The organism is Lentzea sp. NPDC005914, from assembly GCF_040629405.1.
Lineage (GTDB): Bacteria > Actinomycetota > Actinomycetes > Mycobacteriales > Pseudonocardiaceae > Lentzea.
On record NZ_JBEXVQ010000004.1, the window covers coordinates 111801 to 223887 of the forward strand.

111 protein-coding genes (2 of these 111 only partly in view) are annotated in these 112087 nt (G+C 68.5%); 60 read left to right on the forward strand and 51 right to left on the reverse strand.

All coding sequences use genetic code 11. The features are described 5' to 3' along the window. A protein-coding gene (locus ABZ345_RS07685) for a cytochrome P450 (RefSeq protein WP_359844051.1) crosses the window boundary here: on the reverse strand, positions 1-445 show its beginning. It extends 806 nt beyond the left edge of the window; 445 of the gene's 1251 nt are visible here — the first part of the coding sequence; its start codon is at positions 443-445; its stop codon lies off the left edge, out of view. Positions 446-591: 146 nt separating this feature from the next. On the opposite strand from ABZ345_RS07685, the gene ABZ345_RS07690 reads away from it, so the two are divergent. After that, positions 592-1878 carry a VCBS repeat-containing protein gene (locus tag ABZ345_RS07690; protein WP_359844466.1) on the forward strand — a complete coding sequence of 429 codons (1287 nt, stop codon included), beginning with the start codon at positions 592-594 and terminating at the stop codon, positions 1876-1878. Between the two features lie 35 nt (positions 1879-1913). On the opposite strand, the gene ABZ345_RS07695 is transcribed toward ABZ345_RS07690, so the two are convergent. After that, positions 1914-2498: an XRE family transcriptional regulator gene (locus ABZ345_RS07695; RefSeq protein WP_359844053.1), complete on the reverse strand. Its 585-nt coding sequence runs from the start codon at positions 2496-2498 to the stop codon at positions 1914-1916. Positions 2499-2526: 28 nt separating this feature from the next. On the opposite strand from ABZ345_RS07695, the gene ABZ345_RS07700 reads away from it, so the two are divergent. The 3 genes from ABZ345_RS07700 to ABZ345_RS07710 are packed head-to-tail and all read left to right on the forward strand — an operon-like array spanning position 2527 to position 5957. After that, on the forward strand, positions 2527-3225 hold the full coding sequence (locus ABZ345_RS07700; protein WP_359844055.1) for an AzlC family ABC transporter permease: 699 nt from the start codon (positions 2527-2529) through the stop codon (positions 3223-3225). Next, on the forward strand, positions 3204-3512 hold the full coding sequence (locus ABZ345_RS07705) for an AzlD domain-containing protein (RefSeq protein ID WP_359844057.1): 309 nt from the start codon (positions 3204-3206) through the stop codon (positions 3510-3512). The genes ABZ345_RS07700 and ABZ345_RS07705 overlap by 22 nt, the downstream gene beginning before the upstream one ends. Before the next feature lie 57 nt (positions 3513-3569). Then, positions 3570-5957: a BREX system ATP-binding domain-containing protein gene (locus tag ABZ345_RS07710; RefSeq protein WP_359844059.1), complete on the forward strand. Its 2388-nt coding sequence runs from the start codon at positions 3570-3572 to the stop codon at positions 5955-5957. Here ABZ345_RS07710 and ABZ345_RS07715 read toward each other — a convergent pair. Continuing rightward, complete coding sequence (locus tag ABZ345_RS07715; RefSeq protein ID WP_355561856.1) at positions 5954-6394, reverse strand: Lrp/AsnC family transcriptional regulator; 441 nt, start codon at positions 6392-6394, stop codon at positions 5954-5956. The two genes, ABZ345_RS07710 and ABZ345_RS07715, sit on opposite strands and share 4 nt — an antisense overlap. Positions 6395-6468: 74 nt before the next feature. Between ABZ345_RS07715 and ABZ345_RS07720 the strand changes: the two genes are divergently transcribed. The 3 genes from ABZ345_RS07720 to ABZ345_RS07730 all read left to right on the forward strand — a co-directional run bounded on the left by ABZ345_RS07720 (position 6469) and on the right by ABZ345_RS07730 (position 9578). Then, positions 6469-7668, forward strand: coding sequence for a PLP-dependent transferase (locus ABZ345_RS07720; protein WP_359844062.1), 1200 nt, complete (start codon positions 6469-6471; stop codon positions 7666-7668). Between the two features lie 75 nt (positions 7669-7743). Next, a complete protein-coding gene (locus ABZ345_RS07725) occupies positions 7744-9153 on the forward strand; it encodes an amino acid permease (RefSeq protein WP_359844064.1) in 1410 nt (469 codons plus the stop codon). A gap of 128 nt (positions 9154-9281) precedes the next feature. Beyond that, entirely contained in the window at positions 9282-9578 is a 297-nt protein-coding gene (locus tag ABZ345_RS07730) for a hypothetical protein (RefSeq protein ID WP_359844066.1), read from the forward strand. Positions 9579-9594: 16 nt separating this feature from the next. Here the strand turns inward: ABZ345_RS07730 and ABZ345_RS07735 are convergent, their stop codons facing one another. After that, a complete protein-coding gene (locus ABZ345_RS07735) occupies positions 9595-10047 on the reverse strand; it encodes a helix-turn-helix domain-containing protein (RefSeq protein WP_359844068.1) in 453 nt (150 codons plus the stop codon). Positions 10048-10125: 78 nt separating this feature from the next. On the opposite strand from ABZ345_RS07735, the gene ABZ345_RS07740 reads away from it, so the two are divergent. The 7 genes from ABZ345_RS07740 to ABZ345_RS07770 are packed head-to-tail and all read left to right on the forward strand — an operon-like array spanning position 10126 to position 13531. Next, positions 10126-10719: a dihydrofolate reductase family protein gene (locus tag ABZ345_RS07740; RefSeq protein WP_359844070.1), complete on the forward strand. Its 594-nt coding sequence runs from the start codon at positions 10126-10128 to the stop codon at positions 10717-10719. After that, positions 10716-10910: a pyridoxamine 5'-phosphate oxidase family protein gene (locus ABZ345_RS07745; RefSeq protein ID WP_359844072.1), complete on the forward strand. Its 195-nt coding sequence runs from the start codon at positions 10716-10718 to the stop codon at positions 10908-10910. The genes ABZ345_RS07740 and ABZ345_RS07745 overlap by 4 nt, the downstream gene beginning before the upstream one ends. Positions 10911-10942: 32 nt before the next feature. Then, positions 10943-11080 carry a hypothetical protein gene (locus tag ABZ345_RS07750; RefSeq protein ID WP_359844074.1) on the forward strand — a complete coding sequence of 46 codons (138 nt, stop codon included), beginning with the start codon at positions 10943-10945 and terminating at the stop codon, positions 11078-11080. 25 nt (positions 11081-11105) lie between these two features. After that, positions 11106-11708: a PadR family transcriptional regulator gene (locus ABZ345_RS07755; protein ID WP_359844076.1), complete on the forward strand. Its 603-nt coding sequence runs from the start codon at positions 11106-11108 to the stop codon at positions 11706-11708. Next, complete coding sequence (locus ABZ345_RS07760; protein WP_359844078.1) at positions 11705-12142, forward strand: hypothetical protein; 438 nt, start codon at positions 11705-11707, stop codon at positions 12140-12142. The genes ABZ345_RS07755 and ABZ345_RS07760 overlap by 4 nt, the downstream gene beginning before the upstream one ends. A gap of 10 nt (positions 12143-12152) precedes the next feature. Further along, positions 12153-12785 (forward strand): pyridoxal 5'-phosphate synthase glutaminase subunit PdxT, encoded by a 633-nt coding sequence (gene pdxT, locus ABZ345_RS07765; protein ID WP_359844080.1) that lies wholly within the window; start codon positions 12153-12155, stop codon positions 12783-12785. Continuing rightward, positions 12782-13531, forward strand: coding sequence for a YebC/PmpR family DNA-binding transcriptional regulator (locus ABZ345_RS07770; RefSeq protein WP_359844082.1), 750 nt, complete (start codon positions 12782-12784; stop codon positions 13529-13531). Before pdxT ends, ABZ345_RS07770 begins: the two co-directional genes overlap by 4 nt. A 23-nt stretch (positions 13532-13554) precedes the next feature. On the opposite strand, the gene ABZ345_RS07775 is transcribed toward ABZ345_RS07770, so the two are convergent. After that, positions 13555-14151: a helix-turn-helix domain-containing protein gene (locus ABZ345_RS07775; RefSeq protein WP_359844083.1), complete on the reverse strand. Its 597-nt coding sequence runs from the start codon at positions 14149-14151 to the stop codon at positions 13555-13557. Positions 14152-14186: 35 nt separating this feature from the next. Between ABZ345_RS07775 and ABZ345_RS07780 the strand changes: the two genes are divergently transcribed. The 3 genes from ABZ345_RS07780 to ABZ345_RS07790 are packed head-to-tail and all read left to right on the forward strand — an operon-like array spanning position 14187 to position 15968. Then, positions 14187-14993, forward strand: coding sequence for an SDR family NAD(P)-dependent oxidoreductase (locus tag ABZ345_RS07780; RefSeq protein ID WP_359844085.1), 807 nt, complete (start codon positions 14187-14189; stop codon positions 14991-14993). A 10-nt stretch (positions 14994-15003) separates the two neighbouring features. Beyond that, entirely contained in the window at positions 15004-15504 is a 501-nt protein-coding gene (locus ABZ345_RS07785) for a DUF4262 domain-containing protein (RefSeq protein WP_359844087.1), read from the forward strand. Next, positions 15501-15968, forward strand: a complete 468-nt coding sequence (locus tag ABZ345_RS07790) for a GNAT family N-acetyltransferase (protein WP_359844089.1) — start codon at positions 15501-15503, stop codon at positions 15966-15968. Before ABZ345_RS07785 ends, ABZ345_RS07790 begins: the two co-directional genes overlap by 4 nt. 337 nt (positions 15969-16305) lie before the next feature. Here the strand turns inward: ABZ345_RS07790 and ABZ345_RS07795 are convergent, their stop codons facing one another. Together ABZ345_RS07795 and ABZ345_RS07800 are read right to left on the reverse strand one after the other, a co-directional pair. Then, positions 16306-16968, reverse strand: coding sequence for a glycoside hydrolase family 75 protein (locus ABZ345_RS07795; RefSeq protein WP_359844091.1), 663 nt, complete (start codon positions 16966-16968; stop codon positions 16306-16308). 85 nt (positions 16969-17053) lie between these two features. After that, the gene (locus tag ABZ345_RS07800) at positions 17054-17617 is read right to left on the reverse strand and encodes a TIGR03086 family metal-binding protein (RefSeq protein WP_359844093.1); all 564 of its coding nucleotides are present in this window, start codon (positions 17615-17617) and stop codon (positions 17054-17056) included. Between the two features lie 148 nt (positions 17618-17765). Here ABZ345_RS07800 and ABZ345_RS07805 point away from each other — a divergent pair, with 148 nt between their 5' ends. Then, entirely contained in the window at positions 17766-19235 is a 1470-nt protein-coding gene (locus tag ABZ345_RS07805; RefSeq protein ID WP_359844095.1) for a peptide MFS transporter, read from the forward strand. Between the two features lie 155 nt (positions 19236-19390). Here the strand turns inward: ABZ345_RS07805 and ABZ345_RS07810 are convergent, their stop codons facing one another. The 4 genes from ABZ345_RS07810 to ABZ345_RS07825 form a co-directional block, all read right to left on the reverse strand. Beyond that, positions 19391-20671 carry a cytochrome P450 gene (locus tag ABZ345_RS07810; protein ID WP_359844097.1) on the reverse strand — a complete coding sequence of 427 codons (1281 nt, stop codon included), beginning with the start codon at positions 20669-20671 and terminating at the stop codon, positions 19391-19393. 31 nt (positions 20672-20702) lie between these two features. Continuing rightward, positions 20703-21296, reverse strand: coding sequence for a helix-turn-helix domain-containing protein (locus ABZ345_RS07815; RefSeq protein WP_359844099.1), 594 nt, complete (start codon positions 21294-21296; stop codon positions 20703-20705). 75 nt (positions 21297-21371) lie between these two features. After that, a complete protein-coding gene (locus tag ABZ345_RS07820) occupies positions 21372-21608 on the reverse strand; it encodes a hypothetical protein (RefSeq protein ID WP_359844101.1) in 237 nt (78 codons plus the stop codon). Further along, the gene (locus tag ABZ345_RS07825; protein ID WP_359844103.1) at positions 21605-21904 is read right to left on the reverse strand and encodes a hypothetical protein; all 300 of its coding nucleotides are present in this window, start codon (positions 21902-21904) and stop codon (positions 21605-21607) included. Before ABZ345_RS07825 ends, ABZ345_RS07820 begins: the two co-directional genes overlap by 4 nt. Positions 21905-22089: 185 nt before the next feature. Here ABZ345_RS07825 and ABZ345_RS07830 point away from each other — a divergent pair, with 185 nt between their 5' ends. Together ABZ345_RS07830 and ABZ345_RS07835 are read left to right on the forward strand one after the other, a co-directional pair. Continuing rightward, the gene (locus ABZ345_RS07830) at positions 22090-22242 is read left to right on the forward strand and encodes a hypothetical protein (RefSeq protein WP_359844105.1); all 153 of its coding nucleotides are present in this window, start codon (positions 22090-22092) and stop codon (positions 22240-22242) included. A gap of 247 nt (positions 22243-22489) precedes the next feature. Then, on the forward strand, positions 22490-25375 hold the full coding sequence (locus tag ABZ345_RS07835; protein WP_359844106.1) for a PQQ-dependent sugar dehydrogenase: 2886 nt from the start codon (positions 22490-22492) through the stop codon (positions 25373-25375). Between the two features lie 49 nt (positions 25376-25424). On the opposite strand, the gene ABZ345_RS07840 is transcribed toward ABZ345_RS07835, so the two are convergent. After that, positions 25425-26969: a S8 family serine peptidase gene (locus ABZ345_RS07840; RefSeq protein ID WP_359844108.1), complete on the reverse strand. Its 1545-nt coding sequence runs from the start codon at positions 26967-26969 to the stop codon at positions 25425-25427. A 109-nt stretch (positions 26970-27078) separates the two neighbouring features. On the opposite strand from ABZ345_RS07840, the gene ABZ345_RS07845 reads away from it, so the two are divergent. Then, a complete protein-coding gene (locus ABZ345_RS07845; RefSeq protein WP_359844110.1) occupies positions 27079-27645 on the forward strand; it encodes a YbhB/YbcL family Raf kinase inhibitor-like protein in 567 nt (188 codons plus the stop codon). Here ABZ345_RS07845 and ABZ345_RS07850 read toward each other — a convergent pair. Continuing rightward, entirely contained in the window at positions 27642-28280 is a 639-nt protein-coding gene (locus ABZ345_RS07850) for a hypothetical protein (protein WP_359844112.1), read from the reverse strand. The two genes, ABZ345_RS07845 and ABZ345_RS07850, sit on opposite strands and share 4 nt — an antisense overlap. 214 nt (positions 28281-28494) lie before the next feature. Between ABZ345_RS07850 and ABZ345_RS07855 the strand changes: the two genes are divergently transcribed. The 5 genes from ABZ345_RS07855 (at position 28495) to ABZ345_RS07875 (ending at position 34360) form a co-directional block, all read left to right on the forward strand. Then, entirely contained in the window at positions 28495-29694 is a 1200-nt protein-coding gene (locus ABZ345_RS07855; RefSeq protein WP_359844114.1) for a glutamate-cysteine ligase family protein, read from the forward strand. Beyond that, positions 29691-30980 (forward strand): ergothioneine biosynthesis protein EgtB, encoded by a 1290-nt coding sequence (egtB, locus tag ABZ345_RS07860; protein WP_359844116.1) that lies wholly within the window; start codon positions 29691-29693, stop codon positions 30978-30980. Before ABZ345_RS07855 ends, egtB begins: the two co-directional genes overlap by 4 nt. A 4-nt stretch (positions 30981-30984) precedes the next feature. Then, entirely contained in the window at positions 30985-31710 is a 726-nt protein-coding gene (gene egtC, locus ABZ345_RS07865; protein WP_359844118.1) for an ergothioneine biosynthesis protein EgtC, read from the forward strand. Beyond that, positions 31707-32678, forward strand: coding sequence for an L-histidine N(alpha)-methyltransferase (gene egtD, locus ABZ345_RS07870; protein ID WP_359844120.1), 972 nt, complete (start codon positions 31707-31709; stop codon positions 32676-32678). Before egtC ends, egtD begins: the two co-directional genes overlap by 4 nt. 116 nt (positions 32679-32794) lie before the next feature. Further along, on the forward strand, positions 32795-34360 hold the full coding sequence (locus tag ABZ345_RS07875; protein ID WP_359844122.1) for an alpha/beta hydrolase: 1566 nt from the start codon (positions 32795-32797) through the stop codon (positions 34358-34360). 273 nt (positions 34361-34633) lie between these two features. Here the strand turns inward: ABZ345_RS07875 and ABZ345_RS07880 are convergent, their stop codons facing one another. Beyond that, the gene (locus ABZ345_RS07880; protein ID WP_359844124.1) at positions 34634-35350 is read right to left on the reverse strand and encodes a sulfite exporter TauE/SafE family protein; all 717 of its coding nucleotides are present in this window, start codon (positions 35348-35350) and stop codon (positions 34634-34636) included. 93 nt (positions 35351-35443) lie between these two features. Between ABZ345_RS07880 and ABZ345_RS07885 the strand changes: the two genes are divergently transcribed. Then, on the forward strand, positions 35444-37210 hold the full coding sequence (locus ABZ345_RS07885; RefSeq protein WP_359844126.1) for a LamG-like jellyroll fold domain-containing protein: 1767 nt from the start codon (positions 35444-35446) through the stop codon (positions 37208-37210). On the opposite strand, the gene ABZ345_RS07890 is transcribed toward ABZ345_RS07885, so the two are convergent. The 3 genes from ABZ345_RS07890 to ABZ345_RS07900 are packed head-to-tail and all read right to left on the reverse strand — an operon-like array spanning position 37170 to position 39644. Next, a complete protein-coding gene (locus ABZ345_RS07890; RefSeq protein WP_359844128.1) occupies positions 37170-38087 on the reverse strand; it encodes a sigma-70 family RNA polymerase sigma factor in 918 nt (305 codons plus the stop codon). The genes ABZ345_RS07885 and ABZ345_RS07890 overlap by 41 nt on opposite strands. Beyond that, complete coding sequence (locus tag ABZ345_RS07895; RefSeq protein ID WP_359844130.1) at positions 38084-39046, reverse strand: YafY family protein; 963 nt, start codon at positions 39044-39046, stop codon at positions 38084-38086. The genes ABZ345_RS07890 and ABZ345_RS07895 overlap by 4 nt, the downstream gene beginning before the upstream one ends. A 10-nt stretch (positions 39047-39056) precedes the next feature. Continuing rightward, a complete protein-coding gene (locus tag ABZ345_RS07900) occupies positions 39057-39644 on the reverse strand; it encodes an NUDIX domain-containing protein (protein WP_359844131.1) in 588 nt (195 codons plus the stop codon). 150 nt (positions 39645-39794) lie between these two features. On the opposite strand from ABZ345_RS07900, the gene ABZ345_RS07905 reads away from it, so the two are divergent. Continuing rightward, positions 39795-39986 carry a S1 RNA-binding domain-containing protein gene (locus tag ABZ345_RS07905; RefSeq protein WP_359844133.1) on the forward strand — a complete coding sequence of 64 codons (192 nt, stop codon included), beginning with the start codon at positions 39795-39797 and terminating at the stop codon, positions 39984-39986. Between the two features lie 43 nt (positions 39987-40029). On the opposite strand, the gene ABZ345_RS07910 is transcribed toward ABZ345_RS07905, so the two are convergent. The 3 genes from ABZ345_RS07910 to ABZ345_RS07920 are packed head-to-tail and all read right to left on the reverse strand — an operon-like array spanning position 40030 to position 42236. Continuing rightward, positions 40030-40905 carry a hypothetical protein gene (locus ABZ345_RS07910; RefSeq protein WP_359844135.1) on the reverse strand — a complete coding sequence of 292 codons (876 nt, stop codon included), beginning with the start codon at positions 40903-40905 and terminating at the stop codon, positions 40030-40032. Next, on the reverse strand, positions 40887-41348 hold the full coding sequence (locus ABZ345_RS07915; protein ID WP_359844137.1) for a hypothetical protein: 462 nt from the start codon (positions 41346-41348) through the stop codon (positions 40887-40889). Before ABZ345_RS07915 ends, ABZ345_RS07910 begins: the two co-directional genes overlap by 19 nt. A 15-nt stretch (positions 41349-41363) precedes the next feature. Then, positions 41364-42236 (reverse strand): alpha/beta hydrolase, encoded by an 873-nt coding sequence (locus ABZ345_RS07920; RefSeq protein ID WP_359844139.1) that lies wholly within the window; start codon positions 42234-42236, stop codon positions 41364-41366. A 50-nt stretch (positions 42237-42286) separates the two neighbouring features. Here ABZ345_RS07920 and ABZ345_RS07925 point away from each other — a divergent pair, with 50 nt between their 5' ends. Then, the gene (locus tag ABZ345_RS07925) at positions 42287-43948 is read left to right on the forward strand and encodes a BTAD domain-containing putative transcriptional regulator (RefSeq protein ID WP_359844141.1); all 1662 of its coding nucleotides are present in this window, start codon (positions 42287-42289) and stop codon (positions 43946-43948) included. Here the strand turns inward: ABZ345_RS07925 and ABZ345_RS07930 are convergent. Then, positions 43945-44397 (reverse strand): hypothetical protein, encoded by a 453-nt coding sequence (locus tag ABZ345_RS07930; protein ID WP_359844143.1) that lies wholly within the window; start codon positions 44395-44397, stop codon positions 43945-43947. The two genes, ABZ345_RS07925 and ABZ345_RS07930, sit on opposite strands and share 4 nt — an antisense overlap. A gap of 23 nt (positions 44398-44420) precedes the next feature. After that, a complete protein-coding gene (locus ABZ345_RS07935; RefSeq protein WP_359844145.1) occupies positions 44421-45854 on the reverse strand; it encodes a helix-turn-helix transcriptional regulator in 1434 nt (477 codons plus the stop codon). A gap of 382 nt (positions 45855-46236) precedes the next feature. Between ABZ345_RS07935 and ABZ345_RS07940 the strand changes: the two genes are divergently transcribed. The 5 genes from ABZ345_RS07940 to ABZ345_RS07960 all read left to right on the forward strand — a co-directional run bounded on the left by ABZ345_RS07940 (position 46237) and on the right by ABZ345_RS07960 (position 50490). Further along, positions 46237-46731, forward strand: a complete 495-nt coding sequence (locus tag ABZ345_RS07940) for a hypothetical protein (protein WP_045316946.1) — start codon at positions 46237-46239, stop codon at positions 46729-46731. 174 nt (positions 46732-46905) lie between these two features. Continuing rightward, positions 46906-47145, forward strand: coding sequence for a Rieske (2Fe-2S) protein (locus ABZ345_RS07945; RefSeq protein ID WP_359844468.1), 240 nt, complete (start codon positions 46906-46908; stop codon positions 47143-47145). 106 nt (positions 47146-47251) lie between these two features. Continuing rightward, complete coding sequence (locus tag ABZ345_RS07950; protein ID WP_359844146.1) at positions 47252-47701, forward strand: Rieske (2Fe-2S) protein; 450 nt, start codon at positions 47252-47254, stop codon at positions 47699-47701. A 42-nt stretch (positions 47702-47743) separates the two neighbouring features. After that, positions 47744-49903 carry an excinuclease ABC subunit UvrC gene (gene uvrC, locus ABZ345_RS07955; RefSeq protein WP_359844148.1) on the forward strand — a complete coding sequence of 720 codons (2160 nt, stop codon included), beginning with the start codon at positions 47744-47746 and terminating at the stop codon, positions 49901-49903. Further along, positions 49900-50490: an HD domain-containing protein gene (locus ABZ345_RS07960; RefSeq protein ID WP_359844150.1), complete on the forward strand. Its 591-nt coding sequence runs from the start codon at positions 49900-49902 to the stop codon at positions 50488-50490. Before uvrC ends, ABZ345_RS07960 begins: the two co-directional genes overlap by 4 nt. On the opposite strand, the gene ABZ345_RS07965 is transcribed toward ABZ345_RS07960, so the two are convergent. After that, on the reverse strand, positions 50480-50707 hold the full coding sequence (locus tag ABZ345_RS07965; RefSeq protein WP_359844152.1) for a hypothetical protein: 228 nt from the start codon (positions 50705-50707) through the stop codon (positions 50480-50482). The genes ABZ345_RS07960 and ABZ345_RS07965 overlap by 11 nt on opposite strands. A gap of 684 nt (positions 50708-51391) precedes the next feature. On the opposite strand from ABZ345_RS07965, the gene rapZ reads away from it, so the two are divergent. The 3 genes from rapZ to whiA are packed head-to-tail and all read left to right on the forward strand — an operon-like array spanning position 51392 to position 54221. Then, a complete protein-coding gene (rapZ, locus tag ABZ345_RS07970; RefSeq protein WP_359844154.1) occupies positions 51392-52270 on the forward strand; it encodes an RNase adapter RapZ in 879 nt (292 codons plus the stop codon). A gap of 5 nt (positions 52271-52275) precedes the next feature. Further along, a complete protein-coding gene (gene yvcK / locus ABZ345_RS07975; protein WP_359844470.1) occupies positions 52276-53244 on the forward strand; it encodes a uridine diphosphate-N-acetylglucosamine-binding protein YvcK in 969 nt (322 codons plus the stop codon). After that, complete coding sequence (whiA, locus tag ABZ345_RS07980; protein WP_355297454.1) at positions 53235-54221, forward strand: DNA-binding protein WhiA; 987 nt, start codon at positions 53235-53237, stop codon at positions 54219-54221. Before yvcK ends, whiA begins: the two co-directional genes overlap by 10 nt. Before the next feature lie 9 nt (positions 54222-54230). On the opposite strand, the gene ABZ345_RS07985 is transcribed toward whiA, so the two are convergent. Further along, the gene (locus tag ABZ345_RS07985) at positions 54231-56585 is read right to left on the reverse strand and encodes a LuxR C-terminal-related transcriptional regulator (protein WP_359844156.1); all 2355 of its coding nucleotides are present in this window, start codon (positions 56583-56585) and stop codon (positions 54231-54233) included. Between the two features lie 124 nt (positions 56586-56709). Here ABZ345_RS07985 and ABZ345_RS07990 point away from each other — a divergent pair, with 124 nt between their 5' ends. The 6 genes from ABZ345_RS07990 (at position 56710) to ABZ345_RS08015 (ending at position 60780) form a co-directional block, all read left to right on the forward strand. Then, positions 56710-56919 (forward strand): hypothetical protein, encoded by a 210-nt coding sequence (locus ABZ345_RS07990; RefSeq protein ID WP_359844158.1) that lies wholly within the window; start codon positions 56710-56712, stop codon positions 56917-56919. Positions 56920-57033: 114 nt separating this feature from the next. After that, complete coding sequence (gene gap / locus ABZ345_RS07995; RefSeq protein WP_045316964.1) at positions 57034-58038, forward strand: type I glyceraldehyde-3-phosphate dehydrogenase; 1005 nt, start codon at positions 57034-57036, stop codon at positions 58036-58038. An 11-nt stretch (positions 58039-58049) separates the two neighbouring features. Next, complete coding sequence (locus ABZ345_RS08000) at positions 58050-59243, forward strand: phosphoglycerate kinase (RefSeq protein WP_359844161.1); 1194 nt, start codon at positions 58050-58052, stop codon at positions 59241-59243. Then, positions 59243-60031 (forward strand): triose-phosphate isomerase, encoded by a 789-nt coding sequence (gene tpiA / locus ABZ345_RS08005; protein ID WP_359844163.1) that lies wholly within the window; start codon positions 59243-59245, stop codon positions 60029-60031. The genes ABZ345_RS08000 and tpiA overlap by 1 nt, the downstream gene beginning before the upstream one ends. A 95-nt stretch (positions 60032-60126) precedes the next feature. Then, positions 60127-60369 (forward strand): preprotein translocase subunit SecG, encoded by a 243-nt coding sequence (gene secG, locus ABZ345_RS08010; RefSeq protein ID WP_359844165.1) that lies wholly within the window; start codon positions 60127-60129, stop codon positions 60367-60369. A 66-nt stretch (positions 60370-60435) separates the two neighbouring features. Next, positions 60436-60780 carry an RNA polymerase-binding protein RbpA gene (locus ABZ345_RS08015; RefSeq protein WP_030478110.1) on the forward strand — a complete coding sequence of 115 codons (345 nt, stop codon included), beginning with the start codon at positions 60436-60438 and terminating at the stop codon, positions 60778-60780. 479 nt (positions 60781-61259) lie between these two features. Here ABZ345_RS08015 and ABZ345_RS08020 read toward each other — a convergent pair whose 3' ends face one another. After that, positions 61260-62132 (reverse strand): hypothetical protein, encoded by an 873-nt coding sequence (locus ABZ345_RS08020; RefSeq protein ID WP_359844167.1) that lies wholly within the window; start codon positions 62130-62132, stop codon positions 61260-61262. Positions 62133-62259: 127 nt separating this feature from the next. Here ABZ345_RS08020 and ABZ345_RS08025 point away from each other — a divergent pair, with 127 nt between their 5' ends. Together ABZ345_RS08025 and ABZ345_RS08030 are read left to right on the forward strand one after the other, a co-directional pair. Then, positions 62260-62973 (forward strand): hypothetical protein, encoded by a 714-nt coding sequence (locus tag ABZ345_RS08025; protein WP_359844169.1) that lies wholly within the window; start codon positions 62260-62262, stop codon positions 62971-62973. Next, positions 62970-64577: a serine/threonine-protein kinase gene (locus tag ABZ345_RS08030; RefSeq protein WP_359844171.1), complete on the forward strand. Its 1608-nt coding sequence runs from the start codon at positions 62970-62972 to the stop codon at positions 64575-64577. The genes ABZ345_RS08025 and ABZ345_RS08030 overlap by 4 nt, the downstream gene beginning before the upstream one ends. On the opposite strand, the gene ABZ345_RS08035 is transcribed toward ABZ345_RS08030, so the two are convergent. Continuing rightward, on the reverse strand, positions 64564-65190 hold the full coding sequence (locus tag ABZ345_RS08035; protein WP_359844173.1) for a TetR/AcrR family transcriptional regulator: 627 nt from the start codon (positions 65188-65190) through the stop codon (positions 64564-64566). The genes ABZ345_RS08030 and ABZ345_RS08035 overlap by 14 nt on opposite strands. Positions 65191-65228: 38 nt before the next feature. On the opposite strand from ABZ345_RS08035, the gene ABZ345_RS08040 reads away from it, so the two are divergent. Then, positions 65229-66329 (forward strand): hypothetical protein, encoded by a 1101-nt coding sequence (locus ABZ345_RS08040; RefSeq protein ID WP_359844175.1) that lies wholly within the window; start codon positions 65229-65231, stop codon positions 66327-66329. On the opposite strand, the gene ABZ345_RS08045 is transcribed toward ABZ345_RS08040, so the two are convergent. From ABZ345_RS08045 to ABZ345_RS08055, 3 genes are all read right to left on the reverse strand, one after another. Further along, the gene (locus ABZ345_RS08045) at positions 66326-67585 is read right to left on the reverse strand and encodes a histidine kinase (protein WP_359844176.1); all 1260 of its coding nucleotides are present in this window, start codon (positions 67583-67585) and stop codon (positions 66326-66328) included. The genes ABZ345_RS08040 and ABZ345_RS08045 overlap by 4 nt on opposite strands. A gap of 133 nt (positions 67586-67718) precedes the next feature. Then, the gene (locus ABZ345_RS08050; RefSeq protein WP_359844178.1) at positions 67719-68348 is read right to left on the reverse strand and encodes a DUF4360 domain-containing protein; all 630 of its coding nucleotides are present in this window, start codon (positions 68346-68348) and stop codon (positions 67719-67721) included. A 73-nt stretch (positions 68349-68421) separates the two neighbouring features. After that, entirely contained in the window at positions 68422-68958 is a 537-nt protein-coding gene (locus ABZ345_RS08055) for a DUF4360 domain-containing protein (protein ID WP_359844180.1), read from the reverse strand. 283 nt (positions 68959-69241) lie between these two features. Here ABZ345_RS08055 and ABZ345_RS08060 point away from each other — a divergent pair, with 283 nt between their 5' ends. Further along, entirely contained in the window at positions 69242-69631 is a 390-nt protein-coding gene (locus tag ABZ345_RS08060; protein ID WP_359844182.1) for a response regulator, read from the forward strand. On the opposite strand, the gene ABZ345_RS08065 is transcribed toward ABZ345_RS08060, so the two are convergent. Continuing rightward, positions 69619-72558: a substrate-binding domain-containing protein gene (locus ABZ345_RS08065; protein ID WP_359844184.1), complete on the reverse strand. Its 2940-nt coding sequence runs from the start codon at positions 72556-72558 to the stop codon at positions 69619-69621. The genes ABZ345_RS08060 and ABZ345_RS08065 overlap by 13 nt on opposite strands. An 81-nt stretch (positions 72559-72639) precedes the next feature. On the opposite strand from ABZ345_RS08065, the gene ABZ345_RS08070 reads away from it, so the two are divergent. After that, complete coding sequence (locus ABZ345_RS08070; RefSeq protein WP_359844186.1) at positions 72640-73404, forward strand: hypothetical protein; 765 nt, start codon at positions 72640-72642, stop codon at positions 73402-73404. Here the strand turns inward: ABZ345_RS08070 and ABZ345_RS08075 are convergent. Genes ABZ345_RS08075 through tkt form a run of 7 tightly spaced genes read right to left on the reverse strand, consistent with a single transcriptional unit; the run spans position 73388 to position 82024 of the window. Continuing rightward, complete coding sequence (locus tag ABZ345_RS08075) at positions 73388-73822, reverse strand: GNAT family N-acetyltransferase (protein ID WP_359844188.1); 435 nt, start codon at positions 73820-73822, stop codon at positions 73388-73390. The two genes, ABZ345_RS08070 and ABZ345_RS08075, sit on opposite strands and share 17 nt — an antisense overlap. A gap of 58 nt (positions 73823-73880) precedes the next feature. Next, entirely contained in the window at positions 73881-74660 is a 780-nt protein-coding gene (gene pgl / locus ABZ345_RS08080; protein WP_359844190.1) for a 6-phosphogluconolactonase, read from the reverse strand. Beyond that, the gene (opcA, locus tag ABZ345_RS08085) at positions 74657-75676 is read right to left on the reverse strand and encodes a glucose-6-phosphate dehydrogenase assembly protein OpcA (RefSeq protein WP_359844192.1); all 1020 of its coding nucleotides are present in this window, start codon (positions 75674-75676) and stop codon (positions 74657-74659) included. Before opcA ends, pgl begins: the two co-directional genes overlap by 4 nt. Continuing rightward, on the reverse strand, positions 75673-77160 hold the full coding sequence (gene zwf, locus ABZ345_RS08090; RefSeq protein ID WP_359844472.1) for a glucose-6-phosphate dehydrogenase: 1488 nt from the start codon (positions 77158-77160) through the stop codon (positions 75673-75675). The genes opcA and zwf overlap by 4 nt, the downstream gene beginning before the upstream one ends. 50 nt (positions 77161-77210) lie before the next feature. Next, the gene (locus ABZ345_RS08095; RefSeq protein WP_359844194.1) at positions 77211-78797 is read right to left on the reverse strand and encodes a glucose-6-phosphate isomerase; all 1587 of its coding nucleotides are present in this window, start codon (positions 78795-78797) and stop codon (positions 77211-77213) included. Between the two features lie 25 nt (positions 78798-78822). Beyond that, positions 78823-79935: a transaldolase gene (tal, locus tag ABZ345_RS08100; RefSeq protein ID WP_359844196.1), complete on the reverse strand. Its 1113-nt coding sequence runs from the start codon at positions 79933-79935 to the stop codon at positions 78823-78825. Positions 79936-79939: 4 nt separating this feature from the next. Then, complete coding sequence (gene tkt, locus ABZ345_RS08105) at positions 79940-82024, reverse strand: transketolase (RefSeq protein WP_359844198.1); 2085 nt, start codon at positions 82022-82024, stop codon at positions 79940-79942. A 243-nt stretch (positions 82025-82267) separates the two neighbouring features. Here tkt and ABZ345_RS08110 point away from each other — a divergent pair, with 243 nt between their 5' ends. From ABZ345_RS08110 to ABZ345_RS08120, 3 genes are read left to right on the forward strand one after another with little or no spacing between them, the layout of a single operon-like run. Next, complete coding sequence (locus tag ABZ345_RS08110) at positions 82268-83200, forward strand: heme o synthase (protein WP_359844200.1); 933 nt, start codon at positions 82268-82270, stop codon at positions 83198-83200. Between the two features lie 22 nt (positions 83201-83222). Next, on the forward strand, positions 83223-85220 hold the full coding sequence (locus tag ABZ345_RS08115; protein ID WP_359844202.1) for a hypothetical protein: 1998 nt from the start codon (positions 83223-83225) through the stop codon (positions 85218-85220). Positions 85221-85252: 32 nt separating this feature from the next. After that, positions 85253-85501, forward strand: coding sequence for a three-helix bundle dimerization domain-containing protein (locus ABZ345_RS08120; RefSeq protein ID WP_359844204.1), 249 nt, complete (start codon positions 85253-85255; stop codon positions 85499-85501). On the opposite strand, the gene ABZ345_RS08125 is transcribed toward ABZ345_RS08120, so the two are convergent. From ABZ345_RS08125 to ABZ345_RS08140, 4 genes are read right to left on the reverse strand one after another with little or no spacing between them, the layout of a single operon-like run. Then, positions 85485-85844 (reverse strand): hypothetical protein, encoded by a 360-nt coding sequence (locus ABZ345_RS08125; protein ID WP_359844206.1) that lies wholly within the window; start codon positions 85842-85844, stop codon positions 85485-85487. The genes ABZ345_RS08120 and ABZ345_RS08125 overlap by 17 nt on opposite strands. Continuing rightward, on the reverse strand, positions 85808-86461 hold the full coding sequence (locus ABZ345_RS08130; protein ID WP_359844207.1) for an HD family phosphohydrolase: 654 nt from the start codon (positions 86459-86461) through the stop codon (positions 85808-85810). Before ABZ345_RS08130 ends, ABZ345_RS08125 begins: the two co-directional genes overlap by 37 nt. 57 nt (positions 86462-86518) lie before the next feature. After that, positions 86519-87166, reverse strand: a complete 648-nt coding sequence (locus ABZ345_RS08135; protein WP_359844209.1) for a hypothetical protein — start codon at positions 87164-87166, stop codon at positions 86519-86521. Between the two features lie 6 nt (positions 87167-87172). Further along, positions 87173-88177 carry a hypothetical protein gene (locus ABZ345_RS08140; protein WP_359844211.1) on the reverse strand — a complete coding sequence of 335 codons (1005 nt, stop codon included), beginning with the start codon at positions 88175-88177 and terminating at the stop codon, positions 87173-87175. Between the two features lie 825 nt (positions 88178-89002). On the opposite strand from ABZ345_RS08140, the gene ABZ345_RS08145 reads away from it, so the two are divergent. Beyond that, positions 89003-90199, forward strand: a complete 1197-nt coding sequence (locus ABZ345_RS08145; RefSeq protein WP_359844213.1) for a DUF222 domain-containing protein — start codon at positions 89003-89005, stop codon at positions 90197-90199. Between the two features lie 306 nt (positions 90200-90505). Here ABZ345_RS08145 and ABZ345_RS08150 read toward each other — a convergent pair whose 3' ends face one another. Continuing rightward, positions 90506-91633 carry a steroid 3-ketoacyl-CoA thiolase gene (locus ABZ345_RS08150; RefSeq protein ID WP_359844215.1) on the reverse strand — a complete coding sequence of 376 codons (1128 nt, stop codon included), beginning with the start codon at positions 91631-91633 and terminating at the stop codon, positions 90506-90508. Between the two features lie 128 nt (positions 91634-91761). Between ABZ345_RS08150 and ABZ345_RS08155 the strand changes: the two genes are divergently transcribed. Continuing rightward, positions 91762-92988, forward strand: a complete 1227-nt coding sequence (locus ABZ345_RS08155) for a cytochrome P450 (protein WP_359844216.1) — start codon at positions 91762-91764, stop codon at positions 92986-92988. Here the strand turns inward: ABZ345_RS08155 and ABZ345_RS08160 are convergent. Further along, the gene (locus ABZ345_RS08160; RefSeq protein WP_359844218.1) at positions 92960-95710 is read right to left on the reverse strand and encodes a BTAD domain-containing putative transcriptional regulator; all 2751 of its coding nucleotides are present in this window, start codon (positions 95708-95710) and stop codon (positions 92960-92962) included. The genes ABZ345_RS08155 and ABZ345_RS08160 overlap by 29 nt on opposite strands. 158 nt (positions 95711-95868) lie before the next feature. On the opposite strand from ABZ345_RS08160, the gene ABZ345_RS08165 reads away from it, so the two are divergent. Continuing rightward, the gene (locus tag ABZ345_RS08165; protein WP_359844220.1) at positions 95869-96249 is read left to right on the forward strand and encodes a hypothetical protein; all 381 of its coding nucleotides are present in this window, start codon (positions 95869-95871) and stop codon (positions 96247-96249) included. Positions 96250-96296: 47 nt separating this feature from the next. Here the strand turns inward: ABZ345_RS08165 and ABZ345_RS08170 are convergent, their stop codons facing one another. The 5 genes from ABZ345_RS08170 to ABZ345_RS08190 are packed head-to-tail and all read right to left on the reverse strand — an operon-like array spanning position 96297 to position 100740. Beyond that, positions 96297-96737 carry a nuclear transport factor 2 family protein gene (locus ABZ345_RS08170; RefSeq protein WP_359844222.1) on the reverse strand — a complete coding sequence of 147 codons (441 nt, stop codon included), beginning with the start codon at positions 96735-96737 and terminating at the stop codon, positions 96297-96299. Next, complete coding sequence (locus tag ABZ345_RS08175) at positions 96734-97594, reverse strand: TIGR03619 family F420-dependent LLM class oxidoreductase (RefSeq protein ID WP_359844224.1); 861 nt, start codon at positions 97592-97594, stop codon at positions 96734-96736. Before ABZ345_RS08175 ends, ABZ345_RS08170 begins: the two co-directional genes overlap by 4 nt. After that, the gene (locus ABZ345_RS08180; RefSeq protein ID WP_359844226.1) at positions 97591-98733 is read right to left on the reverse strand and encodes a thiolase domain-containing protein; all 1143 of its coding nucleotides are present in this window, start codon (positions 98731-98733) and stop codon (positions 97591-97593) included. The genes ABZ345_RS08175 and ABZ345_RS08180 overlap by 4 nt, the downstream gene beginning before the upstream one ends. Next, positions 98733-99788, reverse strand: a complete 1056-nt coding sequence (locus ABZ345_RS08185; protein ID WP_359844228.1) for a thiolase domain-containing protein — start codon at positions 99786-99788, stop codon at positions 98733-98735. The genes ABZ345_RS08180 and ABZ345_RS08185 overlap by 1 nt, the downstream gene beginning before the upstream one ends. 7 nt (positions 99789-99795) lie before the next feature. Next, complete coding sequence (locus ABZ345_RS08190; protein ID WP_359844230.1) at positions 99796-100740, reverse strand: OB-fold domain-containing protein; 945 nt, start codon at positions 100738-100740, stop codon at positions 99796-99798. A 45-nt stretch (positions 100741-100785) separates the two neighbouring features. Between ABZ345_RS08190 and ABZ345_RS08195 the strand changes: the two genes are divergently transcribed. Genes ABZ345_RS08195 through ABZ345_RS08210 form a run of 4 tightly spaced genes read left to right on the forward strand, consistent with a single transcriptional unit; the run spans position 100786 to position 106483 of the window. Continuing rightward, the gene (locus ABZ345_RS08195; protein ID WP_359844232.1) at positions 100786-101814 is read left to right on the forward strand and encodes an LLM class F420-dependent oxidoreductase; all 1029 of its coding nucleotides are present in this window, start codon (positions 100786-100788) and stop codon (positions 101812-101814) included. 25 nt (positions 101815-101839) lie between these two features. After that, the gene (locus tag ABZ345_RS08200) at positions 101840-103351 is read left to right on the forward strand and encodes an acyl-CoA synthetase (protein ID WP_359844234.1); all 1512 of its coding nucleotides are present in this window, start codon (positions 101840-101842) and stop codon (positions 103349-103351) included. Further along, the gene (gene kstD / locus ABZ345_RS08205; RefSeq protein WP_359844236.1) at positions 103348-105057 is read left to right on the forward strand and encodes a 3-oxosteroid 1-dehydrogenase; all 1710 of its coding nucleotides are present in this window, start codon (positions 103348-103350) and stop codon (positions 105055-105057) included. Before ABZ345_RS08200 ends, kstD begins: the two co-directional genes overlap by 4 nt. Before the next feature lie 58 nt (positions 105058-105115). Beyond that, complete coding sequence (locus ABZ345_RS08210) at positions 105116-106483, forward strand: alpha/beta hydrolase (protein ID WP_359844238.1); 1368 nt, start codon at positions 105116-105118, stop codon at positions 106481-106483. 11 nt (positions 106484-106494) lie between these two features. Here the strand turns inward: ABZ345_RS08210 and ABZ345_RS08215 are convergent, their stop codons facing one another. Next, positions 106495-107286 carry a crotonase/enoyl-CoA hydratase family protein gene (locus ABZ345_RS08215; protein WP_359844240.1) on the reverse strand — a complete coding sequence of 264 codons (792 nt, stop codon included), beginning with the start codon at positions 107284-107286 and terminating at the stop codon, positions 106495-106497. Between the two features lie 74 nt (positions 107287-107360). Between ABZ345_RS08215 and ABZ345_RS08220 the strand changes: the two genes are divergently transcribed. Both ABZ345_RS08220 and ABZ345_RS08225 read left to right on the forward strand, forming a co-directional pair. Continuing rightward, a complete protein-coding gene (locus tag ABZ345_RS08220) occupies positions 107361-108947 on the forward strand; it encodes an acyl-CoA synthetase (RefSeq protein ID WP_359844242.1) in 1587 nt (528 codons plus the stop codon). Beyond that, entirely contained in the window at positions 108928-110016 is a 1089-nt protein-coding gene (locus ABZ345_RS08225; RefSeq protein WP_359844244.1) for a nitronate monooxygenase family protein, read from the forward strand. The genes ABZ345_RS08220 and ABZ345_RS08225 overlap by 20 nt, the downstream gene beginning before the upstream one ends. Before the next feature lie 38 nt (positions 110017-110054). On the opposite strand, the gene ABZ345_RS08230 is transcribed toward ABZ345_RS08225, so the two are convergent. Beyond that, complete coding sequence (locus ABZ345_RS08230; protein WP_359844245.1) at positions 110055-110948, reverse strand: acyl-CoA dehydrogenase family protein; 894 nt, start codon at positions 110946-110948, stop codon at positions 110055-110057. A gap of 13 nt (positions 110949-110961) precedes the next feature. After that, positions 110962-112087 carry the 3' portion of an acyl-CoA dehydrogenase family protein gene (locus ABZ345_RS08235; protein ID WP_359844247.1) on the reverse strand. The gene runs 35 nt beyond the window's last position, so the window shows 1126 of its 1161 coding nt (coding positions 36-1161); the start codon falls outside the window, past its right edge; the stop codon is at positions 110962-110964.

The window sequence follows — 112087 nt, forward strand, 5'->3', positions numbered from 1 at the left end:
CGATCTCGATCACCAGCGGCCCGAGCAGATCGGTCAGCTCGACCGTGCCCACGTCCGGCAGGGAGTCGATCAGCGCGTTCGTCCTGCGGTCCATCTCCTCGACCTGCCGCGCGATCCGCCCGCGGGTGAACTGCGGCACCAGCACCGCCCGTTGCCGCAGGTACTCCCGGTGCTCCGCGAGCCAGAAGGTGTTGCCGCCGAACATGTGCCGCAGGAACCGGTAGGCCTCGCGGATGGACAGCCTGAGCGCGTCCGACTCGGCGTGGAAGAACTTCGCGTTGTCCTGCCCCAGCAACACGACCCCGGGCCCGCCCGGCAGTCGCACCGAGAACATCCGGCCGTGTTCGGCGTGTCCGCGCCGCACCAGCTCACCGGGGTCGCGCAGGAACTCCCAGGTGTGGCCGAGCAGCGGGCGCGCTCCGGAAACCGCAGGTGGCAGGGTCACAATCGCTGTATAGCGCCCTGATGTTCGCCCGGCCAGGAGCAGAACGGGAGCCTGCCGAGACGTGTGGAGCGTGTGTAGGGGCCGTGTAGTCGGCCTCCCCAGGCTGAGCGCCAACCACTCGACAGGGGAGACCAACCGTGAAGAGGATGCTCGTGGCGCTCGGCGCCGCCGTGCTGTCGCTGGCGTTAGCGGCACCCGCGGTAGCCGCACCGCCAACGCCCGCGTTCGGCGCGGCCATCGACAAGTACGCCACCTACGTGGGCCAGACGACGTGCGACCCGGACGCCAAACCGGGCGTGATCGGGTTCCGCGACCTGCTCAAGACCGAGTACGGCCGCGCCGACCTGGGCATGGTCCGCGCCTGCGACTCCGGCGGCCAGAGCGAGCACAAGGAAGGCCGTGCCCTCGACTACCCGTTCAACGCGACGAACTCCACCCAGGCGGCGCAGGCCGCCGACGTCATCAACTGGCTGCTCGCGACCGACCAGTACGGCAACAAGCACGCGCTGGCCCGGCGGCTGGGCATCATGTACATGATCTGGAACCACAAGATCTGGAAGGCCTACGAGACCTCCGCCGGCTGGCAGGCCTACAGCGGAGAGTCGCCGCACACCGACCACATCCACTTCAGCTTCAGCTGGGCGGGCGCGCGCAAGCAGACGACGTGGTGGACGGCCGCGCGCAGCCTCTCGGCGGAGAGCGTGAACGGCGACCGCTACGACGACCTCCTGGCGGTCGCCCCGGACAACACGATGCGCCTGTACCCCGGCACCTCCGCCGGAACGTTCGGCGCCTCCAGTGAGGTCGGTCCGGGGTGGTCGTCCTTCAACCGGATCGGTGTCGGTGACACGAACGCCGACGGCTTCGCGGACATCATCGCCACGGACGCCGACGGTTCGTTGCACTACTGGCACAACTCGGGCCGCGGCACGTTCACGAAGCTGGCCAACGCCGGTTCGGGCTGGCAGACGCTGGAGTGGTTCGCGGTCATGGACGTGAACGGCGACAACCGCGCGGACATCGTCGGGCGTGACGGCGGGCGGCTGTACTGGTACCCCGGCGAGGGCTCGGGCAAGTTCTCCGCCCGCATCTTCATCGGTGAGGGCTGGGCTACGTTCCCGCGCTTCGCCGGCGGCGACGCGGACGGTGACGGCGACGGCGATCTGTGGGGCGTGAACGCCGCCGGTGAGCTGTTCTTCTGGGAGGGCAACGGAAACGGCACCTTCTCCAGCGGCGCCAAGGTCGGCGCCGGGTGGTCCGGGTTCTCGGGGCTCAACGTGCTCGACGTGAACGGTGACGCTCGCGCGGACGTCGTGGCGGTGCGGTCCAGCGACTCGACGTTGTGGCGGTGGAGCGGTGAGGGCGACGGGACGCTCTCGACGGCGGTGCAGGTCGGCTCGGGGTGGAGCGGCTTCCGGCCCGCCGCCTACTGAACCTTCCCGCGTGTCATGGTCGTGGAGCACACCGTCTAAGTGGTGTGCTCCATGACCATCATCGCGGTCGTGCCCGGCTCCAGCGCCTTGCAGATGTGCGGCAGGTCGCCGGGATAGACGATGTAGTCGCCGGGTCCGAGCTCGACCGGGTCCTCGGCGAGCCCGGCCAGGCAGCGCCCCGACGCCACGATCATGTGCTCGACGCTGCCCGGCACGTGCGGCTCGGACTCGCGGGCGCCGCCGGGTTCGAGGGCCAGCCAGTAGATGTCGTGCTTGGTGCCCGGACGGCAGGCGGCCAGCAGGGTGGCCGAGTAGTGCGCGCGCTCGGAGTGGATGACCGGGCCCTCGCCGGCGCGGATCACCTGGACGCGGGGGACGGCGGGTTCGACCAGGCGGCTGAAGGGGACGCCCAGCGCCACGCCCAGGGCCCACAGGGTCTCCACGCTGGGGTTTCCGGCTCCGGACTCCAGTTGCGAGAGCGTCGACTTGGCGATGCCGGCCTTGCGCGCGAGGTCGGAGAGCGACAGGCCCGTGCGGTCGCGCTCGCGGCGGAGGTTGGCCGCGATGAGGTCTAGTGGTGCGTTCGACACAGAAGTCCATCCGTTCGGCTTGACGAACACCAGTCCCAGGTGTTCACCTTAATGGGTGGTGCGTTCGATATGGCGAACCCTTGATGGTGTGCTTCTGCGTGACGTGGCCGCAGTCGCACTTGGTGCCGCGGTCACCGGTGCCTCGTTCGGCGCGATCTCGGTCGGGTCGGGCCTGCCGTGGTGGATGCCGGTGCTGATGTCGCTGGTGATCTTCGCGGGCGGCTCGCAGTTCATGGCCGTGGGCATCGTCGCCGCTGGTGGCAGCCCTGCCGCGGCCGTTGTCGCCGGGCTGGTGCTCAACGCGCGGCACCTGCCGTTCGGGCTGGCGATCGGGGACGTGCTGGGCAGGAGTTCGCTGGCGAGGATCGTCGGCAGTCACCTGCTGATCGACGAGTCGACGGCGTTCGCGATGTCGGAGAAGGACCCCGCTAGAGCGCGGGCGGCTTACTGGGCGTGCGGCGTGTCGTTGTTCTTCAGCTGGAACTCCGGAGTGCTGATCGGGGCGCTCGCGGGGCAGGCGATCGGCGACCCGGCGACGTTCGGGCTGGACGCGGCGTTCCCGGCGGCCATGCTCGCGCTCACCCTCCCCGCCTTGAAGGACGCGGCGACGCGTAACGCGGCCCTCGTTGGCGCGGTGATAGCGCTCGTGACGACGCCGTTCCTGCCTGCCGGTGTGCCGGTGTTGCTCGCGCTCGCCGGGCTGTTCGCGTTCCGGACCACGAAGAAGGAGGAGCCGTGCCCGTCGCCGCAGTCCTGATCCTCGCCGCGGGCACGTTCGCGATCCGGCTCGCCGGGCCGCTGCTGCGTGACCGGGTCAAGTTGCCGGAGAAGGTCAACGAGTTGATGACGGCGAGTGCCACCGTGTTGTTGTTGGCGCTGGTCGCGGTGTCGGCGCTGACGAACGGCAAGCAGTTCGGCGGCTGGGCGCTCGCGGCCGGAGTGGTGGTTGGTGGCGTGGCGGCCTGGAGGAAGGCGCCGTTCGTCGCGGTGATCGTGCTGGCCGTGGGGACCACGGCCGTGCTGAGGCTCGCGGGAGTGGCCTGAGGTGGCGTGATGCCTCCGCGATAGGGGGTCGATGGGCGGCAGGCCTCAGATGGACCCATGGCTGCGAAACCTGGACTGGTCGGGCGGGACCGGGAGACGACCCAGCTCGCGGGCGCGCTGTCCGCGGCGGCGGGTGGCGACGGGCACCTCGTCGTGGCCACCGGGGGACTGGGCGCCGGCAAGACGGCCCTGCTCACCGCCGCGCGGGAGCTGGCGGCGCAGCGGGGGTTCACGGTGCTGGCGGCGCGGGGCAGCTATCTGGAACGGGAGCTGCCGTTCGGGCTGGTGAGCCGCTTGTTCGTCTGCGTGCAGCCGGGCGACGAGGTGCAGCACCTGCCGCGCATCGCCGCCGCGCTGGGGCAGTCCGACCAGCTCGCTGAGCCTGGGCCCGTGACGTTGCCCGAACTGCACGTCCTGCACCGGGCGCTCGCGCGCATGGCCGGCGATCGGCCCGTGGCCATCGTCGTCGACGACGCGCAGTGGGCGGACCAGCCGTCGCTGCAGTGGCTGAGCACGCTCCCGCACCGCATCGAGCACCTGCCGGTGTTCGCGCTGGCGGGGATCGGCGCGGGCGAGGTGTGCACGGGGCCGCAGACGCTCGAGGAGCTGCTCGCCGCGAGCACCAGCGAGATCCGGCTGGACGAGCTGTCGTTCGACGGCGTGCGCGCGTTGGTCGAGCAGGAGCTGGGGCAGCGGGTTGACGACGACTTCGTGACGCGCTGCCGTGCTCAGGCGGGCGGCAACCCGTTGCTGCTGCTGAACCTGATCCGTGCCCATCCCGGTGAGACCGCGCCGGCGTTGCTGCCGACGGTCAACGTCCGGCTGCGCCGCCTCGCCCCGCACGCTCCCGACGCGCTGCACGCGTTGGCCGTGCTGGGCGGCGAGGTCACGTTGCCGCGCGTCGCCGAGCTGATCGGCATCGAACCGTGCGAGCTGGCCGGCACGATCGCCGCGCTGCACAGGATGGGGCTGCTGTCGGCGGACGGCTCGTTGGTGCATCCCTTGGTGCGCAACACACTTCGCGAAGAGCTGACCATCACCGAGCGTCAGGACCTGCACGCCGCCGCGGCCCGGCTGCTGACCGAGACGGGTGCGTCGGCGGAGGCGGTGGCCGAGCACCTGGTCGAGACGCGGCCGCTGGGCGAGGAGTGGACGACCGAGGTGCTGGTGTCCGCCGCCGGACGGGCCCGTGCGCGCAACCGGGTCGTGGACGCGGTCCGGTACCTGCGCAGGGCCATGGACGAGCCCGGATCCGGTGAGCTGCTGGCGGAGCTCGGCGAGGTCGAGTCCTATGTGGACGTCCCGGCGGCCGTGGACCACCTGGGCGAGGCCGATCCCGCGCACCCCGCGTTGCCGGGCCTGCTGGCGTTGCTGGGGGAGGAGCCGGAGTTCGAGCCGGACGCGGTCGGCGACCCGGACGTCATGCCCGCGACTCCCTCGGAGTTCGACCCGTACCTGCGGGCGATCGCGCTGCTGCGCACGCGTGGCGAGCTGACTGCGGCCTACGCCCGTGTGGACCGCGCGTTGACCATCGCGCGGAGGTGGCAGCACAGGCCGTGCGTCGCCGCGGCACTCACGGCGCGTTCGACGTGCCTGCGTGATCTCGGACGGCTGGCCGGCGCCGAGTCTGATGCGCGCGAGGCGTTGGCGGTGCTGGAGAGCTGCGGGGCGGCACGGGTGTCGACGCCGATCTTCGCCGCGCTGACCGAGCTCGCGCTGGCACTGCTGGAGATGGGCGACGTCGACGTGGCGTCGCAGGTGTTCGAGGTCGTGCCGGGCGAGGTACCGGACCTGTTCAGCGCACCGGCGCTGCTGGCCGCGCGTGGCCGGGTGCGGATCGCGGCCGAGCGGCGCAAGGACGGCGTGCGAGACCTGCTGGACTGCGGTGAACGGCTCCGTGCGCGCGGTTGCGACAGCACGTCGTGGCGGCTTCCTCTCGGAGGAGACCACCTCGCCACGGAGGAACTGTTGGCGCGCGCAACAGGCGCGGTGCTGCCGTTGGCGGCCGTACTCCGCGAACAGGGCGTGCTCAGAGGCGTCGAAGGCGTTGCGCTGCTTGAGGAGTCGGTGCGACTGCTGGCCACCACGGGCGCGCTGCTGGAACGGGCCCGCAGCCACTTCGCGCTCGGCCGGGCGCTGCACCTGGCCGGACGGGTCAAGCCCGCCCGCGCCGAGCTGCGGGTCGCCGTGGATCTCGCCGACGACTGCGGCGTCGAGGACCTCGCCGAGGAGATCCGGCAGGAGCTGGCCGCCGGACCCGCCGGGCTCACCGAGTCCGAGCGACGGGTGGCCGCGCTCGCCGCCGAGGGCAAGATGAACCGGGAGATCGCGGCCGCGCTGTTCGTGCAACTGCGCACGGTCGAGATTCACCTGACCAAGGTTTACCGCAAACTCGGTATTGACGGCCGTGACCAGCTCGCGCCCGCATTGCGACTCGCGAGTTAGTGCTTGCGAACGTGGGAAAAGAGGAGGTTTGTATGAACCTCTGTCACCTCCCTCCGACTGGTGAATTTGTCCAGAACGAGTCGTTGCAGATGGCCGACGTCCGATACCGCGACATGCACTAGGAAATCTTCCGGTCCTGTCACGTGTGAGAGCGCAAGAGTTTCGGGCAATGAGAGAACGTAGGCCATGAACGGGTCGACGATCTCCTTGGTGTGCGGACGGATCTTGAGCGCGAGCATCGCCTGCACGTGCCGTCCGAGCGCGCCCAGGTCGACCTCCGCGTGGTAGCCGGTGATCACCCCGCGCTCCCGCAACGCCCGGTGCCGCACGACCGCCGTCGACTGCGCGACGTTCACGCGTTCGGCCAGGTCCTTGTTCTGCAGCCGCGCGTCCTTCCGCAGCTCCCGCACGATGGCCTCGTCGATCGAATCCAGCACGGCTCTTCTCCGTTCCACCGAATCTGCTGCGGTCCAGCACCCGTTCTGACGAGGAAGTCTCCACCATTCCGGCCATGACGCGCATCGAGACCATCGCAGTGCACGGCGGCCGCGACGACCTCGCGGAGCTCGGCGTGCACGCACCCCCGATCGACCTGTCCACCACCTACCCCGTGCCTGACCAGGCGCTCGGCGGGGAGGCACTGGGTGAGTGGGCCACCGGCGCCGCACAGGCCTCGTCGCCCGTGTACGCGCGGCTGCACAACCCGACGGTCGCCCGGTTCGAGAAGGCACTGGCCGCGCTCGAGCACACCGAGGTCGCGGTCGCGTTCGGCAGTGGCATGGCCGCGGTGACCGCGGTGATCCAGGCAGCGTGCGTGATGGCCGGAAAGCCGCACGTCGTGGCCGTGCGACCGCTCTACGGCGGCACCGACCACCTGCTGTCGTCCGGTCTTCTGGGCGTCACCACCACCTATGTCGAAGCAGGCCTGGTGTCCTCCGCGATCCGGCCGGACACCGGGCTGATCGTCGTCGAGACGCCGGCCAACCCGAACCTGGACCTGGTGGACATCGAGCACGTCGTCCGCCAGGCCGGGTCCGTGCCGGTCATGGTCGACAACACCTTCGCGACACCGATCCTGCAGAACCCGGCGCTGCACGGGGCCTCCTACGTCCTGCACTCCGGCACCAAGTACCTCGGCGGGCACGGGGACGTGCTCGGCGGCGTCGTGGCCTGCTCGGACGCGCTGGCAGCGGCGTTGCGGCAGGTCAGGATCATCACCGGCGCGGTGCTGCACCCGCTGGGCGGCTACCTGCTGCACCGCGGGCTCGCGACGCTGCCGTTGCGCGTCGAGGCGGCTTCACGCAGTGCCGCCGTGCTGGCTGTGCGGCTCGCCGAGCACGACGCCGTCGAGTTCGTGCGCTACCCGTCCGCGTCGGTGCAAATGCGGGGGACCGGAGCGATGATCGCCTTCGGCGTGCACGGCGATCCGACGTCGATCGTGCGGCGCCTGAGCCTGATCACGCCCGCCGTGTCGCTGGGCTCCGTCGACACCCTGATCGAGCACCCGTGGGCGCTCACCCATCGCCTGGTACCCGGTGAAGAACTGCGCGCATCGGGCGTTCCGGAGAATCTGCTTCGCATTTCAGTAGGACTCGAGCACGTCGAAGACATTTGGAACGACCTGAACGCCGCCCTGAACGTCACATCGTGTGACGTCGATTACGTTAAGCCTTCCCCAACTGATTACTTGGTGATGACCGCCGCTCACTAGGGTCCCCCGCAACAGTGCGTCGGGGCGCGGGAGGTTCCGACGCGTGCATTTTTCCGTTTCGGAAGGAACCCCCTCGTGAGTTCTGTGGAAACTGATGCGGACGGCTACACCAAGTCGCTGAGCAAGCGTCAGGTGCAGATGATCGCCATTGGTGGCGCGATCGGCGTCGGCCTCTTCCTGGGCGCGGGCGGACGCCTCGCCACGGCGGGGCCGTCGCTGATCCTGTCGTACGCCGTGTGCGGCATCGCCGCGTTCTTCGTCATGCGCGCGCTGGGCGAACTCGTCCTGCACCGCGCGGTCGCCGGCAGCTTCGTGGAGTACGCCCGCGAGTTCATCGGCCCGTGGGCCGGCTTCGCGTCCGGTTGGCTGTACTGGCTCAACTGGGCGATGACGGGCATCGCCGAGATCACCGCAGTCGCGATCTACATGCACAAGTGGTTCCCGACCATGCCGCAGTGGATCACCGCGCTGATCGCACTGGTGGTCCTGGTCGCCATCAACATGTTGTCCGTCAAGCTGTTCGGCGAGCTGGAGTTCTGGTTCTCGGTCATCAAGGTGACCGCGATCGTGGTCTTCCTCGTCACCGGTATCGGCCTGGTCATCGGCGCCGCGGACGTCGGCGGCACGACGGCTTCGGTGTCCAACACCCTGGGCCACGGCGGCCTGTTCCCGGCCGGCTTCGGCGTGGCGCTGGTGACCCTGCAGGCCGTGATCTTCGCCTACTCGGCCATCGAACTCGTCGGCATCGCCGCCGGTGAGACCAAGGACCCGCACAAGATCATGCCGCGTGCCATCAACGGCGTGGTGTACCGCATCGCGATCTTCTACGTCGGCTCCGTGCTGCTGCTGACGATGCTTCTGCCGTGGGACCACTACACCGGCAGCGAGTCGCCGTTCGTGACCGTGTTCTCGGCGCTGGGCATCCCGGCCGTCGGCGACATCATGAACGCGGTGGTGCTGACCGCGGCCCTGTCGTCGTGCAACTCGGGTCTGTACTCGACCGGCCGCATCCTGCGTTCGCTCGCGCAGAAGGGCGAGGCGCCGGCGATCACGGGCAAGATGAACTCCCGCCACGTGCCCTACGGCGGCATCCTCTTCACCGCCTGCGCCTACCTGCTCGGCGTGGTGCTCAACTACACCGTGCCCAAGGACGCGTTCGACATCGCGATCGCCATCGCGTCGCTCGGTGTCGTGTCGACGTGGGCCACGCTGATCATCTGCCAGATGCGGTTGCGGCAGAAGGCTTTGCGCGGAGAGATCGAACGGCCGTCGTACCGGATGCCGGGCGCGCCTTACACCGGCTGGCTGACACTCGCGTTCCTCGCGCTGGTGATCGGGCAGATGGCGTTCTCGTCCGGCGAGGCCGAGCGGATCGCGTTCTGGTCGATCCCGGGGCTCGCTCTGGTGCTGTTCCTGGGGTGGCGCTACGTGAAGTCGCGTCAGCCCGTCGCGCCGGAGCGGGAAGAGCTCGTCACAGTCGACTGACCCGTCGTGCGGTGATGATCGCGAGCCGTCCCCTCACGAAGGGGGCGGCTCGTTTTTTTCGCGGTGGAGTGTCACTCGGTCGGGCGGCTCGGAACGCGGCGCGCGGCGGGGCGGAGCAGCCTGACCGCATGACGACGAGCCACCTCGAACATTTGGAACACCCGCATGCCCACGGCGACGGCTGCGGACATGTCGGAGTACCGCACAGCGACCACGTCGACTACGTCCACGACGGTCACATCCACCGGGAGCACGACGGTCATTTCGACGAGTGCGAGCCGGGTGGCCACGACGAGCACGGCGCCCATGAGCACGACCACGGTGACGGCTGTGGCCACGTGGCCGTTCCGCACGCCGGGCACGTCGACTACGTCCACGACGGACATCGGCACGCGGCCCACAACGGGCACTACGACGAACACTGAGCTCCGGACCCCCGGCTCACGCGGCTGAGCCGGGGCCGGCCAGCACGTCGACATCGTTGGCGTGCATGGGTTTGCCGCAGTTCGCGCAGCACAGTTCGGTCGTGCTGATCTCGCCGCACGCGTGGTGGCGGTAGAGGACCGGCGGCCCCGCCTCGCCCGCGAGCCACCTGTCGCCCCAGCCGACCATGACCATCAGCATGTCCACGAGTTCGGTGCCCTTCTGCGTGAGCACGTACTCGTAGCGCGGCCGGTTGTCGTACGGGCGGCGCTCCAGCACGCCGTGGTCGACGAGGTGGTTGAGCCGCTCGGTCAGGACCTTGCGGCTAATGCCCAGATCGGCCTGGAGCTGCTCGAACCGGCTCATGCCGACCCACACGTCACGCAGGATCAGCGGCGACCACGGTTCGCCGATGACGTCGAGGGTGCGCGCGATCGAGCACGCCATCTTGCTGAAGTCCGTCCGCTGCATGACCCCACTTTAGCAATCGGGGTTCCCTCAAGGAACTCCGCTTGTTAGGGTTCCCTCAAGGAACTCAAGGAGGCGATCATGGGCAAGGTCATCAGCGCGCACTCGGTCTCGGCCGACGGGTACATCACGGGTCGTTCGCCCCGCGCCGGTCACGGGCTCGGCGACGGCGGGATGCTCTTCGACTGGTACTTCGACGGCGACACGCCGAGTCAGGTGTTCGACGGGTTCAAGCTGAGCGAGCCCAGCGCCAAGATCTTCGACTTCCTGGCCGCACGCGTCGGCGCGGTGGTGGCCGGATGCAACACCTACGAGGACTCCGAGCACTTCGGCGGCGGCAGCCCGCATCCTGGAGCGAAGGTGGTCGTGCTCAGTCACCGTCCAGCCCCGGAGATCACCTCGCGGCAGACGCTGGTGACCACCGGTATCGAAGACGCGATCATGACCGCCCTCGAACTGGCCGAGGGCAAGGACGTCGGCCTCATGGGCGGCGGCGTGCTCGCGTCAGCGCTGGAGGCAGGCCTCGTCGACGAGGTCGTCCTGCACCAGGTCCCGATCCTGCTCGGCGAGGGCCGCCCGTTCTTCCAGGCCTTGCCGCGGCACGTGCGGCTCTCGCTCGTCGAAGTCGTGGCCGCGCCCGGTGTCACCCACGTCCGTTACGAGGTCCAGCGATGATCACCCAGGAACTGCGCCGCGTGCTCGACGGCACCTCGCTCGCCCATCTCGCCACCGTGCTGCCCGACGACGCGCCGCACTCGGTTCCGGTGTGGGTCGGCACGCACGGCGACCACATCGCGATCCTCACCGGCCCCGCAGTCGCAAGGCCCGCAACCTGCGCCGCGATCCGCGGGTCGCGTTCTCCCTGACCGAGCAGGGCAAGCCGTACCAGCCGGTCATCGTGCGCGGGCGGGTCGTCGAGTGGCTGGAGGGCGACGCGGCGTGGGAGGTCGTCGACCAGATCGCCACCAAGTACATCGGCGGCCCCTACTCGCGGGACGAGGAGCGGATCGTGCTGCTGATCGAAGCTATCTGTTAGCAGGTACCTGATATAAGGTAGCGGTATGCCGCGCAAGGAGACACCGAGAAATCCCTGGTTCTGGACCGTGCTCACGCTGCTGCACGAGCGGTCGATGCACCCGTACGAGATCCAGCAGCTGACCGCTCAACGCCGCAAGGACCTGCTGACCGAGCACAAGACCGGCTCGCTCTACAGCGTGATCGACCGGCTGTCCCGTGAAGGGCTGATCGCGCCGGTCGCCACGAACAGGGCGGGCAACCTGCCGGAACGCACCGTCTACCGGATCACCGCGGCCGGCCGGGAACGGTTGCTCGGCTGGCTGCGCGACGAGCTGGGGGAGCTGGACCGGCGTGATCTGCCCCGGTTCGCCTTCGCACTGGAGAAGGCCGCCCACCTCGACCCGGTCGCGGTCCGGAAGTTGCTGGAGCGCCGCGTCGGCGCCCTCGAAGCGCAGGTCGCCGAGTTCGACGAGATCGAGCGGTACAGGGCGAGCAACGACCTTCAGCGGGTGTCGTTCCTGGAGATCGAGTACGCCCACGCGGTTCGCCGCGCCGAGCTCGACTGGTTGCGGCAGGTGGCCGGCGACCTCGCGGCGGGCAGTCTGGACTGGGCGGTCGTCGCGGCACCCGCGCAGGACGCCCCATGAGCGGCAAGAAGGATCTCGTGCCCGGCCCGTGGACCCGGCCGCAGCAACTGGCCGTCGCCGCCTACGGGATCTGGTCGGCGTTCTGGACGGTGATCGTCTCGTTCGTGCTGCTCGTCCCCCTGCGGCCGGCGGTCGTCGCGGGAGCCGCGATCGCCGTGCCGGTCTGCCTGGTGCTCGGCGTGCTCGCCTACCGAGGGGTGCGCCGGGTCTTCTGGCCGGCGTTGGTCTACTTCACCTTCACCGGGCTCGGTGCGATCTTCGTGCCGCTGCATCCGGAGGCCCACGCCGGCGAGAACCTGGTGACGCTCATCGTGCACGCCTTCGTGGCCGACCTGCCCGGCCTGGTCGTCGGCGGGTGGCTGATCGTCGGTCTGATCCGCTACCGCCACACCTGGTCGCAGGTGCCACGGAATGCTTCTGACCACGTCGAATAAGCTGGTGGGCATGGTTGTCACCGCCCCACCCGTCATCGGCGTGCTCGCCTTGCAAGGCGACGTCCAGGAGCACTTGATCTCTCTCGCCAAGTGTGACGTCACCGCACGCCCCATCCGCCGGCCCGAGGAGCTCGACGAGCTCGACGGCATCGTGATCCCCGGCGGCGAGTCGACGACCATCAGCAAGCTGCTGGACAACTTCGAGCTGCTCGAGCCGTTGCGAGCCAAGATCCAGGCGGGCTTTCCGGCGTACGGGTCGTGCGCGGGCATGATCCTGTTGGCGAACAATGTGCTCGACGGTCGCGAGGACCAGCATCAGCTCGGTGGTTTGGACGTCACCGTGCGGCGGAATGCCTTCGGGCGGCAGGTCGACTCGTTCGAGACCGATCTGGACCTGGCCGGCGAGACGGTGCACGCCGTGTTCATCCGTGCGCCGTGGGTGGAGGCGGTGAGCGAGGGCGTCGAGGTTCTCGCTACGGTGCCCGTTACGGCTGAGGCGGGCGACGCCGCCGGTAGGATCGTCGCGGTCAGGCAGGGCAACGTGCTGGCCACGGCGTTTCATCCGGAGCTCACGGGGGATGAGCGCGTCCACCGCCTGTTCGTGGACATGGTTCGTGGTTTGAAGGGTTCGGAGGAGAAATGAGCGGCCACTCCAAGTGGGCGACCACCAAGCACAAGAAGGCCGCCATTGACGCCAAGCGCGGCAAGCTCTTCGCGCGGCTGATCAAGAACATCGAGGTGGCGGCCCGCACCGGTGGTGGCGACCCGGATGGCAACCCGACGCTGTACGACGCGATCCAGAAGGCCCGCAAGAACTCGGTGCCGCTGGACAACATCGAGCGCGCCCGCAAGCGCGGCGGCGGTGAAGAGGCCGGTGGCGCCGACTGGCAGACGATCATGTACGAGGGCTACGGGCCCAACGGTGTCGCGGTGCTCATCGAGTGCCTCACGGACAACCGCAACCGCGCCGCCACCGAGGTCCGCACGGCGATGACGCGCAACGGCGGTTCGATGGCCGACCCCGGCTCCGTGGCGTACATGTTCAGCCGCAAGGGCGTCGTGATCGTGCCGAAGACGGGCACGTCCGAGGACGACGTGATGCTGGCGGTGCTCGAAGCCGGTGCCGAGGAGGTCAACGACCTGGGCGAGGCCTTCGAGGTCGTGTCCGAGGCGGGCGACCTGATCCCGGTCCGCAAGGCGCTGCAGGACTCGGGCATCGACTACGAGTCGGCGGAGTCGAGCTTCCTGCCGTCGGTGTCGGTGCAGCTCGAGGTCGAGGGCGCGAAGAAGATCTTCAAGCTGATCGACGCGCTGGAGGACTGCGACGACGTGCAGAACGTCTTCGCGAACTTCGACGTCTCCGACGAGGTCATGGCCGAGGTCGGCTGACCTGTTCCGCTCGAGAACGCCGGTCACTTCGTGGCCGGCGTTTTTGCTTTCCACAGGTCCGGCCACGCGAGCTTGAGGCGGGCGAAAGCCTCGGCCAGTGCGGCGGGCGGGTCGGGCTCGGTGCCGGCCAGATCCGGGATCTCCAGGACGTACCTGGCGAGCTGCTTGACGGAGAAGGCGTCTACTTCTGTTTCCTCCGAGATGACCTGCGCGAGCGTCGTTTCGCAGCCGGTCCACAGCGACCTGGCGCAGGCGCGCAGGGCCGGGGTGGCCACCACGAGGCCGGCGAGGCGCGTGTCCTGGCGGCTGGGATCCGGGTCGAACGGGCCGCGCGTGGCGAGAAAGTCGTGCAGCGCCTGCAGGATCGAGACACCGTCCGGCCGTTCGCGCACGGCTGCCGTCAGCGACTGCTCGCGTTCGTGACGGTCGCCCAGGACGAGCGCCTCCTTGCCGCCGGGGAAGTGCGCGAACAACGTCGACACCGCCGTGTCCGCCTCTTCGGCGATCTCGGCGACGGTGACCTGGTCGAAGCCGCGCTCCAGGAACAGCCTCCGCGCCGCGCTCGCCAGGGATTCCCGGGTGGCGGCCTTCTTGCGCTCACGGCGTCCACTCGAAGTCATGACGAAATCATAGTCATTCCGACTATGGTGTGGATATGCCTACACGCTGGAACGTTCACCGGTTGCCGCGCGCCGAGGGGAAGACCTTCCTGGTCACGGGCGCCAACGCGGGTATCGGGTACCACGTCGCCGAGCAGCTCGCGAGCACCGGCGCCACCGTCGTCCTGGGCAGCCGGAGTGCCGCGAAGGCCGACGCGGCGATGGCGTCCATCCGGTCCGTTGTGCCCGACGCGCGCGTTCGTCACCTACAGCTGGATCTCGCCGACCTCGGCTCGGTGAAGGCCGCGGCGGACGAGCTGGACAGCCTCGACGCGGTCGTGTGCAACGCCGGCGTCATGATCGACGACGCCGAGCTGATGTACGCCGCCAACCACCTCGGGCACTTCGCGCTGGTCCACTGGCTGATGCCGTTGCTCGTGGCGGCGCCTGAGGGCCGTGTCGTCACCACCGGCAGCCTGAGGGGCAAGTCCGCGAAACCCGGCGACGCCTACGCCAGGTCGAAGCAGGCGCAGATGCTGTTCGGCTTCGAGCTCGACCGCCGCCAGTCCGGGGTGCTGAGCGTCGTGAACCACCCCGGCGGCGCGCTGGACTCGCTCACCCCGCCGCGGACGCTGCTGAGCCTGCCCGCGGGACTTCTGTTGCAGGGCAAGGATGCCGGCGCGTGGGCCGCGGTCCGGGCGGTTCTCGACCCGAGCGTGCGCGGCGGCCAGATGATCGGGCCGCGCGTGCTGGGGTTGCGGGGCGAACCTCGGGTCGAACCCGTGCGCGGTGAGTTGGCGGACACCGCGCTCGCCGCCCGTGTGTGGGCTGAGAGCGTCGAACTCACCGGTGTCGAGCCGTAGGGTGGATGCCGTGCTTTCCGACGAAGACATCGAACTGCGTGCCCGGCTGCTCTCCGCCGCCGACCGGCACGGCCACACCAACATCGTCGTGAACCCGGACGCCGAGGGCCCGGGGTACGTGTTCTCGGTGGGGGCGTGGCGGCGGTTCGGGGTCGCGGAGGCCGTCGTGATCGGGCTGCCGCAGGGAATGGGCGAGAACCTGATCAACATGTACGTGCGACGGGCCAGCGGCGGCGAGCGGTTCGTGGCGGGGCAGCTGTACCACGACTTCTTCGACGGGGTGCCCGTCACGTTCGAGCGGGTGTACAAGGGCTTCTACCCGGAGTTCTTCGGCAGCGCGTACCTGCTCTACGACGGGTCGGAGTTCGCGGCGGTGCAGATCATCGTGCCCACGCCGCAGGGACACTGGCCGTGGCAGCCCGACGCGCCGGAAGGGTTCCACGACCACCAGATGATCCTCACCGAGAGCGGGCTGCCGGAGAGCTGGACGCCGGGGGTCACCGGGCCGTGAACGTCCACATCGGACCCGTCACGCAAGCGCACGCCGGCGAGATCATGACGATCCAGCGCGCCGCCTACCTCCAGGAGGCCCGCCGGTACGGGGCGTGGGACCTGCCGCCGCTCGTGGAGACCCTGCAGGAGATCAGGAACCACCTCGGTGACGGCACGCCCGCGTTCGGGGCGTTCGACGGTCAGCGGCTCGTGGGAAGTGTCCGCAGTCGCGTCGACGGGGAGCGCATGGAGGTCGCGAGGCTCGCCGTCGCACCCGATCTGCAGGGAGGCGGTGTCGGCAGGCGGCTGCTCGAGGCCATCAGCACGCGGACGCCGAAAGAGGTGAGGGTCGTCTGGCTCTTCACCGGCGCCGCGAGCGACGAGAACCTGAGGTTCTACGAAAGCGCCGGATTCGTCCGCGTCGGTGAGCACGAGGACGCGGTCGGTATCAGGTGCGTCACTCTGGAGCAGAAGGTCATCTGACGTTCAGAGCACGGTCACGAGAGCCTGGCAGTGTGCTGAAGCGGTCCACCCATGACCACCCACCGGTGCGGACGTCGATCACACGTCGGCTGATCCGTCCGGCACCCGCCAGCCCCGGCGCATCCGGCGCCGGGGCTGGCGCTGTGTCGGAGACCAAAACGTTGTCCGAAGGTCGTTGTCCGCTCCGGGCGCTCCGACACCGGACAACGATCAACCTGTAGAAATGCGGTGCGGCGCCAGTCCGGGGGATCTGGGGCCGCTGCCGGGGGAGGAGCGCCCCGCCTCGCAGGAGGCAGAGGGGGATGCGGGACGGGGCGCTTCGGAAACCGGGGAACCGTCAGTTCTCGTTGAGGAACTTCTGGGCCAGAGCCTCGCCGGTCGACGTGGCCTTCCCGTGGTCCTCGATCGGGGACACCTTCGAGTTCTTGAAGTAGATGTAGTGCACCGGGCCGTCGGTCCCGCCGTTCTTCGGGTTCGGGTTGATGCCCAGGTTCACCGCGGTGGCGTAGGACGCCTCACCGATGATGTTCGTCGGGCCCGTATCGCCGACTACGGCGTACTCGACCTTGTTGTTGTAGATGACGGCGACGACGCCACCGCCCTGGATGCCGAACTTGCGGTAGTCCCACGTGCCGCTTGCTGAAGGCACCACCACGTACGGGAGCTTGTCCGCGACCAGCGGCTTGCCCTTCGAGTCGTGGAAGGCGGTGTCGGGTTGGAACCACGGGTCCGTGCTCTTGCTGCACTTCGCGGTCGGCTGGCCATCGCAGTCGATGTCCATGTCGGCCTTGTACCAGACGGCGCCGTTCTTGCCGCAGACCGGAATGTTGGCCGCGGTCTCGTCGTCCGACCGGTACTTGCCGCTGGAGATCTGCGAGCAGGACGACAGCTTGGCCAGCAGCTGCGACGCGCTCGGACCGGCGGCCTGGGCGGCAGGGGATGCCAGGACGGAGGCCACGAGTGCGGACACGGCGAGAAGCCCTGGGGCGAGCTTGCGCATTGCCACCTCTTTCGACAGGTAACTTTCCTGACTAAGGGCGGCGGTGGCACTACTCTGCGCAACTTAAGTGACGGCCGTCAAGGGGCTACGGCTTACGTCCCAGCAGTCCTATTAGTCGCGTTTGGTCGTCCGCGTCCGGCGCGACCGGTACTGGTGAGTCGAACATCGAAGTTTCGCCCCATTCCTCGATGTTCCGCTCCACGTACGCCAGCACGGTCGAGGCGAGCTCGGAATCAATCCGCTCGTCCGCGCCGATCGAGCGCGCCAGGTCCCACGCGTGCACCGCGAGGTCCGTGGTCATCTGCCAGCAGTACTCCTCGGCGGGAATCGTCCCGGACGACACGCTCACGGATTTGGTCAGCGCCGACGGCTCCAGCCACGCCTCGCGCGCCGCCGCGGCCGCGACCACCCAGGACACCAGCGGCTCGTCGCCCAGGTTGTCGTGGTCGAACCTGTCCCCGACCTGTTTGACGGTGCAGCCCGCGAGCAACTCTGGTGCCCAGAGCTGTTCGTAGACCAGGTGTCCGACGAGATCTCTGACGGACCACTCCCGGCAGGGCGTGCCGAGAACCCACTGCTCCGGTGCGATCGCCCGCACCCGCCGGTCGAACTCCGTCATGGCCATGCCGTGCGCCTGGATCAAGTCCATCCCAGCAGTGCATCAAATCTTGCTCAATCGCGCACCCCGGCATGAGAGTTGGGCCACTCGGACGCAACCCTGATTTCTAACCGTACGAGCGTTCGGCGTAATGTGCACCGATCCGCCGTGACATCGTTGACACGAGAGGACGATGGCCGTGAGCGCCCCTAGCTCCAGCGTCTCCGAGCAGGACAAAGGTTTCTTCGGGCACCCCCGGGGCCTGTCCACGCTCTTCTTCACCGAACTGTGGGAACGGTTCTCCTTCTACGGCATGAAGGCCATCCTCGGCCTCTACCTGTGGACAGCCGTGGCCGAAGGCGGTCTGGGCGTCGACAAGGCGCTCGCCCTGTCCGTCGTCGCCATCTACGGCACCGCGGTCTACATGTCCGGCGTCGCCGGCGGCTGGCTCGCCGACCGCGTCTGGGGCGGCCAGCGCTCCACCTTCTACGGCGGCGTGCTGATCATGTGCGGCCACATCTGCCTCGCGTTGCCCATCGGCATCGTGGGCGTGTACCTGGGCCTGATCTTCATCGTCCTGGGCACGGGCCTGCTCAAGCCGAACATCTCCACGGTCGTCGGCGGCCTCTACGAGCAGCACGACACGCGCCGCGACGCCGGCTTCACGGTGTTCTACATGGCGATCAACATCGGCGGCTTCGTCTCGCCGTTGATCACCGGCGCGCTCGCGGACGGCATCAGCTTCCACGCGGGCTTCGCGGTCGCCGCGGTCGGCATGGCGCTCGGCCTGATCCAGTACCGCATCGGCCGCAAGAACCTGCGCGGGTCCGCCGCCGTGGCGCCGAACCCGTTGCCAGTGGCCGAGAAGGGCCGTGTCTACGGCCTGATCGCCGGTGTCGTCGTCGTGATCGGCGCGCTGGGCGTGGTGTCGTACCTGCTCGGTGGCGTCGAGGGCGTCATCCTGATGATCAGCATCATGTCGATCGTCCTGCCGATCACGTACTTCACGGTGATGTTGCGCAGCAAGAAGACGCTGCCCGTCGAGAAGCCGCGCGTCCTCGCGTACATCCCGCTCTTCATCGCGGCGGCGATGTTCTGGCTGATCTTCGAGCAGAGCGCGTCGGTCATCGCGGAGTTCGCCGACTCGCACGTCGACAACCACGTGTTCGGCTGGGAGTTCCCGGTCGCCTGGTTCCAGTCGATCAACCCGATCATGATCATCGGGCTGGCGCCGGTGTTCGCGTGGCTGTGGCTGAAGCTCGCCGACCGCGCGCCGTCGACCCCGCGCAAGTTCGCCGGTGCGCTGGTGCTCGTCGGTCTGTCGTTCGTGCTCATGTACTTCGCGAGCAACTCGGCGGCCGACGGCAAGGTCACGCCGCTGTGGCTGGTCGTGATGTTCCTGATCATGACGTGCGGTGAGCTCATGCTGTCGCCGGTCGGCCTGTCCGTCACGACGAAGCTGGCGCCCAAGGCGTTCGCGTCGCAGACGATGAGCCTGTGGTTCCTCGCGGTGTCGGCCGGTACCGGTGTCGCCGCGCAGCTCGTGAAGTTCTACACGACGAGCCCGTCGGCGTACTTCTTCACGCTGGGCGGCGCGGCCGTGGTGCTCGGTGTCGCGCTAGCGGTGGCGGCTCCGACGATCCGGAAGCTCATGTCGGGCGTCGAATAAAAGGGCGAGAGGGAGGCCCGTCGCGGCGGCGGTGCGGCGGGTCTCCCTCTCTGCCTTCAAGGATGCACTACGGAGATGTGTCATTGGGGCACGAACATTGCTCCAGCCGGGTGAAGTCGAGCACGTGCTGCGACGAATTTCGCCCCACGTCAGCTCTAGTTCACCGCCAGTGATCGTTTGGTTTCGTTCGCTCGTACCGGAAGTCGCAACGCGCCGCGAATCAGCTTCGACTTCCGCCGCGCCACCGGTCCGTCGGGCGCGAGGTTCGGGAACCGCTTGAACAACTCGTGCAGCGCGACGGCGCCCTCGATGCGGCTCAGCCCCGCGCCGATGCAGTAGTGGATGCCCGCGGAGAACGCGAGGTGCTCGCGCGCGTTGGACCGCGTCGGGTCGAACTTCAGCGGGTCCTTGAACACCCGCGGGTCGCGGTTGGCCGCCGCGAGCATCAGCATCACGGGCATGCCCTTGGGGAGACTTACTCCCGCCAGTTCGAGACGCTCTTTGGGCCAGCGGATCGTGTACTGCACGGGCGGGTCGAGCCGCAGCACCTCTTCGACGAACCCCTCGGCGTACTCCGGGCTCTGCGCGAGCGGGGCCACGGTGTGCGGGTTCTCGAACGCCTTCAGCACGCCGTTGCCGATCAGGTTCACCGTCGTCTCGAACCCGGCGAACAGCAACAACCCAGTGGTGGCAACGAGATCCTCACGGCTGAGGTCCGCGTGCAGCGTGACGAGGTGGCTGACGATGTCGTCCTTGGGGTGGCGGCGGCGCTCGTCCATCAGGCCGTCGATGAAGTCGTTGTACTCGATGATGGTGGCGTGCAAGTTCTTCAGCTGCTTGTACGACCACACGCCGTCGAGCGTCTCCGCGAGAGCGCTGCCCCAACGGGCGAAGGTCGCCTTGTCGTCGTCGGGTACGCCGAGCAGATCCGCGATGACCTGCATCGGTACCTGTGCCGCGAACTCGCCAACGACGTCGAACCTGTCGTCGAGTTTGTCCAGGTAGTCGATGACGATCTTCTGGATGGACGCCGTGCGGTCCTTCAGGGCGCGCGGCGTGAAGAACGGCTGGACGAGCTTGCGCAGCCGGGTGTGGTTCGGCGGGTTCATCATCAGGAACGAGTCCTGCACCGGGTTGACGATCTTCTCGCCGTTCTTGACGAGCGTGATCGGCACCATCGACGCCTCGTCGAAGGTCATCGTGAGGAACCGGTTGTCCCGCAGCACCGAGTCGCAGATCTCGCGTGACGACGTGACGTAGGCGCCCATCCTGCTGCGAACCATGTCGCCCTTCGCGCGCACCTTCTCGTACATGGGGTACGGGTCGCGGTCGGGAGGTGAGGCGATCACGCCGGCGTACGGGTCACCTAGGAGCGCGTAGCCGCGGACGAGCGTGCGCACTGCGAAGAACTGGGCGGCGGTCTTCAGCGTGGACATGGGTCCACACTGCGCGGTACGTGAAGAAGCTTCAAGAGCTTCGGCGGTGTCTCCGCACGGTTTCCTCGACCAGATCGAGCACCGGCTCCATGTCGTCCGCGGGCAGCCCCATGGCGAGGTGCGAGACGAGTCCTTCGAGGACCAGTTCCAGGAAGCTAGTCAGGACGGTGACGTCGACGTCGTCGCGCAGGTTGCCGGCTTCGCGCTGGCGGATGAGGCGTTGCCGGGTCGCGGCGGTCAGCTGTTCGCTTCGTTCCGCCCACCTGGCCCGGAAATCGGGGTCGGTGCGGAGCCTGCGGGAGACCTCCAGGCGAGTGCCCAGCCAGTCGGCCGCGTGCTCTTCGTGCCTTTTCTCCGGTTCGTCGAGAAGGTCGCGCATCACCTGGACGAGACCTTGTTCGGCGACCACGTCGGCCATCCGCAGCGCGTCGTCCTCGGCGAGAGCGAGGAAGAGCGACTCCTTGTCGCGGAAGTGGTGGAAGATCGCACCACGGGAGAGTCCCGTCGCCTCTTCCAGACGGCGTACCGTGGCACCCTCGTAGCCGTGGCGCGCGAAGCAGGCACGCGCACCGTCGAGGATCTGACGGCGGCGGGCGTCGAGGTGGTCCTGGCTCACCCTGGGCACCTGTAGATGGTCGCAGGGCAGGGGCGGGAAATCCAATCCGTACGTACGGATTGGACACGTCCAACAGTGTGATCTTCACGGGTGATCTTCGCGGGGGATCGTCAGGGCTGTGGTTGCGGGCGGCGGGCGAGCCAGCCCATGAACCGGAACATCGGGCGTCGCGGCAGGAGCCTGCTCAGGAGCGCGAGCGGCCTGCCGTTGGTGATCACCGACGGGGGCGGATCGGCGGTCGAGCGTGTCGAGGGCGATCGTCACGACCTGCTCGGGGGTCGCCCTTTTCGTGCCGTAGTCGGCGGACTGGCTGCCGGTCACGTCGAAGAACTCGGTCCCGGTGGCACCCAGGCACAAAGCCAGTACGCGCAGGCCGGTGCCGCGGGTCTCGCCACGTTGATCAGGAAGCCGGTGCCGGTGGAGGTCAGCGGGTCGATGTAGGCGCGGCTGAGGTCGACCAGATCGACATGACCGCCGAGGCGCGTCTGGAGTTCATCACGCTGCTGTTCGGCAACGACTCCCTGCGCTCCGGCCACGCCGAGAAACAAGCCCGCTGGCAGGACCTGTTCGCGCCGCTGATCGAGCCACGACTGCCCAGTTCCGGCCGCGGCGATCATCTGCCTGCAGGCGACCAACGAGGAATGGGTGCGCCAGGGAGGGCAGGCCGACCTGTTCGACCTCTACGACACCGCCGTGCAGGCCATCCGCCGCCCCGCCCACGCAGACGCGGAAGATTGATGTTGCTGCGCGACGGCGCGTCTCCGCGCGGCGCCGCGGGATCCACCTGAGATGATCACGCGCCATGACGACTCAGGAGATCATCAAGCTGTCGGCGCTCGCGGAGCGCCTCGGGTGGCAGCGGCGTGAGTCCACAGGCGTCCACCTGGTCGATCTGCTCCTGAGCCGGACGGTCACCGATCTCATCGCCGCACTGGCCCAGAACCGGGACCTGTAACGGACCGCGGTACGGCCGCGGTAAGCGCTTTCCCGCACTTCGCGCCAGGGATTGACAGAGGTTGTCATGCGATGGTGTGATCTGCGCGACAGACAGGAAAGTTTCTATTCAATAAGTGAATTCCGCCGCCGCATGGAGTGATCCCCCTACCCGTCTTGTGGGAGGCACAACAGTGGCACCGAGCAGAAGCCGGGCGTTACGCGCGCTCGGCACGATGGGTGTTGCATTCGCGACAACCATCGCAGTGATGTCAGTACCTGAAGCCGCCAACGCGGCCCCTGACAGGTACGAAGCGGAGAACGCGACGATCTCCCAGGGCGTGGTGGAGTCGAACCACGCCGGTTTCTCCGGAACCGGCTTCGTCAACTTCGACAACGTGGCGGGGAGCTCGGTCGAGTTCACCGTCACCGCGGCGAAGGCGGGCGAGGCGAAGCTGACCTTCCGCTACGCCAACGGAACCACCGAGAACCGGCCCGTCGACGTGAACGTCAACGGGTCCCTGGCCGTGGACGAGCGCGCGTTCGCGGCCACGGGTGCGTGGACGACGTGGACGTCGGTCACGGACACGGTCCAGCTCACCGCGGGCGCCAACAAGATCAGGCTGACCTCCACGGGTGCCACCGGCGGCCCGAACCTCGACTACCTCGAGGTCGAGCAGACCAATGCCGTTCCCGCTCTCGAGCAGGAAGCGGAGAACGCGACGATCTCCCAGGGCGTCGTGGAGTCCAACCACGCCGGCTTCTCGGGCACGGGCTTCGTCAACTACGACAACGTCGTGGGCTCGTCCGTCGAGTACACGATCACCGCGGACCAGGCCGGCGAGCACGAGCTGACCTTCCGCTACGCCAACGGAACCACGGCTGACCGGCCGGTTTCGGTGACGGTGGACGGCGGTGGCGCGCAGACCGTGTCGTTCCCCGGCACCGGCGCGTGGACGACCTGGCAGACGCGCACCGCGAAGGTGACGCTGAAGGCCGGCGCCAACAAGATCAAGGCGACCGCGACGACCGCGAACGGCGGCCCGAACGCCGACAAGCTGACCGCGGTGCGGCTCGGCCCGGTCGACAACGAGGCGCCGACCCCGCCGAAGAACCTGCAGTTCGTCAGCTCCACCGCGACCACGGTGTCGCTGAAGTGGGAAGCGGCCACGGACAACGTCGGCGTCACGGGGTACGAGATCTACCAGCACGGCCAGCACGTCGCGAGTGTCGGCAACGTCCTCGAGGCGACCGCCACGGGCCTGCAGCCCGACACGGACTACGACTGGACCGTGTTCGCGAAGGACGCGGCGAACAACGTCTCGCAGGCGTCCAACAACGTCATCGGCCGCACCCAGCCCTCGCCGCCGGACACCGAGGCACCCTCGGTTCCGGGCAACCTGCGTTCGCCCGGCAAGGGCGCGACGTCGGTCGACCTGGCCTGGAACGCCTCCACGGACAACATCGGCGTCACCGGCTACGACATCTACGTCAACGGCACGTACCGGCAGTCCGCGGACGGCAACGCCACCTCGGCGACCGTCGCCGGCCTGACCACAGGCACCGAGTACGCGTTCAAGGTCCTCGCCAAGGACGCGAAGAACAACCAGTCCGGGTTCTCCAACGAGATCAAGGTGACCCCGGCGGCCGGTGGGCCCACGGGTACGCCTGACCCCGGTGCGGTGTCGACGATCGCCTCCGGTGTCGACGTGGCGTGGGGCGTGGTGTTCCTGCCCGACGGCTCCGCGTTGTTCAGCGAGCGCAACACGTTCAACATCTACCGGCTGACCAAGAGCGGCACCAAGACGCTCGCGGGCAAGATCAGCCAGGCCGTCGGCACGAACGGTGAGGGCGGCCTGCTGGGCCTCGAGGTCTCGCCTTCGTTCGCGACCGACCACTGGCTGTACGTCTACCACACGGCGTCCGAGGGCAACCGCGTCATCCGGATCAAGTACGAGAACGGCGCGCTGGTGCAGAACACGTACCAGATCCTGTTGCAGGGCTTGGCGAAGAGCCGCTACCACAACGGTGGCCGCCTGCGTTACGGCCCGGTCGACGGCAAGCTGTACGTGTCCGTCGGTGACGCGCAGAACCCGGACAACAACCCGCAGAACAACAACTCGCTCAACGGCAAGATCCTGCGCATCAACCTCGACGGCTCGATCCCGTCGGACAACCCGTTCGGCAACGCCGTCTGGTCGAAGGGGCACCGCAACCCGCAGGGCCTCGACTTCGACTCGAAGGGCCGCCTGTGGGAGGCCGAGTTCGGTGACTCCTCGCAGGACGAGGTCAACCTGATCGTCAAGGGCGGCAACTACGGCTGGCCCAACTGCGAGGGCACCCAGGGCAGCTGCTCCGGCTACATCGCGCCGAAGAAGACCTGGTCGACGTCGCAGGCTTCCCCTTCCGGTCTGACGATCATCAACGACCACGTGTTCGTGGCCACCACGGTGGGTCAGCGCGTCTACCGGATGCGGATCGAGGGCGACACGCTGGTCGACCAGAAGGTGTACTTCCAGAGCACCTACAACCGCCTGCGCACGGTCGAGGTCGACCACGACGGCGACATCTGGCTGACCACGACGACGGACAAGGACGGCACGGCGAACAACGACCGCATCCTGCTGATCGACATCCAGTACTCGGGCGGCAACCCGCCCGGTGGCGAGTTCAAGCTGACGTCGTCGGCGTTCGCGGACAACGCGATGATGCCCGCCAAGTACACCTGCGCCGGTGACGGTGCGGCCGGTCAGGACCCGTCCCCGCCGCTGGCGTGGGGTGCGTCCTCGGGTGCACAGGGCTACGCGATCGTTTTCGCGGACAAGGCGAACAGCGGCAACAAACTGCACTGGGCGATCTGGGACATTCCCGGTGCGACCAGTTCGCTGCCGGAGAATCTCGGTGCCGGTTTCAACGTGCCCAACCAGGGTGGGGCGAAGCAGAAGGCGATGGGCAGCGGTGCGAGTTCGCAGAAGTACTTCGGACCGTGTCCGGGTGGCTCCACTCACCCGTACACGTTCACGTTGTACGCGTTGAACACCGCGACCGTTCCGGGAATCACCTCGTCGTCGACGATGGCGCAGATCGAAACCGCCATCAAGAACGCGTCCACCGCGAACACGGTGCTGCGCGCTCAGTCGAACGCCGCAGCGTGATGACTGAATAGAAAAAGGCGGGGCCTCCTGCGGGGCCCCGCCTTTTTGTTCACTTCTTGGGCAGGGTGATCGCCCAGCTGTCGAGAATTCCTGTGCCCCCTTCCGAACGGTCGCGGACGAGCAGTTGCCACGTGCCGTTCTTGGTCTCACTGGAGAGGTCGACGGTGTAGACCGGCTGGAACTTCGTGCCGGTGCCGTTCGCCTTCAGCAGGTACGTCCGGCCGCTCGGTCCGGCGAGCTCGATCCGCACGTCGCTCTGCGCATCGTGCTTGATCGTCACCTCGACCTTGGTGGCCTTGGGCGCGTTGCCCTTGCAGCCCGCGTACCGGATCGCCGTGCCGACGTACTCGCCCGCGTCGGGGATCTCGACGTCGTTCTCGTTGGCCTTGCGGCCGCAGCCGGGGGTGGGCGGCGGCGGTTCGATGCCGTGGTCGGTGAACAGGAGTGCGTTGGGGGAGTTGGGGCCTGGGTTCGTGACCTTGTCCCTGGTGGCCTGGCCGACGAGTGCGTCGCGGACCTGCTGCGGGGTGGCCGCGGGGTTCTTGGCCAGGTAGAGCGCGGCGGTGCCGGCGACGTGCGGGGAGGCCATGCTCGTGCCGGACGCGTTCAGCGTCGCCGTGTCGGAGTCCTTCCAGCTGCTCAGGATTCCCAGGCCGGGCGCGAAGATGTCGAGGCAGGTGCCGTAGTTGCTGAAGTAGGCGCGGCTGTCGTCGCGTGCGGTCGCGCCGACCGTGATGGCGCTCGGCTCGCGGGCGGGGGAGGCCTGGCACGCGTCGCCGTTGGAGTTGCCCGCGGCGACGGCGTACGTGACGCCGCTGTCGACCGACTTCCGCAGTGCCGCGTCGAGGACGTCGTCGGGGTCGCCGCCCAGGGACATGTTCGCCACGGCGGGCTTCCGCGCGTTCTTGGTGACCCAGTCGATCCCCGCGACGACCTGCTCGGTCGTGCCGGAACCCTTGCAGTCCAGGACCCTCACGCCGTGCAGCGTCACCTTCTTGGCGACGCCGTAGTCCTTGCCGCCGACCGTGCCCGAGACGTGCGTGCCGTGGCCGTGGCAGTCGGTGGGGTCGGTGTCGTTGTCGATGGCGTCGAAGCCTTCCGCGACCCTGCCCTCGAACTGCTGGTGCGTCGCGCGGATGCCCGTGTCGACGACGTACGCGTGCACGTTGGCCGCGTCCGTCGAGTAGTAGTAGGTCTGGTCGAACGGCAGCGTGCGCTGGTCGATGCGGTCCAGCCCCCAGGACTGCGGGTTGTTCTGCGCGTCGCTGATGGTGTGGATCTTGTTGCGCTGAACCATGGCCACGTTCGGGTCCTTCGCGATGTCCGCCGCTTTCCGGGCGGTCATCGTCGCGGAGAATCCGTTCAACGCCGATGAATACGTGTGGCGAACGCGCACGTCGTATTGAGATGTGACGTCAGCGGTGAGGATGTGCTCTCGCAGGACCACGATGAACGTGTCTTCGGAGGCTTGTGCGGGTGTGCTCAGTCCGGTTAGCACAACCGCCGCGGCGAGTCCGATCCGGAATTTCCGCATTGTTCTCCCTTGTGAACGCGTCTCAAAACGGGTGCTCACGCGGCGGATACGCGAACTCATCGCGGAGAGTAGTACACGCGCACTCACTCGCCGTATTGCATCGGTCACAAATATGTGGTCGGATGGTGGCGTCAGAAACCTCCGCCGCCCATTACCTGGAGGTTCTTTCGTGCGCAAATTTGCAATGGTCGCGCTCTCATTGACTGCCGGATTCGCTCTCGTGGCACCCGCTGCCGCCGCTCCGGCACCCCTGGCCCTCACGAGCACGGCGTACAAGAACAACGGCGCCATCCCGGACAAGTACTCGTGCGCGTTCGACCACAAGGCGGGCAACGACATCTCGCCGCCCCTGGCCTGGACCGGCGGCGACGTTCCCGCCCAGTCCTACGCCCTGGTGTTCGTCGACACCGCGAACGGCGGCAAGCACTGGGCGGCCTGGGACATCCCGGCCACCGCGACCGGCCTGCCGGAGGGGCTGAAGAAGGGCTACGACGTCGTCGAGCCCGAGTTGAAGGGCGCCCATCAGCGCGCCATGGGCAACGCCTCGGTGAACGAGCAGTTCTTCGGCCCGTGCCCGCGTTCCAAGCACAAGTACGAGTTCACGCTCTACGCGCTGAAGGTGAAGAACCTGCCGGGCGTCAACAAGAACTCGAAGGTCGCCGACGTGGAGGCCGCAGCGAAGAAGGCGGCCGTGGGCCAGGCGAAGCTGACCGGCTTCTCGACGGCGAAGCCCTAGTTCAGCTCCCACATGCGGTGACGGCCGTCGGGTGTGACGGTGAGACCGAGGCGGTCCTGGTTCCGGACGGGACCGCCTCGGTGCAGGACCGGTCCTTCGAGGCGGTCGGCGTGCCGGGTGAGCAGGACGAGGGTGCCCGGCGCGAGGTCGACGAGCACGAGGCCTCCCTCGCGCACCTGCTCGGCCCACGTCCACGGGACGGCCGGCAGCGGGCGGGTCGCGATGATCCGGTCGAACGGCGCGTGCTGCTCCAGGCCGTGCGTGAAGACCTGGTCCGAGCCGAGACGGTGGGCCAGCAGTGCGGCCAGGTAGCCGCAGCCGTCCGCCAGCACCCGGTGCTCGTCGCGGACGTCGAGAGCTTCGAGCATCCGCACCAGCAGACCCGGCTTGGCCGAGGACGAACGCGTGACGGGGTCGGTGACGAGCGGCTCGTTGCGGTACACGGCGGCGAGCCAGCCGTCGTCCGCGGCCGTCGTCTCCGCCCACGTGCCGTCCGGTCGCTCGTCGTAGAACGCCGGCACGAACTCGTGTCGCGGGATCGCTTCGAGGGCCTCACGCCAGGCGGCGGTGCGCAGGACGCCCTCGGCGGCGACCGCGCCGGCCAGGCCTTGGGCTCGTAAGCGCCACGTGGTCATCCTGAGGCCTCCCGCCGGTACTCCGCGTGTCTGTTCGGTCACGTTAGGAGTTGGAGGTTTTCCAAGGAAGCCATGTCACTTTTCCCTCGTGTGCACGCGTGCGCACAGGGGACGTCGTTGATCCGTAAGGATTTGCGGTTGTCCGAGGGCGTGCAACTGTCAGACCCCGCGTGTAGCGTCGAGTGCGCCATTCGATCACGGGGAGTGTGGCAGCGTGACTGCGTTGCGTAACAAGACGGCGCCGGTGAGATTCGCCGACCGCGCCGAGGCCGAGGCTTACGTCGCCTCGGTCTGTTTCAAGCACGGGCCTCCGAGGTTGTTCGGCGTGGAGCTCGAATGGACCGTCCACCACGCTGAAGACCCAGGTCAGAAGCTTGACAGGAACCGCCTGGCCGCTGCTCTCGGCGAGCACGCGCCCCCTACCCTCGTTCCGGACAGCCCCCAGAGGCCGCTACCGAGCGGCACCCCGTTGACCGTCGAACCGGGCGGGCAGGTCGAGATCTCCACTCCTCCCTGCACCAGCCTCCCGGACCTCTTCCGAACGGTCGCGCAGGACATCTCCCATCTCACCGCGATGCTGGCCGACCACGGTCTCGTGCTCGGCGACCGCGGCGCTGACCTGCACAGACATCCCACGCGCCTGCTGCAGGTGCCCAGATACGCCGCGATGGAGCACGCGTTCAACCACGTCGGCGACGACGGCATCGCGATGATGTGCAACACCGCCGGGCTGCAGGTGTGCCTCGACTTCGGCGAGGAGAAGCACCTCAGGGACCGGTGGGCCGCCGTGCACCAGCTCGGGCCGGTGCTCATCGCGTTGTTCGCGAACTCGCCGAGCATCGGCGGCATGCACCAGGACTGGGCGTCGGCCCGGATGCGGACGCTGTACGGCACGGATCCCGTGCGCACCAGGCCAAGCGCTGTGTGCGCCGATCCGGCACAGGCCTACGCGAAGAGAGTCGTCGACACACCGGTGATCGTCGTGCGCGGGCCGAGTCCCAGTTGGATTCCGCCGCGCAGGTTCACGTTTGCCGACTGGATCGAAGGGGCACTCGAACGCGGCCCCACCAGCGACGACCTGGATTACCACCTGACGACGATGTTCCCGCCGGTCAGACCCCGCGGGTACATCGAGATCAGATACCTCGACACACCCGCGCCCGGCGGGTGGATCGCGCCGAGTGCGCTGCTCGTCGCGCTGTTCAGCGACCCGTCCGTTGTGGACGGTGTGCTGGCGGCGACGGAACGGGCGGCCGGGCGGTGGCTGGTGGCCGCGCGGCACGGGATGGCGGACGAACGCATTGCCAGAGCGGCCAAGGACGTTGTGGCCCTGGGCATCGAGGCGTTGCCCCGCACCGGACTCTCACACGATCAGATCAGCGCTGTCAGCTCGGAGCTTGAGGGGAAGCTGTGACTGAAGAACTCCGCGAGCAGGTGGCGGAGGAACTGTTGCGTTCGCGCGCGCGTTCCACCGCCTTGACCGACGCCGTCGACGAGCACGATCTCGTCCGGCAGCACTCGAAGCTGATGTCGCCGCTGGTCTGGGACCTGGCGCACATCGGCAACCAGGAGGAGCTCTGGCTCGTTCGTGACGTCGGCGGTCGCGAACCGGTCAGAAGCGACATCGACGAGTACTACGACGCGTTCAAGTTCTCCCGCAGCGTCAGGCCCGAATTGCCGCTGCTCAATCCACAGGAGACCCGTCAGTACGTCGGGGACGTGCGCGGCAAGGTGTTCGACGTGCTGGAGAAGGTCCCGCTGGAGGGCCGCAAGCTCGTCGAGAACGCGTTCGCGTTCGGCATGATCGTGCAGCACGAGCAGCAGCACGACGAGACGATGCTCGCCACGCACCAGCTGCGCACGGGCGAACCGGTGCTGCACGCACCGCCACCGCCCACCGGAAACCTCGTGCCCGCAACGGAAGCGTTCATTCCGGGCGGCCCGTTCGAGATGGGCACGTCGGACGAACCGTGGGCGCTGGACAACGAACGTCCCGCGCACACCGTCCACGTCGACCCGTTCTTCATCGACACCACCCCGGTCACGAACGGCGAGTACGCCGAGTTCGTGGCGGCGGGCGGGTACGACGACCGTCGCTTGTGGACGGAAGAGGGCTGGCAGCACCGGACGACGGCCAAGCTGGACATGCCGCGCTTCTGGCACCGCGAGGGCAACTCGTTCAGCCGCACGGCCTTCGGTGTCACCGAGCCGGTCGTGCCGGACGAACCCGTGGTGCACGTGTGCTTCCACGAGGCCCAGGCGTACGCGACGTGGGCGGGCAAGAGGCTCCCGACCGAGGCCGAGTGGGAGAAGGCCGCCCGCTACGACGCCGAGACCGGGCAGACCCGCCGCTATCCGTGGGGCGACGAGGATCCCGACGAGATCCACGCCAACCTCAGCCAGCGGCACCTGCGCCCCGCGCCGGTCGGTGCCTACCCCAAGGGCGCCTCGCCCGCGGGCGTGCACCAGTTGATCGGCGACGTCTGGGAGTGGACCTCGACGGACTTCCACGGCTACCCGGGTTTCGAGGTCTTCCCGTACCCCGAGTACTCCAAGGTCTTCTTCGGACCGGACTACAAGGTGCTGCGCGGCGGCTCGTTCGGCACCGACAAGTCCGCGATCCGGTCGACGTTCCGCAACTGGGACTACCCGATCAGACGGCAGATCTTCGCCGGCTTCCGCTGCGCCAGGGACGCCTAACCCGATGTGCCGCCATCTGGCTTACCTGGGCGCCGCCGTGCCCTTGGCCAGCATGCTCTACGACGCACCGCACTCGTTGGAGCACCAGTCGTACGCGCCCGCCGACATGCGGGCCGGCGGAACCGTGAACGTCGACGGCTACGGCGTCGGCTGGTTCCCCGGCCCGATCCGGTACCGGCGCGCGGGCACGTTGTGGAGCGACCCGAACCTGCGTCAGTTGGCGACCACCGAGTCGACCGCGTTTCTGGCGGCGGTTCGTTCGGCCACCGCGGGCATGCCCGTTTCGGACGCGGCGTGCGCGCCGTTCACCGACGGCACGTGGTTGTTCAGCCACAACGGGCGCGTCGACGGCTGGCCTGGGACTGTGGCCGGGCTGGCGAAGACGCTGGACGTCACCGATCTGCTCACGATGGACGCACCGACCGACTCCGCACTGCTGTGGACGGTCCTCAGACGCCGCCTGGAGACCGGGAAGAACCCGGCCGAGGCGCTTGTTGAACTCGTGCGAGAGGTAGCGGACGCGGCTCCGAAGTCGCGCCTGAATTTCTTGCTGACCAACGGAAAAGTGCTCGCGGGGACAACGTGGACACACGCCCTGTGGGTGCTGCAAAAGGGACAGGGCGTGACGATCGCGTCCGAGAGGCTTGACGACGACCCGGGCTGGCGGGAGATCCCCGACCGGCACGTGGTCACCGCCGATCCATCCACTGTGGAGGTTCGACCGATATGACCGAGCCGGTGCTGGACGTTCATCTCAAACCGGAGGACGCCGCACACGCGCTTCGTGCCGACGTGCGCGCGGGGCTGACCGCGGACCCGAAGTGGGTGTCGCCGAAGTGGTTCTACGACGCGGTGGGCAGCGAGCTGTTCGAGGACATCACGCGGCTGCCCGAGTACTACCCGACACGGGCCGAACGCGAGGTGCTGGCCGACCGGGCGAGCGAGATCGCGGCGACGACCGGCGCGCATTCGCTGGTGGAGCTGGGTTCCGGGTCTTCGGAGAAGACGCGGTTGCTGCTGAGCGCATTGCGCGAGCACGGCACGTTGCAGGAGTTCGTGCCGCAGGACGTCTCGGTGTCGGCCCTCACCGAAGCCGCGCACGCGATCATGGCGGACTACCCGGGACTGCGCGTGCACGGCGTGGTCGGCGACTTCACGCAGCACCTGGCGCTGCTGCCGGGCGAGTCGCCGCGTCTGGTGGCGTTCCTGGGCGGCACCATCGGCAACCTGATCCCGGACGAGCGGGAGAAGTTCTTCCGCACGGTCCGCGACGTGCTGCAGCCGGGGGAGTGGCTGCTGCTCGGTACGGACCTGGTCAAAGATCCCGCAACCCTGGTGCGCGCGTATGACGACGCGCAGGGCGTTACGGCCGAGTTCAACCGAAATGTGTTGAACGTCTTGAATCGTGAGGTCGGCGGGGACTTCGACGTCGAGGCGTTCGAGCACGTGGCGTTGTGGAACGCCGAGCAGGAATGGATCGAGATGCGGTTGCGCGCCAAGCGAGACATGCGGGTCTCGCTCGCCGAGCTCGGGTTGACCGTTGAGTTCCGCGAAGGTGAAGAACTGAGGACCGAGGTGTCCGCGAAGTTCCGCGAGGACGGCGTGCGCCAGGAGCTCGAAAACGGCGGATTTTCCTTGCACCGCTGGTGGACTGACACCGAAGGCAGGTTCGCCGTCTCACTGGCCCAGGCGGTCTAGGGACACAACCCTCCGATAGGCGGGTACAAACGGCGAACAGTCGGTGATGGGCTGCACGCGTGACGTCATCTCCTGCATCCAAGCGTGTCACGCGTGCAGCGCTCACCGGCGCGCTCGTGCTCGGCACCGTCTTTTCCGGCCTGGGCACCGCGAGTGCCCAGGCCGAGGCATCTTCCGTCAGACCCGCTGCCTGGGGGCAGTGCGCGGCTGACGTGCTCGCGGGGCTTCCCGCCTCGGTCACGCCCGAGGAGCGGGCCCGCCTCACCTGCACGACCCAGGAGGTCCCCGTCGACCACTCGCGCCCGCGCGGGGAGAAGACGGGCATCGCCATGATGAAGCGGCCCGCCAACGACCCGGCGCACAAGATCGGCACGATCTTCCTCAACCCCGGTGGCCCCGGCGGCTCGGGCCTGCTGCGCGGCGCGGTCTCGAAGAACTACTTCCAGCCGCAGGTGCTCGACCGGTTCGACGTCGTGGGCTTCGACCCGCGCGGTGTCGCCCGCAGCAACCCGTTGCGCTGCTTCCGCACCCAGGAAGAAGCCGACGCGGTGAACGAGGGCTGGTACTCCCTGCCCATCACCAAGGCGGAGATCTCCAGCTCGCTGCGGCAGTCGAAGGCCTACACCGACTACTGCAAGATCAACGCCGGGCCGCTGCTCAACCACATGTCGACCGAGGCCGTCGTGCGCGACCTCGACATCATGCGCGAGTCCGTCGGCGACAAGCAGCTGAACTTCGTCGGCTTCTCGTACGGCACGCTGATCGGCTCGACGTACGCGAACATCTTCCCGCAGAAGTCGCGGGCGATCGTGATCGACGGCAACGTCGACCCGCAGTTGCGCCTGACCAACGGCCCCGAGTACGACCGCCAGCGCGCCCAGGGCTTCGAGATCTCGCTCGACGCGATGCTCAAGCGCTGCGACAGCGCGGGTGTCGCGAAGTGCGCGTTCGCCGGCAACGCCCGCCAGAAGTTCGAGAACATGAAGGCGGCGCTGCGCAAGAACGGCCCCGTCACCATGCCGGACGGCTCGAAGGTCGGCTTGTCCGACGTCATCGGCCGCGTCGCCGGTGACCTGTACACGGTGGCACGCATCAACACCCTGGTGCCGTGGCTGCAGAGCGTGCACGTCGCGCTCAACCCGGCGGAGGCGTCGGCCGCGGCGTTCAGCGTGCAGTCCGTTGTGGACCTTCCGCCGCTGCTCAACGGCCACATGGACGTGGACCCGCTGGGCGACACGCCTTACACCATCGACGACTCCTACTACGGCGTGAACTGCACCGACAAGCCGTTCGCCCGCACGAACCGCTTCTGGGAGCAGACGGCGAACAAGTGGGAGAAGGAGTCGCCCACGTTCGGCCGCTACCAGGCCGCGTCCGACCTGATGACGTGCCCGACCTGGCCGACGCGCAACCCGGACCGCTGGATCGGCCCGTGGAACCGCAAGACGCCCAACCCGGTCGTCGTGGTGGGCAACTACTACGACCCGGCGACGCAGCACCTGTTCGCGCAGCGCATGGCCAAGGAACTCGGCAACGCGCGGCTGATCAGCGTCGACTCGTTCGGCCACTGCATCCTGGGGCGCTCGGCCGCGACCGACACGGCCGTGGCGAACTACCTGGTGAACCTCGTGGCGCCGGTCAACGGCTCGGTGTTCCAGCCGAATGTTCAGCCGTTCGCCTGATCGGTTCCGACGCGGTGGCGGTGCTGGTGCAGCGCCGCCACCGCGGGGTCGGGTGGCCGGACCGAGCAGCGCCAGTCCTCAGCCGGTAGATGCGTGAGCGGGGCGAGGTCGCTTCCACGCGTATCGCTCTGCCAGTGACCGGGGCTACGGCATCGTTGACGCCGTCTTTCCTGACCAGGGCCCAAATCGCCAGCCGATCGCGGCAGCCAGTGCCGCTGCTCGTTGATCAGGGAGAGTGCGGTGAGCGCGGCCCGACGATGATCGTCCGCCACATCACAGCAGCGCGCTCCGCACGATCAGCACCACGGCACTCGCGCCGGCCACGATCAACATGGGTGTGCGGATGCCGCCCGCGTCGAACCTCTTGCGCAACGGCCCGGACAGCAGGAACCCCGCCACCAGGAACGGGATGAGCGCGAGCCCCGTCCACAGCTGATGCGCACTGACGTGTCCGGCCGCGAGCAGCCCGATCACCGAGGCGCCGGAGCCGAGCACGAAGAACGCCGCCAGCGTCGCCCTGACCTGAGGGCCTGCCTGGTTCTGGTAGAGCAGCGCGACCATCGGGCCGCCCACCGCGGTCGCCGTGCCGAACGAGCCGCTCGCGAACCCTGCCGTGACCAGCGACTTCGGCCGCGGCTCAGGCCTCCACGCGGTGATCGACAGCAGCACGCACCCCAGCACCGAGCCGCCGACCACGAGCCCGAAGCCCTTCGGGTCCAGCGAGTCGACGATCAGGATGCCGACGACCGTGCCGGGCAGGCGGCCGAGCATCGCCCAGCCGACGCCGCGCCAGTCGACGTGGCTGAACTCGCGGGCGAGCGACATCGACGCGTGCGCGGTGGCGACCATGAGCACCGGGACCGGCAGCAGCGTCGGGTCGAGCAGCGCGATCAACGGCACGGCGATGAGCGCCAGGCCGAAGCCGATCAGACCCTGCAGCAGGCCGCCCAGTGCGACGACGAGCCCGGCTGCCGCTATCCCCCAAGACATGATTCGCCATGCTATCGACCTGGCCGGTGCCCTACGACCAGGTTTCGCCCGCTGTTCGCCCGCCGTTGGTCAAGCCCACCTACGCTCCGCGCCATGACTGCGTCCCGCCGCTCCTTCCTGCTCGGCACCGGTGCGACCGCCGCCGCTGCCGCCCTGGTCACGCCTGGTTCTGCCCAGGCCGACATCGTTGTCAGCGGCGGGAGGCCCGACCCCGAGGCGCGGCGGTTCACGCTCGCCGTGATCCCGGACACGCAGTACATGTTCGACCTCGACCGCGGCGACTCGGCGCCGTTGAAGGCGACGCTGCAGTACCTGATCGACCACCAGCGGTCCGAGAACATCGTCTTCATCAGCCACCTCGGCGACCTCGTCGAGAACGCGCAGAAGAGCGAGATCGACGACATCAGCGAACGGTTCGAGGTGCTCGACCGGCGCCGGGTCGGGTACAGCGTGCTCGCGGGCAACCACGACCTGCCGGACTCGCGCACCGACGACCAGCGCGGCCGCACGCCGTACCTGGACAAGTTCGGGCCGCAGCGGTTCCGCAGTTCGCCGACGTTCCGCGGTGCGAGCACGGACGGCTACAACTCGTTCCACGTGTTCCGCGCCGCCGGCAAGGAATGGCTGGTCCTGGCGCTGGACTGGCGCATGTCCGCCAAGGGTTTCGAGTGGGCGCGCAGTGTTTTGAAGCAGCACGCCAAGCTGCCGGTCATCCTCACCACGCACGAGCTCGTCTACGACGGCGGCGACGGCAACGCGACGATGTCCGACTACGGTCGCAAGCTGTGGGACGAGCTGATCAAGGACAACGACCAGATCTTCCTGACGCTCAACGGCCATTTCTGGCCGCCGGCACGCGCGACCATGCGCAACACCGCGGGCAACGACGTCCACGTGCACATCACGAACTACCAGGACCGCTACTACGGCGGCGGCGCGATGATCCGGCTCTACCACTTCGACCTCGACCGCAAGACGATCGACGTGCGGACGCTGTCGCCGTGGCTGCTCGGCAAGCGCTCGCTCAACCCGCTGGAGCGCAAGGAGATCGAGTTGACGGGCCCGGTCGACCGGTTCAGCGTGCCGATCGACTTCGAGCAGCGGTTCGCCCGGTTCGACCCGCCGATCCTTCCTCCCGCGCAGCCCGCGCGCGATGTCTTGGTAAGTGGCACGGTCGCGTACTGGCGGCTCGGCGAAGGGTTGAAGGACCTGTCGGGCAACGGGAACGACCTCACGCAGACCGGCACGTTGACGGCTTCGGACGACCACCACCGGTTCGCGCCGTCGCACCGCTCGCTGTTCTTCGGCAAGAACGGCCATCTGACCACTGTGGACAGCGCGCCGCTCAACAAGCAGACGTTCGAGCGCGGCTACACGATCGAGCTGTTCCTCAAGCTGCCCAAGGACTTCGACCACCCGTGGTGCGGCCTGTTCACCAAGCTCGCGCCCGGCTCGGCGGCGGGCAAGACCGGCGACGACCCGAGCGAGCCGATCGCCACGCTGAACCTCGCGGGCGGCGGCAGCCTGCAGTGGGCGGTGTTCCCGCGCAACCTGCCGGGTCTGTCCACGAACTGGGGTCACGAGATGGTCTACGAGACGTGGTGGCACGTCGCGGTGGTCAACAACGGCGTGCACACCACGTTGTACGTGGACGGCTCGCCCCTGCTGCGCAACCCGTCCACGCCGGCGCGCGGCATCTCGACGGCCGGTGACCCGTGGCTCGTCGGCGCCTACGCGTACAACAAGATCGTGGAGAAGTCCTTGTACGGCTGGGTCGGCGACATGCGCGTGGTGAACCGGCCGCTCGACCGGTCCGAGTTCATGCGGTCGAAGGCAGCCCGAATTTCGGGAACAGACTGAGGTCGAAGAACGACGAGACGTGCGTGATCCGGTCGTTGCCGACCTCCAGCACCTGGAGGTTGAACGGCCGGAACACACCGTCTTCCTCTCGCAGGTAGAGGCCGTACGCGGGCTGGCCGTTGGCTTCCACCTCGATCATGCGCGCGCCGTGGGGCACGGCCGGGCACTGGTTCGCGAGGTGCCACGCGACCATCTCGGGTCCGCTGTACCACTGCGGGAACGGCGGCATCTCCCAGACGACGTCCTCGGTGAACATGCCGATGATCGCCGGGATGTCCTTGGCCTCGAACGCTTTCACCCAGCGGTCCAGCAGTGGCTTGGCGTCGGCGGGTTCGGTGACGTTGTCCTCGCTGAGGTCCTTGAGCTGTGCGTGGGCCCGTTGCAGGGCGCTGTTCACGGCCGCGACGGTCATGTCGAGCTGGTCGGCCGTCTCGGCCGCGGTCAGCTTCAGGACGTCGCGCAGGATCAGCACCGCGCGTTGCCGCGGCGGCAGGTGCTGCAGTGCCGCGACGAACGCCAGCCGCGTCGACTCGCGTTCGGTGACGATCGCGGCCGGATCGGTCGGGAACGGCTCCAGCCACGGGATCTCGTGGTCCTGGGTGAGCGGGTCGCTTTCGGTCGAACTCGCGCCGAGCCCGAACGGCAGCGGCCTGCGCGCGCGGGTGTCGAGCGCGGTGAGGCAGACGTTCGTCGCGATCCGGTACAGCCACGTGCGCACCGACGAGCGGCCCTCGAACTGGTCGTACGCCTTCCACGCGCGCAGGTACGTCTCCTGCACCAGATCCTCGGCGTCGTGCAGCGAGCCGAGCATCCGGTAGCAGTGCGCGAGCAGTTCCCTTCTGAAGGGGTCTGCCGCCACCTCGAAGTCCACTGTCACTCCTGCACTCTAACCGCGTTCCGCAGCCTGCCGATGACCGTTTGGATGTGGTCCCGCAGCTCCGGCGGTTCGTGCACCTCGAACTCGAAGCCGAGGAACATCAGGTGGAACACGATCCGGTCGAGCGTGTCGGCTCCGCTGCGCATGAGGCACGAGTTGTCGTCGATCGGTTCCAGCGCCGCCGACATGGGCGTGGTGCGTTCGGCGACTGCCTGCATGGGTGCGTGGATCGTCAGCACGGCCTGGTAGGTGTAGACGTTCGACGAGACCTGGCGCGACACGAACTCGCCCAGCGACTCCGCCGGTGGCTCGCGGGGAGTGAACCGGGCGGCGAGCGCCGGCTCGGCGGGGATGCGGTCCACGCGGAACGTCCGCCAGTCCTCTTTGGACACGTCCCACGCGACCAGGTACCAGCGGCGCCCGGTGTGCACGAGACCTTGCGGTTCCACGAGCCGTTTCGCGGGCTCGCCCTGAGTCGGCGCGTAGGTGAACCGCAGCTGCTGGTGGTCACGGCAGGCGGCGGCGATGATCGTCAGCGTCTCGGCGTCGACCGTCGGGCCCGCGCTGGTCAGGGGAGTGGTGTGGGCCTGCAGCGCCTGGACGCGCCGTCTGAGCCGGGTCGGCAGGATCTGCTCGAGCTTCGTGAGCGCGCGGACCGACGTCTCCTCGATGCCCGCGATCGTGCCGTTGGCAGCGGTTCTGAGGCCGACCGCCACGGCAACGGCTTCGTCGTCGTCGAGCAGCAACGGCGGGAGCTCCGCGCCGGCGCCGAGCTGGTAGCCGCCCGTCGCGCCGGGCAGGGACGTGACGGGGTAGCCGAGGCTGCGCAGCTTGTCGACGTCACGGCGGATCGTGCGGACGTCGACGCTGAGGCGGCCGGCGAGCTCCGGGCCCGTCCAGTCGCGCCGCACCTGCAGCAACGAGAGGAGCTTCAGCAGCCGTGCGGACGTCTCCAGCATGGGACGGAGTCTAGGCAAGCAGGTCGAGGAAGGCCGGTGCGAGCAGGTCGTTCGACGTCGTGTCCCGTGCCGCGTCGATCGTGACCAGGCGCGAGTGCAGCTCGTAGCCGTCCGTGTCGGTCCACTCGGCGTCCGCGCCGCCGTCCCGATCGGTCGCGGTTCCGCAGAAGACGACCTGCAGGAAGTCCGGGTAGGGATACGGGTCGTGTGGCCGTCTCGGCGCGAGGTGCTCCAGGTGCAGCCATCCCAGCGGCCGGAGGCTGTCGCGGTCGACGAGCCAGCCGGTTTCCTCGTGCACCTCGCGGACCGCGGTATCCACATAGGACTCGCCGGGCTCTCGCCGGCCACCGGGCAAGGGGTGGGTGCCGTCGGCGTTCTCGCAGAGGACGATCAGATCTCCGACTCGCACGACGCACCGTATCGAGGTGACCAGCTCGTCCGGCAGGGCCGTGGGCGTGGGGTGAGCGCTGACCCGCAAGGGCATCGCCCCGCCCATCCACGACGTCTCACCCGTGGCGACGGGCTTGTTCTTGGCCAGCAACGCGGTCAGGGCGGGGTGACGTTCGCCGAATCCCGGACGACTCTTGTCCCTGGACATGGCAACCATGTTAGGGTTTGCGCATGACTGCCGGGTCGGCCTTGTGCCGTGAGCGGAACGGTTGCCCGGCCCTGATTTGATCAGGGCCCCTCCAGCTCCGCGCGTGATCTCTTTTCGGGACAACGCGCTTGGGAGAGGAGGTGATGCGCAATGCTTCCCAACGTTGGTGATGTCTTTTCCGGCAAGGTCGTCTCGACCGTGCCGTTCGGTTCGTTCATCGAGCACCCCACCGGTGCCCACGGGCTGCTGCACGGTCAGCAGGCCGAGGTCGGCTCTTCGGTGCAGGTGAAGGTCCTCATGGTGGACGCCGACAAGCAGCGGTTCAGCCTTGAGCTGGCCTAAAGCATGAGTGTCACCGGACAGAGGCGCCCTGTCCGGTGATGTCTCACGCCTTCCGGTAGTCCGCGCACTCCACGATCAAGCGGTCGTGGAGGCTTCTGCGATGCCCTTGTTCCTGAGGCGGCGAGCCCAGCGCGCTCGCCGGGCTGGTGATGTCGTGCAGCAGCCGGTACAGCACGACATCCGTTGCGGTGTAAAGCCAGTCGTCCGCCTTGCCGGGCGGTGCGGCCGGTCCGAGCATGTTCTCGAACCACGCCGGGAAGAGCAGGTCCTGGGCGACCGCGTTCTCGATGCGGGCGCGGATCAGGTCGCGTGCCTCACCGACGGCCTCGTTGCCCGCCGACTTCGCGGCGGTGTCCTTGGCGTGCGAGTTCTCGTCCGGTGCTTCAGGACGTTGTTTGCGAGTGAACGTCTGCCACTGCTTGTACTTCTTGCGCCACAACGACTCCGCGTTCGGCGGCAACGTGGTGAGGGCCTCGGCGGCGTCGATCGCCTCCAGGGCCGCCTTGTCGTACGACGCGATGGCCTTGCGGGTGTCCTTGGCTTCCTGCGGCGTGAACGTCTTGCGCGCGTAGGCTTCCTGGCCCGCGAGGATCCTGGCGATGAGGGACTTCTCGATCTCCGGCCAGGTGTCGAAGTCGGCCTTCTCCGTCTCGCCCGCGCGGACCTTCCGGTTGAGCGCCACCAGAAGTCGTTCGAGCCGGTGCACGCTGTCGGCGAGCTCGGTCACCCGCTCGTTGGTCTTGGCGATCTTGCGGGTGGTGTCGCGGACCTGGTTCGTGGTGCTGAGCTGTTGCTGGGCGGCGTCGGTCTGGGCGTGGTCGATGCGGTCGCCGAGCGACTTGAGGTCCTTCTTGAGACGCTCGACCTTGTCGTCGAGCGCCTTGACCGGGTCGATGTTCATCATCGCAACGTCCTCCACGCCCACCAGGCCACGCCCGCCAGCACGGCCAATGCGGCCCAGCCATTCGCCAATGGTGTCAGCAACACGGCCGCGAGAGCCGCCGTGATCGCCGCCGTCCTGGCTCGCGGCTCCCAGATCCTGCGTCCGACGGGGTCCACGAGGACCGCGGCCGCGACGGCGACCGCCAGCACGACCGACAGCAGCGACCAGCCGTCGAACCAGCCGATGACGACGACGAGGGCCGCGATGGCCGTGCCCGCCGCGATCGCCCGGTTGGGGACGGTCAGGCGGGCCGCCTCGACGTCGCGGCGGGCGTGCATGACGGCCGCGACCTCCTTGTCGGTGTCGGCTAAGAGGGCGGGGAAGTCGGGGCTGCCGGGACCTGCTGCCTGCAGTGCGCGTAGTGCTGTTCGCAACGCGTGCTGGCGGTCGGCCAAGCGGGCGAACGGTTCGGCTGCCATGCCCGGAAATCGTGATCAACGTGCCCCGTGGGCCGCCAGACCTGTCGCCTGAGTTGGTCCGGTTGCCGACGAACTTCCCTCAACCGGACCAACGAGGTCTCGAATGAGTGACACCACCTCATCCGGTGCGTCCTCGGCCATGAAGTGGCCCGACTTGGTCGTGGTGTACCGCAGGTCGGTGACCCACTTGCGCCAGAGTTCGGTGGGGTCGAAGCCGAGCTGGCTGCCCCAGTCCTGCTGCATCACGGCGACGGGCATGGTGAGCTTCCGGCCGGCTTCCAGATCGGCGCGGTCGTGCTCGACGTCGATGGTGGCGAGAGCGCGGAAGTCCTCGATGATCGACGGGATCGCGTTTCGCGCGGCTTCGAGGTACTCGGCCCTGATGTCCTCGGGGAAGGGATTCTTGGACCACACGTCCAGGAAGTGGCCGAAGAACGCGTCGGAGCTGTTGGTGATGAGCTGTTCGGGCAGATCACTCGGCTGGGCGAGGAGGTACAGGTGGAAGGCCACCGCCGCCTCGCGTCCGTGCAGCACGTCCCAGGTGTCCAGGGCCGGGACGCTGTCGAGCAGACCGAGGTGACTGATCCGGTCCGGGTGGTCGAGGGCGGCGCGGAACGCCACGTGCACGCCCCGGTCGTGGCCGATCAGCGCGAACGTGCCGAGGCCGAGCTCGTCGGCCAGGTCGATGACGTCCTGGGCCATCGTGCGCTTGTCGTAACCGGTTTTCGGCTTGCCGCTGGCGCCGCAGCCGCGCAGGTCGGGGCAGATGACCGTGTGGTGCTCGGCGAGCTTCGGAGCGACGTGGCGCCACATCAGGTGGGTCTGCGGGAAGCCGTGCAGCAGGACGATCGGGGAGCCTTCGCCGGTGATTTCCGTGTGGAGCTTCATGTGGCCCAGCATCGGGCGGGCTGATCAGCAGGGGATTAGCATCCACGTTCGTGCAGATCAGAGTGCTTGGGCCGGTTGCGGTCGTCGGCACCGATGGTCGTCCTGTCGCCGTTGGCAGCAAACGTCGTCGTGAGCTGCTCGGTCGTCTCGTGGCCGCTGGTGGACGGGTGGTGTCGCTTGAAGCGTTGATCGACGATCTCTGGGAGGACCCGCCCGCTGGAGCCGTTGGGGCGTTGCGGACGTTCGTGTCAGAGCTGCGTGCCGCGCTGGGGCCTGACGCGATCGCGACGGTCGGCCGTGGCTATGCGCTGCGGGTGTCCGACGTCGACGTCTGGAGGTTCGAGGAGTCGCCTTCGTCGGTCGCCTGGGGTGAGCCCTACGCCGATCTCGATCCGTCGCCGTGGGTGCTGCAGGAGCGCGCTCGGCTGTTGGAGCTGCGTGCGCGCGCCTTGCTCGATGAGGGCCGTGGGGCGTCCTTGGTCGGGGAGTTGGCCGTGTTCGCTTCCGCGCACCCGTGGCGGGAGAAGGCTCAGGTGTTGCTCGCGCACGCGCTGTTCCAGGACGGGCGGCAGGTCGAGGCGTTGAGCCTGCTGCGTGAGGCCCGTGGCCGCCTCGGTCGTCTCGGGCTGGACGCTGTGCCTGAACTCGACCGCGCTGAGGCGGACATCCTTCGTCATGCCGTGACTCGGACCGGGTCGTACGCGGCGTTGCGGTCCGCTTCGGTCGTCGCGGGGGAGGCGGCGCTGACCGGCGGGGTGGCGCTGGCACAGGCGCAGCGGTTCGCGGCGGTGGCCGAGGCCGCGCGGCTGGGCGATCCGCTGCTGGTCGCTCGTGTGCTGACCGCCTACGACGTGCCCGCGAACTGGACCGTGAGCGATGACCCGGTCCAGGCCGCGGCGTTGGTCTCGGTGGGGCGGCGGGTGTTGGCGCGCCTCGAAGGGGCGTTGCGGGCGCGGGTGCTGGCCACTCTCGCGGTGGAGCATCGGGGCACGCGTGACGCCTGGGCTCTGGAGGCGGCGCTGGAGGCCGAGGAACTGGCTCGGTCGCTGGGTGATCCGGCTTTGCTCGTGGTGGCTCTGAACGCGCGGTTCATGCAGTCGTTCCAGCGGCCGGGGGCTTCTCCGGAACGGGCTCGCGTCGCCGCTGAGCTGATCGAGGTGTCCGCCCGGCACGACCTGCCCGCGTACGAGATCCTCGGTCACCTCGTGGCGCTGCAGGCCGGTGCGGCGGTGGGGGATTTCGAGCGGGCGGAGCGGCACGTCCTGGCGGCCGAACAGCTGGCCGAGATCCACGAGGCACCGCTGGTACGCGTGTTCACGAACGGGTTCCGGGTCATGCGCGCACCGGATGAAGCCGGATACCGCGCGTTGGACCTGTCATCCATGCCGGGTGTGGAGGCCGGGTTCCTGCCGCTGGCGCTGCTGTCGACGGGGCTGCCGGTCGACGGTTCGCTGGACTGGGGGCCGTATAGGCCTTGGGGATTGCCGCTGATCCATCTTGCGGATGGTGACGTCGCCGCGGCTCGTCGTGCTGCTGCGCACCTGCCCACGCCGCGTGCCGACCACTTCTACGAGGTGCTGTGGTGGATCACCGCACGCATCGCCGCGTTGCTCGACGACGACGTGCTCGCCGAGACCGCACGCGAGGCGCTCGAACCAGCCCGGGGCGAGATCATCGGCGGCACCACGGCGATGCTCTCGTTCGGTCTTTAGGACTTGCGGCGCGCCTCCGCGGGCCACACGACCTCGATCGGCACCCCGGAAGCCCGCGCCTGCTCGACGGTGTCCGCGGTCCCGCCCCTGCCCTGCTGCGCCACCCCGTCCCACACCGCCACCAGCAGCTCGACGGACGCGAGGATGCGTTCGTTGGCGGCCACGTAGGCGAGCCTGTTGGACGTCATGTGCGGCAGCACGCTGACCACCGTGGCCGCCGCGCGCAGCTCGTCGTACTCGGCCACCTGGTGGGGCTTGAGCTTGTCCCGGTAGTCCAGCGCTGGCAGCACGACCTCGACCTGCCCGCCGAGGCCCAGCACGGCCCGCGCGAACACCTGGTCGGCGCCCGGCGCGAGGCACGTCACGCCGACCACGGGCTGCCCGAGCCGGGCCAGCACCTCGGCGATCGCGGCTTGCACGGCCGGGACGCACTCAGGCACCAGGTTCATGTGTCCGGTGATCCCGACCCGCATCAGGCCGTCCGGATCGCTCTGATCGCGTCGCGTGTCTCCTGAACGGCGCGGATGTGGCGGTGCGTGGCCGCCTCCTTCGCGAAGTCCTCCAGCTTGCGCAACACGCGCCCCGAGGAGAGCTTCGCCGCCGTCGGCAGAACCTCGTTGATCAACCCGCACGCCGCCTCCGGGTCTCCCGCGACCATCTTGGTGCGCGCCAGTCCGATCACGTCGAACGCGCGGTTGCGCACCTTCGACGGGTCTCGCAGCTCCAGTGCCCGCCGGATGTGCTGCTCGGCGAACACGGCCTGAGCCGGGTCGTGCATGGCGAGGTCGCGGCACCGCGCCCCGATCACGCCCTCCAGCTCGGCCTCGTCGAAGCTGTGCAGGTAGCGCGGTTCGTTGTCCGCGTCACGCTGCGCGAAGCTGTCCTGCGCGAGGCCCACGGCCTGGTGGAACTCGCGTGTCTTGCCCATCTGCGCATACGCCCACGCCTCACGCGTGAGGAGCAGCGCTTTCAACGTCGGCGTGCCCGTGCGGCGCGTGCCGTACTGGCCGAGCTGCACCAGCTCGAGCCCGTCCTCGGGCCTGCCGAGGTCGAACATCTGCCGCGCCATCGCCGCGAGGCACAGGGCCGCGAAGCCGTCGTTGTGGCCCGCCTTCGCCATCCGGACGGCCAGCACGTAGTAGCGCTGGGCCGCGTTGTGCAGCCCCGCGTCGAACGACATGCTCGCCGCCACCTTCGACAGCTCGGCGCCGATGAAGAACGCCCGTTCCGTCGTCGGGCCCGCAGGCGCGCGCTGCAGCCGTTCGGCCAGCTCGTCGAGCTGGCCCAGCACGGCCTTGCGCGCCAGTCCGTACCCGCCGCGCCCGCCCCAGCCGCGCAGCTCGTTCGCCACGCGCTGCAGGGCCAGCAGCTCCTCCTCGCTGATCGCCGAGTGCGACGACCACTTCGACAGGTTCTGCAGGGGGTGCAACCACCGCTGCAGCGGCTCGACCAGTGCGGATCCCACCGTCACCGCGGCGGCTCCGGTGAGCGCCGCTCGTCTGCTGATCGCCAAGTCGCTCCTCGCCGTCTCCTCGACCGAACGGGCAATGCTCGTCGCCTCCCAGGGGGCGGCGAGCACATCTGGCGGGCCAACTTCGGGGGAGCCCACCTGAGCTGGGATGACGACTCGGTCGAACCACAGTCGTTCGCCCGGTACACCGAGCACGAGCGCGAAGTGGCGCAGCCGGTCGAGCCGGTCGATCTGGTTCTCGCCGGACTCGTAACGCGAGAGCTGCGCCTGGCTGATGCCGAGCCAGCCCGCCATGCGGTCCTGGCTGACCCGGCTGAGATGCTGCGGGTGGTGCCGGTACGCGGAGATCAGCGCACCCATGTCGCGGTCGGCGCACGCGGCCGTGATCGCGGGATGGTCCCAGAAGTCATCCGGGACGGCAGGGGGTCCGTGCACGTCGGAACGAGCGTTGCGGCGGCACCGGTGACACAGCCGATCGGTGTTGTCGGCGGCGATGAACGCTCCACACGGGCAAGCGCGCCTGGATTTGGGTCTCGCGGTATCCATCGGCATCGCCCCCGTCACTGAGCGTTTCCCAAGTGTACGGAGACGTGATCGTCAGTCCATCCATCTCATGCATAAGACGTAATGGATTCGCGTGTCGCAGTTCCGGTACCCCCGCCTGGCGGATGACCTTCATACGTCCGCTGCATGAAGCCCATGCAACGGCCGAGTGGTGCGGGCGCAAACGGCGAAGCACTCTGCACATCGTCAGGTCGCGGGCCGATCCCCGCGGTTTTGGCAGTGCCTGACCCACGAACGGGGAGGACGACCGCCGATGAGCCTCACGACCGCGGAGACCGGTACCGGGAGTGCCGGGATCCCTCAGAACAGGGGACACGATCGGGCGATCGGCGAGGCCGTCGCCGGCTACCGCCTACTCGGCTGGCAGGTGAACGTCACCGAGCAGGGAGTGTTCCTCCCTCTCGGGCCCGCCACCACAGCCCTCGCCATGCCGGCGCGCATCGGGTCGCGCGTGCTGGCCGACCTCAAGTCGCGCATGCTCGCCGGGCCCGTCACCGTCATCCCCGGCCCCCGCGAGCACTGGATCTTCCTGGCCGAGCTGGTGGCGTTGCTCCCGACGCACCTCAAGGCGCCGCCCGAGGTCCAGTTCGTGCGATCCCCGCACCGGATCGCGCTGCCACCCACGATGACCAGGTACGGATCGCTGCGGTGGGCCAACCCGCCGTCGCACTCGCGGCACTGGTTCCCGCCGTTCACCGCCGTGCTCGCACTGGCCCGGACGGCTGCCGCGGAGGACCAGCGCCGATAATCGGTGCTCGTGTCTCTGGATCGACGTTCAGCGTTGTTGTTGTGCGGGCTCGCTGCCTTGAGCGCTTGTGGCGAGCCTGCTCCTCGCAAGACGGGCGGTGTCGGCACCGCCCGGCCAGGGGACCGCGTGGGTGCCGCTTCGGCCGTCCCCGTCGGTGGTGGCGTGCTGGTGGACATGCCCGGCAACGCCCAGCTTCTGGTCGTGCAGCCTCGATCAGGTGAATTCCGCGCGTTCAACCCCTCCTGCCCCCACGTGGGCTCACTGGTCAACCCTCCCGCCGGTGGTGTCATCACCTGCCCGCTGCATGGGAGCGCTTTCGACCCTTCGACGGGCGCGGTCCGCAAAGGACCTGCGACTTCGGGGTTGAAAGAGGTTCCTGTCGCTCTTTCGGGTGAGGATTTGGTGTTGTCCTGAGACCTGTGAGGTTGCTGTGCATTGGGCCTCGGACTGAACTCTCGCTGACCGTTTCGCGTAATGCTGTGGTGTGACCCCGGACACCCACCACCACGGAGGAACGGTCGTGAACACCGAAAGCCCGGTCAGCAGGCGGACGGCGCTGTGCGGAATCGTTGTCGCACTTGCCGTGCCCAGCGGGTTCGTGACCGCTTGCAGCAGCTCCTCGGGTTCTGCTCCTGCTTCTGGCACAACTCCCACCGGATCCACGGGGAAGCCCGGGACCACCCTGGTGGCCCTGGCCGACGTGCCGGAAGGCGGCGGCGCGCTCGTCGACGGGCCTGGTGGCAAGAAGATCGTCGTCGCGCGGATCTCGGCTTCCGAGGTGAAGGCGTACGACGCGACTTGCACGCACCAGGGTTCGACGGTGGCCGAGCCTTCCGACGGAACCATCACGTGTCCTTCGCACGGCAGCCAGTTCTCGTCGGCCGACGGCAAGGTGAAGAAGGGACCCGCGACCACCGGTCTGCGCGCTGTGGCCGTTCGCGTGGACGGCGACCAGGTGGTGCTCGCGTGACCCTTTCTGTTTTTGTCAGACCCCGTCGTTAGTCTTGACGGCGTGGCAGATCCCTCGACGTACCGCCCCGCAGTGGGCACGATTCCTGAGGCTCCCGGCGTCTACAAGTTCCGCGACGCCGGTGGCCGGGTCGTGTACGTCGGCAAGGCGAAGAGCTTGCGCAGCAGGCTGAACTCGTACTTCGCCGATCTGGCGGGTCTGCACCCGCGCACCCGCCAGATGGTGACGACGGCGGCCTCCGTCGAGTGGACGGTCGTCACCACCGAGGTCGAGGCGCTGCAGCTCGAGTACAACTGGATCAAGGAGTTCGACCCGCGGTTCAACGTCCGCTACCGCGACGACAAGTCGTATCCGGTGCTGGCCGTGACGCTTTTCGAGGACTACCCGCGGCTGCACGTGTACCGCGGCCCGCGCAAGAAGGGCGTGCGCTACTTCGGCCCGTTCGCACACGCCTGGGCCATCCGCGAGACGCTGGACCTGCTGCTGCGCGTGTTCCCGGCGCGCACCTGTTCGGCCGGTGTCTTCAAGCGGCACAACCAGATCGGGCGTCCCTGCCTGCTCGGGTACATCGACAAGTGCTCGGCGCCCTGTGTGGGCAAGGTTTCCGCCGACGAGCACCGCGCGATCGTCGAGGACTTCTGCGACTTCCTCGCGGGCAAGACGGACCACATGGTCCGCCGCCTGGAACGCGAGATGTCGGCCGCGTCCGACGCGCTGGAGTTCGAGCGCGCGGCCCGCCTGCGCGACGACCTGGGTGCTCTTCGCCGTGCCATGGAAAAGCAGGCGGTCGTTCTCGGCGACGGCACGGACGCCGACGTGATGGCGTTCGCCCAGGACGAGCTCGAGGTCTCGGTCCAGGTCTTCCACGTCCGCGGCGGCCGGGTGCGCGGCCAGCGCGGCTGGGTGCTGGACAAGGTCGAGGCGATCGACGACGCGGCCCTGGTCGACCAGTTCATCATGCAGTTCTACGGCGACAACACGGAAAGCACACCGCGCGAGGTCCTGGTCCCGGTGCTGCCGGACGACGCACCGGCCCTCGAAGATCTTTTGTCCGAACAGCGCGGCTCTCGCGTGGTCCTGCGCGTCCCGCAGCGCGGCGACAAGCGCGCGCTGATGGAAACGGTGGCCCGCAACGCTTCCGAAGCCTTCGCCCAACACAAACTGCGCCGCGCCGGCGACCTGACGGCCCGCTCGGCCGCCCTGCAGGAACTGCAGGACGCCCTGGCCCTGGACACAGCGCCTCTGCGCATCGAGTGCATCGACATCAGCCACGTCCAAGGCACCGACGTCGTGGCCTCCCTGGTCGTCTTCGAGGACGGCCTGGCCCGCAAGTCCGAGTACCGCCGCTTCGCCATCCGCGAAGCCGCCACCGAAGGCGACGTGGCCTCCATCGCCGAAGTAGTCCGCCGCCGCTTCCAGGCGATGCTGCGCGAAACCGCCTCCGGCGGCCCCAACCCGGGCATCGACCCGGACACCGGCAAGCCCCGCAAGTTCGCCTACCCGCCCAACCTCCTGGTGGTGGACGGCGCCGCCCCCCAAGCCGCCGCGGCAGCCGACGTCCTGGCCGAACTGGGCATCAACGACGTGGCGATAGTCGGTCTGGCCAAACGCCTGGAAGAGGTCTGGGTCCCCGGCGAGCCCGACCCGGTCATCCTGCCCCGCACGAGCGACGCCCTGTACCTGCTCCAACGAGTCCGCGACGAGGCCCACCGCTTCGCCATCGCCTACCACCGCCAAAAGCGCTCCAAGCGCATGATCGTCTCCGAACTCGACAACGTCCCGGGCCTGGGCGAAACCCGCAAAGCCGCCCTGCTCAAGCACTTCGGCTCGGTCCGCAAACTCCGTCAGGCCACAGTGGACGAAGTGAGCGAGGTCCCAGGCGTGGGCCGCCGCACGGCCGAGGCAGTAGTGGCCACCCTCGGCGGGGCTTCGCCCGCCTCGGCTTCGCCCGCCTCGGCTTCGCCCGCCTCGGCTTCGCCCGCCTCGGCTTCGCCCGCCTCGGCTTCGCCCGCCTCCGCTTCGCCCGCCTCCGCTTCGCCCGCCTCCGCCTCTCCCACTTCTGCCGCCTCCACGTCCGCCTCCGCCACCGCCTCCCCGACCCCCGCCACCGCCTCTTCGACCTCCGCCGCAGCTGCCTCCGCTTCGTCCACCGCGGCTTCGTCCCCCTCGGCTTCCGCTGCCTCCTCGGAGGCCAAGCCTTGACCCTCACGTCGCTCGCGCACCGGGCCCTGACCGAGGCCGCCGGCCTGCACCCGCTGCCTCCCAGCGCCGTGGCTCACCTGGCCGACCTGGCGGCCCCGCCCCGCCTGGTAGCGCACCTCCGCGCGGTGCACGACGTGGCCGGCCAGCTGTCCGACTGGCTGTCTCAGCACCACCCGGCCGTGCCCTTCGACTGCGCCGCCGTCCTGTTCGGCGCGGCCACCCACGACATCGGCAAGGTGCTGCACCCCACCGAGTTGTCCGCCCCAGGCTCCCTGCACGAGCCCGCGGGCCACGCGCTGCTGCTCTCCCGCGGCGTCCCGGAGCGCCTGGCCCGTTTCGCCCGCACCCACGCGTCGTGGACCGCCGCCGACGTGACACTCGAAGACCTGCTCGTCAGCCTCGCCGACAAGGTGTGGAAGGCCAAACGCGTCCCGGCCCTGGAGCAACTGGTGACCGCCCGCCTCGCCACCGCGGCCGACCAGGAGCCGTGGGAGGTCTTCATGGCCCTGGACGACGAGCTGGACCGCATCGCGTCCGGCGCCGACGCCAGGCTGGCCTACCAGTCGAGCTACCCGATCACGGCGTGACCGCAATGCTCCACCAGACCGCCCGCCGCGCCTGGATCGCTTCGCCGGTTCGAGCCTTCTTGCGCTCGGCCTTCTCGCCCTCAGCCTTCTCACGGCGCGGCTTCTCGCGCTCGGTCTTGTCGCGCTCGGCCTTCTCGCGTTCAGCCTTCTCGCGGCGCGGCTTTCGCTCGGCGCTTTCGCTGCGTGGCTTGCCGCTGCCAGCCTCCTTGTTCGGCACCTTCTCTCTGCGCGCCTCGCCGCTGCCACCCTTCGCCTCGCCGCGGCGTGGTTGCCAGGCCGAGTCGCGGTCCGCCTTGCTGGCGCGCGCCCACCCGCTCGCGCCTCTGCCCCGTCGCGCCCACCCGCTCGCGCCTCTGCCCGTCGTGCCGGTCCGCGCCTGCCCGTCCTGCCAGCCAGTGCCCGCCCGCTCGGACCCCGGTCCGTCTTGCCGGCCCGCGTCCGCCTATCCCGTTCGCCTTGCCGGCCAGCGCGCACCCGGTCCCACCCTGGTCCGTGTTGCCAGTCCGCGTCCGCCCGCTCCGTCCGCCCTTCAGATCCGCGTCCGCCCGCCCCTTCCTCCTGCGGGGAGGTGGACGACCATGGTTTCGGGACATCTACCAGACGACGGCAGGCGTGGAACCGGACAACGTTCACCCGACCGAGTGGCGAGGATCGCGGAGGCACGTAGCGTCTCAAGTGCCGAACCTGCCGCGCGAACACCGAGGAGCGGTGGAGACTCTCCGAAGGCGCGCCGGGTCGTGGCGCAGCCGCCAACACGCAGAGCACAGAGCCCACACCAGAGCTCAGAGCACAGAGCACACACATCAGAGCACGCCAGCACACGCCCGCCAGAGCCAGACCAGCACACGCCAGAGCACACACCAGAGCGTCGAGCTCATGAACAGGTAACGGAGTCGTAGTCGTGAACGCGGAGAAGTCCGGCATCGAAGTCGCCGTGGTGACCGGGCTGTCCGGTGCGGGCCGCAGCACCGCGGCCAAGTGCCTGGAGGACCTCGGCTGGTTCGTCGTGGACAACCTGCCCCCGGAACTCATCGCCACCATGGTCGAGCTCGGCGCGCAGGCGCGTGGGGCCATCACCAGGGTCGCTGTCGTCATGGACGTGCGCAGCCGTGCGTTCACCGAGGACCTGGCGTCGATCATCAAGGACCTCGACGCCCGCGGGTACAAGCCGCGCGTGCTGTTCCTCGAAGCCACCGACGACGTCCTCATCAGGAGGTTCGAGGCGGTGCGCCGCGGTCACCCGATGCAGGGGGACGGGCGGCTGCAGGACGGGATCGAGGCCGAGCGGATCTTGCTCACGCCGCTCAAGCAGGAAGCGGATCTGGTGCTCGACACCAGTGCGCTCAGCATTCACCAGCTCCGGGCCAAGATCGAGGACACGTTCGGCACCGAGGCGGCCAGCAGGACGCGGGTCACGGTGCTCAGCTTCGGGTACAAGTACGGGCTGCCGATGGACTCGGACCTGGTCATGGACGTGCGGTTTTTGCCCAACCCCTTCTGGATCCCGGAGTTGCGCGAGCAGACCGGGCTCGACGGCGAGGTGCGCAACTACGTGCTGTCGCAGGAAGGGGCCGAGGAGTTCCTCGACCGGTACCACGAGCTGCTGCGGCTCATCGGCGCCGGTTATCGCAGGGAGGGCAAGCGGTATCTGACGCTGGCTATCGGGTGCACGGGTGGCAAGCACCGCAGTGTCGCGCTCAGCGAAGAGCTCGCGGCGCGGCTGGCCAGTGAGGACGGCATGGCGGTCAAGGTCGTGCACAGGGATCTGGGACGCGAGTGACGAAGTTGAAGGCTGTTGCTCTGGGCGGCGGACACGGGCTGCACGCGACGTTGACGGCGCTGAAGAAGGTCACCGACGACGTGACGGCCGTGGTGACCGTGGCTGATGACGGGGGCTCGTCGGGGCGGCTGCGGCGTGAGATCACGGACCTGCTGCCGCCGGGGGATCTGCGCAAGGCCATGGCGGCGCTGGCCGGGGACGACGAGCAGAGCGTGCTCTGGACGTCGCTCTTCAAGCACCGGTTCGGGGGCACGGGGGCGCTGGCCGGTCACGCGGTCGGCAACCTGGTGCTCGCCGGGCTGCTCGAGCAGCTCGGCGACCCCGTGCGGGTCCTCGAGACCGCGGGAAGGCTCCTCGGGGTCAAAGGCCGGGTGCTGCCCATGTCGAACGAGCCGCTCGACATCGAGGCCGACGTCACCGGGCTGGACGAGGACGAGAACGACGTGCGGCGCATCCGGGGGCAGGTCGCCATCGCGACCACGCCGGGGCTCGTGCAGCGGATCCGGTTGACTGCCCCGAACGGGCGACCTGTCGGCTGTCCGGAGGCAGTACAGGCTGTACTTGGTGCCGATCTCGTGCTACTCGGCCCCGGATCGTGGTTCACCAGCGTGTTGCCGCATCTGCTGGTGCCCGAACTGCACGACGCGCTCACTCATACGCGCGCCAAGAAGGTCCTCGTGCTCAATCTTGTCCCCCAACCGGGGGAAACCGCCGGTTTCTCTCCGGAGCGCCATTTGGACGTAGTCTGCGAACACGCACCCGAGCTGAAGGTGGACGCGGTGATCGCCGACGTCGACTCGGTCCCCACCCCGGACCGGTTGACGCGAGCCGCTTCAGCGCTGGGCGCGCGAACGCATCTGGCCAAGATCGCCGCACCGGACGCTGCCGAGCGGCATGATCCGGAGGCACTGGCCGGTTGCCTGAGGCAGGTGGTCGATGAGACCGGAGTGGGAGGGACAAGCCCGTGGCGATGACGTCGGCGGTCAAGGACGAGCTGAGCAGGCTCGCGGTATCCAAGACCTGTTGCCGCCGCGCGGAGGTGTCCTCCCTGCTCAGGTTCGCCGGAGGCTTGCACATCGTGTCCGGCCGGGTGGTCGTCGAGGCCGAGCTGGACCTCGGAAGTGCCGCGCGCAGGCTCCTCAAGGAGATCCAGGCGCTGTACGGCCACCACGCCGAGGTGTTCACCATCCAGTCGAACGGACTGCGCAAGGGCACCCGGTACGTCGTGCGCGTGGTCAAGGACGGTGAGGGGCTCGCCCGTCAGACCGGCCTGCTCGACCCACGCGGCCGTCCGGTGCGCGGCCTGCCCGCGCCGGTCGTGTCGGGCGGTGTGTGCGACGCGGAAGCCGCGTGGCGCGGTGCGTTCCTCGCGCACGGCTCGCTGACCGAACCCGGCCGCAGCTCGTCGCTCGAGATCACCTGCCCCGGCCCCGAGGCCGCGCTGGCACTGGTCGGCGCGGCACGCCGGATGGGCATCTCGTCGAAGTCGCGCGAGGTCCGCGGAGCCGAGCGCGTGGTGATAAGGGACGGCGACGCGATCGGCGCGATGCTGACCAAGCTCGGCGCGCACGACAGCGTGCTGGCGTGGGAAGAGCGCCGCATGCGGCGTGAGGTCCGCGCCACGGCCAACCGGCTCGCGAACTTCGACGACGCGAACCTGCGCCGCTCGGCCCGCGCGGCCGTTGCCGCCGCGGCACGGGTCGCCCGCGCGCTCGAGATCCTCGGCCCGGAGGCGCCCGACCACCTGGCGGCCGCCGGTCAGCTCAGGCTCGCGCACCGCCAGGCGTCGCTGGAGGAGCTGGGCCAGCTGTCCGACCCGCAGATGACCAAGGACGCGGTCGCCGGCCGTATAAGGCGTCTTCTCGCCATGGCGGACAAGCGCGCCAAGGACCTGGGCATGCCGGACACCGAGTCCGCTGTCACGGCGGAGATGCTCGAAGCCGAAGTCTGACGCCCGGAACTAAGGCGTGTGACGCCCGGCCCACACGGCCAGCTGGGCTCGCGACCGCAGTCCCAGCTTGGTCCGGGCGTGCGTCACGTGCCGGGCAACGGTGTGGGGAGAGATCCCCAGCCGTTGCCCGATCTGGCGGTTGGTCAGCCCCTCCGCCACCAGCGTCGCCACGTGCAGCTCGCGCGCGGAGATCGTCCCGTCGTCGTCCTCGGCGACCGGCCGGGCGGTCATGGCGTAGGAAATGGCCTGGGGCAACGACATCCGCTCGCCGGTCGACTCGGCGGCGCGCAGCCGTCCCGCGGTGATGCGGCTGCGGCAGACGGACCGGGCCTCGTCCAGCAGCTCCTGCCAGTACGGCTCGGCGCGGAAGTCGTAGCGCGTCCGGACCACGGAAGCGGCTGTCATCAACGACAGAGCGCGCTCGTCGTCGGAACCCACGCCGACCAGCCCCAGCGCCAGGCCTTCGAGGTCGTAGAACTGGTCCATCGGATGCTCGGAGCCGACCTCGAGGCTCTCCCGGAACACCTCCACCGCCTCGGTGTAGCTCTTGCGCGCCAACGCGATGGCGCCCGCGGTGTGCAGCGCCGGGTTGAGCATGTGCGGCAGGCCCATGAGCCGGATCAACGTCAGCGCCTCGCGGACCAGCGGCGCGGCCAGGTCCGCCTCGCCGTGCTGCAGCAGCGTCCAGCCGTAGGAGTTCAGCAGGACGCCGCGGGCCAGCTTGTCGTCCGTGGACCGCAGCAGCGCCACGGCCTCGTCGTAGTACTGCCAGGCCAGGCCGGGATTGCCGGTGTGGGCCTCCGCCGACGCCAGCACCTCCAGCGCACGGGCCAACGTGCCGGGACGTGACGCGGCGGCGCGTTCGATGGCCAGGGACTCCTGGGCGAACGTGCGGGTCACGTGCCAGCCGCCGCGCACGCGGTGGTGCGTGGCCGCGAGGACGGTCAGCACGCTGCGGTACGACGCGGGCATCGGCTGGGTCAGAGCGTGGTGCAGGAGCTCGGTGGGGGCGCCGCGGGGGCCGCGCGGAGTGGAGGTCCAGGCCGTGGCGACGATCGTGAGGACGTGACGGGGCCAGTCACCCAACTCGGCGGTACGGGTCACGGCCAGTTCCAGCAGGCCGATGTTGCGGTCCAGTCGCAGCACGACGGACGGCGACGGCGCGAACGACGAGATCTCGGGCTCCACGACGGAGCACACCCAGTCGACCACGCGGTCTGCCACGAGAGAGACGTCGCCGCGCTCCACCGCACGTTCGCGGCAGTAGAGACGGATCGACTCCAGCTGACGGAACGTCGTGTGCCCTGAGGTGCGTTCGGCGACCAGCAGCGACTTCTGCTCGAGGCTGTTCAGCAGGTCCAACGCGTCCGGGACGTCGCAGATCGTGCTCGCCACACCCAGGTCGAACGGCACCCCGAGCACGGCCAGGCGACGGCAGGCGGCCTGTTCCGCGTCGGACAACAGGTCGTAACTCCAGCCGATCGCGGCGCGCAGCGTGCGGTGACGGTCGTCGGAGGCGCGAGGCCCTGCGGTCAGCAGCGCCAGCCGGTCACCGAGCCTCGCCAGGACGTCGGCGGGGGACAGGACGGTGATGCGGCGCGCGGCCAGTTCGATGGCCAGCGGCATCCCGTCGAGGGACCGGCACACGGCGACGATGTCGGCGACGTTCGAGGCGTCGATCTCGAATGAGCGGTCTACCGAGACGGCACGATCACCAAACAGCTGCACGGCGTCGTAACGCAGGGCCTCGGTGACGCCCGAACCGGCGGGCGGCAGGTCCAGTTCGCCGACCGCGAAAACCTGTTCGCCGGCCAGCCGCAGAGGCTCGCGGGAGGTCACCAGGACGCGCAGCCGGGGGCAGCACGCCAGGAGGTCGGACGCCACGTCGGCGACCTCGGCCAGCAGGTGCTCGCAGTTGTCCAGCACGAGCAGCGGACGCTTGTGCTGCTCGATCTCGGCGATCACGGCGTCGCGCACCGAGCGGTTCGGCAGCAGGAGCGCGCCGACCGCGTGGTAGATCGTCTGCACGACGCCGGACGCGGACGCGAGCGAGGTCCACCACGTCTGATCTGCGCGTTTGTTCACGTACTGGACGGCCAGCCTGGTCTTGCCCGCTCCCGCCGGGCCGACCAGCGACACCAGCCGGTGCTCCGGGGAGAGCCGGGCCAGCGCCGCCAGTTCCTCGCGGCGGCCCACGAAGGTGTCCAGCGGCGCGGGCAACGCCGAGTCATGCGGAGAGTCGTCCCGTGCCGAGCTGCGTTCGCGATACGCCCGTTGCCGGCACGCGTTCGAGCAGTAGCGTCGTCCGGTGGCCGTGTCGGTGAGCGGGTCCCCACATGTCACACAGGCGGCAATGGCCGTCATGAGAATTGACCGTACCGGCGCGTAACGGTCCGTAACACCCGCTGTTTCGGGGTATTGAAGGCTCCTTCAGAGCGTGGACATGATCCTGTCCGGTGCCGCCGCCACCGATTCAGGAGGTCCGGTAATGACCACGCAGATCCGACAGCCGAACACGTCGCTCGTGCCGCCGCAGGACCGCCAGGTGGTGGACGAGTGGCTCGCCCGGATCGCGGCCGTCGTCGGCAGGGACGCGAAGGAGAACAGTCCCGAGGCGTGCCGCACCGCCGCGGAGGCCGCGGAGGAGCTCAGCGCCTACCTCTGGATGCTCCGCGCCCTGCGCCGCCGAACGGCCTAATCAGGCGCTGTTTTTCTGGCTCGATCCAGAGATACTCACTATCCCTGTGACCAGCGGCGCAGTTCGGCAGATAGGCTGGGCTCGTTCCTGCCAGTCGAACGCAAGGAGTCCGTCGTGACGGTTCGTGTAGGTGTCAACGGTTTCGGTCGCATCGGGCGCAATTTCTTCCGCGCCGTGAGGGCTGGCGGCCACGACATCGAGATCGTCGCGTTCAACGACCTCGGTGACGTCGCCACCATGGCCCACCTGCTCAAGTACGACAGCATCCTCGGCCGTCTGGACGCTGACGTGCAGGTGACCGACGAGGGCATCTCCGTGGACGGCAAGGTCATCAAGGCCCTGGCCGAGCGCGACCCGGGCAAGCTGCCGTGGAAGGACCTCGGCGTGGACGTCGTCGTCGAGTCCACCGGCTTCTTCACCGACGCCACCAAGGCCCGCGCGCACGTCGACGAGGGTGGCGCCAAGAAGGTCATCATCTCCGCGCCGGCCAAGAACGAGGACCTCACCGTCGTCATCGGCGCGAACGAGGACAAGTTCGACGGCTCGCAGACGATCATCTCGAACGCCTCCTGCACCACGAACTGCCTCGCGCCGCTGGCCAAGGTGCTGCACGACAGCTTCGGCATCGAGCAGGGCCTCATGACCACGATCCACGCGTACACGCAGGACCAGAACCTGCAGGACGCGCCGCACAGCGACCTCCGCCGCGCCCGCGCCGCCGCGCTGAACATCGTCCCGACCTCCACGGGTGCCGCGAAGGCCATCGGCCTGGTGCTGCCGGAGCTCAAGGGCAAGCTCGACGGCTACGCGCTGCGCGTGCCGATCCCCACCGGCTCGGCCACCGACCTGACCGTCACGCTCAAGCGCGAGGTCACCGTCGACGAGGTCAACGCCGCGTACAAGGCCGCCGCCGAGGGCGCCCTGGCCGGCATCCTCAAGTACTCGACCGACCCGATCGTGTCGGCCGACATCGTCACCGACGCGCACTCGTGCATCTACGACGCGCCGCTGACCAAGGTCATCGGCAACCAGGTCAAGGTCGTCGGCTGGTACGACAACGAGTGGGGCTACTCCAACCGCCTCGCGGACCTGGTCAAGCTCGTCGCCTCGAAGATCTGAGCAGGTAGCACGTGAAGAACCTCAGCGACCTGCTCGCCGAGGGTGTCGCGGGTCGGCGCGTCCTGGTGCGCGCCGACCTGAACGTCCCCCTCGACGGAGACAAGATCACCGACGACGGCCGTGTGCGCGCGTCGGTGCCGACGATCAAGGCGCTCTCCGACGAGGGCGCCCGCGTGATCGTCACCGCTCACCTCGGCCGCCCCAAGGGCGAGCCGGACTCGAAGTTCTCGCTGGCCCCGGCCGCCGCTCGCCTCGGTGAGCTGCTCGGCTGCGAGGTCGCGCTGGCTTCCGACGTCGTCGGCGAGTCCGCGAAGTCCGTGGTCGAGGCGCTCACCGATGGTGGCGTCGTGATGCTGGAGAACGTCCGCTTCGACGCCCGCGAGACCTCGAAGGTCGACGCCGAGCGCGAGGCACTCGCCTCCGAGCTGGCCGCGTTCGCGGACGCGTTCGTGTCCGACGGTTTCGGTGTCGTGCACCGCAAGCAGGCCTCGGTCTACGACGTGGCGAAGAAGCTGCCCGCGTACGTCGGCGGTCTCGTCGAGGCCGAGCTGCGCGTGCTGCGCAAGCTCACCGACGACCTGGAGCGCCCGTACGTCGTGGTGCTGGGTGGCGCGAAGGTGTCCGACAAGCTCGGCGTCATCGCGAACCTGCTGACCAAGGTCGACCGGCTGCTCATCGGCGGCGGCATGGCGTACACGTTCCTCAAGGCCCAGGGCCACGAGGTCGGCGGCTCGCTGCTGCAGGAAGACCAGCTGGACACCGTCCGCGGCTTCCTCGCCGAGGCCGAGAAGCGCGGCGTCGAACTGGTGCTGCCCCTCGACGTGCTGGTGACCGACGAGTTCGGCAACCCCGAGCACGACGTCGTGGCCACCGACGCGATCCCCGCCGACAAGATGGGCCTGGACATCGGCCCGCAGTCGCGCGAGCTGTTCGCGTCGAAGCTCGCCGACGCCAAGACCGTGTTCTGGAACGGTCCGATGGGCGTCTTCGAGCAGGAGGCCTACGCCGGTGGCACCCGTGCCGTCGCGGAGGCCCTGGTGAAGTCCGACGCGTTCACCGTCGTCGGCGGTGGCGACTCCGCCGCGGCCGTTCGCGCGCTGGGTCTTCCCGAGGACGGCTTCTCGCACATCTCCACCGGTGGTGGCGCGTCTCTGGAGTTCCTGGAAGGCAAGGAACTCCCCGGCATCAGCGTTTTGGAGTCCTGATGGCAGCCCGGCTCCCGCTCATCGCGGGCAACTGGAAGATGAACCTCAACCACCTCGAAGCGATCGGCCTCGTGCAGAAGATCGCCTTCTCCCTGCCGGAGAAGTACTTCGCCAAGGTCGAGGTGGCCGTTCTCCCGCCGTTCGTCGACATCCGCAGCATCCAGACGCTGGTCGACGGCGACAAGCTGCTGCTGAAGTACGGCGCCCAGGACATCTCGCAGCACGAATCCGGCGCCTACACCGGCGAGGTCTCCGGCGCGATGCTCAAGAAGCTCGGCTGCCACTACGTGGTCGTCGGTCACTCCGAGCGCCGCGAGTACCACTGCGAGACCGACGCGATCGTCAACGCCAAGGTCAAGGCCGCGCTGAAGCACGAGGTCACGCCGATCTTCTGCTTCGGCGAGAAGCTCGACGTCCGCGAGGCCAAGGGGCACCTGGAACTGGTTCGCCAGCAGCTCGAGGACGGTCTCGCCGGTCTCAACGCCGAGCAGGTCGCCAAGATCGTGTTCGCGTACGAGCCGGTGTGGGCGATCGGCACGGGCCGCACGGCTTCTTCCGCCGACGCGCAGGAAGTGTGCTCGCTGGTCCGCTCGTTCGTGGCGGAGAAGTACGGCGAGGAGACGGCGGCTACTGTTCGCGTGCTTTACGGCGGTTCGGTGAAGTCGTCCAACATTGGTGAGCTCATCGCGCAGAAGGACATCGACGGCGCCCTTGTCGGCGGCGCGAGCCTTCAGGCGGACGAATTCACCAAGCTGTGTGCTCTGGCTGCCGGCGGGCCTCTACCCTAAGTTGATCTGAATCAAACGCACACCCCAAGTGGTTGCACACGTTCGGCAGTCGAACAGGTACTCTATGGCGTCGGCTGCCTGTCAGTGAGGAAGAAATGGTCCTGTTCCTGCAGATCCTGTTGATCGTCTCCAGCGTGCTGCTGGTGCTGCTCGTGCTGCTGCACCGTGGTCGTGGTGGCGGCCTTTCTTCGCTGTTCGGCGGCGGTATGCAGTCGACTTTGTCCGGTTCCTCCGTCGTGGAGAAGAACCTCGACCGCCTGACGCTGTTCGTCGGCGCGGTCTGGGTCATCGCCATCGTGGGCATCGGACTGCTGATCAAGCTGCCTCCGTCAGCCTGATCAACCGTTCAGCGGCAGAAGCCCTCAGGGGCTTGGGGTAACCACTTGGTGGGGGTGTAACGGTCGATGTCCGGTGGTAACGCGATTCGCGGTACCCGCGTCGGCGCAGGCCCGATGGGCGAATCGGAGCGCGGCGAGTCCGCGCCCCGTCGTCGGGTGTCGTACTGGTGCGCGAACGGTCACGAGTCCCGGCCGTCCTTCGCGGTCGAAGCGGAGGTGCCGGAGAGCTGGGACTGTCCGCGTTGCGGCCTGCCGGCAGGGCGGGACGAGCAGACGCCACCCGCGCCTCCGCGCAACGAGCCGTACAAGACGCACCTTGCGTATGTGAAGGAGCGGCGGTCTGACGCTGACGGGGAGGCGATCCTCGAGGAGGCTCTCGCCAAGCTGCGTCGTCAGCGTGAGGAGCCGTAGGTCTGGCTTTGGGAGAACAACGCGAAGGGCCCCCTCTGCGGAGAGGGGGCCCTTCGCGTTGTGTTGGGGTTGTGATCCGCGGCTTTGTGGGTGGGCGGCTTGCGTTGAGCGAGTCACGTTGCGTGCGATCCGCGACCGGGCGGGTGGTCACCTTGCGTTGGGCGAGTCGCGTTTTAGGGCGCGGGGCTCCGCCCCGAACCCCGCCAATCTGATCAAAGACCAGCCAGCGCCGCTTGCGGGTTGATGGCACGCCTGTTGCGTTCGGCGGCTGCCTGTTCCGTAGGTGGTGCGGTTCGGGTGGGGTGGTCCCATCACCAGCCGAGCCGGAGCGAGCCGCGCCAGGATCGGGTGTCAACCGGACGAAAAGCGTGTCCGGTTGACACCCGATCCTGGCGCGGCAAACGATCAGGCACGACTCGTGACGGGACCACCCCACCGGAACCGCACGGAAGGACGGCTCGGCTTCGCCTTCGCGGTTGCTAGCGGCGCAGGCCCGTGAACTGGCGGCGGAGCATTGCTGCGCCGATCAGGAGGAAGAACAGCAGCACCACGAGTGTGCTGGTTGAGCCGCCGGATGAGCTGGACAGGGTCACGTCTACGTTGCCGACTAGCGTGATGCCACATTCCGCGCGCACCTTGTGGCGGCCTGGTTCGATGTTCGCGAACTTCACCGGGGAGCGGAACTCGCCGTTGTCGTCCGCAGTGGTCTTGCCCACGTCCTGGCCCAGTGACTTCAGCGTCACGTCGGCGCCCTTGGGGCAGCCGGTGCCGGTTGCGGTCAGGTCCTCGCCGGGCTGGATGTTCTCCTTGTCGAGCACCAGGACGCCGTCGCCGGGGTTGGACGGCTCGCTGGAGGACGAGGACGGGGGCTCGGAGGACGACGAGGGCGTGTCCGTGGTCGTTGTGGTGGTCGCGGGGGTGGTGGTCGTGACGCCGGGTGGGCGCGTCACGGGGGGCTTGGTCACCGGTGGGTTCGTCACCGGAGGCTTGGTGACGGGTGGCTGGGTGGTCGGTGGCGGGGGCGTGGTGGTCGTCTGTGGGACCCGGACGGTGAACGTCGTGCCCGCTGGGCGCACGCCCTGGCACACCAGTTGGATTTCGACGCGGTGGGCGCCTGCTGCGGCGCTTGCCGGAACCGTTGCCGAACCGGAACCCGTCCCGCGACCACTTCCCTGGCCGCTGCCGACTACGGTCTTGCCGTCCCACAGGACGTTAGCCGCGTAAGTGGTGCAGTCGGGGTCGTAGAAGACTCCGGTCCACGCGACCTTGAAGGCCGATCCGGGGATGCCGGCGTTCGGATTCGCCGTGAGCGTCGGCGGCTGCTGGGCTGCTGCCGGTGTGGCGCTCAGCACCGTAACACCGGCTGCTACAGCCGCGAGTAAGCCTAAAGACCGCATTCCCTCTCCCCGGGATAGAACCTAAGGTGCGCTAGTGAGACGTCGCATGGCCGGTGCAGGTTTACTGCTGTGGTGCGGAATTATGCTGCTGCCGTCAACGGCGTTCGCACAGGACGGGTCTGTTCTGCTCGAGGCCGATGTGGACGGTAGGCCGGTTGGAGTAGGCACGCTCGTGCTCAACCCCTCGGACACCGCGCGCGTCTCCATCACGGTCCGCAACAACACGAACACTGTGCAGCGCGTGAAGACCGTTCGGATCAGCGGTACGGCGCTGGCGTTGACCTTCTTCACCTACGACACAACGGTTCCGTTCGACGTCCCGCCTAAGTCCTCGGAGACGCGGTCGTTCCCGCTCGAGCCCACGGATCTCGGGTCGCAGGCGCTTGGTCTCCTTCCGGTCACGGTCGAGGCGATCGACGTGCAGCGCGACGTCGTCGCCTCCGTCGAGACGACCGGCGACATCAAGGGCTCGCTCTGGTCGGTGTACGGGGCGTTCGGGCTGGGGGTGCTGGTGCTGACGGCGTTGTCGTGGGCCGGGGCGTTGATCGCGCTCGCGCGGCGCAGGCTGCCACCGAACCGCTGGCAGCGGGCCATGCGGTTCCTGCCGGCCGGGATCGGGACCGGGCTCGTGGCGGTGATTTCGTTGTCAGTGCTGCGATTGGTGGCGCCGTCGCCGACGGCCGAGATCCCGTTCATCCTCGTGGCCGCGGCTGCCGCGTTTGTTCTTGGCTACGTGACGCCGCATCCCGGTGAGCAGCAACCGTCCGAAATGGATACCGTGAGGATTCAACGGTGACTTTGTCCAGTGTGGTCGCCGCCCTGCCGCAGTACGCCGTCGGCGAGCAGATCGGCGAGGGCGGGATGGGCGTCGTCTACGGTGGCGTGCACCGGCAGCTCGGGCGTCCTGTGGCGATCAAACGGCTTCCGCACGCGGTGGCCGAGGACCCGCGGATGAGCGAGCGCTTCGAGCACGAGGCCCGGTTGCTGGCCCGGCTCGACCACCCGCACATCGTCCCGGTCTACGACTACGTGCGGCAGCAGGGCGAGCACCTGCTGGTGATGGAACGCCTCGACGGCGGCACGGTGTGGTCGCGTTTCGCCTCGGACGGCCTCACGGCGCAGCAGTCGTGCGCGCTCGTGCTGGCGACGCTGTCCGGTCTGCACGCGGCGCACGAGGCCGGCGTGCTGCACCTCGACGTGAAGCCCAAGAACCTGCTCTTCACCGCCAACGGTGTGGTGAAGGTGGCGGACTTCGGCATCTCCCAGGTGGTGTCGGAGGGTGCGACTCTCGTGACGCACGGCGGCGCTGTGCTCGGCACGCCCGCCTACATCGCGCCGGAACAGGCGATGGGCAACGCGCTCACGCCCGCCGCGGACGTCTACGCGACCGGCACCGTGCTGTACGAGCTGCTGTCCGGCGATCTGCCGTTCGAACGCGGCGGCGGGCCGATCGCGATGATCCAGAAGCGCGTGTACCAGGACCCGCGGCCGTTGCAGAACGTGCCGGAACCCCTTGCGGGCGTGGTGATGCGCAGCATCGCGCGCGAGCCGGACGCGCGGTACCGCAACGCCGAGACGTTCGCGATCGACCTAGCGGGCGCGGCGGGCCATCTGTTCGGCCCGGGCTGGCTGACCCGCCTCGGGATTCCGGTGCACCTCGCGCCGCAGGTGTCGGCGTCGTCCACGCGGCCGTCGCTCAGGCCTGTCGAGCGCGACACGGTTTCCCTGTCGCAGCAACCGATCCGCGCCACGCTGGTCGACCCGGTCCCGGCCGCGCGGCTCAGCGGCAGCAGCACGCTGGTGCCGGCCTCCGACGTGATCAAGCCGCCGTCGACGCCGTGGGCGCTGTGGCTGGTGGCCGCGATCGCGTTGGTGGCACTGGCGATCGTGCCGTTCGTGACAGGAGCGGTACCGGGCAGGGCCATCACCCAGGACCTCGCGGCACCGGTGAACGTCGAGGGCACGCGGCTGACCGTGACGCTGGCGGACATCCCGCTCGCGGACGTGACCGAGCGCGGGCCGGACGGCTTCGTGCTGCCGGGTGCCGCGAGGTGGATCGTCGGCGGCGTCGTCACAGCGAAGACGGACGGGCCGTGGGGGACGTTCGGGCTCGGGTCGGACCGGACGCCGTGGCTGAGCATCATGGGCACGGGTTCCGCGCTGCTGCTGCTCTTCACCTTCGCCTATCTGGAGTCGAACCTGCGGGCGCTGCGCAAGCGGCAGACCGGTGTGGCCGCGGTGATCGCGTCGGTGCCGCTCGGGTTCGGGCTCGGTCTGGCCGTGTGGCTGCTCGTGTCCGTGCTGCGGACGTACGAGCCGACGCTGCCCATCGCGCTGACGTGCGGTGTGCTCGGCGCGGCGGCGGCGATCAGCGCGTCGATCGCGTCTAAGCGCGCCTGACGGCCAGTTCGAACAGGTCCGCGAGCTCCTTCGCGTACTGAGCGACGTCGGTGTCCGGGTGGGCCATCAGCTCGCCCGGTGCCGCCTCCATCGCGCCGATGATCGACACCGCCATCACCCGCGGCGAGAACGCCCGCAGCTCGCCTGCCTCCTGGCCCTCGCGGAACATGTCCTCCATCTCGGTGAGCGTCGCGGCGGCCTGCCCCTGGTACCACTCCTGCGCGGCCTGGGCGTCCCGTGCCGCGCCGGCGATCTGCCCGATCGCGATCAGCTCGGACGGGTGCTCCGCGCAGTAGTGCACGAAGCCCTCGATCAGGTGGCGCAACGCGGCGCAGTAGTTTTCGGAGCCCTCGGCGCGGGTGCTCAGCGCGTGGTCCATCGAGTCGTGCACGGTGCGCATGACCTGCTTCATCAGTTCCTCGCGCCGGGCGAAGTGGTACGTGATCAGCCCGGGACTGATGCCAGCGCGCTTCGCGATCTGCACGAACGACGCCTTCGCGTACCCGATCTCGGCGATGGTCTCGATCGTCGCCGCCACGATCTGCCCCCGCCGGGCGTCCTCGATGAAGCTCTTCCGCTTCTCCTGGCCGCCCGACCGATTTTCTGGTTGCATGACTAGTAGCCTAGTTGAGCAACTAGTCAGGGGGAAAGATGATCAGCCGACAGGTGTTCCTGAGGTCTGCGCTGGGAGCTGCGGCGCTGGTGGGACTGGGTGCGGGCACGGCGAGTGCGGCAGGCCGATTACGCGGTGGCGTCGCCTACGACACGGGTGTCCAGGGTGCGGCGGGGGAGCCGTTGAGCCGCGTGCGGTGGAGTCGCGGCCAGCTGGAGCGGGAGATCGGCCTCATCGCGTCCGAGTTGCGGTGCCCGTCCGTCAGCGCGTTCGGCAGCGACCTGGGCAGGCTCGCCGAGACGACGACCACGGCATTGCGGCACGGCATGGAGGTGTTCGTCCAGCCACGGCTTTACGACCGCTCGCAGGAGGAGGTCCTGACGCACATGGCCGAGGCCGCGCGTCAGGCCGAACGGCAGCGGCGCGGGGACAACGTCACGTTCGTGACCGGCTGCGAGCACTTCCTGTTCACGCCCGGCATCCTGCCCGGCGCCACCTTCCTGGACCGGATCCGCGGCGTCGAGTCGATCCCGGAGACGGAATGGCCCGCGATCGTCCGCCGGTTCCGCGAGTTCATGGGCAAGGCCGTCGAGGTCACCCGGCGCGAGTTCCGCGGCAAGATCACGTACGGCGCGGCCGCCGGTGCCGACGCTCTGTGGAACGACTGGTCGCTGTTCGACCTCGTGGGCCTGGACTACTACCAGTACTTCAAGACGGATGCCGAGTACACGACGGACTTCGAGCAGTACCGGCGCTGGGGCAAGCCGATCATGGTGCTGGAGTTCGGCTGCTGCACCTTCACCGGCGCGGCCGAGGCGGGCGGCATGGGGTGGGACGTCCTCGACTTCGAGGCGGACCCGCCGGTGATCAAGCCTGGCGTCGTGCGCAACGAACGCGAGCAGGCCGACCACATCGCCCGCATGTTGCGCGTGTTCGACCAGGAGAAGGTCGCGGGCGCGCACCTGTACTCGGTGATCTCGCCGGACCTCCCGCACAACCCCACGTGCCGCGACCGCGACTACGACATGGCGGCGTACAGCCTGTTCAGGGCCGTGCGGGACCGGTTCGACGACGACAACTCGCCGTACCTGCTGGAGCCCAAGCAGTCGTACCACGCCTTCAAGAGGCACAACCGCTAGTCGGAGGACACCGTTCGCTGTTTCGGGAACGACGCCGACACCAGGAAGCCGCCCTCCTCGGTCGGGCCCGCGGAGAACTCGCCACCGAGCAGGGTGGCGCGCTCGCGCAGGCCGACCAGGCCGTGGCCACCGCTGGGCAACGTCGACGACGGGCTGACGGACGCGGTGTTGCGCACCTCGACCAGCACGTCGTTGTCGTCCGCGTCGATGAGCACGGTCGCGCTCGCCCCGACGGCGTGCTTGCGGATGTTGGTCAGGGCCTCCTGCACCGTCCGGTACACCGCGCCGGACACCGGTGCGGCGAGGTCCTGCACCGCGCCCTTGAGCTGCACGGACACCTCGAAGCCCGCGTCGGCGGCCAGTTCGGGCAGCTCGTCGACGCCCGGCTGGTTGTCCTCGGGCGCGCGCAGCACTGACACGAGCTGACGGAGTTCGTCGAGAGTGCGTGTCGACAACGTGCGGATGGTGCCGGCGACCTGTTTGTGTTCGGCGTCGACCACGGCCATGCGCAGCGCACCGGCCTGCATCGCGATGAGGCTGACCTGGTGCGAGACGACGTCGTGCATCTCGCGCGCGAGCTTTGCCCGTTCGTCCGCTCTGATGGCGTGCGCGTGCAGCACACGTTCTCTCTCGCGGGACTCGGCGAGCTCTGTTATCCGGTCGGAGAGCTCCTGACGCGCGTGCGCCAGCAGGGCGATCGCGATCGGCAGTCCGACCACGAGGAAGCCGTAGATCGCCGAGTGGAAGTGGCCGGAGATCGGGGTCTTGGTGAACTCCGACGGCGGCCAGCTCATGAACCGGCACGACCACACCAGCACGCCCGCGACGATGGTCTGCCAGCCGCCGATGTAGCGGCGCGCGACCGTGTAGAGGGCGATCATCGCGGCCATCTGGGCCCAGCCGGTGAAGAAGCCGGGGATGGTCAGCAGGACGACCACGAACGGGAAACGGCGGCGCACCAGCAGCGCGGCGACCGCGAGCCAGTTGAACCACTCCTGGTAGGCCTCGATCGCGGGGAAGTCCGGGTCGGGCGGGAGGGCCTTGAGCCACTGCCCCTTCAGCCAGACGTCCAGCAGCGCGACGAGCACCAGCGCCAGGTCGATGAGGATCTGGCGGCGGTCGCCGAGAAAAGACCAGCGCGAGCCGGCCTCGACGTTGTGAGCGCGTCTGGCCGGAAGCAGCGTGGCGGTCAGGATCCGACCTCCCTTGTGAGCCTTCCGGCCCTCACCGTACTGCGCGTATGTCGCGGTTGGCATAACTGCTGCCCCTTCGCCCCGACCTGCCTCGTCACACAGTGCAGACAGTCGACAACGCGGATTGGTACGGCGCTGCGCTCACAAATGTGCTACCGCACACGCACAGGGCGTGTGCGGTAGCCGCGAGAGGTGGTTACGGACACGTCTTCCAGGCGAAGTGGTAGGTCGTGTCGAGGTTGCCGTCGGTCGAGTCCATCGTCATGAAGCTCGTCGTCGTGGCGGTGTTCGACGAGCCCGGGTAGACCCGGAGCTCGGTGTTGATGTTGAAGTTCCGCTTCTCGCCGCACGGGGAGTAGACGATCGCGGCCACTTCGGTCGTGTCGGTGGCCTGCCAGTCGTCGCTGACGGGGCCGTTGTAGCGGTGGGAGATGGAGTCCGTCTGCGACATGCCCTGGAAGTAGTAGTTGGCCTTCTCGATGGCGTACGCACCTCGCTCCAGATGTGCGAAACCTCTGTAGTCGGCCTGGGCGATGCCGTAGGTGAAGCCCTGCGGCACGTTGACCCGCAGGTTGAGCTGGCAGTTCTTGCGCAGGTCAGTGGGCTTGGCGCCGACGCCGACCTGGGCCAGGTAGTCGCTGTAGGTCACCGTGAAGGCCTTGTTGTCCTCGGAGACCGCGACGGCTGCCGTGCCCGCGGGGCAGCCCGAGCCGTTGATCGTGACGATGTCGATCGTGATGTGGTCGGGCGGCGGCGTCTCGTTCGGCGCGCCGGGCGGGATGATGATGGACGAGGCCAGCAGGGCAGCGGCAACCGCGTTGAGCATGGGACACCTTTCCAACGCAACTCGCAGGGTGGGGCGGCGGCGGTTGAGAGGGGGGCGGCGGCCTGGCGGAAAATCAGCAGCGCTTCCACGAGAAGTGATGCAGGGTGCGCACTTCTCCGCGTTGGTAGTCCATGGTCATGAAACTGTTTGTATCGACATCCGAAGAGCCCTTGTCAACACGCAGCGAGCTGTTGACGTTGAGTCCCCTTTTTTCGCCGCACGGAGCCCAGACGATCTCCGAGAACTCGGTCCGGTGAGTGATCGTCCAGTTGTCGTCGAACGGCCCGTTGAAGGCGTGCTTCCACGTGGTGGTGGCCGATTGACCCTGGAAGTAGTAATTCACCGACTGGTACCCGATGGCGCCGCGCTCGAGGTGCCCGAAGCCCCCGTAGGTCGCTTCCGCGATGCCGTACGTGAAGCCCTGAGGAGAGTTCACCTGCAGTGTGAGCTGGCAGTTCTTCCGGAAGTCGGTCGCATCGGCACCCTTGCCGGCCTGGGCGAGGTAGTCGCTGTAGATCACCCAGAACGAGGTGTTGTCCGGTGCGACGATCACTTCTGCGGTGCCTTGCTTGCACCCGGAACCGTTCACCGTCACCACGTCGATCGTCACCCGCTCCGAAGGAATCGTGGCGGCGTGTGCGGGTGCGGACGACAATGTGAACAGCACGGCCATAGCGGCTGCTGCCGTCGCTTTACGCATGAAGTTGGCCTTTCCTGGTGCCTCTTTCTCAGCGTGGAGCGGCAGCGGTGCGCGAAGGTTAGCGCAGACCCACAACCAATGGTGTGATCCAAATGGCCCAGGTCACACTGATGGAGCAGTTCGTGAAGAATTACCAAGAATAGTTGTCGACCTGGTGCTGAGGACACGAATAGTTTCCGGCATACTGACGCGCATGTCGCAAGCCGGACTGGTGCTCGTGGTCGAGGACGAGGACCCCGTGCGGAGGTACACCGTCAGCCTGCTCGAGGAGCTCGGCTTCACAGTGCTGCAGGCCAGCGACGGCACCGAGGCGATCGCGATCCTGCGCGAACGCAGCGCGGAGATCGGCGCGATGCTGCTCGACCACAGCATGCCGGGCCTGTCCGGCGAGGAGGTGCTGGCCGAGCTGCGGCACGAGGGGCTGAAGGTGCCGGTCGTGCTGACCAGCGGCCACGACCGCACGTCGCTGGAGCGGCGGTTCGCCGGGCACGACATCGCGGGGTACCTGCAGAAGCCGTTCCGCATCGAGAAGCTCGACGAAACGGTCCGTGCGGCGGTCGCGCGTCGTGCTCAGGCGTCCTGACTCAACACGTCTCGCACGCGCTCGAGCATTTCCGACTCCACGTACGGCTTGGTGATCAGCACCTCGTCGTCGAGGACCTCGTCGGTCGTGTAGCCGGACATGTAGATGACGGCGGGGGCCGCGCCCGTTGACCGCAGCAGCCGGACCAGTTCGGGGCCGCCCATCTTCGGCATGACGACGTCGGTGAGCACGAGGTCGATGGTGCTGCGGTGGGCCGTGGCGAGCTGCAGGGCCTCCTGGCCGTCGCTCGCCTCGATCACCGCGTAGCCCGCGGCCTCCAGCGAGCGGCGGGTCATGATCCGCACCTGGGCGTCGTCCTCGACCAGGAGCACCGTGCCCGCGCCTTGGTGTGAGGTGGTGCGGCGCGCGCAGGGAGCTTCGGGCGTGCCATCGCGTTCGTGCGGCACCGGCAGGTAGACCTCGATGGTCGTGCCCCTGCCCGGTGAGCTGATCAGCTCGATCTGGCCGCCGGACTGCTGCACGATGCCGAACACCGTGGACAGGCCGAGACCGGTGCCCTTGCCCACCGGTTTGGTGGTGAAGTACGGCTCGAACACCTGCGCCTGCACGTCCGGCGCCATGCCCGCGCCCGTGTCCTGGACGCGCATCACGACGTAGTCGCCGGGCCGGACGCCGACGATCCGGCCGGTGTCGCCGTGGCCGAGCGTGGCGTCCCCGATGGCGATGGTGAGCGTGCCGCCGTCGGGCATCGCGTCGCGGGAGTTGACCGCGAGGTTGAAGAGGATCTGCTCGACCTGGCCCGCGTCCGCCCACACCTGTGCGACGTCCGGAAGGTGCATTTCCAGCTCGATGCGGTCGCCGACGAGCGTGCGCAGCATCGAGTGGACCTTGGTGAGGTTGTGCTTGAGGTCGAGCGACTCCGGGTGCAGGACCTGCTGGCGGGTGAACGCGAGCAGCTGCCTGGTGAGGTTCGCCGCTCGTTCGCCGGCGTGCTTGATGTCCTCGATCGCCACGCGGCGCGGGTCGTCCGGCGGGGTGCGTCGCAGCAGCATCTCGCTGTTGCCGTTCACGACGGTGAGGATGTTGTTGAAGTCGTGCGCGATGCCACCGGTCAACCGGCCGATGGCTTCCATCTTCTGCGCGTGCCTGAGCTGGGCTTCGGTCTCGCCGACGCGTTCTTCGAGCCGTGCACGCGCGTCCTTCAGTTCCTGCATGAGGCGGATACCTCGCAGTGCGCTGCTGAGCTGCTGCTGCACGGCCTCGTAGATCCAGCCGGGTTCCGGGCCCTGCTCGAAGATCACGTACCCGAGGTGGTCCTCGTCGGTGTAGAGCGGCGCGGCCAGGGCGCTGAAGGGGCGGTCTCTTCTGAAGGGGTACGGCGTCAGGTTGATGGCGGGGAACGGGCTCGTGGGGTGGTCCTTGAGCTGACCGTCCTCGTACCGCACGAGCACGCGCGCCGTGCCTGCGGTGTCGTACGCCATGACGTGGCAGCCGGGCAGTCCGAGGCGGGGGAGTTCCTCGGTGAGGGCGTTCGTCAGCTCGTCGACGTCCCTCGACGCGATGAGCCGTTGCCCCGCTTCGCGCACCGTCTGGTCGTGGCGTTCGTGCGAGAGATATTTGAACCGTGCGTCCGTGGCGAACGCATCGCCGACGAGAAGCTGCACGCGCAGCCACAGGTCGTTGATGAGCGTGGCGTCGACGATCCGTGCCGTCACGAACCGGTGGAGATCGAACAGCGGTGGCCACCAACGCTCCGGTTCGCACCCGGCGCGCGCACTCGCCCTGATGTACGCGGCGAGCAGCTTGAGGAACTCCGCACCTTCCACTTCGCCACGGCCGGCCGCCATGAGCTCGACGATGAGCTGCTCGGCCCAGCCTTCCGGCAGCTTGGTGGAGAGCGGCCCGAGCGAGCTGCGCAGGTGGTCGGCGACCGTGGCCGCCGTCGCCGACTCGGAGATGTTCAGCCGGCCGTGTGCGGGAGCGTGGTCGCCGAGGCCGGACGGCAGACACCCGCACGACCGGCGGACGATCAGCTCGGTCGGCATCGTCTGCCTCGGCAGCGTGGGTTCGCCGTTGACGAGCGCCAGCGCCAGTTCCGCGGCCCGGAAGCCCATCTCGTGGAACGGCGCCCTGACCGTGGTGAACGCGGGCGTCGCCGCGTCGATGTTCACCTCGCGGTGGACCCTGTCGGGCGGCCCTTGGCCCGTGGCGGTGACGTAACCGAGGTCGTGCGTGCGGACGTTGGTGTGGTTGTCGTACCCGACGACCGCGACGTCCTCCGGCGTGCGGAACCCCAGCTCCTCCAACGCGGACACGACACCGATGGCGTAGTCGTCGTTGGCCGCGGCGATCGCGTCCGGCGGCTCTTCCAGGCTGGCGAGCATCTTCCGGACCGCGTCGGCCGCGCCGCTCGGTTCCCAGATGAACGAACCGGGCATCGTGATCAGCTCGGGGTCGAACGCGATCCCGTGCTTGCGCAACGAGTCCAGGTATCCCTGGTACCGCTCCTGAGCCCCCGCATGCGTTTGCGGACCCCTGACGAACGCGATCCTGCGCTTGCCGTGCACCTCGATCAGGTGATCAACGGCCTGCTCCATGCCGTCCTGGTTGTCCATGAGGACGGTCGGCCACTGCGCGAGGGAGGTCTCCACACTCACGATCGGCATCGGCGCGTATTGCTTCACGAACTCGTGCATGCCCTCGGACCCGATGAGCTGCCCCACGCGCGTAGTCCACACCACGAGGGCGTCGATCCGGTTCGGCGAGATCAGGTCGTAAATCGTGTTGGCGCGCCGCTTGTGCAGGTCGGGGTGGTCCAGCTCGCTGCCGACGAAGCAGAGCAGGTCACATCCGAGGTGCAACGCCCCATCGCTGACACCGCGCCACTGCTCGCCCGCGAGCTCGATGAGCGGGCCCGCGGTGATCATCCCGATGGTGGGACGTCGCTTCGCACTGCCGTTCGCCACAAAACCCCCGCTACTCAACGCGATTCGGGATGATACGCGTTGTCGGGGGGAATGCCCGGCTCGTTACCTGGGGGTTGTGGGATGGATTCGGAGCAGGCGCGGCGTCTGGCGCACGACCCGGCCCTGCCCGCCGCGACGATCGCCGAGCTGCTCGCCGTGGACGACCAGTGGGTGCGGTGGATGGTGGCCCGGCGACGCGACCTCTCCCCGGAGCACGTCCGCACGCTGCTCGACACCGGCGACGCTCAGGCCATCAGCCCACTGCTCAGACGTGGCCAGGTCGGCCAGGACGACCTGCGCGGTCTCGCCGCGGACCCGCGGCTTCGCGGGCTGCTGGCGAGCGTCGAGAACCTGCCGCCCGATCTGCTGACCGCACTGGCGCGCGACCCGAACCCCGTCCTCGTGTCCGCGGTGGCCGAGCACCAGCGGTTGCCGGGCCCGCTGGCCGAAGAGCTGAGCCGGCATCCCGATCCCCAGGTGCTCAGGGGCCTGGCGCGCAACATCTCGCTGGACCCGAAACTGCTCGCGGGCCTGGAAGACGACTCGGTGGCGTACGCGCTGGCCGCCAACCCGGCCACACCTTGTGAAGTCGTCGCCCGCCTGGCGACGAACCTGTCGTTCACCGTCCGGCGTGCGGCCGCCCACCGCACGGACCTGCCGGCCGAGACCTACGTGCTGCTGGCGGCGGACCCGGAACGGGTCGTGCGCCGGCCCGTGGCAGCGAACCCCGCTGCGCCCGAGCAGGTCCTGCGCTCGCTGGCGGCCGACCCGGAGATGCGGAACGCGCTGCTGGGCAACCCGTCGCTCCCGGAGGATCTGCGGGAGCAGCTCAGTCCCACCACTTGATGAGGTTGGTCTGCTCCTTGCGGACCTCGTACCCGTTGGCCGCGTAGAACTTCCGCGCGTCCACCCGGTTGAGCCCGGTCACCAACCGCACCCCGCGAGCACCATCGGCCCGCGCCCACTCCTCGCCGGCCTGGAGCAAACGCTTCCCCACACCCCGGCGCTGGTGGCGGGGCGAGGTGGCCAGGGTGATCAGGTTCTTCAGGGGCGGGTAGTAGGTGTTCTCGTAGTCGCTGAGCTGGATGTAGCCGAGCACCTCGGGGCCGTCCACGGCCACGAACAGCACCACGTTGGGCGCCTTGATGATCCGCGCCACCTGGGCGGTCGTGTCCTCCAGGGGAAACGAGTAGCCCAGAGCCGAGCGGTTGATGTTCCAGATGGACGGAGCGTCGTCCAGCTCCGCCGGGCGAACCGAAATCATGTTGTCCCCCAAAGAAAAACGGCCCCTCAGGTGCAAACCTGAGGGGCCGGAGAAACCATCACGCCAGCGGCGGCTTGAACAAAGCCGGCACCTTCGACGCGGCCGCCGTGTCCAGCAGCCACAACGTGCGGCGACGTCCGGTGGCACCCGCGGCCGGCAGCTGCACCTCGCCCGCCCCGGTCAGCGCCATGGCCACCGCGGCGGCCTTGCCCTCACCGGTCGTCATCAGCCAGACCTCCTGGGCGCAGCGGATCGACGGCAAGGTCAGCGAGATGCGCGTGGGCGGGGGCTTCGGGCAGTTGCGGACCGCGACGACGGTCCGCTCCTTCTCGTAGACAGCGGGAGAAGCGGGGAAGATCGAGGCCACGTGGCCCTCTTCGCCCACGCCCAGCATGCACACGTCGAACGTCGGCACGTCGCCGTGATCCTCAGGCCGGGCAAGGGAAGCGAGCAGGTCCGCGTAGGCCGAAGCGGCGGCTTCCGGGTCGTCGCCGAACTTGCCGTCCGACGGCTCCATCACGTGCACACGTGAGGGGTCCACCGGCACGTGGTCCAGCAGAGCGGCACGGGCTTGGGTCTCGTTGCGGTCCGGATGGCCCGAGGGCAGGAAACGCTCGTCGCCCCAGTACAAATCCACGCGAGACCAGTCCACGGCGTCGCGGGCGCCGTTGCGGTTCAGGTGTTCCAGGACCGCGGTGCCCGTGCGGCCGCCGGTCAGCACGACCGAGGCGTAGCCGCGGGCGGTCTGGGCGTCGACCATGCGGGTCACCAGGCGGGCCGCCGCGGCGGCGGCCAGGAGGTCGCCGTCGCGGTGGACCACAACTTGGGGATTGCTCACGAACTCGCCTTCGCCTTGGGCTTCTTCGAAGGGGCCGCGGCCTTGCCGTTGGCCGACGCTTCCGCGGCGGCTTCCTCGGGCTTCGAAGAAGGCGTGCGGCCCTTCGCGACCTTCGACAGCGACTTCAGCGCCGCGGCGTAGACCTCGTCGGGGTCGAGCCGGCGCAGCTCCTCGGCCAGGCAGTCGCGGACCGAACGACGCTGCAGGGCCACCCGGCGCGACGGCTGGCCGGGCTGCGAGAGCGTGCCCACCTTGCCGTCCGGGCGGATCAGGTCGACGGCGCCGGACGGGCGGTCCAGCTTGACCTGCACGATGCCCTCACCCGAGGTCGCCTTGTAGCGACGGGCGGACACCTTCAGCTTGTCCGTCAGCCACGCGGCCAGCAGGTCGGTGGACGGCGAGTCGGCCTCACCGGTCACCTCGGCCTCGACGATCTTCTCGTACGGCGGCAGGTCCAGCGACGCCGCGAGCATGGCGCGCCACAACGTCAGGCGCGTCCACGCCAGGTCCGTGTCGCCGGGCGCGTAGTGCGCCTTGCGCGCCTCCAGGGCCTTGATCGGGTTCTTCTCGGCGGCCGCGTCGGTGATGCGGCGCTGCGCGAGCTGGCCGATCGGGTCCTTCGACGGGGACACAGGAGCGTCGAACGGCCACCACGCCACGACCGGGGTGTCCGGGAGCAGCAGCGGCATGACGCAGGACGCGCCTTCCTTGGCGAGCTCGCCGTACAGACGCAGAACCACGACCTCCGAAGCGCCCGCGTCGCCACCGACGCGGATCTGCGCGTCGAGACGAGGAGCCGCCTGGCGAGCACCGCGGGCCACGACGATCACGCGACACGGGTGTTCACGCGAGGCGTCGTTGGCCGCGTCGATCGCGGCGTCGGTGCGCTGGCCGTCCTCGGTCACGATGACCAGGGTCAGCACGCGACCGAGGGTCGTCGCACCGCCCTCGTCGCGCAGCCGGACCAGGCGCGAGTTGATCTGGGAGGTGGTGGTCGAGGGCAGGTCGATGATCACGGACGCCTCCACTGCCTTCCGGTCCTGGCGGTCATCGTCTCCGCCGACGGCGGGCCCCAGGTTCCAGCCTTGTACCTCTCGAGCGGCGGTTCGTCCTTGCGCGCCCAGAACTCCAGCACCGGGTCGAGGATCTCCCAGGAGAGCTCGACCTCGTCGTTCTTCGGGAACAGCGACGGCTCACCGAGCAGCACGTCCAGCAGCAGCCGCTCGTAGGCCTCCGGCGACGACTCGGTGAACGAGTGGCCGTAGCCGAAGTCCATCGTGACGTCGCGGACCTCCATCGTGTTGCCCGGCACCTTCGAGCCGAACCGGATGGTCACGCCCTCGTCGGGCTGAACCCGGACCACCAAAGCGTTCTGGCCGAGCTCCTCGGTCGCGGTGTCGTCGAACGGCAGGTGCGGCGCCCGCTTGAACACGACGGCCACCTCGGTGACGCGACGGCCCAGGCGCTTGCCGGTGCGCAGGTAGAACGGCACCCCGGCCCAGCGACGGGTGTTGATCTCACACGTGATCGCGCCGAACGTCTCGGTCTTCGACTCGGGCGAGAACCCGCCCTCCTCGTGCAGGCCGGGCACCTTCTGACCGCCCTGCCAGCCACCGGTGTACTGACCGCGCGCGGTGGTCTCCTCGAACGGCTCCGCGGGCCGCGTCGCCGAGAGGATCTTCACCTTCTCCGCGCGCAGGTCGGCCGGCTTGAACGAGACCGGCTCCTCCATCGCGATCAGCGCGAGCAGCTGCAGCAGGTGGTTCTGGATGACGTCCCGCGTGGCACCGATGCCGTCGTAGTACCCCGCGCGGCCGCCGAGACCGATGTCCTCGGCCATGGTGATCTGCACGTGGTCGACGTAGTTCGAGTTCCAGATGGGTTCGTACAGCTGGTTCGCGAACCGCAGCGCCAGGATGTTCTGCACGGTCTCCTTGCCGAGGTAGTGGTCGATGCGGAACACCGACTCCTCGGGGAAGACCTCGTTGACCGTCTTGTTCAGCTCCTTGGCCGACTTCAGGTCGTGGCCGAACGGCTTCTCGATGACGACCCGGCGCCACTGGTCGGGAGCCGTCTGGGCGAGGCCCGCGCGCTTGAGCTGGTTGACCACCGTCGGGAACGCGCCCGGAGGGATCGACAGGTAGAACGCGTGGTTGCCGCCCGTGCCGCGCTCGGCGTCCAGAGCGGCCAGGCACGCCGCGAGGTTGTCGAACGACTGGTCGTCGTCGAACGTGCCCTGCACGAACCGGATGCCCTCGGCGAGCTGCTGCCAGACCGACTCGTTGAACGGCGTGCGCGCGTGCTCCTTGACCGCGTCGTGCACGACCTTCATGAAGTCCTGGTCGGCCCAGTCGCGGCGGGCGAAGCCGACGAGACCGAAGCCCGGCGGCAGCAGACCCCGGTTCGCGAGGTCGTAGATCGCGGGCATGAGCTTCTTGCGCGACAGGTCACCGGTGACGCCGAAGATGACCAGCGCGCTCGGCCCCGCGATGCGGGGCATGCGCTTGTCCGCGGGGTCCCGCAGCGGGTTGCGCCACTTGCCGGATGAGGTCACGAGCCGTCCTCCTGGACTGCCTCGACGAGCTGGGCCAGACCTGAGATGCGGTCTTCGAGGTGAAGCCGCAGAACCGGCCGACCGTGTTCGGCCAGCACCTGACCGTCGCCGAGCGCCTGCGCGAGCTGCAGCTGCGCCAGCGTGTAGGGACGGCCGGGCACCTCCAGGTCATCGCCGGACTCGCCGGTGATCTGGATGAACACGCCGTTCTGGTGACCGCCCTTGTGGTACTGGCCGGTCGAGTGCAGGAAGCGCGGACCCCAGCCGAACGTGGTCTGCAGGTGCGTCCTCTTCGCGATCTCCGCGCGGAGCAGCTCGAACGACGCGTCGTCGATCCTGTCCAAGTACGCCTGAACCGAGATGTAGCCGTGGTCGGGCGCCACTTCAACGAGTGCCGCGAGCGCTTCCGCGACCGTGTTCACCTTGCGCGGCGCCCAGTCGGTGCCGTGGCCCTCGACCGGACCGTCCACGAAGGACGGCGTGGTGGCCGCGACGGCCGGTGCGTCCAGCAGCGCGCGAGAAGCCTTCTTCGCGGCCTCGACGTCGGGCTGGTCGAACGGGTTGATGCCCAGCACCCGGCCGACGATCGCGGTCGCGTACTCCCACAGCAGGAACTGCGCGCCGAGCTTGCCCTCCACGGCCACGTGCGCCGAACCGGTGGCCGGTCCGATCGCGACGGTCGTGGCGTCCGAGCGCGCGTCCACGAAACCGGGAGCGCCGGGACCCTCGACGACGACCGGCAGCAGGCCGGTGCCGTGCTTGCCGGTCGACTCGGCGATCAGCTGCTCCGCCCAGTCACCGAACCCCTTGATGCCGGAACCGGTGTCGGCGAACACGATCTTCTCCGCACCGTTCGCGTGCGCGGCACCGAAGATCGCCGCCAGCACGACGGCCGGGTTCTCGACCGAGTCCTCCGCGAGGACCTTGGCCTCGTCGGCCGCGTCGTCCAGCAGCGACTCGACGTCCGCGCCGGCCAGGTACGACGGCACCAGACCGAACGCGGTCAGCGCCGAGTAACGGCCGCCCACGTTCGGGTCGGCCAGGAAAACCTTGCGGTAGCCCGCCTCCTCCGACGCCTTCTGCAACGGCGAACCGGGGTCGGTGACCACCACGATGCGCGACGCGGCGTCGATGCCGGCGTCGGTGAAAGCCTTCTCGAAGATGCGCCGGTGGCTGTCGGTCTCGACCGTGCCACCGGACTTGGACGACACCACGATCACCGTGCGCTCGAGGTCACCGGCGAGAGCGTCGGCGACCTGGGCGGGATCGGTGGTGTCCAGCACGACCAGCGGGACGCCCGCGGTCCGCGTGATCACCTCGGGGGCCAGCGACGAGCCACCCATTCCGGCGAGCACGACGCGGTCGACGCCCTCGGCGTGCAGTTCCTCGCGCAGTGCCACGAGCTCGGGGAGCAGTGGACGGGACGTCTCGTGCAACGTCGTCCACGAGAGGCGGATGCGCGCCTCGGACTCGGCTTCCGGCCCCCACAGGGTCGGGTCCTGCGCGGTCAGCTTGCTCGGCACCGAATCCGCGACCAGGTCAGCAGCGATGATGCTGACCTGGTCGGCGTTCGGTGACCTCACGATTTCGACGGAGGTCACTTCGTGATCAGCCCTTCAGTTGAGCCAGTTGGTTCGTCACCGTCTCGAGCAACTCTTCCCAGGACTTCTCGAACTTCTCGACGCCCTCGGTCTCCAGGACCACGAACACGTCCTGCAGGTCGATTCCCACGGCGGCGAGCTGGTCGAACACCTCCTGGCCCTCAGCGGCGCGTCCGGTGACCGTGTCACCGGTGATCTTGCCCCCGTCGGCCACGGCGTGCAGCGTCTTCTCCGGCATCGTGTTCACGACGTCGTGCACGACGAGCTGGTCGACGTAGAGGGTGGGGGAGTAGCTCGGGTCCTTCACGCCGGTCGACGCCCACAGCGGACGCTGCGCGTTGGCGCCGTCGGCCTTGAGCGCCTCCCAGCGCTCACCCTGGAACGTCTCCTCGAACGCGCCGTAGGCGATCCACGCGTTGGCCAGAGCCGCCTTGCCGCGCAGTGCCTTGGCCTCGTCCGTGCCGATCTTGTCCAGGCGCTTGTCGATCTCGGTGTCGACGCGGGACACGAAGAACGACGCGACCGAGTGGATCGAACGCAGGTCGTGGCCGTTCGCCTTGGCCTGCTCGAGACCGGCGATGTAGGCGTCCATGACGGCCCGGTAGCGCTCGACCGAGAAGATCAGCGTCACGTTGACGGAGATGCCCTCGGCGATCGTCTTGGTGATCGCCGGCAGGCCCGCCTCGGTGGCCGGGATCTTCACCAGCAGGTTCGGCCGGTCCACGGTCTTCCACAGGTCCTGCGCCTCGGCCGCGGTCTTGTCCGAGTCGAACGCCATGCGCGGGTCGACCTCGATGGAGACGCGGCCGTCCACACCGTTCGTCGAGTTGTAGATGTCGCGGAACTTGTCGCACGCGTTGCGCACGTCGGTCGTCGTGACCTCGCGGATGGTCGCCTCGACGTCGGCGCCCCGGTTGGCGAGCTCGCGGACCTGCTCGTCGTAGGACTCGCCCTTGGACAGCGCGCTCGCGAAGATCGTCGGGTTCGTGGTGACACCGACGACGTTCCAGTCGCGGATCAGCTCGTCCAGGTTGCCGCTGGTGAGCCGCTCACGCGACAGGTCGTCGAGCCAGATGGACACTCCCGCGCCGGACAGGGCGTCGAGGTTCGGCTTGCTCACTGGATTAACCCCTCACTCGGTCAAGGGAACGGCGGGCGGCGGCGACGACGTTCTCCGTCGTGAAGCCGAACTCCTTGAACAGAACCTGGTAGTCGGCCGAGGCACCGAAGTGCTCGATCGACACGATCTCGCCGTTGTCGCCGACGTAGCGGTACCACGGCTGTGCAATACCGGCTTCCACCGCCACACGCGCCTTAACCGAGGACGGGATGACCGACTCGCGGTACTCGGCGTCCTGCTTCTCGAACCACTCCATCGACGGCATGGAGACCACCCGCACGGCAACGCCGTCAGCCTGCAGGGCCTTACCGGCCTCGGCGGCGACCTGCAGTTCGGAGCCCGTGCCGATGAGCACGATCTCGGGGTTCTCGTCGCCGAACAGCACGTAGCCGCCGCGCTTGACGCCCTCGGCGGAGGTGCCCTCCAGCGTCGGCAGGTTCTGCCGGCTCAGCGCGAACCCGACCGGGCCGAGCTGCTCGATGGTGGCCTTCCAGGCGTACGCGGTCTCGTTCGCGTCGCCGGGGCGGACGACCGTGAAGTCCGGGATCGCGCGCAGGGCAGCGAGGTGCTCGATCGGCTGGTGCGTCGGGCCGTCCTCGCCCAGGCCGATGGAGTCGTGCGTCCACACGTACGTGACGGCAGCCTGCATGATCGCCGCGAGACGCACGGACGGGCGCATGTAGTCGGAGAACACGAGGAACGTGCCACCGAACGGGCGGGTCGGGCCGTGCAGCGCGATGCCGTTGAGGATCGCGCCCATCGCGTGCTCGCGGACACCGAAGTGCAGCACGCGGCCGTACGGGTCGGCCTTCCACATGCCGGTGGAGATCGACTCCGGGCCGAACGACTTGGCACCCTTGATCGTGGTCAGGTTCGACTCGGCCAGGTCGGCCGAACCGCCCCACAGCTCGGGCAGGTGCTTGGCCAGCGCGTTGATGACCTCACCGGAGGCCTTGCGGGTCGGCACGCCCTTCGCGTCCACCGGGTAGGACGGCAGGTCGGCGTCCCAGCCCTCGGGCAGCTCGCGGGCGATGAGACGGTCCAGCAGCTTCTTGTTCTCGGGGTGGGACGACGCCCACGCGTCGAAGCTCTTCTGCCACTCGGCCTTGGCGTGCTCGCCGCGCTTGACGACCTCGCGGGCGTGCGCCAGCACCTCGTCGGCGACGTCGAAGGTCTTCTCGGGGTCGAAGCCGAGGATCTCCTTGGTGGCCTTGACCTCGTCGACGCCCAGAGCGGCACCGTGCGCGGCACCGGTGTTCTGCTTGTTCGGCGCCGGGTAGCCGATGATCGTGCGCAGCAGGATGAACGACGGCCTGTCGGTGACGGCCTTCGCCTTCTCGACCGCCTCGAGGATGCCCTTGACGTTCTCGCCGGACTCGACGACCTGGACGTGCCAGCCGTACGCCTCGTAGCGCTTCGCGGTGTCCTCGGACAGCGCGATCGTCGTGTCGTCCTCGATGGAGATCTTGTTGTCGTCGTAGAAGACGACCAGGTTGCCCAGCTGCTGCGTGCCCGCGAGCGACGACGCCTCGGAGGTGACGCCCTCCTCGATGTCACCGTCGGAGGCGATCACGAAGATGTGGTGGTCGAACGGGCTGGCGCCCTGCGCGGCGTCCGGGTCGAAAAGACCGCGCTCGCGACGGGCGGCCATCGCCATGCCGACCGCGGAGGCGAGGCCGGAACCCAGCGGGCCGGTGGTGATCTCGACGCCCCTGGTGTGGCCGTGCTCCGGGTGGCCGGGGGTCTTCGAGCCCCACTTGCGCAGGTGCTTCAGGTCGTCCAGCTCCAGGCCGTAGCCCGACAGGTACAGCTGGATGTACAGCGTCAGGCTGGAGTGGCCCGCGGACAGCACGAACCGGTCGCGGCCGATCCAGTCCGGGTCGGCGGGGTCGTGCCGCAGGACGCGCTGGAACAGCGTGTACGCGAGCGGCGCGAGGCTCATGGCCGTGCCGGGGTGGCCGTTGCCGACGTTCTGCACGGCGTCCGCCGCGAGCACTCGCGCGGTGTCGACAGCGCGCTTGTCGAGGTCGGTCCAGTCGTCGGGCAGATCGGCCTTGGTGAGCCGGGTGAGGTCGTCGGTGACGGTCACGGACTTACAGCTCCACTCTGATAGCTCGGGCGGACAGGCTTGATCGATCCCGAACGGCCTGACCCGCGTCTCTCCCTCGTCTTCCGACCAGCCTAGTCCTGAGAGATTCAGATGTTGCTCTGAAAGGTCTCAGGCGGGTGTGTGCCGAGGCACACCAGCACCCGAACGGGCTGTGAATTCTTAGCGCGGTTACCATCAGTCGCTGGTTTTCACACCTGTCTCGACACGAGGAGCGTTCACCCGATGAGTGCCGACAGTCTCGTCGCCGAGGCCCCCTCCAGGTCGCCTCGCCAGGTTGTCGGCGCCTACGTGGCGCTCACCAAGCCGCGGGTCATCGAGCTCCTGCTGATCACCACGATCCCGGCGATGCTGCTGGCCCAGCGCGGACTCCCGCCGCTGTGGCTGATCGCCTGCACCCTCACCGGCGGCACTCTCGCCGCGGGGTCGGCAAATGCCCTCAACTGCTTCGTCGACGCCGACATCGACTCGGTCATGAAGCGGACGACGGCCCGGCCGCTCGCGCAGAACGCCATCCCGCCGCGCAACGCCCTGATCTTCGGCATCGTGCTCGGGATCGTCTCGTTCGCGTTCCTCTGGATCTTCGTCAACCTCATGTCGGCCGCTTTTGCGGTGGCGACCATTCTGTTCTACATCTTCGTCTACACGCTGGTCCTCAAGCGCCGGACCTCCCAGAACATCATCTGGGGCGGCATGGCGGGCTGCATGCCGGTGATCATCGGCTGGAGCGCGGTGACGGGCACCGTCGAGTGGCCGGCGCTGGTCATGTTCGGCGTCATCTTCTTCTGGACTCCGCCGCACACCTGGGCCCTCGCGATGAAGTTCAAGGAGGACTACGCCCGAGCAGGCGTGCCGATGCTGCCGGTGGTGGCCACAGCTCAGCAGGTGACGCGGCAGATCGTCATCTACAGCTGGATCACCGTCGTCTGCACGCTCGCTCTCGCTCCCGTGACCTCGTGGATCTACGTGGCTGTAGCGGCGGTGTCGGGCGTGTGGTTCGCCGTCTTCGCGCACAAGTTGCACAACGTTGTCCGGCGCGGCGGGTCCACGAACACCATGAAGTTCTTCCACATGTCGAACCTCTACCTGATGCTCGTGTTCTGCGGACTCGCCGTGGACGCCGTTGTCGGGTTGCCGGTGCTTCGCTGGCCGTTCTAGCTGCACCTCCAGGCGTACGGCTGTGGCGCCCGTAGAGTTCACCGTCTCCGGCGGCGAAGGCTCGCCGCTGGAGTTCGTCGCGGCGTTCTGCGCCTCCAAGTCGCTGCTCGTCGTCACCGATCCGGGCGGGTGGGCGCAGGTCAGCGCCGGGCTCGCGGTCGGCCACGCGGCGTCCACCGTGGTCACCACGTCCGTTCGGGTGGTTCGGTTCGCCGTTCTCGATCTCCGCCACTTCCCGTCGGCCTCCGCGCTGCCTTCTCTGTCGGACATTCCCGGTGACGTGGTGGCGTTGCACGACACGCGTTCGTGGGACACCGCCGCGGTCGTGCGGGCGTTGCGCGGGCTGGGGCGGCCGGTCGTGCTGTTCACCGCGCTGCACACGTGGGTCACCGGTCTGGACACGGATTCCGTGCTGGTCGGGTGGAGTGCGCCGCACACGGTCCTCGCCTCGCCCACCGGGTCCGGCGAGGGGCGGGTCGAAGACGTCCTCTGGCAGTTCCGCGAGCTGGAACGCCGCCGGCAGGTGCGCATCACGGCGTTGCCATCGCCTCCCGTGCCCTCGGACCGTCCCGTCACCGTCGTGGTCGCGTTGCCCGGCGCCACCGAGGGCATGGCCGGGGCGTTGCGGCCCGGTGCCGAGTACGAGGTGTGGGTGCACGTCGGCCAGCACCCCGATCCGCTGCCCGGCGACCTGGAGCTGCGGGCTGTTTTGAGCATGTCCGGGCGGGAGGTGCAGTCCGAGTTGTTCGTGCTGCCGGCGGACGCGGCCGGTCCGTGGCTGAGCTTTCCGGTCACCACGCCGTACGCGTCGGTGCCGTGGAGCGGTGAGCTGGTCATCTATCGCGGTGTGGTGCCGGTGCACGTCCGGCAGGTCGCGCTGCCGGTGGGGTCGGGGGAGTCCAAGGCGCGTCTGCGGTTCCAGCTGTCGCGGACGTTCGCCGATCTTGAGCCGTTGTCGTCGCGGGTGGCGTCGGTGCTGGTGCTCGGGGAGCGCGCGCTGGTGGCCGCCGGGCCCGGCGCGCCGTCGTGGATCAGCCTGGACCTGGGCGACCTGCCGCACTCGTTTCCCGCCGTCTCGGGACTGGATCCCTGGTACGGCAAGGACTTTCCGTCGTTCTGCGAGGACCTGGCCGCGCTGGCACGGCAGGGGTCGGCGCTGTACTCGCGGTTGTTCGGCTCCGATGCGTTGGCCGAGCGGATCCGACGGCTGGGGCGGGCTCGCCCGGCCGGGCTGATGGTCGCCTCGGTGACTCCGGGCTCGGTGCCGTGGTCGTTGATCTATGACCTGCCGTTCGCTGGCGGGCCGTATCGGCTGTGCGCGTCCGTGGGGCAGTTCGGGCCGTTCGGTGCCGGAGGAGAGGTGCCCGCGCACTGCCCGGTGTCGGATCACAGCGGAAATGTGTTGTGCCCCTTCGGTTTCTGGGGCCTGTCGACCGTGCTGGAGCAGCCGGTGGGGCCGCTGGTCCCGTTCGTGTCGGGGGTGCCGCGGCCGTTCGAGGTGTCGATGGCGGTCGATCACGGCATGGACCGGGCGTTGACCGAGCGGCACGTGACCGAGCTGATGTCGATGCTTCCACCCGAGGCCGTGTCGTCGGCCTATGTGAGCCCACAGGAGCTGGGGCGGGCGTTGGCGGATGAGGTCATGGACGTCGTGCACCTGCACTTCCGCGAGGGGTTCCTCGACGCCGAGGAGATCGAACGCTGGGACCGCGAGGGGGTGTGGCCGCGTCCGCACTGGCCGTCGCGCAAGCCGTTGGTGGTGGGGACGTCGCCGATGCCCGGCCTGGTGCGGGCGTTCGCCGACGGCGGCGCGTCCGGCGTGATCAGCCCGGAGGTCGCGGTGCCGCAGGACATGGCCGGGTGGGTGACCGGCATGGTGCTGGCGCGGCTGGCCGCGGGGTTCCCGGCGGGGGAGGCGTTGCGGCAGACGCGGTGGGAGATGCTCAGCCGCGGCAACGTCCTGGGGATCGCGTACACGCTGTACGGCGGAGCGGATCTCCGGGCACGCCCGAGCAACTGAACCACAGGCGCCGTTTGTGCGTTTTTGTTGATATGCCGAACCCGGATGTTCAACTTCGTCAGGCGATCACCGAGCTGACCCGTCGTTTCGGTGGTCAGGTGACGAACGAAGAGATCTGGGAGGCCGCGGAGGCCGCGTACGCTTCGCTCAGCCACACCGCGACCGTGCACTCCCATCTCGCGGTGCTCACCGCACGCCGCGCCGCCCGTGAGCTCGCGTTCACCGCTGTCGGCGTGCAGATGCCTCTTCAGCAGGTGGTGGGCCTCACGCCGGCTCGGTGACCTCGACGTAGAGGCGTTCGCCGCGGCTCGCTGCCGTGCGCGCGAGGGCGGAGAGCTGGCTGAGGTGTGCGAACGCGGCATGGAAGTCCATGTCGACGAGGGGCGCCCAGCTCAGCGCGACGTCGTGCATGCGCGCGGGGTGGGCCTGGACGAGCTGTGCGACGAGAGCGTCGGGCAGCGCGAACACGCTGTCCTCCGGCTGTGGCTCCCACACCTCGTTGAGCACCTGGTGCCACACGACGACCGCCTCGCGCGCGTCGTAGTCGCCGGCGGCCAGGGACTCGCCACTTTTGATGAAGAACGTGCTCAGGACGCCACCTTGGTCAGCAGGTCCTCGACGCACGGGTCGTCGAGGGACTCGACGATGCACTTCCACAGCGACAGGTTCGTCTCGGCCCACTTGGTGTAGGTCGAGGCCGCCTCCGCGTCGTAGAAGTAGTAGCCCTCGTCGGCCTTGCCCACCTGCTCGCCCACGATCTTGTACGCGAGCTCCTTGAGGGTGATGCCGTTCTCCTGCAGGTACTTGTGCGCCATGACGACCGGCGTGACCGGCAGCGCCTTGAACAGCGTGTCCGCGTCCGAGAGCGCCTGGGCCTCCGGCGAGATGTCGCGGCGGCGGGTGCGCATCTCCGCCTCGATGACGATCCGTTCGATCCACTCGATGTCGCCGACGCAGACACCTGCGACGAAGAGGGTCTTCCTGCGCAGCGCCTCGCCGTCCGTGGGAAGCGAGTTGCGGCGGACCATGTAGTTCAGGTCGTGCACCAGCGCGGCGACCTCGACGACGTCCTCCGCCGAGCCGTTGCGCTTGGCGAAGTGCACCGCCTTGTCGCGGACGAAGCTCACGTGGTGCCAGCCGTGGAACTGCAGCTTCGCGGCAAGGTCCTCGCACAGCCGCCTCACGCGCTGCTCCACGTCCGCGATGACAGACCTCGGAATCGTTGTGCGCGTACGCATCATCAGCCCTCCCACCGGGTGGGCTGATGGTAAGCGTGTTACGGCGGCCTCGGTGCGGCTTCAGAGGTGGTTCGTCAGATCCTCCAGTCGGTCCTCGACCGGCACGTGCCGGTGGCTGGTCCCGGTGTCCGGGTCGTAGCTGAGGCTCCACGGCGTGACGGCACGGGACTTGACCAGGAACGTCATGGTCCCCTCAGCCGCCCGCGGGATGCGGTGGAACTCGTGCGCGAGCAACGTGCCCGTGGTGCCTTCGGTGCACTGAGTGCGCTTCGTGAGCTCGGTGGCGATGACCGAGCGCCCGCCGACACCGAGCCGGGCGTCGAAACGTTCGTGCAGGTACGCGCCGCTCAGGATCGTGGTGCAGAAGTGGTACCGGTGGTTGTGGACCGAGTCGGCGTACCCGGTGCGCCAGTCCGCCAGCGGCTTGTACTCGTGCAGCCAGAACGTGAAGGGCTCGTCCGGCTCGTCACGCAGGCACCACGCGAAGTGCGTCGTCGTCTCACGGGAATGCGCGATCACCCACGTCGCCTGCTGAGGCGTGAGCCCGTCGAGGTAGGCCCTGAGCTCTTTGCGCAACTCCGGCCGGGCCGCCCACTCGCGGAACCACTCGCCGACATCGGTCCAGTGGTCCACGACGGGAAATTCGGCGCACTTCACCCGAGCGGCGAGCTCCTCGAGCGCGGACAACCCGGTGAACTCGGCTAGCAAGATCGATCAGCTCCTCAACTGAGCGGATGCGGAGAATTCGCGACGGAATGCGTGGAACTTCTCTTCCAGCTCCGTGAACCCGTCTGCTTCGAGAGAGTCGCCGGTGATCTTCTCGTACAACGCCAGGAAGTCGTTTCTCGACGTGCTCGGCGTGATGACGAAGTGGTATCCGGCCCTGGAATTGCTGATCCGCAGGAACTCGGCGCGCTCCATCGCGTAGAGGAACGAGCTCTCGGTGAACCTGAGCGTCCTGGGATATTGCCTCAGCACTCCGGCGGTGTTGCTGTAGAGCGTCATCCACACGGAGTCGTCGAACAGCTCGAGCCTGTCGAGCGGCGGATCGGAAACGATGGTGACATCGATCCTGCTGCACCTGCTCCTCGCCTGGTACAGCCCGACCAGCCCGATGCAGATCTGTTCTTTGAGCTTCTTCTGGATCTCGTCGTAGTTGCCGTCGGCACCTTCGTTCCTCAGCAGATACCGCGCCCGCCCGCTGATCGCGTTGTCGTCGCGCGGGTCCGCCAGCACAGCCCTGAGCTCGCACTCCGTCTGGCTGAGCAGCACTCTTCCCGCCGCGTACCGCCCGGCGAACCCGCGGAAGCAGTACAGCCGCGTCCGCTCCAGGTCCTGCATCATGAGCTTGTTGAACTCGGGATCGGGCGTGGCCGTCGGCTCGAACACGTGACTGGGGAAGAACTCCCGGTCCAGCGCCCGATACTCCTGAGTGAGTTCCCTGAGCGCCTTCCTGCTCTCCTCGATGACCGGAGCGAGCAACGCCTTCTGCGCGGCTTTGGAAGTGATCAACGTCTGCGTGAAGCTCACCACCGCGGATATGAGCGTGCCCGTACCCAGCGCGGTCAGCAGGTTTCTCGCCGTACCGGAATCCATTTGACTGGAAATGGCCAAGCTGGCCCCGGACGTCACCACGAGTATGAGGAGGAGCAACCCGGTCCGAGTCCAGAACAACTCCTGGATCAGGTTGCTGCGGATGCCTCCGGCCTCCGCGGACACGAGTCCCACCTCCTGGGGGTCACCTCATCGGCCGCTACCCGAACGGACGAATGCGGTCGGTGTCCGATCAAGTGCGCGGAGTTACTGTACGCGTCGGTCAAAAGATAAGGAAGCTGCTATTCGTGCGACATTTAGAACCGGAATAACCGCCCTTGAGCCCAGTCGCCGACCCGCATCCGTGCGCTTCGGTGACGCCCTGTCGCTGCCCGCCCCGGACGTGTCGGATGAGGGTGACCCGCCCACCCGAACGCACCCACGGGCGGTGTCTTGGCCAGATCGGGACGCGTGGCGTTGGGCCGGTGGGCCGAGTGTCGGTCCGTCTGGTGCCGGATGGGGGCTGGTGCCGGGTGGAGGTGGTGCTGGGTGGGGGTGGTGCCGGGTGGGCGGGTGGCGGACGGGCGGTGGCGGACGGGTTGGCTTCCGGGGGCTGGTGGGTGGTCGGCTTGCTTCGGCTGGTCGCGTTCCAGCGGAGGGGTCACCAGTGCGGGCCGGTCGCCTTGCGTGGGTGGGCGCGCAGGTCCAGACGGGCCGGGTCATTTCATCGCCGCTGCGCGACGATTGCGATTGGGGCTTGACTTTGAGCCTCTGGCAAGATGCTTCATCGGCCTTAAAAGGCCGGGCATAAGGAGCCCGGCCGTTCCCTTCAACGGTAGCATCTTGCACTCAAAGTCAAGCCCCAATCGCCGGGCTGGGCACGTCATGACCGGTTGCTGGATGGGCATTAGGCCTTTACGGCTCGCTTCGCATCGCCACGCTGGTTGGTTCACTCTATCGTGTGTGGGCTGAGCTGCTTTTATGTTGTGATCTTGCGGTAGATTAGAACACGTGAGCGAAACCCGACTCCTCTCCACTGACGAGCTGCTGCGCAGCATCGTCGAGGAGGTGATGGAGATTCGGATTCGTGAAAACGTGGTCATGCAGAAGATCGCTGAACTTGATCAGCGTGGGGCTGCGGCTGAATTCGGTTACAAGGATTTGGCGCAGGTGTTGCAGCACGCGGTCCGATGGGATCGAAAGGCTGCTAAGCAATGGGTCGCGCATGCCGGTCTGCTGGGGCGTGAGATCACTCCGACTGGCAGTGAACCTGCTCCCGAGCTTCCTCTCACCGCCGCAGCGGCGGCGGAGGGGGCGTTGTCGGCCGACCATGTCAGGGCAGTCGCCGAAGTCATGAAGGCACTGCCTGCTGAAGTCGAGCAGCTCGTGGTGGACGTGGCCCGCGAGCATGATCCCTATGCGGTGCGCAGGTTCGGCAAGGACCTGGCCTACGGGCTCTACCAGAGCGACCCGGAGCCTCGCGACGTCGAGCCTGCGCCGGTCGTCAACCAGTTGGTGAAGCAGTGGAAGAACGGTCAGCTCGAGATTCGGGCGTTGCTGGACGCGGTCACCGGCGCCACCTTCGAGGCGATGCTGGACCCGCTGGCCAAGCCCCGTCCTGAGACCACCGTGGAAGGCCCGGACCTGCGGTCCCGCTCCGAGCGTGAGGGCGATGCGTTCGCCGAGTTGGTCAACCTGATGGTGCGGGCCGACCAGTTGCCCGAGCATGGTGGCGAGCCGGTGACCCTCACGGTGACGATGAGCTACGAGGACCTGGCCGACAAGGTCAGCCGGGGCATGTTGGACAACGGCGAGCGGATCCCGGCCAGCCAGGTCCGCCAGCTCGCGTGCAACGCGGGGATCATTCCGCTGGTGCTGGGGGACAAGTCGCAGCCGATGGACATCGGCCGCAAGACCCGCAGCTTCCCCGCCGGAATCCGCCGAGTCCTGGTGGCCCGAGACCGAGGCTGCGCCTTCCCCGGCTGCTTCCGCCCGCCGAGACAGTGCGACGCCCACCACATTCACCATTGGGCAGATGGCGGCAGCACCTCAGTGGAGAACGCGGTCTTGGTGTGCCGACATCACCACACGCTGATCCATCAAAGCGAGTGGGCAGTGAAAATGGTCTCGGGCACACCCACTTTCTACCCACCCTCCTGGCTCGACCGTGATCGCAACCCGAGACGCAACCTGCTCCACGCCGCTTAACGACCGCGCTCACCTACTAACCCAGGTGAGCGCCGATCGTGGCGATGCGAAGCGAGCCGTCCGAACTTATGCGGATCCGGGAAGCGGTCATGACGTGCCCAGCCCGGCGATTGGGGCTTGACTTTGAGTGCAAGATGCTACCGTTGAAGGGATCGGCCGGGCTCCTTATGCCCGGCCTTTTAAGGCCGATGAAGCATCTTGCTAGAGGCTCAAAGTCAAGCCCCAATCGCAATCGTCGCGAAGCGGCGATGAATTGACCCGGCCCGGTACTGCCCACGCAAGCACGCTGGAACCGAGCAGCGAACCTCAGATCCGTTCGATGATCGTCCCGCTCGCCATCGCCCCACCCGCACACATCGTGATCAACGCCGTCGTAGCGTCCCGACGCTCCAGCTCATGCAGCGCCGTCGTGATCAGCCGCGTACCCGTGCTCCCCACCGGGTGACCGATCGCGATGGCGCCACCATTGACGTTGACCCGGTCCAGGTTCGGCCGATGCACCGCAGCCCACGACAGCACAACTGACGCGAACGCCTCGTTGACCTCGAACAGGTCGATGTCGGCCATCTTCATGCCGCTGCGCTCCAACAACCGAGCAGTCGCGTCAACCGGCCCATCCAGCAGGTAGTACGGGTCGGAGCCGACAAGGCACTGCGTGACGATCCGCGCCCGCGGCCGCAACCCATGCGCTCGCGCGAAGTCCTCGTCCACCACCATCACCGCTGAGGCGCCGTCCGAGATCTGGGACGACGTGCCTGCCGTGTGCACGCCGTCGGGGAGCACGGGCTTCAACGCGGCCAAGGCTTCGAGAGACGTCTCGCGCAGGCCCTGGTCCGTCTCCACCAGTTCCTCGCCGACCTTCACGGGGACGACCTCGGCGGTGAACCGGCCCTCCGCCCAGGCACGCCGAGCCCGCGTCTGCGACTGGACACCGAAGCGGTCCACCTCCTCGCGGCCGATGCCGCGCCGGAGAGCTACCCGTTCCGCGCCGACGAACTGGTTCGGCTGGTCGATGGACCACGAGTCGGGGCGGGGTTTGCCGGCGTCGCTGATGTTGCTGCCCAGGGGGACGCGGCTCATGGCCTCGACGCCGCACGCGATGCCGCAGGAGATCGCTCCTGTGGCGATCAGGCCGGCGATGAGGTGGGTGGACTGCTGGGCCGAGCCGCATTGGGCGTCGATGGTCGTGCCGGCGGTGGTGTGCGGCAGGCCCGTGTGCAGCCAGGCGGTGCGGGTGATGTTGTTCGACTGTTCGCCCGCCTGGGTCACGGTGCCGCCGATGGCTTGTTCGACAGTGGACGGATCGACGCCGGTCCTGTCAAGAAGACCTCGTTGTGCCGCACCGAGGAGCTCGGCCGCGTGCAGGCCGGACAACCAGCCGTTGCGCCTGCCGATGGGCGTGCGCACCGCTCCCACGATCACCGGACTGCCCACGCGAGCCTCCTCAGGCGATGAAACTAGAACACGTTCCTGCAGGGCTCCAGATTGGCGGCCCGAGGGCTTCAATACAAGGCGCAACCGTGTTTGAATCGGATAGAACGCGTTCCACCTAGGAGGTGCCTGTGGGCAAGCCGCGCATCCCGGATGGCTTCGACTTCACCGACCCCGACATGTACGCGAGTCGCCTGCCCGTCGACGAGCTCGCCGAACTGCGCCGGACCGCGCCGATCTGGTGGAACTCCAAACCGCTGGGCCAGGGCGGGTTTCCCGACGAGGGCTACTGGGTGGTGACCAGGCATCACGACGTCAAGGAGGTCTCGCGCAACAGCGAGATCTTCTCCAGTCGCGAGAACACGGCGATCATCCGGTTCAAGGACGACATGCCGCGCGACAACATCGAGATGCAGCGGCTGCTCCTGCTGAACATGGACCCGCCGACGCACACGAAGCAACGCGGCATCGTCTCGCGCGGCTTCACCCCCAAGGCGGTCAACGCCCTGCGCGAGGCTCTCACCTCCCGTGCTGAGCGGATCGTGGCGGAGGCGGTCGCGAAGGGGAGCGGCGACTTCGTCTCGGACGTCGCGTGCGAGCTGCCGCTGCAGGCGATCGCGGAGCTGATCGGGATCCCGCAGGAGGACCGGCGCAAGATCTTCGACTGGTCGAACCAGATGATCGCCTACGACGACCCGGAGTTCGAGATCGAACCGCTCGCCGCGGCCACCGAGCTGCTGGGCTACTCGTGGACGATGGCGGAGGACCGCCGGAAGTGCCCGCGCTCGGACATCGTGACCAAGCTCGTTCAGGCCGACGCGGACGGCGCGTTCCTCGCATCGGAGGAGTTCGGCTTCTTCGTGCTGTTGCTTGCAGTGGCAGGCAACGAGACGACGCGCAACGCCATCACGCACGGCATGAAGGCGTTCCTCGACCACCCGGACCAGTGGGAGCTGTTCAAGGAGCAACGGCCTGCAACGGCCGGTGACGAGATCGTCCGGTGGGCCACGCCGGTGGTGTCGTTCCAGCGCACCGCGATGGCGGACACCGTGCTGAGCGGCGTGGAGATCAAGCAGGGCCAACGGGTCGGGATGTTCTACTCGTCCGCGAACTTCGACGAGGAAGTGTTCGAGGAGCCGCAGAAGTTCGACATCCTCCGCGACCCCAACCCGCACCTCGGCTTCGGCGGCAGTGGCGCGCACTTCTGCATCGGCGCGAACCTCGCGAGGCTGGAGATCGACCTGATCTTCAACGCGATCGCCGACGCCATGCCGGACATCAAGCAGGTCGCCGAACCGCGGCGGCTGCGGTCCGGATGGCTCAACGGCATCAAGGAGTTCCGGGTCCAGTACTCCTAGACAACGCTTCGAGCAGACGCCGCAGCCGGGCGGCGTCCTCGTCGCGCCCCTGTTCCTGGCACAGCTTCACCGCCTCGCGCCATGCCTCGCGGGCCTGCTCGTGGTGCCCGAGAGCCAGGTGGAAGTGACCGATGTTGTCGAGGGTGTCCGCGACCTGGTAGGCGTTGCCCTGGGCACGGGACAGCGCGAGCGCCTGGTGGTAGTGGGCGAGGGCCTGCTCGTGGTCGCCGGTGCGGTGGGCGATGAGCGCGAGGGTGTCCAGGGTGTCCGCCTCACCGTCGGGATTGTGGTGGTGCCGGTACAGATCGAGTGCGGCGCGACAGTGGTCGCGGGCGGTCTCGAACTCGCCCAGGCGCGCGGCGTACCAAGCGACCATGTTGAGCGTGTTGGCTTCCTGCACCGGCTCGTCGAGGACCCGGTAGAAGTCGAGGGCCTGTCGGGCGTGGTCGAGTGCCCGCCGGTCATTGCCCTGTTCTCCCCAGGCTCTCGCGAGCACCAGATGGGTGTTCGCCTGTTCGGTGGGGACACGGTGACGTACGGCCAGATCGAGGGCTTGGTACAGGTGTTCGACGGCCTCCTCATGCAGGTCCATCAGGGCACAGGCGTAGCCGAGACATCTGTGCGCGCGGCTTCGAGCAGTGGGGTCGGGCAGGTGTGGGGCGGCGTCCAGCGCCGTCCGCCACGCGGCGATCGCGTCGCCCATGCGCCCCTGCCGGTAGTGGAAGGTGTCCAGTGCCTGGGCGAGGTGCCAGACGACGTGGTGGCGGCCCAAGACGGCGGCAGTGCGCTGGGTGGCCAGGATGGTGGTGTGCTCGGCTTCCAGCCACGCGGTTGCGGCCGCGGCATCGGGCAGCGGCTGCGGGTGGACGCCTGGCGCGGGTGGGTCGGGTTGCAGGCGTTGGCGGGCGGGGTTCAGGATGCGGTCGGCCGCGAAGGCGGTGTGCAGGTGGAAGTCCATCACCCGCACCAGTGCCGTTTCTCGTACCTCAGCAGGAAGGTCGTCGGCGGTGGTGGCGGCGTAGGCGCGGACCAGGTCGTGCATCTCGTACCGATCGCCAGGTCGCCGTTCGAGCAGTGATGCGTCCTCCAACGCCGACAACGCTATGCGCACACGGACCGGCGACAGGCCGCTGAGGGCCACCACGGCGGGCAAGGTCGTGTCGGGGCCGGGAGCGATGCCGAGAAGCCCGAACAGGGTGCGTTGTTGGTCGGTGAGCCGATGCAGGGACCAGGACAACACGCTGGGCAGGCTGGCACCGGGGTCTGTGTCATGGTCGAGCATCCCCAGCCCCAGCTCGTGCAGCTCGGCGGCCACCACGGTCAGGGCGTGGTCCGCGGCGTGGCGAGCGGTGATCGACAGTGCGAGCGGGTAGCCCCCGCACAGCTCGATGAGCTCGTCGGCGGCATCGGGCTCGGCGGCGACGCGGTTGGCGCCCAGACGTGCGGACAGCAGCGCACGCGCCTCGGTGCGGGCCAGCGCGTCGAGTCGCAGATGGCGGGCGCCGTGCCGGTCGATCAGGGAAGCGAGCACGGTGCGGCTCGTCACCAGGACGGTGCAGCTCGGGTTGCCGGGCAGCAGCGGTGTCACCTGGTCTGCGGTGGCGGCGTTGTCGAGCACGACCAGCATCCGCCGGTCAGCAACGAGGCTGCGGTACAACGCCGACCTGGCGTCCAGGTCGGTCGGCACGCGGTCCGGGGTGACGCCCAGTGCGATGAGGAAACCTAACAGCGCGGTATCTGGCGCGACGGGTTGTTCGGTGGGGCTGAATCCTCGAAGGTCGGTGAACAGCTGCCCGTCGGCGAACCGGTCGGAGTGCCGGTGCGCCCAGTGCAGCGCCAGCCAGGTCTTGCCGATCCCTCCCGCACCGGCGATCGCCGAGATCACGACCGTGTCCCCCTCGGCCAGCGCATCGTCGAGGCGGGCCAGTTCCGTGCCGCGGCCGGTGAACCACCGCGGTCGCCCTGGCAGCTGCCGAGGGACCGGCATCTCCGGTGAGGACTGGGTGAGGGCGGGGTCGGCGTCGAGGATGCGCTGGTGCAGTTCCTGCAAAGCCGGGGCGGGGTCGGTGCCCAGTTCGCCGACCAGCCGCTCGCGCAGTTGCCGGTAGTGCGCCAACGCGTCGGCGGTGCGCCCGGCGCGGTGCAGGGCGAGCATGAACTGGGCGGCGACACGTTCGTCCAACGGCCATTGGGCGCTGCGGGCGGACAGCGCGGCCACCAGGTCGTCGCCGTGGCCCAGGCGCAGCTGGACCTCGGTCAGGTCGCACTCGGCGTCCAGGAGTTGCTGGTGCAGCCGGTCGCGTTCGGCTGTCGCCCACTCGCTCTCCACGCCGGTCAGCGCTTCTCCCTGCCACAGTGCGAGCGCCTGCCGCAGCAGCGCCTCCGCCTGCCGGTCGTCAGCACCACGGGCTTGGGCACACAGGGAACGGAACCGGAACAGGTCGACGTCGGAGCGCTCGACCTCCAGCGCGTAGCCACCGGGTCTTCGCGCCACGGCCACCCCGAGCAGCACCCGCAGGCGGGACAGGTAGTTCAGCAACGTCGCCCTGACCCGCAGCGGCGGCTCGTCGCCCCACACCCGCTCGATCAACCGCTCCACCGACACCACCTGGCCCGCGTCCACCGCCAGCGCGGCCAGGACGCACCGCTGCCGCGCCGGGCCCAGGTCGAGCGGGACGCCGTCGGCGAGCACTGCCGTTCCGCCCAGAAGGACAAATTCCATCTGCTCGTTCCAGAAAGGTGACGAGTTCCGCGTGCGCGATCGGTGATACCAGCACTGAGCAGCGGATTGTTGAGAATCACTGAGGATTCACGGAGACGGCGGCAGACAGTCGGGGGCACGCCGGAAGTCACGGCGGATCACATCAGAGGGGGATCCACATGTTCTCCACGCTCAAGAAGGCCGGCCTCGCCGTCGCGCTGACCGCCGCCGCGGTGTGCACGGCCGCTCCGGCTTCGGCCGATCCGATCCAGACGATGGCCAGCTCGCGCTGCGTGGTCGGGTCGAGCGGCAACTGCACCACCGCCGTGGTCGGCGCCAATTCGTCCGGCCACTGGGTCGACTACTACGTCAACAACCGTCTCCGCCCGTCTCCATGCCCGTGGCGGGTGCGTGACGTGAACACCGGCGTCGTCGTGCGCTCCGGCACGGTCGGCACCGGCGGCTTCACCAGCGGCACCGTGTTCGGCCTCTACGGCTACTACCAGCTGGAACTGCGAGGCTGCAGCATCTCGGCGGTCGGCGGGATCGACAACGTCTGACGATCGTCGCGGGGGACTGGCACGTCATGGGGGTCGTGCCAGTCCCTTCAATCGGCCTGGCGGAAAGTGGCCATCGCCCGTTCGGTCTCCCAGAACGCCCGCACAGACCGGATCAACCCGTCTTCGCCGACGTTGTAAACGAACACGCCTTCGGTGTCGACCCGCATCCCACCGGGCAGGAACGCGGAAATCGTCCCGACGTTGGCGCATTCGGAACCGGCGGCGAACGAGTCGTGCATCGCGAACTCGAAGCGTTCCACGCCTGCGATCGCGAGGTCCCAGAAGGCGGCGATCGCGGCTTTTCCGTGGTGGCCCTTGCCTTCCTCGTCGAACATCGACGGGCCGACCGGGTCCTCGACGACGGCGTCCTCGGCGAAGAGCGCCAGCCACTCGTCCTTCGCCTTGCGCGTCACGGCGTCCATGGAGCGCCACGACGCCACCCGCGCGGGCGTCTCGGTCTTGGAAGCGTTCCAGGTCACCGCGGTCACGCGAACTCTCCGATCACTTCGTCGGCGAAGCGCCGAAGTCCGTCCTTCTTGGCTTCCAACGTGCCGTCGAAACCGACGCCGTAGAACAGCCACGGCACCACGATCACGTCTGTCACGCCGATCTCGTCGAGCTGGCGATAGCCGTCGAGGCCGAACCGGTCGATGCAGACGGCCTGGATCTCGAACGGCCGCTCGAACGCGCCCAGGTCGGTCAGCTGGGCGATCACCGACCGCAGATCGGCGAACTTGATCATCGCGGACGTCCAGCCGTCACCGACTCGAGCGGCGCGTTTCAACGCGGCGGGGGAGTGGCCGCCCACGTAGAACGGCACGGGCGAGGTGGGAGCGGGTGACATCTGCAGGCGGTCGAAGTCGAAGTAGTCGCCGTGGTACTCGACCATTCCGCCGCCCAGCACGAGCTTGAGGATGTCGATCATCTCGTCGACGCGCGGGCCGCGGTTCTTGTAGGGAGCGCCGCACCACTCGAACTCCTCGGGAGACCAGCCGAGCCCGACGCCGAGGCCGAAGCGGTTGCCGGTCAGGTGGGCGACGGAACCGACCTGGCGCGCGAGCAGAAGTGGGTTGCGGGAGCCCAGTTTCAGCACCTGCGTGTAGAAGTGGATGCGCGAGGTCACCGCGCCCATCGCGGCGGCGGCCACGAACGGGTCCACCCACGGGGTTTCGGCGTTCCACATGCGGGAGCCGTCGGGGGTGTAGGGGTAATCGGCGGAGACCTTCTCGGAGAAGAAGAGGGAGTCCGGCAGGGCGATGGAGGAGTAGCCGCACTCCTCTGCGCACCGGGCGAGCTCGGTGAGCTGGTCCAGCGGGCTCATGGCGATGCCGACCGTGAACTTCATGGCTTCTCCGATCCGACTACCCACATGGCGAAGAACTGGGAGCCGCCGCCGTAGGCGTGGCCCAGGGCGATTCGGGCGCCGTCCACCTGGTGGTCGCCGGCGGTGCCCATCACCTGCATGGCGGCCTCGGCGAACCGCAGCAGGCCCGAGGCTCCGATCGGGTTGGAGGACAGGACGCCGCCGCTCGGGTTGACCGGGAGGCGGCCACCGATCTCGGTCTCGCCCGCCTCGGTGAGCTTCCAGCCCTGCCCGACGTCGGTGAAACCGAGGTTCTCCAGCCACATCGGTTCGAACCAGGAGAACGGGACGTAGATCTCGGCCGCGTCCACTTCGGACAGAGGGTCGGTGATGCCCGCCTGCTTCCACAACGCACGGGCGGCGTCGCGGCCTGCCTGCGGGTTGACCTGGTCGCGTCCGGCGAACGTCGTCGGCTCGGTGCGCATGGCGGTCGCGCGGATCCACGCGGCAGGACCGGAGGTCGGCTCGGCGGAGATCACGACCGCGCAGGCGCCGTCCGAGGAGGGACAGGTCTCGTCGTACCGGATCGGGTCCCACAGCATGGTGGAGGCCTGCACCGACTCGACCGTGATGTCCGGCTGTTTGAGGTGTGCGTAGGGATTCTTGGCCCCGTTGCGGCGGTCCTTCGCGGCGACCATGGCGCCGATGTGCTCGGGAGCGTCCGCGCGGCGGATGTAGGCGCGGACGTGCGGAGCGAAGTAGCCGCCCGCGCCCGCGTGCACGGGCATGGTGAACGGGGTGGGGACGGAGAGCGCCCACATCGCGTTCGACTCGGACTGCTTCTCGAAGGCCACGGCCAGGACGCGGTCGTGGACGCCGGACTGGACCAGCGAGGCGGCCACGTTGCCGGTGCTGCCGCCGACCGAGCCCGCGGTGTGCACGCGCAGCAACGGTTTCCCGGTGGCGCCCAACGCGTCCGCCAGGAACAGTTCGGGCATCATGACGCCCTCGAACAGGTCCGGAGCCTTGCCGAGGACCACGGCGTCGATGTCGGACCAGTCCACGCCCGCGTCGGCCATCGCACGGTCGATCGCTTCGCGGCACAGGCCCGCCATGGAGACGTCGAGGCGCTTCGCGGCGTGGTGCGTCTGGCCGGTGCCGACCACAGCTGCCGGTCGCATTACTCCCGCCCTTCCATCACGCAGACGAGGTTCTGTTGCAGGAGCGGGCCGCTCGTGGCATGCCCGAGGACTTTCGAGGCGGAACCGTCGTGGACGCGGCGGGCGGCCTCGCCGATGCGGGCCAGACCGGCCGCGAACATCGGGTTGCCGGCCAGAACGCCGCCGGACGGGTTGACGACAACGTCGTCGCCGAGCCCGAGTGCTTGGCGCAGCAGGATTTCCTGATGACTGAACGGAGCGTGCAGCTCGGCGACCTCGATGCCGTCGGCGCCGGCCGCCTTGCCCGCGGCCACCGTCGACGGCGACGTCAGCAGGTCGCGGGCACCGAACGACGGCGAGTCGACGCGGTGCTCGAACCCCGTGATCCACGCCGGGCGTTCGCACAGTTCCCGTGCGCGATCACCCGCGGCCAGGACGATCGTGGCGGCACCATCGGTGATCGGCGCGCAGTCGTGCCGCCGCAACGGATCCGCGAGATAGTCGGAGGCCAGCAGCTCCTCGACGTCGACCTCACCGGACAGCTGCGCCAGCGGGTTCGTGAGTGCGGCGGCACGACTTCGCGCTGCCACGGACGCCATCGCCCGCTCGTCCCAGAGCCCCGCCTCGATGCCCATGCGGGCCTGAATCCCCGCCAGGCCAACGGAATCCGGCCACAGGGGTGTCACGACGTAAGGATCGAGCTGCATGGCCATGACCCGGCGGAGTTGGCCCGCGGACGACTTGCCGAAGCCGTAGACCAGAGCGGTGTCGACCTCGCCGCAGAGCAGCTTCACCCACGCCTCGTACAACGCCCAGGCGGCGTCCATCTCGACGTGCGACTCCGCGATGGGAGGGAAAGCGCCGATCGCGTCCACGGCCGACACGAAGGAGAAAGCGCGCCCGGCCAGGTAGTCCGAGGAGCCCGAGCACCAGAAGCCGATGTCGGACTTGGTCAGGCCGAGCGAACCCAGCACCTCGTGGAAGATCGGCACCAGCATCTCGACACCGTTGGTGGTGCCGTCGGTCTCGCGCACGCAGGGCGTCTGCGCGAACCCCACTACCGCGACGTCACGCATGCGAGCCTCACAGGTGCTGGGAGTAGGAGTCGAACGGCGCGTCCGGCTCGCCGGAAGGCTTGAAGTGGTCGATGTTCTGCATCGTCGGGCCCCACTCGTCGCGCGGCTTCCACACCGCCTCCACGCGCATGCCCATCCGCACGTCCTCGGGCGCGATGCCGAGCAGCAGGTGCAGGAACGGGATGTCCGCGCCGTCCAGCAGCACGTAGGCGGAGACGTAGGGCGGTGGGATGCGCTGGCCGAGGAACGGCACGTTGACCACGCAGAACGTCGTGATCGTGCCGCGGTCGGACAGCTCGATCTGGTCTGTCGTTGGAACGCCGTCGGTCGGGCAGGCAGGACGCGGCGGGAAGTACACCTTCGAACAGGACGGGCAGCGCTGCGCGATCAGCCGGCCCTCCATCAGGCCGCGAAGGAACGGGTCCTCGGTCGGCGACGCGGAGTGCGTGTAGTGCAGGTTCACCGGCGTGATCACCATCGAGACGTCTTCAGCCTCAACGGGATCATCGCCAGGCTCATCGGACAGCTCGAAGCACTCGATGTCCGTGATCGCACCAACGCGTTCGTCACGCCATCGCACCCGCACTCGAGCACCGGTGGACATTCGGGAGGCTTCTCCGGCGTCCACGGCGTGCAGCATCGAGGTGTCCGCGCCATCGAGCTGGATCAGCGCCCACGCGAACGGCCGGTCGAGCGGCTGGCCTTCCAGCGGCTCGGGGATCCACGACCACCCGCGCACGACACCCGTCGACGCCACGTCGACGAACTCGGACAACGGCAACGCTGTCACGGGGTCGTACTCGAGCGGCGGCACGTGCACACGGCCGTCGGAACCGCGGATCCCGGTCACCCTGCGGCGGCGGAGATCCGAGAGGAACCGGCCCAGCGTCGGGCCGGTCGAGCGCGTGTAGTCGAAGCCCACGTCGAGCGGAGCACTCAGTGGCCGAGTCACAGATCAAAGTGAAACAGGTTCTCGAAATGGTGGCAAGATGGCTGCATGAAGCTCGGTCTGCAGCTCGGCTACTGGGGTGCCGCGCCACCCCCGAACGCCCCCGAACTCGTGGCGGCGGCGGAGGATTTCGGCTTCGACGCGGTGTTCGCCGCCGAGGCGTGGGGCTCGGACGCGTTCACCCCGTTGGCCTGGTGGGGATCCGGCACGCAACGGGTCCGGCTGGGCACGTCCGTCGTGCAGATGTCCGCCAGGACACCGGCTGCCTGCGCGATGCATGCTCTCACGCTCGACCACCTCTCAGGTGGACGGTTCGTGCTGGGTCTGGGCGTGTCCGGGCCGCAGGTCGTGGAGGGCTGGTACGGCCGCCCGTTCGCCAAACCCCTTGCCAGGACCAGGGAGTACGTCGACGTCCTGCGTCAGGTGATGGCCCGCGAGGCGCCGGTCGTCAACGACGGTCCGCACTACCCGCTGCCGTACCGGGGGCCGGGAGCGCTCGGACTCGGCAAGCCGCTCAAGCCGATCACCCATCCGCTGCGCGCTGACCTGCCGATATGGCTCGGCGCGGAGGGTCCGAAGAACGTCGCGCTGACCTCGGAGATCGCCGACGGCTGGCTCGCGATCTACTACGCGCCCAGGCTCGCCGGGATGTACGACGAGTGGCTGGCGGACGGGTTCGCGAAATCGGGCCGTAGCAGGGAGAACTTCGAGGTCGCGGCCACGTGCCAGGTCGTCGTGACGGACGATCCGGTGTCGGTCAGGGCCATGCTCAAGCCGTTCGTCGCTTTGTACATCGGCGGAATGGGCGCGCCCGGCATGAACTTCCACGCCGAGGTCTTCACCCGCATGGGATACGGCGAGGCCGTGCGGGACATCGGCAGGTTGTTCCAGGCGGGACGCAAAGACGAGGCCGCACAGGTGGTTCCGGACGAACTGGTGGCCGAGATCAGCATCGTCGGCACCGCCGAGCACGTCCGCGACGAGATCGGGCGGTGGGAGAAGGCCGGCGTCACGATGCTGCTCGTCGGGTGCCGCGACGTTGCCTCGATCAAGGCGGTCGCGGAGGCTTGTCAGTAGGTGAAACGCGTTCTACTTTGAGGGTGTGGTCACTGGACTCTGGAACATCGCTGCCGACCAGCCGGACCTGACCGCGCTGGTCGATCCGAGCGGTCGCGAGATCACCTACCGGGAGCTGGCGGCGCAGGCCGACCGCTACGGGCGCGGGTTCCAGGCCTTGGGGCTGGAACCCGGCGACAGCATCGTGCTGATGCTGCCCAACAGCGCCGAACTGGTGGCGGTGTACTTCGCCGCCTACCAGACCGGCCTCTACGTCGTGATGGCCAACTGGCACCTGACCGGAGCCGAGGTCGCCTACCTCGTGCAGGACAGCGGTGCCAAGGCGTTCGTGGCGCACGAACGGTTCGCCGCGGCGGCAACGGAAGCCTCGGCGAGTCTGCCCGCCCACGCCCGGTTCGCGGTCGGTGACATTCCCGGTTTCGAGCCACTGGTCAAGCTGGGTGAAGGCGAGCAGGGCCGTCCGGACGTCCGCACGGCGGGCTCGCCGATGCTCTACACCTCGGGCACGACCGGTCGGCCCAAGGGCGTGCGCAGGCCGTTGACCGGCGCGGATCCCGACGTGGTTCCACCGTCGGCGCCGTGGTTCTTCGGCATCTTCGGGATCAAGCCGCACGACGGGCACGTGCACCTGTGCGGATCGCCGCTCTACCACACGGCGGTGCTGAACTTCGTCGTCATCTCCATCCAGCTCGGCCACACCGCGGTGCTCATGGACCACTGGACGCCCGAGGAGATGCTGCGGCTGATCGAACGGCACGCGGTGACCCACAGCCACATGGTGCCGACCCAGTTCCACCGCCTGCTCGCGCTGCCGGACGACGTGAAGGCCAAGTACGACCTCAAGTCGTTGCGCGCGATGATCCACGGCGCCGCCCCGTGCCCGCTCGAGGTCAAACGCCGGATGCTCGACTGGTGGGGTCCTGTCGTGATCGAGTACTACGCCGCGACCGAGGGCGGCGGAACAGCGATCACCGCCCAGGAATGGTTGCGCAAACCCGGATCCGTCGGCCTGCCGTGGCCGACGTCGGAGATCAAGATCCTGGACGAGGACGGCAATGACCTGCCCGTCGGCGAACGCGGCCTGGTCTACATGCGGATGGGCGACGCGACCTTCGAGTACCACAAGGACGCGGAGAAGACGAAGGCCGCGCGCGTCGGCAAGCTGTTCACGTTGCAGGACATCGGCTATCTCGACGAGGACGGCTACCTGTTCCTGTGCGACCGCAAGAACGACATGATCATCTCCGGCGGGGTGAACATCTACCCGGCGGAGATCGAGGGCGAGCTCGTGTGCCACCCCAAGGTCGCGGACGTGGCGGTGTTCGGTGTGCCGCACCCGGACTGGGGCGAGGAGATCAAGGCCGTCGTGCAGCCGGCCGACGGCGTCGAACCGGACACGGCTCTGACCGAGGAACTTCTCACGTTCGCGAGCACGAGGCTCGCGAAGTTCAAGCTGCCGCGCACGATCTCGTACATGGCCGAGCTTCCGCGTGACCCCAACGGCAAGCTGTACAAGCGAAAGCTGAGGGATCAATGAACCTGAACCGCCGTCAGGTGCTCGCCGGGGCCGGTCTCGCACTGGCCTCGGGACTGGTCAAGACCTCACCGGCCTCGGCAGAACCACTCGGCGAGTTCGACGTCGTGGTGGTCGGCGCGGGTGCGGCCGGCATGACCGCCGCGCTCACCGCGGCCAAACGGGGCCTGAGTTGCGTGGTGCTGGAGAAGGCGCCGACCTACGGCGGTTCGGCCGCCAGGTCGGGTGCCGGTATCTGGGTCCCCAACAACGAGATCATCCTCGCCGCCGGCATTCCTGACACGCCGGAGAAGGCGCGGCAGTACATGGCGGCCGTCGTCGGTGACATCCCGGTGGTGCGGCAGCAGGCCTATCTGACGAACGGGCCGAAGATGATCTCGTTCGTCCTGCGCAACAGCCCGCTGCGCTTCCGGCACATGGACGGCTACAGCGACTACTACCCCGAGTACCCCGGCGGCATCGCGAAGGGCCGGTCGATCGAGCCGGAGATGCTCGACGGCCGCATCCTCGGCGCCGAGCTCGCGAACCTCAACCCGCCCTATCTCGCGACCCCTGCGGGCATGGTCATCTACGGCGCCGACTACAAGTGGCTCGCACTGGCCCTGGTCAACGCCAAGGGAGCCGCGACCGCCGCGGCGGCACTCGCCCGCGGTACGGCGGCCGCGCTGGCCGGTCAGAAGCCGCTCACGATGGGTCAGGCGCTGGCCGGCGGCCTGCGGGCGGGCCTCATGCAGGCGAACGTGCCGGTCTGGCTCAACACCGGCCTGGAAGACCTGCACGTGGAGAACGGCGCGGTCAAGGGAGTGCTGACGTCCCGAGGGCTCGTGAGGGCACGCCGGGGCGTGATCATGGGCTCCGGCGGCTTCGAGCACAACGCGTCCATGCGCGCGCAGTACCAGCGGCAGCCGATCGGTACTCAGTGGACGGTCGGCGCGAAGGAGAACACCGGCGACGGTCATCGTGCCGGCCAGCGGGCGGGCGCGGCGTTCGACCTGATGGACGACGCCTGGTGGGGCCCGGCCATCCCGGTGCCGGGAACGCCGTACTTCTGCCTCGCCGAACGCACGCTGCCCGGCGGCTTGATGATCAACGCGGCGGGCCGGCGGTTCGTCAACGAGGCCGCGCCGTACAGCGACGTCGTGCACGTCATGTACGACAAGAACCCCGCGGACCCGTGCATCCCGGCGTGGCTCGTGGTCGACCAGAACTACCGCAACAGGTACCTGTTCGCCGACGTCGCGCCCACGCTGCCGTTGCCGGACGGCTGGTACCAGTCCGGTGCGGTCGTGAAGAACTGGTCGCTCGACGGCCTGGCCGGTGCGATCGGCGTGCCGGGCAGCGAGCTGAAGGCCACCGTCAGCCGGTTCAACAACCAGGCGTTGACGGGCAGAGACCCCGATTTCAAGCGCGGCGACAGCGCCTACGACCACTACTACACCGACCCGGCGGTCTTCCCGAACTCGTGCCTTGCTGCACTGTGGGCGCCGCCGTACTACGCGTTCAAGATCGTGCCCGGCGATCTCGGCACCAAGGGCGGCATGGTCACCGACGCCCGCGCCCGCGTCCTGCGCCCGGACGGCTCGGTCATCCCGGGCCTGTACGCGGCGGGAAACGTGAGTTCGGCCGTGATGGGTCACAGCTACGCCGGTGCCGGGTCGACGATCGGGCCCGCCATGACGTTCGGGTACATCGCGGCCAACGACATCTAGTCCCAGTAGGGTTGGGGGAGCGCTCCCACAACCCTGTACTGGAGGCACTGTGCGGTCGGTGAGACGAGCACTGGCGGCTGTCGTGATGCTGGTGATCTGGGCGGGTTCGGCGAACGCCGAACCCGCTCGGTCCATCGCCTGGGCACCGTGCGCGGACAATCCCGAAGGCGAATGCGGGACGTTGAGCGTCCCGCTGGACTGGAGCAAGCCGCTGGGCCCGCGCATCGATGTCGCGGTGGCGCGCCACAAGGCGTCGGATCCGGCACGGCGGGTGGGCGTGCTCATGGTCGACCCCGGCGGGCCTGGAGGTTCGGCGGCGGAGTTCGCGCTGTCCCGTCTGTACAGCCCGGAGATCCGGGCCCGGTTCGACATCGTCGGCCTCGACTCGCGGGGCACCGGGAACAGCCTGGCGATCCGCTGTGCCGACCTCATGACCGATCCGCCGTCGAGCTATCCCGCCGACGAGGCCGGCTTCACCACGTTGCTGCGCTACAACCAGGGCGTGCTCGGCAAGTGCCGCGAGCGCAGCGGGCCGATCTTCGACCACGCCGACAGCGGCGCCGTCGTGCAGGACATGGACGCGGTCCGGCGGGCGCTGGGTGAACGGAAGATCAGCTACCTCGGTCTGTCGTACGGCACGGTGTTCGGTCAGCAGTACGCCGAGAAGTTCGGCGGCCGGCTGCGTGCGATGGTCCTCGACAGCGTCGTCGACCACAGCGTCGACGCCAGGCGGTTCATGGGCGACCGGGCCGCCGCCGTGGACGACTCGTTCATCGAGTTCGCGAAGTGGTGCGACCGCACGGACTCCTGCGTCCTGCACGGACAGGACGTCTACACGGCCTGGGAGGCCGCGCTCATCCGTGCCGATGGTGAGCCGTCGGGCAGGCAGGGGCTGATCGACTTGATGTACTTGGCGCTGCGCGGACCGGACTGGCCCTGGGCCGCGAACCTCGTCGCGGGCACCCCCGGCGCGCGAGCCCTGGACTTCGAGCCGAACTACGAGTCGGTCCGTCTGACCTCGGTATGCCAGGACTTCTCCCTGCGGATCAGGAACTTCGCGGAGTACTCGCGGCTGCGGGCCGAGGAGCTGCGCCGGTCACCGATCATGCGCGGCAGTCTCATCGGCCACGACGAGGCCACCGCGTGCGTCGGCGTGCCCGGCCCTCCTCGCAACGCGCCCCATCGCCTGGACATCCGGGACGCACCGAAGATCCTGGTGCTCAGCGCGCGGCACGATCCCACCACCCCGTACTCCTGGGCGGTCAACGTTCACCGGCAGGCGCCGCGCAACACGGCGTTGCTGACCTACGAGGGCTGGGGCCACGTCGCCTACCCGCGCAGCGCCTGCACCCGCGGTGGCGTCGACGCGTACCTGCTCGACCTGACGGTGCCGGCCGGCAGCTGTCCGGCGGCCGGTGACTTCTAGGCAGGGTCCCTTCATCGGCCCTTGAACTCGGGCTTCCGTTTGGCGGCGAAGGCGCGCGGGCCCTCCTTCGCGTCCTCGCTGCCGAACACCTCCATGCCGAGCCGGGCGTCCACTGTGAACGCCTCGTTCTCGTGCATGGCCTCGGTTTCGCGCATCGTGCGCAGGATCGCCCGCACCGCCAGCGGTCCGTTCGCGGTGATCAGTTCGGCGAGCTCCATGGCCTTGTTCAGGGCTTCACCGTCCGGGACCACGTGACCGATCAGGCCGATCTCCTTGGCCTCGGGAGCTTTGATGTGCCGCCCGGTCAGCAGCAGGTCCGCCGCGACCGTGTAGGGGATCTGGCGCGGCAGCCGCACCGCTGACCCACCGAGCGGGAACAGTCCCCACCGCGCCTCGGACACGCCGAACCGCGCGCTTTCGCCGGCCACTCGGATGTCGGTCGCCTGAAGGATTTCCGTGCCGCCGGCAACTGCGGGGCCTTCCACCGCCGCGATGAGCGGTTTCGTCAATCGACGACCTTTCAGCAGCGGTTCGATGACCGAGAAGTCGAACTTCCCGGCGGATTCGCTGGGGTGGTTGGTCGTCATCGCCTTGAGGTCCGCGCCCGCGCAGAACGACCCGCCGGCGCCGGTGAGGATGCAGACGCGCACGTCGGGATCGTTGTCCACGCGGTCCCAGGCCTCGCGCATGATCGCCATCATGGGGCCGGACAACGCGTTGCGGACCTCCGGCCGGTTCATCGTGACGACCAGGACGTTGCCTACCAGGTCCACCAACGCGTGGGGTTGGGTCGTGGTCGTCATTCAGGCGCCTCCTGGATCGAGTTTGACCGCACGGGGGATTGTCCAGAACAGTAACACGTTCTACTTTGCGTACCATGGCCCTCAACGTCGCAGACCTCGTTGAACACGCCGCAGACACCGTGCCCGACCGGACCGCGCTCGTGTGCGGGTCCAAGAGGGTCACCTATGCCGAACTGGAGACACGAGCCAACAAACTGGCTCACCACCTGGCAAAGAACGGCGTGACCCAGGGGTCGCACGTCGGGCTCTACGCACGCAACTCGATCGAGCTGGTCGAGGCCATGCTCGCGGTCTTCAAGCTGCGCGCAGTGGCCATCAACGTGAACTACCGCTACACCAAGAACGAGTTGCAGTACTTGTTCGGCGAAGCGGACCTGGTCGCTCTCGTACACGAACGGCGGTATTCGCCGCTGGTCGCGGAGGTCGGCGCTCCCGGCCACACCGTCGTGATCGACGACGAGTCCGACGAGGAGTTCGCCGGCGCCGACTACGAGACGGCGCTGGCCGGCGAGACCGGGGAGCGGGACTTCGCGCCACGTAGCCCCGACGACCTCTACATCCTGTTCACCGGCGGCACGACCGGCATGCCCAAGGGTGTGATGTGGCGGCACGAGGACGTGTGGCGCACGCTCGGCGGCGGCATCGACTTCGTGACGGGCGAGCGGCTGACCGACGAGTGGCAGCAGGCCAAGTCGGGCAAGGACTACGGTCTCGTCCGGCTCTGCCTCCCGCCGCTGATCCACGGTGCGGCGCAGTGGGCCGTGCTCGGCGCGTTGTTCTGCGGCAGCACGGTGGTGCTGGTGCCGAAGTTCGACCCCGCCGAGATCTGGCGGGTGATCGAGCGGGAGAAGGTCCAGGTCGCGGCCATGACGGGCGACGCGATGGGCCGCCCGTTGATCGAGGAGTTCCAGCGCGGCTCGTACGACGGCTCGTCGCTGTTCGTCCTCAACAGCAGTGCCGCCCTGTTCTCCTACCCCGTGAAGAGGATGTACCAGGAGCTCCTGCCGCACACGACGCTGCTCGAGTCGATCGGGTCGAGCGAGACCGGGTCCACCGGCATCGGCGCGGTGCCCAAGGAGATCGTCAAGACCGACGGCACCAAGGTGAAGCTCAACGAGGACACCATCGTCATCGACGACGACGGCAACAAGCTCGAACCGGTGCCGGGCCTCGTCGGCAAGCTCGCCCGCGGCGGCCACATCCCCCTGGGCTACTACAAGGACCCCGAGAAGACCGCGCGGATGTTCGTCGAGGTCGACGGCAGGCGGTTCACGGTGCCCGGCGACTACGCGCGGTTCGAGGAGGACGGCGACATCACGTTGCTCGGCCGCGGCAACACCTGCGTGAACACCGGTGGCGAGAAGGTGTTCCCCGAAGAGGTCGAGGGCGTGCTGAAGTCGCACCCGGACGTGTTCGACGCACTCGTGATCGGCATTCCGGACGACCTGCTCGGCCAACGCGTCGGCGCGATCGTGCACCCGCGCGAAGGTGCGACGCCGACACTGTCCGAACTGGACGCTCACGTGCGCGAGACGCTCGCCGGTTACAAGGTGCCGCGGTCGCTCTGGCTGGTCGACGAGATCGGCAGGACCCCCAGCGGCAAGCCCGACTACCAGTGGGCCCGCGCTCACGTGGAGGACCATGCGCACCAGCCTGTGTGACCAGCTCGGTATCGAGCACCCGATCTTCGGCTTCACGCCGTCCGAGCACGTGGCGGCGGCGATCAGCCGGGCGGGCGGCCTCGGTGTGCTGGGGTGCGTGCGGTTCAACGACGCTGAGGACCTCGACCGCGCGTTGACTTGGATGGACGAGAACACAGACGGCAAGCCGTACGGGGTCGACATCGTCATGCCCGCCAAGGTCCCGACCGAGGGTACGCAACTGGACCTCTCGACGTTGATCCCGCAGGGCCACAAGGACTTCGTGCGGCAGACCCTGCTGAAGCTCGGCGTGCCACCGCTGGCGGAGGGCGAGGACAGCGAGGGCGTTCTCGGCTGGCTGCACTCGGTCGCGCGCTCCCACGTCGACGTGGCGCTGGAGCACCCGATCCGCCTGATCGCCAACGCTCTGGGCTCACCGCCGGTGGACGTCATCGAACAGGTGCACGCGGCCGGGGTGCCGGTCGCCGCCCTCGCGGGCAAGGCCGAACACGCGCGCCGCCACGTGCAGAACGGCGTCGACATAGTGGTGGCGCAGGGCTACGAGGCCGGCGGCCACACCGGCGAGGTCGCCACGATGGTGCTCGTGCCGGAGATCGTCGACGCCGTGGACGTCCCGGTGCTCGCCGCGGGCGGGATCGGGTCTGGGCGCCAAGCCGCGGCGGCGATGGCGTTGGGCGCGTCCGGTGTGTGGATGGGCTCGTACTGGCTGACCACCGCCGAATACGCGCTGGGGAACTCCAGCACGCAAGAGGCGTTGCTCGCGGCCGGTTCCAGCGACACCGTCCGCACCCGCATCTACACCGGGAAACCGGCGCGGCTGCTGAAGACGCGGTGGACCGAGGCGTGGGCGTCGGAGGACGCGCCGGAACCGTTGCCGATGCCGTTGCAGAACCTGCTGGTCAGCGAGGCGCACCTGCGGATCGCCCGGTCCGACGACCCGTCCGTGGTGTCGATGCCGGTCGGTCAGATCGTCGGGCGGATGAACGAGGTGCGCCCGGTGGCCGAGGTGATGGCGACCCTGCTGCGGGAGTTCGACGACACCGTGAAGAGGCTGAACGAGGTGAGGTAGGGCGCCGTCGGCGATGGCGGCCGGACGAGCTTCCCCAGCTAGAGCGCCGCGCTGAGTTTCAGGAGCTGGGCGGTCGCCCCGCCCAGCTCGAACTCGGCCCGCTTCGCCGCCGTGAAGTACTTGTGCACCTCGTGGCTCATGTCGATGCCCGTGCCGCCGTGGACGTGCACGGCCGTGTGCGCCACGCGGTGCCCGGCGTCGGCGGCCCAGAACTTCGCCGTCGCCACCTCGGCGTCCGCGTCCAGGCCTTCCGAGAGCCGCCAGGCCGCCTGCCACAGCGTCAGACGGATCGCCGCGACGTCGATGTACGCGTCGGCGAGCCGTTGCGCCACCGCCTGGAAGCTGCCGATCGGGCGGTCGAACTGCACGCGGGTGCGCGCGTACTCGGCCGTCAGCTCCAACGCGCGTTCGGTCACGCCGAGCTGGAAAGCGCACAGCCCCACCGTGTAGCGCGCGATGAGCCACTCCGGCGTGAGACCCGCGATCAGCCTGCCGCCGGTGAACTCGAAGGTGCCCGCGTCCGAGCCGTCGACCAGCTCCTGCGCACTGATGCGGAGGTCTTCGGCTTCGACGAGGAAGACCTGGTCGTCGTGCGCCACCAGGAACGCCGAGGCCGTTGTGGCGAACGGGACAGCCGTCTTCGCGCCGTCCTGGTCGTCGGCGAGCGCCACGGACAACACGGTTCCGGGACGCGGGGTGTCGAACTGCGCCAACGCCTGCTGTGCGAGAACGGTGGGCAGATACGGCACGTCGGCGACGGCGCGGCCGAGTTCGACCAGGACCGCGCAGTGCTCCAGGATGCCGAACTCGTCGGGCGAATCGGGCACCACGCCCGACTTGACCAGGTCGGCCCACGGTGTGTCGGAGGAGTCCAGGATCTTGCGGGTCAGCGCGGCCAGTTCCCGCTGCGCCTCGGTCAGCGTGAAGTCCATGGAAGTCTCCCGGTTATCGAGGCACGGCGGGCAGGCCGAGGCCCACTCGCGCGATGATGTCCCGCTGGATCTCGTTGGTGCCGCCGCCGAACGTCAGGATCAGCGACGACCGGTGCATGCGCTCGACCCTGCCCTGCAGCACCGCGCCGGGCGAGCCGCCGCGCACGATTCCGTTGGCGCCCAGCACTTCCATCAGCAACCGGTAGCCCTCGGTGGCGAACTCGGTGCCGAACACCTTGGTCGCCGACGCCTCCGCGGGGGAGGGCGCCTCGTCACCGCCACCGGCAATCTTCCAGTTGATGAGCTTCAGGAACTCCGTCTTGGCGTGCACGCGGGCGAGGTGCAGCCGGACCCATTCGTGGCGATCAGCGCCGGTTTCTTCCGCCCATTGACGAACTTCGCGCAGCGCGGTCTGCAGCGGCGCGGCCGAGCACAGGGCGACGCGCTCGTGGTTGAGCTGGTTGGTGATGAGCTTCCAGCCCTTGTGCTCCTCGCCGATCAGGTTCCCGGCCGGCACGCGCACGTTGTCGTAGAAAGTGGCGCTCGTGGTCGGGCCGGACATCGTCGGCACGGGTGTGTAGGAGAAGCCGGGATCGGTGGTCGGCACGATGATGATGCTCAAACCCCTGTGCCGCTGCGATTCCTGGTCGGTGCGACAGGCCAGCCACACGTAGTCCGCGTACTGGATGAGGCTCGTCCACATCTTCTGGCCGTTGATCACGTACTCGGAACCCTCGCGGACGGCCCGCGTGCGCAGGGAGGCCAGGTCGGTGCCCGCTTCCGGCTCCGAGTAGCCGATGGCGAAGTGGATCTCGCCGGAGGCGATCTTCGGCAGGTAGAAGGCCTTTTGCTCGGCCGTGCCGTACGCCATGATCGTCGGCCCGATGGAGTTCAGCGTCAGGAACGGCACGGGCGCCCCGGCGGTGGATGCCTCGTCCAGGAAGATGAGCTGCTCGATCATCGGGCGGTCGCGGCCGCCGTACTCCTCGGGCCAGCCGATGGTGAGCCAGCCGTCGAGACCCATCTGGCGGACCGTGTCCTTGTAGACCTCGGCATCGCCGTAGTCACTGCCGCCGGCGAGCCCTGCCCGGCGTTCCGGCGTCATGAGCGCGGCGAAGTACGCCCGCAACTCCTGGCGC

What these genes read in the sequence shown, in the direction of transcription:
- ABZ345_RS07690 (WP_359844466.1), top strand. Translation starts at nt 592, where the DNA reads ATGCTCGTGGCGCTCGGCGCCGCCGTGCTGTCGCTGGCGTTAGCGGCA.
- ABZ345_RS07710 (WP_359844059.1), top strand. Translation starts at nt 3,570, where the DNA reads ATGGCTGCGAAACCTGGACTGGTCGGGCGGGACCGGGAGACGACCCAG.
- ABZ345_RS07720 (WP_359844062.1), top strand. Translation starts at nt 6,469, where the DNA reads ATGACGCGCATCGAGACCATCGCAGTGCACGGCGGCCGCGACGACCTC.
- ABZ345_RS07730 (WP_359844066.1), top strand. Translation starts at nt 9,282, where the DNA reads ATGACGACGAGCCACCTCGAACATTTGGAACACCCGCATGCCCACGGC.
- ABZ345_RS07735 (WP_359844068.1), bottom strand. Translation starts at nt 10,047, where the DNA reads ATGCAGCGGACGGACTTCAGCAAGATGGCGTGCTCGATCGCGCGCACC.
- ABZ345_RS07740 (WP_359844070.1), top strand. Translation starts at nt 10,126, where the DNA reads ATGGGCAAGGTCATCAGCGCGCACTCGGTCTCGGCCGACGGGTACATC.
- ABZ345_RS07745 (WP_359844072.1), top strand. Translation starts at nt 10,716, where the DNA reads ATGATCACCCAGGAACTGCGCCGCGTGCTCGACGGCACCTCGCTCGCC.
- ABZ345_RS07755 (WP_359844076.1), top strand. Translation starts at nt 11,106, where the DNA reads ATGCCGCGCAAGGAGACACCGAGAAATCCCTGGTTCTGGACCGTGCTC.
- ABZ345_RS07760 (WP_359844078.1), top strand. Translation starts at nt 11,705, where the DNA reads ATGAGCGGCAAGAAGGATCTCGTGCCCGGCCCGTGGACCCGGCCGCAG.
- pdxT (WP_359844080.1), top strand. Translation starts at nt 12,153, where the DNA reads ATGGTTGTCACCGCCCCACCCGTCATCGGCGTGCTCGCCTTGCAAGGC.
- ABZ345_RS07770 (WP_359844082.1), top strand. Translation starts at nt 12,782, where the DNA reads ATGAGCGGCCACTCCAAGTGGGCGACCACCAAGCACAAGAAGGCCGCC.
- ABZ345_RS07775 (WP_359844083.1), bottom strand. Translation starts at nt 14,151, where the DNA reads ATGACTTCGAGTGGACGCCGTGAGCGCAAGAAGGCCGCCACCCGGGAA.
- ABZ345_RS07780 (WP_359844085.1), top strand. Translation starts at nt 14,187, where the DNA reads ATGCCTACACGCTGGAACGTTCACCGGTTGCCGCGCGCCGAGGGGAAG.
- ABZ345_RS07795 (WP_359844091.1), bottom strand. Translation starts at nt 16,968, where the DNA reads ATGCGCAAGCTCGCCCCAGGGCTTCTCGCCGTGTCCGCACTCGTGGCC.
- ABZ345_RS07800 (WP_359844093.1), bottom strand. Translation starts at nt 17,617, where the DNA reads ATGGACTTGATCCAGGCGCACGGCATGGCCATGACGGAGTTCGACCGG.
- ABZ345_RS07810 (WP_359844097.1), bottom strand. Translation starts at nt 20,671, where the DNA reads ATGTCCACGCTGAAGACCGCCGCCCAGTTCTTCGCAGTGCGCACGCTC.
- ABZ345_RS07825 (WP_359844103.1), bottom strand. Translation starts at nt 21,904, where the DNA reads ATGATCGCCGCGGCCGGAACTGGGCAGTCGTGGCTCGATCAGCGGCGC.
- ABZ345_RS07830 (WP_359844105.1), top strand. Translation starts at nt 22,090, where the DNA reads ATGACGACTCAGGAGATCATCAAGCTGTCGGCGCTCGCGGAGCGCCTC.
- ABZ345_RS07835 (WP_359844106.1), top strand. Translation starts at nt 22,490, where the DNA reads ATGTCAGTACCTGAAGCCGCCAACGCGGCCCCTGACAGGTACGAAGCG.
- ABZ345_RS07840 (WP_359844108.1), bottom strand. Translation starts at nt 26,969, where the DNA reads ATGAGTTCGCGTATCCGCCGCGTGAGCACCCGTTTTGAGACGCGTTCA.
- ABZ345_RS07850 (WP_359844112.1), bottom strand. Translation starts at nt 28,280, where the DNA reads ATGACCACGTGGCGCTTACGAGCCCAAGGCCTGGCCGGCGCGGTCGCC.
- egtC (WP_359844118.1), top strand. Translation starts at nt 30,985, where the DNA reads ATGTGCCGCCATCTGGCTTACCTGGGCGCCGCCGTGCCCTTGGCCAGC.
- egtD (WP_359844120.1), top strand. Translation starts at nt 31,707, where the DNA reads ATGACCGAGCCGGTGCTGGACGTTCATCTCAAACCGGAGGACGCCGCA.
- ABZ345_RS07880 (WP_359844124.1), bottom strand. Translation starts at nt 35,350, where the DNA reads ATGTCTTGGGGGATAGCGGCAGCCGGGCTCGTCGTCGCACTGGGCGGC.
- ABZ345_RS07885 (WP_359844126.1), top strand. Translation starts at nt 35,444, where the DNA reads ATGACTGCGTCCCGCCGCTCCTTCCTGCTCGGCACCGGTGCGACCGCC.
- ABZ345_RS07895 (WP_359844130.1), bottom strand. Translation starts at nt 39,046, where the DNA reads ATGCTGGAGACGTCCGCACGGCTGCTGAAGCTCCTCTCGTTGCTGCAG.
- ABZ345_RS07900 (WP_359844131.1), bottom strand. Translation starts at nt 39,644, where the DNA reads ATGTCCAGGGACAAGAGTCGTCCGGGATTCGGCGAACGTCACCCCGCC.
- ABZ345_RS07905 (WP_359844133.1), top strand. Translation starts at nt 39,795, where the DNA reads ATGCTTCCCAACGTTGGTGATGTCTTTTCCGGCAAGGTCGTCTCGACC.
- ABZ345_RS07915 (WP_359844137.1), bottom strand. Translation starts at nt 41,348, where the DNA reads ATGGCAGCCGAACCGTTCGCCCGCTTGGCCGACCGCCAGCACGCGTTG.
- ABZ345_RS07920 (WP_359844139.1), bottom strand. Translation starts at nt 42,236, where the DNA reads ATGAAGCTCCACACGGAAATCACCGGCGAAGGCTCCCCGATCGTCCTG.
- ABZ345_RS07930 (WP_359844143.1), bottom strand. Translation starts at nt 44,397, where the DNA reads ATGAACCTGGTGCCTGAGTGCGTCCCGGCCGTGCAAGCCGCGATCGCC.
- ABZ345_RS07940 (WP_045316946.1), top strand. Translation starts at nt 46,237, where the DNA reads ATGAGCCTCACGACCGCGGAGACCGGTACCGGGAGTGCCGGGATCCCT.
- ABZ345_RS07945 (WP_359844468.1), top strand. Translation starts at nt 46,906, where the DNA reads ATGCCCGGCAACGCCCAGCTTCTGGTCGTGCAGCCTCGATCAGGTGAA.
- ABZ345_RS07985 (WP_359844156.1), bottom strand. Translation starts at nt 56,585, where the DNA reads ATGACGGCCATTGCCGCCTGTGTGACATGTGGGGACCCGCTCACCGAC.
- ABZ345_RS07990 (WP_359844158.1), top strand. Translation starts at nt 56,710, where the DNA reads ATGACCACGCAGATCCGACAGCCGAACACGTCGCTCGTGCCGCCGCAG.
- tpiA (WP_359844163.1), top strand. Translation starts at nt 59,243, where the DNA reads ATGGCAGCCCGGCTCCCGCTCATCGCGGGCAACTGGAAGATGAACCTC.
- secG (WP_359844165.1), top strand. Translation starts at nt 60,127, where the DNA reads ATGGTCCTGTTCCTGCAGATCCTGTTGATCGTCTCCAGCGTGCTGCTG.
- ABZ345_RS08015 (WP_030478110.1), top strand. Translation starts at nt 60,436, where the DNA reads ATGTCCGGTGGTAACGCGATTCGCGGTACCCGCGTCGGCGCAGGCCCG.
- ABZ345_RS08025 (WP_359844169.1), top strand. Translation starts at nt 62,260, where the DNA reads ATGCTGCTGCCGTCAACGGCGTTCGCACAGGACGGGTCTGTTCTGCTC.
- ABZ345_RS08035 (WP_359844173.1), bottom strand. Translation starts at nt 65,190, where the DNA reads ATGCAACCAGAAAATCGGTCGGGCGGCCAGGAGAAGCGGAAGAGCTTC.
- ABZ345_RS08040 (WP_359844175.1), top strand. Translation starts at nt 65,229, where the DNA reads ATGATCAGCCGACAGGTGTTCCTGAGGTCTGCGCTGGGAGCTGCGGCG.
- ABZ345_RS08045 (WP_359844176.1), bottom strand. Translation starts at nt 67,585, where the DNA reads ATGCCAACCGCGACATACGCGCAGTACGGTGAGGGCCGGAAGGCTCAC.
- ABZ345_RS08050 (WP_359844178.1), bottom strand. Translation starts at nt 68,348, where the DNA reads ATGCTCAACGCGGTTGCCGCTGCCCTGCTGGCCTCGTCCATCATCATC.
- ABZ345_RS08060 (WP_359844182.1), top strand. Translation starts at nt 69,242, where the DNA reads ATGTCGCAAGCCGGACTGGTGCTCGTGGTCGAGGACGAGGACCCCGTG.
- ABZ345_RS08070 (WP_359844186.1), top strand. Translation starts at nt 72,640, where the DNA reads ATGGATTCGGAGCAGGCGCGGCGTCTGGCGCACGACCCGGCCCTGCCC.
- ABZ345_RS08075 (WP_359844188.1), bottom strand. Translation starts at nt 73,822, where the DNA reads ATGATTTCGGTTCGCCCGGCGGAGCTGGACGACGCTCCGTCCATCTGG.
- zwf (WP_359844472.1), bottom strand. Translation starts at nt 77,160, where the DNA reads ATGCCCCGCATCGCGGGGCCGAGCGCGCTGGTCATCTTCGGCGTCACC.
- ABZ345_RS08110 (WP_359844200.1), top strand. Translation starts at nt 82,268, where the DNA reads ATGAGTGCCGACAGTCTCGTCGCCGAGGCCCCCTCCAGGTCGCCTCGC.
- ABZ345_RS08120 (WP_359844204.1), top strand. Translation starts at nt 85,253, where the DNA reads ATGCCGAACCCGGATGTTCAACTTCGTCAGGCGATCACCGAGCTGACC.
- ABZ345_RS08130 (WP_359844207.1), bottom strand. Translation starts at nt 86,461, where the DNA reads ATGATGCGTACGCGCACAACGATTCCGAGGTCTGTCATCGCGGACGTG.
- ABZ345_RS08160 (WP_359844218.1), bottom strand. Translation starts at nt 95,710, where the DNA reads ATGGAATTTGTCCTTCTGGGCGGAACGGCAGTGCTCGCCGACGGCGTC.
- ABZ345_RS08165 (WP_359844220.1), top strand. Translation starts at nt 95,869, where the DNA reads ATGTTCTCCACGCTCAAGAAGGCCGGCCTCGCCGTCGCGCTGACCGCC.
- ABZ345_RS08175 (WP_359844224.1), bottom strand. Translation starts at nt 97,594, where the DNA reads ATGAAGTTCACGGTCGGCATCGCCATGAGCCCGCTGGACCAGCTCACC.
- ABZ345_RS08180 (WP_359844226.1), bottom strand. Translation starts at nt 98,733, where the DNA reads ATGCGACCGGCAGCTGTGGTCGGCACCGGCCAGACGCACCACGCCGCG.
- ABZ345_RS08185 (WP_359844228.1), bottom strand. Translation starts at nt 99,788, where the DNA reads ATGCGTGACGTCGCGGTAGTGGGGTTCGCGCAGACGCCCTGCGTGCGC.
- ABZ345_RS08195 (WP_359844232.1), top strand. Translation starts at nt 100,786, where the DNA reads ATGAAGCTCGGTCTGCAGCTCGGCTACTGGGGTGCCGCGCCACCCCCG.
- kstD (WP_359844236.1), top strand. Translation starts at nt 103,348, where the DNA reads ATGAACCTGAACCGCCGTCAGGTGCTCGCCGGGGCCGGTCTCGCACTG.
- ABZ345_RS08215 (WP_359844240.1), bottom strand. Translation starts at nt 107,286, where the DNA reads ATGACGACCACGACCCAACCCCACGCGTTGGTGGACCTGGTAGGCAAC.
- ABZ345_RS08220 (WP_359844242.1), top strand. Translation starts at nt 107,361, where the DNA reads ATGGCCCTCAACGTCGCAGACCTCGTTGAACACGCCGCAGACACCGTG.
- ABZ345_RS08225 (WP_359844244.1), top strand. Translation starts at nt 108,928, where the DNA reads ATGCGCACCAGCCTGTGTGACCAGCTCGGTATCGAGCACCCGATCTTC.
- ABZ345_RS08230 (WP_359844245.1), bottom strand. Translation starts at nt 110,948, where the DNA reads ATGGACTTCACGCTGACCGAGGCGCAGCGGGAACTGGCCGCGCTGACC.